Origin of the sequence: Nonomuraea sp. NPDC050404, assembly GCF_040655495.1 — a bacterium.
Lineage (GTDB): Bacteria > Actinomycetota > Actinomycetes > Streptosporangiales > Streptosporangiaceae > Nonomuraea.
In genome coordinates this window covers 217561-332903 of record NZ_JBFAKB010000011.1, presented here as the reverse complement: position 1 = coordinate 332903, position 115343 = coordinate 217561, and the positions used below count along the sequence as shown (strand labels likewise).

Annotated in this window: 101 protein-coding genes and 1 pseudogene (2 of these 102 only partly in view); 73 read left to right on the top strand and 29 right to left on the bottom strand. The window is 70.6% G+C overall.

Annotation, left to right across the window (positions count from 1 at the left end; translation table 11 throughout):
• The 3 genes in view from AB0I81_RS30740 to AB0I81_RS30730 are tightly spaced (at most 25 nt apart) and all read left to right on the top strand, a layout consistent with a single transcriptional unit that may run on beyond the window.
• Positions 1-8882 carry the 3' portion of a hypothetical protein gene (locus tag AB0I81_RS30740; RefSeq protein ID WP_360663474.1) on the top strand. It extends 1588 nt beyond the left edge of the window, so only the last 8882 of its 10470 coding nucleotides appear in the window; its start codon lies off the left edge, out of view; it ends in the stop codon at positions 8880-8882.
• A gap of 25 nt (positions 8883-8907) precedes the next feature.
• On the top strand, positions 8908-9432 hold the full coding sequence (locus AB0I81_RS30735) for a hypothetical protein (protein WP_360663472.1): 525 nt from the start codon (positions 8908-8910) through the stop codon (positions 9430-9432).
• Positions 9425-9973: a hypothetical protein gene (locus AB0I81_RS30730; protein WP_360663470.1), complete on the top strand. Its 549-nt coding sequence runs from the start codon at positions 9425-9427 to the stop codon at positions 9971-9973. The genes AB0I81_RS30735 and AB0I81_RS30730 overlap by 8 nt, the downstream gene beginning before the upstream one ends.
• Positions 9974-10019: 46 nt before the next feature.
• Here AB0I81_RS30730 and AB0I81_RS30725 read toward each other — a convergent pair whose 3' ends face one another.
• Together AB0I81_RS30725 and AB0I81_RS30720 are read right to left on the bottom strand one after the other, a co-directional pair.
• Entirely contained in the window at positions 10020-10592 is a 573-nt protein-coding gene (locus AB0I81_RS30725) for a hypothetical protein (RefSeq protein WP_360663468.1), read from the bottom strand.
• A gap of 149 nt (positions 10593-10741) precedes the next feature.
• Positions 10742-12067 (bottom strand): glycosyl hydrolase family 65 protein, encoded by a 1326-nt coding sequence (locus AB0I81_RS30720; RefSeq protein WP_360663466.1) that lies wholly within the window; start codon positions 12065-12067, stop codon positions 10742-10744.
• 153 nt (positions 12068-12220) lie between these two features.
• Here AB0I81_RS30720 and AB0I81_RS30715 point away from each other — a divergent pair, with 153 nt between their 5' ends.
• Positions 12221-13549 carry a lanthionine synthetase LanC family protein gene (locus tag AB0I81_RS30715; RefSeq protein WP_360663464.1) on the top strand — a complete coding sequence of 443 codons (1329 nt, stop codon included), beginning with the start codon at positions 12221-12223 and terminating at the stop codon, positions 13547-13549.
• A 10-nt stretch (positions 13550-13559) separates the two neighbouring features.
• Here the strand turns inward: AB0I81_RS30715 and AB0I81_RS30710 are convergent, their stop codons facing one another.
• Complete coding sequence (locus AB0I81_RS30710) at positions 13560-14453, bottom strand: NAD(P)-binding domain-containing protein (protein WP_360663462.1); 894 nt, start codon at positions 14451-14453, stop codon at positions 13560-13562.
• A 31-nt stretch (positions 14454-14484) separates the two neighbouring features.
• Between AB0I81_RS30710 and AB0I81_RS30705 the strand changes: the two genes are divergently transcribed.
• Both AB0I81_RS30705 and AB0I81_RS30700 read left to right on the top strand, forming a co-directional pair.
• Positions 14485-14820 carry a helix-turn-helix domain-containing protein gene (locus AB0I81_RS30705; protein ID WP_360663460.1) on the top strand — a complete coding sequence of 112 codons (336 nt, stop codon included), beginning with the start codon at positions 14485-14487 and terminating at the stop codon, positions 14818-14820.
• Positions 14821-14987: 167 nt separating this feature from the next.
• On the top strand, positions 14988-16121 hold the full coding sequence (locus tag AB0I81_RS30700) for a cytochrome P450 (RefSeq protein ID WP_360663458.1): 1134 nt from the start codon (positions 14988-14990) through the stop codon (positions 16119-16121).
• A 58-nt stretch (positions 16122-16179) separates the two neighbouring features.
• Here AB0I81_RS30700 and AB0I81_RS30695 read toward each other — a convergent pair whose 3' ends face one another.
• The gene (locus AB0I81_RS30695; RefSeq protein WP_360663456.1) at positions 16180-18084 is read right to left on the bottom strand and encodes an Ig domain-containing protein; all 1905 of its coding nucleotides are present in this window, start codon (positions 18082-18084) and stop codon (positions 16180-16182) included.
• A 318-nt stretch (positions 18085-18402) separates the two neighbouring features.
• Between AB0I81_RS30695 and AB0I81_RS30690 the strand changes: the two genes are divergently transcribed.
• The 4 genes from AB0I81_RS30690 to AB0I81_RS30675 are packed head-to-tail and all read left to right on the top strand — an operon-like array spanning position 18403 to position 23449.
• Positions 18403-20262: a beta-L-arabinofuranosidase domain-containing protein gene (locus AB0I81_RS30690; RefSeq protein WP_360663455.1), complete on the top strand. Its 1860-nt coding sequence runs from the start codon at positions 18403-18405 to the stop codon at positions 20260-20262.
• 16 nt (positions 20263-20278) lie between these two features.
• Complete coding sequence (locus tag AB0I81_RS30685; RefSeq protein WP_360663453.1) at positions 20279-21652, top strand: extracellular solute-binding protein; 1374 nt, start codon at positions 20279-20281, stop codon at positions 21650-21652.
• Positions 21653-21662: 10 nt separating this feature from the next.
• Positions 21663-22553, top strand: a complete 891-nt coding sequence (locus AB0I81_RS30680) for a sugar ABC transporter permease (RefSeq protein ID WP_360663451.1) — start codon at positions 21663-21665, stop codon at positions 22551-22553.
• The gene (locus AB0I81_RS30675) at positions 22550-23449 is read left to right on the top strand and encodes a carbohydrate ABC transporter permease (RefSeq protein WP_360663449.1); all 900 of its coding nucleotides are present in this window, start codon (positions 22550-22552) and stop codon (positions 23447-23449) included. Before AB0I81_RS30680 ends, AB0I81_RS30675 begins: the two co-directional genes overlap by 4 nt.
• 265 nt (positions 23450-23714) lie before the next feature.
• On the opposite strand, the gene AB0I81_RS30670 is transcribed toward AB0I81_RS30675, so the two are convergent.
• Both AB0I81_RS30670 and AB0I81_RS30665 read right to left on the bottom strand, forming a co-directional pair.
• The gene (locus AB0I81_RS30670; RefSeq protein ID WP_360663447.1) at positions 23715-24224 is read right to left on the bottom strand and encodes a hypothetical protein; all 510 of its coding nucleotides are present in this window, start codon (positions 24222-24224) and stop codon (positions 23715-23717) included.
• Positions 24225-24519: 295 nt separating this feature from the next.
• Positions 24520-25122, bottom strand: a complete 603-nt coding sequence (locus tag AB0I81_RS30665; protein ID WP_360663445.1) for a TetR/AcrR family transcriptional regulator — start codon at positions 25120-25122, stop codon at positions 24520-24522.
• A 64-nt stretch (positions 25123-25186) separates the two neighbouring features.
• Between AB0I81_RS30665 and AB0I81_RS30660 the strand changes: the two genes are divergently transcribed.
• Positions 25187-26137, top strand: coding sequence for an NAD-dependent epimerase/dehydratase family protein (locus tag AB0I81_RS30660; protein ID WP_360663443.1), 951 nt, complete (start codon positions 25187-25189; stop codon positions 26135-26137).
• Positions 26138-26633: 496 nt separating this feature from the next.
• On the opposite strand, the gene AB0I81_RS30655 is transcribed toward AB0I81_RS30660, so the two are convergent.
• Positions 26634-27725, bottom strand: a complete 1092-nt coding sequence (locus tag AB0I81_RS30655; protein ID WP_360663441.1) for a Gfo/Idh/MocA family oxidoreductase — start codon at positions 27723-27725, stop codon at positions 26634-26636.
• Between the two features lie 115 nt (positions 27726-27840).
• Entirely contained in the window at positions 27841-28911 is a 1071-nt protein-coding gene (locus AB0I81_RS30650; protein ID WP_360663439.1) for an aldo/keto reductase, read from the bottom strand.
• Between the two features lie 88 nt (positions 28912-28999).
• Here AB0I81_RS30650 and AB0I81_RS30645 point away from each other — a divergent pair, with 88 nt between their 5' ends.
• From AB0I81_RS30645 to AB0I81_RS30590, 12 genes are all read left to right on the top strand, one after another.
• The gene (locus tag AB0I81_RS30645) at positions 29000-29632 is read left to right on the top strand and encodes a MarR family transcriptional regulator (protein WP_360663437.1); all 633 of its coding nucleotides are present in this window, start codon (positions 29000-29002) and stop codon (positions 29630-29632) included.
• Positions 29633-29638: 6 nt separating this feature from the next.
• Positions 29639-29764 (top strand): hypothetical protein, encoded by a 126-nt coding sequence (locus AB0I81_RS30640; protein ID WP_360663435.1) that lies wholly within the window; start codon positions 29639-29641, stop codon positions 29762-29764.
• A gap of 83 nt (positions 29765-29847) precedes the next feature.
• Positions 29848-31101, top strand: a complete 1254-nt coding sequence (locus AB0I81_RS30635) for a carotenoid oxygenase family protein (RefSeq protein WP_360663433.1) — start codon at positions 29848-29850, stop codon at positions 31099-31101.
• A gap of 11 nt (positions 31102-31112) precedes the next feature.
• A complete protein-coding gene (locus tag AB0I81_RS30630; RefSeq protein ID WP_360663431.1) occupies positions 31113-32003 on the top strand; it encodes a GntR family transcriptional regulator in 891 nt (296 codons plus the stop codon).
• A 48-nt stretch (positions 32004-32051) separates the two neighbouring features.
• On the top strand, positions 32052-32204 hold the full coding sequence (locus tag AB0I81_RS30625; RefSeq protein WP_360663429.1) for a nitroreductase/quinone reductase family protein: 153 nt from the start codon (positions 32052-32054) through the stop codon (positions 32202-32204).
• Between the two features lie 149 nt (positions 32205-32353).
• Positions 32354-32887, top strand: a complete 534-nt coding sequence (locus AB0I81_RS30620; RefSeq protein WP_360663427.1) for an MFS transporter — start codon at positions 32354-32356, stop codon at positions 32885-32887.
• Between the two features lie 129 nt (positions 32888-33016).
• Complete coding sequence (locus AB0I81_RS30615; protein WP_360663425.1) at positions 33017-33586, top strand: sigma-70 family RNA polymerase sigma factor; 570 nt, start codon at positions 33017-33019, stop codon at positions 33584-33586.
• Positions 33587-33615: 29 nt separating this feature from the next.
• On the top strand, positions 33616-35883 hold the full coding sequence (locus AB0I81_RS30610) for a heavy metal translocating P-type ATPase (RefSeq protein ID WP_360663423.1): 2268 nt from the start codon (positions 33616-33618) through the stop codon (positions 35881-35883).
• 63 nt (positions 35884-35946) lie between these two features.
• Positions 35947-37527 (top strand): ABC transporter substrate-binding protein, encoded by a 1581-nt coding sequence (locus AB0I81_RS30605; protein ID WP_360663421.1) that lies wholly within the window; start codon positions 35947-35949, stop codon positions 37525-37527.
• 4 nt (positions 37528-37531) lie between these two features.
• Complete coding sequence (locus AB0I81_RS30600; RefSeq protein ID WP_360663419.1) at positions 37532-38488, top strand: ABC transporter permease; 957 nt, start codon at positions 37532-37534, stop codon at positions 38486-38488.
• Positions 38485-39372, top strand: a complete 888-nt coding sequence (locus AB0I81_RS30595) for an ABC transporter permease (protein WP_360663417.1) — start codon at positions 38485-38487, stop codon at positions 39370-39372. Before AB0I81_RS30600 ends, AB0I81_RS30595 begins: the two co-directional genes overlap by 4 nt.
• 32 nt (positions 39373-39404) lie before the next feature.
• The gene (locus AB0I81_RS30590) at positions 39405-40865 is read left to right on the top strand and encodes an ATP-binding cassette domain-containing protein (RefSeq protein WP_360663415.1); all 1461 of its coding nucleotides are present in this window, start codon (positions 39405-39407) and stop codon (positions 40863-40865) included.
• 22 nt (positions 40866-40887) lie between these two features.
• On the opposite strand, the gene AB0I81_RS30585 is transcribed toward AB0I81_RS30590, so the two are convergent.
• Positions 40888-41772, bottom strand: coding sequence for an RIO1 family regulatory kinase/ATPase (locus tag AB0I81_RS30585; protein ID WP_360663412.1), 885 nt, complete (start codon positions 41770-41772; stop codon positions 40888-40890).
• A gap of 253 nt (positions 41773-42025) precedes the next feature.
• On the opposite strand from AB0I81_RS30585, the gene pafA reads away from it, so the two are divergent.
• On the top strand, positions 42026-43384 hold the full coding sequence (gene pafA, locus AB0I81_RS30580; protein ID WP_360663411.1) for a Pup--protein ligase: 1359 nt from the start codon (positions 42026-42028) through the stop codon (positions 43382-43384).
• 121 nt (positions 43385-43505) lie between these two features.
• On the opposite strand, the gene AB0I81_RS30575 is transcribed toward pafA, so the two are convergent.
• On the bottom strand, positions 43506-45749 hold the full coding sequence (locus AB0I81_RS30575; protein ID WP_360663409.1) for an excinuclease ABC subunit UvrA: 2244 nt from the start codon (positions 45747-45749) through the stop codon (positions 43506-43508).
• Positions 45750-45811: 62 nt separating this feature from the next.
• Between AB0I81_RS30575 and AB0I81_RS30570 the strand changes: the two genes are divergently transcribed.
• From AB0I81_RS30570 to AB0I81_RS30555, 4 genes are all read left to right on the top strand, one after another.
• The gene (locus AB0I81_RS30570; RefSeq protein WP_360663407.1) at positions 45812-46777 is read left to right on the top strand and encodes a YafY family protein; all 966 of its coding nucleotides are present in this window, start codon (positions 45812-45814) and stop codon (positions 46775-46777) included.
• 141 nt (positions 46778-46918) lie between these two features.
• Positions 46919-47269 (top strand): hypothetical protein, encoded by a 351-nt coding sequence (locus AB0I81_RS30565; protein ID WP_360663405.1) that lies wholly within the window; start codon positions 46919-46921, stop codon positions 47267-47269.
• Between the two features lie 264 nt (positions 47270-47533).
• Entirely contained in the window at positions 47534-48253 is a 720-nt protein-coding gene (locus AB0I81_RS30560; protein ID WP_360663403.1) for a ThuA domain-containing protein, read from the top strand.
• Positions 48238-49338 (top strand): Gfo/Idh/MocA family oxidoreductase, encoded by a 1101-nt coding sequence (locus AB0I81_RS30555; RefSeq protein WP_360663401.1) that lies wholly within the window; start codon positions 48238-48240, stop codon positions 49336-49338. Before AB0I81_RS30560 ends, AB0I81_RS30555 begins: the two co-directional genes overlap by 16 nt.
• A gap of 54 nt (positions 49339-49392) precedes the next feature.
• Here the strand turns inward: AB0I81_RS30555 and AB0I81_RS30550 are convergent, their stop codons facing one another.
• Complete coding sequence (locus tag AB0I81_RS30550; RefSeq protein WP_360663400.1) at positions 49393-49992, bottom strand: TetR/AcrR family transcriptional regulator; 600 nt, start codon at positions 49990-49992, stop codon at positions 49393-49395.
• A gap of 84 nt (positions 49993-50076) precedes the next feature.
• Between AB0I81_RS30550 and AB0I81_RS30545 the strand changes: the two genes are divergently transcribed.
• Positions 50077-50832 carry an SDR family oxidoreductase gene (locus tag AB0I81_RS30545; RefSeq protein ID WP_360663399.1) on the top strand — a complete coding sequence of 252 codons (756 nt, stop codon included), beginning with the start codon at positions 50077-50079 and terminating at the stop codon, positions 50830-50832.
• Positions 50833-50846: 14 nt separating this feature from the next.
• Here AB0I81_RS30545 and AB0I81_RS30540 read toward each other — a convergent pair whose 3' ends face one another.
• Positions 50847-52169: an MFS transporter gene (locus AB0I81_RS30540; protein ID WP_360663397.1), complete on the bottom strand. Its 1323-nt coding sequence runs from the start codon at positions 52167-52169 to the stop codon at positions 50847-50849.
• A 161-nt stretch (positions 52170-52330) separates the two neighbouring features.
• Between AB0I81_RS30540 and AB0I81_RS30535 the strand changes: the two genes are divergently transcribed.
• Positions 52331-53008 (top strand): GntR family transcriptional regulator, encoded by a 678-nt coding sequence (locus AB0I81_RS30535; RefSeq protein ID WP_360663395.1) that lies wholly within the window; start codon positions 52331-52333, stop codon positions 53006-53008.
• Positions 53009-53098: 90 nt separating this feature from the next.
• A complete protein-coding gene (locus AB0I81_RS30530; RefSeq protein ID WP_360663393.1) occupies positions 53099-54289 on the top strand; it encodes a cytochrome P450 in 1191 nt (396 codons plus the stop codon).
• Positions 54290-54303: 14 nt separating this feature from the next.
• On the opposite strand, the gene AB0I81_RS30525 is transcribed toward AB0I81_RS30530, so the two are convergent.
• From AB0I81_RS30525 to AB0I81_RS30515, 3 genes are read right to left on the bottom strand one after another with little or no spacing between them, the layout of a single operon-like run.
• A complete protein-coding gene (locus AB0I81_RS30525; protein ID WP_360663391.1) occupies positions 54304-55143 on the bottom strand; it encodes a carbohydrate ABC transporter permease in 840 nt (279 codons plus the stop codon).
• On the bottom strand, positions 55143-56105 hold the full coding sequence (locus AB0I81_RS30520; protein ID WP_360663389.1) for a sugar ABC transporter permease: 963 nt from the start codon (positions 56103-56105) through the stop codon (positions 55143-55145). Before AB0I81_RS30520 ends, AB0I81_RS30525 begins: the two co-directional genes overlap by 1 nt.
• A gap of 4 nt (positions 56106-56109) precedes the next feature.
• Positions 56110-57408, bottom strand: coding sequence for an ABC transporter substrate-binding protein (locus tag AB0I81_RS30515; protein ID WP_360663387.1), 1299 nt, complete (start codon positions 57406-57408; stop codon positions 56110-56112).
• 117 nt (positions 57409-57525) lie between these two features.
• Here AB0I81_RS30515 and AB0I81_RS30510 point away from each other — a divergent pair, with 117 nt between their 5' ends.
• Together AB0I81_RS30510 and AB0I81_RS30505 are read left to right on the top strand one after the other, a co-directional pair.
• Entirely contained in the window at positions 57526-58461 is a 936-nt protein-coding gene (locus AB0I81_RS30510) for a carbohydrate kinase family protein (protein WP_360663386.1), read from the top strand.
• Positions 58458-59735, top strand: coding sequence for an alpha-glucosidase/alpha-galactosidase (locus AB0I81_RS30505; protein WP_360663385.1), 1278 nt, complete (start codon positions 58458-58460; stop codon positions 59733-59735). The genes AB0I81_RS30510 and AB0I81_RS30505 overlap by 4 nt, the downstream gene beginning before the upstream one ends.
• Before the next feature lie 38 nt (positions 59736-59773).
• On the opposite strand, the gene AB0I81_RS30500 is transcribed toward AB0I81_RS30505, so the two are convergent.
• A complete protein-coding gene (locus tag AB0I81_RS30500; RefSeq protein WP_360663383.1) occupies positions 59774-60475 on the bottom strand; it encodes a DUF1345 domain-containing protein in 702 nt (233 codons plus the stop codon).
• Between the two features lie 194 nt (positions 60476-60669).
• Between AB0I81_RS30500 and AB0I81_RS30495 the strand changes: the two genes are divergently transcribed.
• Positions 60670-61719, top strand: a complete 1050-nt coding sequence (locus AB0I81_RS30495) for a branched-chain amino acid aminotransferase (RefSeq protein WP_360663381.1) — start codon at positions 60670-60672, stop codon at positions 61717-61719.
• Here AB0I81_RS30495 and AB0I81_RS30490 read toward each other — a convergent pair.
• Genes AB0I81_RS30490 through AB0I81_RS30465 form a run of 6 tightly spaced genes read right to left on the bottom strand, consistent with a single transcriptional unit; the run spans position 61716 to position 77478 of the window.
• Entirely contained in the window at positions 61716-63539 is a 1824-nt protein-coding gene (locus AB0I81_RS30490) for a non-ribosomal peptide synthetase (protein WP_360663379.1), read from the bottom strand. The two genes, AB0I81_RS30495 and AB0I81_RS30490, sit on opposite strands and share 4 nt — an antisense overlap.
• Positions 63536-74179: an amino acid adenylation domain-containing protein gene (locus AB0I81_RS30485; RefSeq protein WP_360663377.1), complete on the bottom strand. Its 10644-nt coding sequence runs from the start codon at positions 74177-74179 to the stop codon at positions 63536-63538. The genes AB0I81_RS30490 and AB0I81_RS30485 overlap by 4 nt, the downstream gene beginning before the upstream one ends.
• Positions 74180-74204: 25 nt before the next feature.
• A complete protein-coding gene (locus tag AB0I81_RS30480) occupies positions 74205-75302 on the bottom strand; it encodes a glycine amidinotransferase (RefSeq protein ID WP_360663376.1) in 1098 nt (365 codons plus the stop codon).
• Between the two features lie 32 nt (positions 75303-75334).
• Positions 75335-76297, bottom strand: coding sequence for a TauD/TfdA family dioxygenase (locus AB0I81_RS30475; protein WP_360663374.1), 963 nt, complete (start codon positions 76295-76297; stop codon positions 75335-75337).
• Between the two features lie 18 nt (positions 76298-76315).
• Positions 76316-76762 carry a nuclear transport factor 2 family protein gene (locus AB0I81_RS30470; protein WP_360663372.1) on the bottom strand — a complete coding sequence of 149 codons (447 nt, stop codon included), beginning with the start codon at positions 76760-76762 and terminating at the stop codon, positions 76316-76318.
• Entirely contained in the window at positions 76753-77478 is a 726-nt protein-coding gene (locus AB0I81_RS30465; RefSeq protein ID WP_360663370.1) for a hypothetical protein, read from the bottom strand. The genes AB0I81_RS30470 and AB0I81_RS30465 overlap by 10 nt, the downstream gene beginning before the upstream one ends.
• A gap of 401 nt (positions 77479-77879) precedes the next feature.
• On the opposite strand from AB0I81_RS30465, the gene AB0I81_RS30460 reads away from it, so the two are divergent.
• The 8 genes from AB0I81_RS30460 (at position 77880) to AB0I81_RS30425 (ending at position 87037) form a co-directional block, all read left to right on the top strand.
• Entirely contained in the window at positions 77880-79550 is a 1671-nt protein-coding gene (locus tag AB0I81_RS30460; protein WP_360663368.1) for a carbamoyltransferase N-terminal domain-containing protein, read from the top strand.
• Between the two features lie 31 nt (positions 79551-79581).
• Entirely contained in the window at positions 79582-81423 is a 1842-nt protein-coding gene (locus tag AB0I81_RS30455) for an ABC transporter ATP-binding protein (RefSeq protein ID WP_360663366.1), read from the top strand.
• A gap of 98 nt (positions 81424-81521) precedes the next feature.
• Positions 81522-83252 (top strand): ABC transporter ATP-binding protein, encoded by a 1731-nt coding sequence (locus AB0I81_RS30450; RefSeq protein ID WP_360663364.1) that lies wholly within the window; start codon positions 81522-81524, stop codon positions 83250-83252.
• Positions 83176-83781, top strand: coding sequence for a hypothetical protein (locus tag AB0I81_RS30445; RefSeq protein WP_360663363.1), 606 nt, complete (start codon positions 83176-83178; stop codon positions 83779-83781). Before AB0I81_RS30450 ends, AB0I81_RS30445 begins: the two co-directional genes overlap by 77 nt.
• Before the next feature lie 10 nt (positions 83782-83791).
• A complete protein-coding gene (locus AB0I81_RS30440) occupies positions 83792-84118 on the top strand; it encodes a hypothetical protein (RefSeq protein WP_360663361.1) in 327 nt (108 codons plus the stop codon).
• A gap of 32 nt (positions 84119-84150) precedes the next feature.
• The gene (locus AB0I81_RS30435; protein WP_360663359.1) at positions 84151-84879 is read left to right on the top strand and encodes an SDR family oxidoreductase; all 729 of its coding nucleotides are present in this window, start codon (positions 84151-84153) and stop codon (positions 84877-84879) included.
• The gene (locus AB0I81_RS30430) at positions 84876-86219 is read left to right on the top strand and encodes a condensation domain-containing protein (protein WP_360663357.1); all 1344 of its coding nucleotides are present in this window, start codon (positions 84876-84878) and stop codon (positions 86217-86219) included. The genes AB0I81_RS30435 and AB0I81_RS30430 overlap by 4 nt, the downstream gene beginning before the upstream one ends.
• On the top strand, positions 86216-87037 hold the full coding sequence (locus tag AB0I81_RS30425) for a thioesterase domain-containing protein (RefSeq protein WP_360663355.1): 822 nt from the start codon (positions 86216-86218) through the stop codon (positions 87035-87037). Before AB0I81_RS30430 ends, AB0I81_RS30425 begins: the two co-directional genes overlap by 4 nt.
• A 54-nt stretch (positions 87038-87091) precedes the next feature.
• Here AB0I81_RS30425 and AB0I81_RS30420 read toward each other — a convergent pair whose 3' ends face one another.
• From AB0I81_RS30420 to AB0I81_RS30400, 5 genes are all read right to left on the bottom strand, one after another.
• Positions 87092-87871: a DeoR/GlpR family DNA-binding transcription regulator gene (locus tag AB0I81_RS30420; RefSeq protein WP_360663353.1), complete on the bottom strand. Its 780-nt coding sequence runs from the start codon at positions 87869-87871 to the stop codon at positions 87092-87094.
• A gap of 8 nt (positions 87872-87879) precedes the next feature.
• Positions 87880-89178, bottom strand: coding sequence for an alpha-glucosidase/alpha-galactosidase (locus tag AB0I81_RS30415; protein WP_360663351.1), 1299 nt, complete (start codon positions 89176-89178; stop codon positions 87880-87882).
• A 116-nt stretch (positions 89179-89294) separates the two neighbouring features.
• A complete protein-coding gene (locus tag AB0I81_RS30410; RefSeq protein ID WP_360663350.1) occupies positions 89295-90107 on the bottom strand; it encodes an N-acetylmuramoyl-L-alanine amidase in 813 nt (270 codons plus the stop codon).
• A 145-nt stretch (positions 90108-90252) separates the two neighbouring features.
• A complete protein-coding gene (locus AB0I81_RS30405) occupies positions 90253-91230 on the bottom strand; it encodes an NlpC/P60 family protein (RefSeq protein WP_360663348.1) in 978 nt (325 codons plus the stop codon).
• 79 nt (positions 91231-91309) lie between these two features.
• Positions 91310-92047: an FCD domain-containing protein gene (locus AB0I81_RS30400; RefSeq protein ID WP_360663346.1), complete on the bottom strand. Its 738-nt coding sequence runs from the start codon at positions 92045-92047 to the stop codon at positions 91310-91312.
• A gap of 119 nt (positions 92048-92166) precedes the next feature.
• Here AB0I81_RS30400 and AB0I81_RS30395 point away from each other — a divergent pair, with 119 nt between their 5' ends.
• Positions 92167-92346, top strand: coding sequence for an SDR family oxidoreductase (locus AB0I81_RS30395; RefSeq protein WP_360663344.1), 180 nt, complete (start codon positions 92167-92169; stop codon positions 92344-92346).
• A 45-nt stretch (positions 92347-92391) separates the two neighbouring features.
• On the top strand, positions 92392-93537 hold the full coding sequence (dgoD, locus tag AB0I81_RS30390; RefSeq protein ID WP_360663342.1) for a galactonate dehydratase: 1146 nt from the start codon (positions 92392-92394) through the stop codon (positions 93535-93537).
• A 4-nt stretch (positions 93538-93541) separates the two neighbouring features.
• On the opposite strand, the gene AB0I81_RS30385 is transcribed toward dgoD, so the two are convergent.
• Positions 93542-94582: a LacI family DNA-binding transcriptional regulator gene (locus tag AB0I81_RS30385; RefSeq protein ID WP_360663340.1), complete on the bottom strand. Its 1041-nt coding sequence runs from the start codon at positions 94580-94582 to the stop codon at positions 93542-93544.
• 365 nt (positions 94583-94947) lie between these two features.
• On the opposite strand from AB0I81_RS30385, the pseudogene AB0I81_RS30380 reads away from it, so the two are divergent.
• From AB0I81_RS30380 to AB0I81_RS30280, 21 genes and pseudogenes are all read left to right on the top strand, one after another.
• A pseudogene (locus AB0I81_RS30380) lies at positions 94948-95256 on the top strand (ABC transporter permease); the annotation flags it as partial.
• A gap of 28 nt (positions 95257-95284) precedes the next feature.
• Complete coding sequence (locus AB0I81_RS30375) at positions 95285-96862, top strand: recombinase family protein (protein ID WP_360663338.1); 1578 nt, start codon at positions 95285-95287, stop codon at positions 96860-96862.
• Positions 96863-97147: 285 nt separating this feature from the next.
• Positions 97148-98263 (top strand): hypothetical protein, encoded by a 1116-nt coding sequence (locus AB0I81_RS30370; RefSeq protein WP_360663336.1) that lies wholly within the window; start codon positions 97148-97150, stop codon positions 98261-98263.
• Positions 98260-98871, top strand: a complete 612-nt coding sequence (locus AB0I81_RS30365) for a hypothetical protein (protein ID WP_360663334.1) — start codon at positions 98260-98262, stop codon at positions 98869-98871. The genes AB0I81_RS30370 and AB0I81_RS30365 overlap by 4 nt, the downstream gene beginning before the upstream one ends.
• 77 nt (positions 98872-98948) lie before the next feature.
• Entirely contained in the window at positions 98949-99437 is a 489-nt protein-coding gene (locus tag AB0I81_RS30360; RefSeq protein ID WP_360663332.1) for a hypothetical protein, read from the top strand.
• Positions 99438-99558: 121 nt separating this feature from the next.
• Entirely contained in the window at positions 99559-100992 is a 1434-nt protein-coding gene (locus AB0I81_RS30355; protein WP_360663330.1) for a UvrD-helicase domain-containing protein, read from the top strand.
• Positions 100993-101096: 104 nt separating this feature from the next.
• Positions 101097-101702 (top strand): vWA domain-containing protein, encoded by a 606-nt coding sequence (locus AB0I81_RS30350; RefSeq protein WP_360663328.1) that lies wholly within the window; start codon positions 101097-101099, stop codon positions 101700-101702.
• A gap of 53 nt (positions 101703-101755) precedes the next feature.
• Entirely contained in the window at positions 101756-102256 is a 501-nt protein-coding gene (locus tag AB0I81_RS30345; protein ID WP_360663326.1) for a hypothetical protein, read from the top strand.
• 75 nt (positions 102257-102331) lie between these two features.
• Positions 102332-103018 (top strand): hypothetical protein, encoded by a 687-nt coding sequence (locus tag AB0I81_RS30340; RefSeq protein WP_360663324.1) that lies wholly within the window; start codon positions 102332-102334, stop codon positions 103016-103018.
• Positions 103015-103254 carry a hypothetical protein gene (locus tag AB0I81_RS30335; protein ID WP_360663322.1) on the top strand — a complete coding sequence of 80 codons (240 nt, stop codon included), beginning with the start codon at positions 103015-103017 and terminating at the stop codon, positions 103252-103254. Before AB0I81_RS30340 ends, AB0I81_RS30335 begins: the two co-directional genes overlap by 4 nt.
• On the top strand, positions 103251-103928 hold the full coding sequence (locus AB0I81_RS30330) for a hypothetical protein (RefSeq protein WP_360663320.1): 678 nt from the start codon (positions 103251-103253) through the stop codon (positions 103926-103928). The genes AB0I81_RS30335 and AB0I81_RS30330 overlap by 4 nt, the downstream gene beginning before the upstream one ends.
• Entirely contained in the window at positions 103925-104197 is a 273-nt protein-coding gene (locus AB0I81_RS30325) for a hypothetical protein (protein WP_360663318.1), read from the top strand. The genes AB0I81_RS30330 and AB0I81_RS30325 overlap by 4 nt, the downstream gene beginning before the upstream one ends.
• A gap of 69 nt (positions 104198-104266) precedes the next feature.
• Positions 104267-105904 (top strand): DUF3560 domain-containing protein, encoded by a 1638-nt coding sequence (locus tag AB0I81_RS30320; protein WP_360663316.1) that lies wholly within the window; start codon positions 104267-104269, stop codon positions 105902-105904.
• A gap of 71 nt (positions 105905-105975) precedes the next feature.
• Positions 105976-106404 (top strand): hypothetical protein, encoded by a 429-nt coding sequence (locus AB0I81_RS30315; protein ID WP_360663314.1) that lies wholly within the window; start codon positions 105976-105978, stop codon positions 106402-106404.
• 36 nt (positions 106405-106440) lie between these two features.
• Positions 106441-106905, top strand: coding sequence for a DNA-directed RNA polymerase subunit alpha C-terminal domain-containing protein (locus AB0I81_RS30310; protein ID WP_360663312.1), 465 nt, complete (start codon positions 106441-106443; stop codon positions 106903-106905).
• Positions 106905-107681 carry a hypothetical protein gene (locus tag AB0I81_RS30305; protein ID WP_360663310.1) on the top strand — a complete coding sequence of 259 codons (777 nt, stop codon included), beginning with the start codon at positions 106905-106907 and terminating at the stop codon, positions 107679-107681. Before AB0I81_RS30310 ends, AB0I81_RS30305 begins: the two co-directional genes overlap by 1 nt.
• Positions 107682-107692: 11 nt before the next feature.
• Entirely contained in the window at positions 107693-108178 is a 486-nt protein-coding gene (locus AB0I81_RS30300; RefSeq protein ID WP_360663308.1) for a hypothetical protein, read from the top strand.
• Between the two features lie 71 nt (positions 108179-108249).
• Positions 108250-108639, top strand: coding sequence for a hypothetical protein (locus AB0I81_RS30295; protein ID WP_360663306.1), 390 nt, complete (start codon positions 108250-108252; stop codon positions 108637-108639).
• Positions 108629-109174, top strand: a complete 546-nt coding sequence (locus AB0I81_RS30290; RefSeq protein WP_360663592.1) for a DUF6349 family protein — start codon at positions 108629-108631, stop codon at positions 109172-109174. Before AB0I81_RS30295 ends, AB0I81_RS30290 begins: the two co-directional genes overlap by 11 nt.
• Entirely contained in the window at positions 109174-109857 is a 684-nt protein-coding gene (locus tag AB0I81_RS30285) for a hypothetical protein (protein WP_360663304.1), read from the top strand. The genes AB0I81_RS30290 and AB0I81_RS30285 overlap by 1 nt, the downstream gene beginning before the upstream one ends.
• A 223-nt stretch (positions 109858-110080) precedes the next feature.
• On the top strand, positions 110081-110311 hold the full coding sequence (locus AB0I81_RS30280) for a DUF6289 family protein (RefSeq protein WP_360663302.1): 231 nt from the start codon (positions 110081-110083) through the stop codon (positions 110309-110311).
• 297 nt (positions 110312-110608) lie between these two features.
• Here AB0I81_RS30280 and AB0I81_RS30275 read toward each other — a convergent pair whose 3' ends face one another.
• Entirely contained in the window at positions 110609-111100 is a 492-nt protein-coding gene (locus tag AB0I81_RS30275) for a hypothetical protein (RefSeq protein WP_360663301.1), read from the bottom strand.
• Positions 111101-111485: 385 nt separating this feature from the next.
• On the opposite strand from AB0I81_RS30275, the gene AB0I81_RS30270 reads away from it, so the two are divergent.
• The 8 genes from AB0I81_RS30270 to AB0I81_RS30235 form a co-directional block, all read left to right on the top strand.
• On the top strand, positions 111486-112217 hold the full coding sequence (locus tag AB0I81_RS30270; protein WP_360663299.1) for a DUF2786 domain-containing protein: 732 nt from the start codon (positions 111486-111488) through the stop codon (positions 112215-112217).
• A gap of 61 nt (positions 112218-112278) precedes the next feature.
• Positions 112279-112905: a hypothetical protein gene (locus AB0I81_RS30265; protein WP_360663297.1), complete on the top strand. Its 627-nt coding sequence runs from the start codon at positions 112279-112281 to the stop codon at positions 112903-112905.
• The gene (locus AB0I81_RS30260; RefSeq protein ID WP_360663295.1) at positions 112902-113159 is read left to right on the top strand and encodes a hypothetical protein; all 258 of its coding nucleotides are present in this window, start codon (positions 112902-112904) and stop codon (positions 113157-113159) included. Before AB0I81_RS30265 ends, AB0I81_RS30260 begins: the two co-directional genes overlap by 4 nt.
• A gap of 62 nt (positions 113160-113221) precedes the next feature.
• Entirely contained in the window at positions 113222-113749 is a 528-nt protein-coding gene (locus AB0I81_RS30255) for a hypothetical protein (RefSeq protein ID WP_360663293.1), read from the top strand.
• The gene (locus AB0I81_RS30250; protein ID WP_360663291.1) at positions 113746-113988 is read left to right on the top strand and encodes a hypothetical protein; all 243 of its coding nucleotides are present in this window, start codon (positions 113746-113748) and stop codon (positions 113986-113988) included. Before AB0I81_RS30255 ends, AB0I81_RS30250 begins: the two co-directional genes overlap by 4 nt.
• A 15-nt stretch (positions 113989-114003) precedes the next feature.
• Positions 114004-114681, top strand: a complete 678-nt coding sequence (locus AB0I81_RS30245; RefSeq protein WP_360663289.1) for a hypothetical protein — start codon at positions 114004-114006, stop codon at positions 114679-114681.
• Positions 114678-115190 carry a hypothetical protein gene (locus AB0I81_RS30240; protein WP_360663287.1) on the top strand — a complete coding sequence of 171 codons (513 nt, stop codon included), beginning with the start codon at positions 114678-114680 and terminating at the stop codon, positions 115188-115190. The genes AB0I81_RS30245 and AB0I81_RS30240 overlap by 4 nt, the downstream gene beginning before the upstream one ends.
• A protein-coding gene (locus AB0I81_RS30235; protein WP_360663285.1) for a hypothetical protein crosses the window boundary here: on the top strand, positions 115187-115343 show its 5' portion. The gene runs 35 nt beyond the window's last position; only the first 157 of its 192 coding nucleotides appear in the window; it begins with the start codon at positions 115187-115189; the stop codon falls past the right edge of the window. Before AB0I81_RS30240 ends, AB0I81_RS30235 begins: the two co-directional genes overlap by 4 nt.

The window sequence follows — 115343 nt, the reverse complement described above, 5'->3', positions numbered from 1 at the left end:
CGGCCCCCACGTCCCAGAACGCCGACAGCGCCGCTCAGGCCACCACCGCCTCCCCGCAGAGCACCGACAGCACACCGCAGAGCACCAACGGCGCACCGCAGGACACCAGCGGCGCACCGCAGAGCGCCAACGCAGCGCCGCAGGACACCAACGCAGCGCCGCAGGGCCCGGACGCCGCCACTGCGCCCTCCGAGGGCGACGCCACAGGCCGGCCGTCGCAGGTCGCGGGCGACCCGGCGCAGACGAGCGCAGCCTCGCCACTGACAGCCGAAAGCACCACCCGCACGAGCGACGCTCCAGCGCGCACGGCAGACGGCACGACCCCTACGGGAGTCGGTCCGGCGCGCACAGCCGACGGCAGCACGCAGGCCGGCGCCACGCAGACCGGCAGCGCCCCGGCGCAGGCGGCCGACGGTCCGACGGCCGCGACCGGCGTCTCCGCGCAGGCGGGCCAAGGTCCGGCGCGCAAGGGCGACACCAGTTCGCCCGCCTCCGCCTCCGCCTCGCCCGCCTCGTCTTCACCCGCTGCCGCCTCGCCCGCTTCCGCCGCGCCGGACTCCCCACCCCCGGCGGCGCGGGCCACGCCACCGGTCAGGGCGCGGTTGGCGCTGATGGACGCCCTCGGTGTGAACTTCCCCGGCGCGGTGGTCGGCCCCAACGGCGACCTGATCGTCCCGACCGCCGACGGCGACCGCGTCATCACCGCCGCCACCATGACCCGCATCCGCGCGATCCTCGACATGCGCGCCACAGAGCTCCACAACCAGGCGGACCTGGAGGTGGAAGCGGCCTCCCTGCTCCTGGTGGCGGTGGCCGACGACTCCCTCTCGTCCGCGATCCAGACCGGCCCGGCCCAGGACACCGCCGCCCAGAACAGCCCGGCCCAGGACACGACCCCCGCCCCGGCACACACCAGCAGACCCGGCACGGTCACCTCGCGTCAGATCCCCGGCACCAGGTACGTCAACGACACCCGCCAGGGCCCCGACCTCACCACCGACGAGGCCAAGGCCGCCACAGCCGACCTGCGCCCGGACCACTTCCGCAACGCCAACGAGGACGTACAGGACCTGACCTGGTCCCAGGACGGCAGGACCCTGGTGGTGCGCACCCGGACCGGCGGCACCCAGCACTTCCGCCCCGTCATAGGCGGCCTCGACCGGAACCTGATGGCCAGGACCCACCTCAGGGCGGGCACGGCCGACGACCCGCACGTGGTCCACCTCGCCCCCCGGATGGCGAACGACCAGCTCCCGAGGGTCTGGCTGCACGAGATCACCGACACCCTGCAACGCCTGGCGGCCGGCGACGGAACGCGCAGGCGGGGCATCCTCAGGAGGATGTTGCCGGGTGGCGGCCGTCCGGCGCGCGACGACTGCGTACCGGCCAGGCGCAACGAACTGGCCTACCTCACCGAGCAGTGGCGGCGCGCCGCCACGCTGCCCGAGCAGCGCCGGCTCGCCGTGGACATCGACGGCGTCAGACGTGAACTGATCCGGCACGGCGACACTCCACCGCCACCCCCCTGGGCGCCGGCGCCGGACGAACGCCGGACAAACGCGCCCGCCGTGCCGGGCGCGCAAGCGTCCGCGGACGACGTACGGTCCGTCATCGCGTCTCTGGAAAGGGCCGAGCAGGCGCTCAAGCAGCGGGTGAAGGCCAAGGAGGCGAGCGCGAAAAAGGCGGGCGAGCAGGAGGCCGAGTCGCGCCGCACGGCACGCAGCACCGTGAGCCGCCGCGACAGCGGCGCGGCCGAACGAGCCCGCAAGGCCGAGAAGGAGGCCGACGGCCACCGGGACACCCGGGAAAGGCACACCGAGGTCGCCAAGGCGTACGCGGCCGCGCTGGCGGAGGCCACCGAGGCCAGGCGGGCCTACGAACGGCTGCTGTCCGCGATCGAGCAGTCCGCCACGCCCGCGCGGCCGGGTCAGGTGAGCATGGCCGACATCGCCAGGTCGCTGACGCCCGCGGCCACGGCCGCGCACGAGCGTTTCCTGGACGCGCTGCGCCGGGCGCTGCCCCAGGACATCGCGCTGTCCGCCGCCATGCCCGCCGGCCGGCTGGCCCACATCGGCGCGCTCACGAGCGCGGTCAACGACCTGCTGGCACGCAACGGGGCCAACGCCCGCTTCACCACCGACGGCCTGGAGCGGGCGCTGCGCGCGGACTTCCCCAAGGCCGTGTCCGATGACGGCGTGGTGCTCTCGGTCGGGGAGGGCAGGTCGGCCGCCGAGGTACGGATCAAGCTGACCCTCTCCGACCTGGTCGAGATCCTCGACCCGGCCATCGGGGCGTCGGAGATGATGACCGGCTTCTTCACCCAGGCGGACCGGACGACCACCGCCACGGAGGCGCACACCGCCGGCGCGCCGGTGGGCTTCGACACCAGGGTGCTGACGCGGATGGCGCCGGACACCGCGTGGCTGCACGTCATGGGGGAGCTGGTCGGCGTAGGCGTCGGGGTCTCCGCCGGGCGCAACTGGTCGGACTCGGGCGGCGGCGGCACCTACGCCCAGGTCGGCGCGGTCTCCGACAACCGCGGCGAGTCGGTACGCTTCGACGCCGCCGCCACCTGGACGGCCGAGATCCGCACCGGCCGGGACCAGCAGTGGCGCGGCGCCACCACGGTGAACTCGGGCGCGCCGGGGGACGTCTCCTCTCAGGGGTTGTGGGTCGGGCACTCCCACCTCGCGCAGCCGCCGCGCTGGCACACCGTCATCGACGAGGGCAAGCGCGACCCCGAGATGCCCACCCACGTCCTCACCGGCATGACCGGACTGGAGGAGGCCCTCGACGCCCTGGCGGCCCGGCTCGGCGGCGAGTTCACTCAGATCGGCTCGAACGGCCACCGCCACCTGCGCAGATTCGTCACCCAGGAGCTGCCGATCGACCTGCGGGCCGCGGCCAACGGCGGGCTGGAGCGGGTGCTGGCCGCGCGCGGCGAGCCGGACGTCACGATCAGGGTCAAGAGCGAGGTCGTGCGGGTCATGGCCGAGCCGGTCGGCGCGCCGAGCGACGCCAAGTGGCGCGAGGAGGTGCTGGTCGACTTCGCCGCCTCGCCCGGCGGGACGTCGTCCGGGGGCTCGGTGGAGGTGAACGCCTCCGCCGGGGTGAACCATCCGGCGCTGCAGGACGTGGACGTCTTCGGCGACCTGGGCGACTACGCGCCGAACCTGGCGCCCAGGGTCAAGGGCAGCAGGTCGGCGTCGCAGTCGTACTCGTCGACGGCCAACGGGCAGGCCATCGACGTGAGCGTGCACCGGGCCACCGATCCCGAGCAGAGCTACCGGCTGGTGGTGCGGCACACGTTCACGGTGAGCAGGCCCGGCGAGCGGCCCGTCACGCTGCCGACCTTCGAGTCCACGGCGCTGGTGTCCATGGCGGAACGGGCCGCCTACCGTTTCGGCCTGCCGGTCGACGAGAACGCGCTGCTCGGGTTCGACGGCGACGGCAATCCCGTGATGCGCGGCGACGTACGGCCGGAGGAGATCAAGGGACGCAAGCCCGAACTGCCGGAGTGGCTCGGCGACGGGCCCGGCCAGATGCGCGGCGCGGGCCCGGCCCTGGTGAAGCAGATCACCGGGCTGGACGGGGTCACCGACGAGGTGCTGGGCCGGCTCGCCAAGCTCGGCGTCGTGCCGGAGATCGTGGACGGCGTCCCCCAGTACGACGACAACAAGCTCGTACGCGCCAGCCAGCTGCTGAACGAGCAGGAGATCGTCACCCAGCTGTCCGAACGCCGCCAGCGCGCCGGCTACGACCAGCTCGCGCTGGACGAGGGCATCCACGTCAACCTGGTGCTGCACGGCCGCAACAGCGCCTCGGAGAACTACACCGTCCGCATCGCGATCCAGCAGCACTTCGGCAACCGCGGCACCTACATCGGGCGGACCGACTGGGAGGCCTTGGCCAAGCTCGACATCGGCACCGACACCTCCGCCCGCGCCATCACCAGGACCAGGACGTACGCGGGCAACCCGTCGGGAAGCGAGAGCGAAGGCCCCGGCGCGGGCCAGGACGGGCTGTCGCACGAGACGGGACTCAACGCCGGCGCCAACCAGGCCCGCACGGCCGGCTCCAACACCGGCAGCACCGTCAACATCGTGACCCTCTCGGAGAGCACCGGGCCGCTCGCCCTCTTTCGCGTGGACCACACCCTGACCGTGGACCTGCTGCGGGACGGTAAGACGACGAGCCTGCTGGACCAGCCCCGGTCGGGCAGCGCCATCCTCGCCATGGCCGCCGAGTTCCTGCCCTCCACCGGCCCCAGCCACCAGGGCTCGGTGGGCAGGCCGGGTAAGAGCCTGCTCAGCCGGGCCACGCTCCTGCATCTGGACGTGCCCGGGGTGATGGACGCCGCGCGGCGGGTGCTGCCCGGGGCCATGCGGCCGGACTCGCCCGCGTTCCACCACTTCGCGGCCTTCCTCAACCCGCGCAACCTCCTGTCCCACCCCGAGCTGCTCTCGGCGCCGATCACCACCGACGTCGCCGTCCGCCCGCAGGGGGTCGCGGCCACGCGGGCCGGGCTGTCGGTGACGGGGGAGATGAGCCAGGCGAGCGTCGTCAGCGTCATCGACCATGTGACCGGGCGCATCATCTTCGGCCTGGGGAGCGCCGGCGTGTCCTGGGGCGGCTCGTCAGGACACTCGATCGGCGCCTCGTTCGGCGCCGGCAACGTCGATGACGGCGGCGACGCCAGCGACACCGGCGACTCCAGCGACAGCGGCAAGCTGTCACTGCCGTCGCGCTCGGGCGGCAGCTCGACCACGACCTCCCACCTGGACATCTGGGGCACGGAAGAGCTGACGATCGAGACCGGCCGCCAGTACCTCCTGCGCGGCGACCTCGACCTCACGCTCACGGGCACGCAACAACTGGCGGGCGCGCTCCCGCTGCCCTCGGGCGGCCCGGAGTCCGTCCGGGGCGCCGCGCTGTTCTCGATCCCCGAGTACGACGCGCTGCGCCTGTACGCCGACGGCGAGCTCTCCCTGCCGCTGCCCCTGGTCGCCGACGCGGTCGAACGTTTCCGCAACGGCGACCTGACCCTCGACAGGAGCCTGGCAGTCCCCCTGACCCAGACCTACGTCAAGGCCCTGACCAAGGCGAAGAAACAGGGCGAGGAAACCGGGGTCGGCGCGCAGCACAACCCCAAGGCGCTGCTCAAGGCGCTGAACAAGGTGGCGGACCTCGGCGTCGCCACCGACCAGGCCCGGGGCAAGAACCCCCTGCGGCGGCTGAACGCGGTGCTGAGCTCCGCCGCGAAGCTGATCGAGCGCGCCAGGAACGTCGTGGTGTCCCCGCAGCACGAGAACACCATGGGCCTGAGCGTGGTGGAGTCGTTCGGCCTGACCGACGCCAAGGGTGAGAACGTCGCCCTGCTGGACGCCGTGATGAAGGCCGTCAACGACAAGGTGCCGGGGGCGGAGAAGAACACGCCGACCCTGCGCAGGGAGATGAGCGTGGACTTCGCCGACGACCGCGGCAACATCCACCTCACCGACATGTGGTCGCCCCGCGGGTTCGAGAAGAGCTACCACGTGCACGACGGCGCGCGCAGCGAGCAGGCCGGGGTGCTCACCGTACGGGCGCGCCTGGTGCCCCACGAGGGAGCCGACCCGCGTGCGGGCGAGTTCCTCGGCCACATCAAGCACGCCGGCATCATCATCCAGTTCTACCGCTACGGCGAGGACGGGCACGTGGTGGCGTACGTCGGCAGCTACTCGGCCGGCGCCGACCACAGCGGCACGGAGGGCCAGGACGGCGAGGGCGCCGGCGTCTCGACCGACCGCAGCCGCAACTACTCGGCCGGCACCAACGAGCAGGGCACCCGGCTGCAGCGCATCGCCATGTTCAACGGCCTCGACCGGGTCGCGCAGCAGATGAGACTGGTCATCGAGGTCGAGCACCGGCCCGCCAGGACAAGGGACCTGCCCGGTCCCGTCGCCCGTCCGGTGACCGCGGTCCGCAACGTGGCCGCGCGGCCGGCCTCGGCGATCCGCGCGGCGGCCGCCCGCGTGCGGGGCGGCTCCCGCACCATCCCCGGCTCCCACGGCTACGACGTCAGGCTCGTGCGCCGCATGCCCCCCGGCATGATCCGCCCGGCGGGCGAGGACCCCGGGTACGTCGCCAGCGTGCCCGACCCCCGCACCGCCGAACTCCACCCCGGCTTCTTCCCCGCGTCCCTGCGGCAGGAGCCGGGCAGGCCCTCGCTGCTCGACGTCGTCACCGGCCAGTTGTCGAAGATGCTGGGCTCGAACACGATCAGGGAACGCCAGGCGGAGCTGGTCGCACGGCTGTCCCGATCCGCGCTGCTGGCCGGCTTCGAGCGGATGTCCCAGCCGGACGGCGACGTCGTACGGGTGAGCAGGCAGAAGTTCAAGGACCAGGGCGCCGACGTCACGATCAAGGCGCGCCTGTCGGATGTCACGGTCGTGGCCGGGCCGTTCGACGCCGAGAAGGGGCAGGTGGACAGGAAGGCCGACGCCCAGAACGTGTCCGTCTCCCGCGGGCGTGTGCTGCCGCTGGGCGTCAGCGTCAATCAGAAGGACGCCACGACGGGCGTGGACATCGGTGTGAAGGCCGGGGAGCAGACGTCGGAGAGCGTCAACGACCACCACAGCGTGCGCCGTGAGCGGAGCGTGTTCGAGAGCGGGAAGGCGTACATCGTACGGCTCCGGGTGGACTACGACCTGAGCTTCCAGTACATGGCGCGGCGGCGGGACGGCGACGAGAAGCCCGTCGGAGCCCCTGTCAACATGCCGGGCGCCTCGGCAGGCTCGGTGGACGTCGTCATGTTCGGCGAGGAGATCGAGGAGCTGCGGTCCCGGATGGACTCGGGGGTGCGGCTCGCGCCCTCCCCGGAGAACCTGCCCACGTTCCGGCACGTGCCCCCCACGGGCCACGAAGGGCTGATCGAGACCCTGCGCGAGGCCCGCATGGCCGCCCGCGAACGCGGGGAGATCGCCCTGGTCACCATCCGGGAGGCCGACGGCGTGCACCGCTACCGCGCCCACCCCGACGGCACCCTGCGCAGCGAGAGCCCCGACGGCGGCTTCGCCGAGGCGTTCGCCACGCTCCCGCCCGCCCTCCTCGACGCCGCCGAGCAGCAGAACCTGCCCCTGCGGGACATCCACCTGAACTCCCTGACCCCCGGCACCTTCGCCGACCAGGTCACGGCCGAACTGGTGGCCAGGAACGCGCTCCCGGCCGCCCCGCCCGCCCCGGTCTGGGGCGCCACCGCCGAGACGCCCCAGCAGTCGTCGCCGGCGGGCGGCAACTTCTCCACCGGGGTGACGCCGCCGTCGGCGACCTCCCCGGAGATCTCCGGCACGCCGTTCGACGCCGCCGCCCGCGCCGACGGGACGCCCGGCCTGACGATCGAGGAGGTACGCGGCCAGGACGTGTCGCCGGCCGACTTCGGCGGCGCGGTGGCCGACGTGCGCTGGACCGCCGGCGACCGGCTCCTCATCCAGCTCCCCGCCGCCCCCGACCAGCACGTCCGGGTCATGGTGGCGGACCCCGGCGACGGGCTCACCGGCCGCAGCGAACTGCGTTCCGGCACCCCCGAGGACCCGCACGTGGTGCGGATCGGGCCGCGCGTGGATCCGCTCGTCGTCTCCTCCGTGCTGGTGCACGAGATCTCGCACCTCACCCAGGAGGGCGCGGCGGCGCGGGCCGGAGCGCCCGGTCAGGGGGTGGTCAGGGCGTCGTTGTCGCCGGACCAGGCGGAGGGCACCGACCATTGCCTGCTGCCGCGGATGGACGAGCACGCGCACCTGACGCGCAAGTGGCATGCGGCGACGGATCCGCAGGCGCGGGAGCGGCTCGCCGAGGCGATCGACGCGATCGCCGCCGACCTCGAACGCCGCGGCCACACCCCGCCCCGCGCACCGTGGGAAGCCACCGACCTCCGGCGGAGCCACCCGAACTCCGAGGCGGGTCGGGGGCTCGACCGGCTCCACGCGCTGCTCGGCGCGTTGTCCGAGGCGTCGGCCCCCCGGCAGCGCAACTCTCTCGCCTCGGTACTGAACGGGGAGCCCGCCACTGCCGGGCCGCTCGCCTCCGCGCTCGGCGGCGGCCGGAATTCGGTCCGGTCGCTCACCGCCGAACTACGCGCCGAAGCCGGGAAGGCGGGCCTCGCCCCCGGACAGCCGGGAGCCGCGGCCAGGACGGCGGAGCTGGTACGGGCGGGCGAGCTGACCCCCGGGCAGGTCGAGGCGCTGCGCGGCCCGGCGCCGCTGCCGGAGACCGCCGCCGCCAGGGCCGTGGAGCGCGCCGCCGCCCTCATGGGAGGCCGGGGCCGCCCGATCGGTCCCGGCCTGGTCGGCATCGAGATCCCCGGCCACCCGCCCATCACCGTCGAGATCCGCCCGCCCGGCTCCGGCCCGGCTGCACAGGAGAGCGGTGTGGTGACGTACCAGATGGACGGCCACGGCACGGTCGGCGCGAATGAGCGGGCCGCGGCCGCCACCGCCGCGGGAGCCGTCGCGCGGGCGCTGGGCCTGCCGGTCGGCGATCACCGGACGCTGGCCGAGCTGCATGAGGCCGTGCGCCAGGTCAGGGCCGCCACCCCCGCGCAGCGCCCGGCCCGGCTGGGCGTCCTGCACGACCTGGCCATCGCCGCCCCCGGCCGTCTCATCCCCGCGCCGCTGGCCGCCGACCTGGCCACCCTGCTGGCAGGGCCGCGCCCGGGTGCCCGCCACGCGTACTGGAAGCGCATGCGCACCCTCAGCGACGGCACCGGCTGGCTCCCGCCCGAGGAGGAGTGCCCGTGCCCCGCGGACCTGCCGTGCGTGTGCGGTGGCCGGGCCGACCCCGTCCCCGGCCCTCGCCAGGCACCCGACACGGTAGCGGGCACGAGGCAGGGCGAGGTGCGGGCATGATAGGAAACCCGAGGAGAGGACGGTCATGACCTTCGCGGTAGCACGGACGAGGGATGAGGCGCATCTCTACCTCGACCTGCACCCATGCGTGTGCGGCTCGGTGGACACCACCTGGGACAGCGGCCTGGTCAGCGTGGAGGGCGGGCTCGCCAGCCGCTACTCCGGCGCTTGCGGGGCGTGCGGCAGCCCGCGTGAATACCTGTTCGGCCTGCCGGAGCGGCCCGTGGTGCCCGCGGGCTATCCGACGTTCGGGGGCGAGGAGCCGTCGCAACTGCTGGACGCGGGGGAGTGGTTGTGGGTGGCCGACCTGACGGCGGGAAACGTGCCGGCGGACGACGCGGCCGAGGCCCGTCGCACGCTGTCGGTGGCCACCGCCGCCGTCGAGGAGGCCGTGAAGTTCATCCCGCCCGGTGCGGACGAGGTGCCGGGCGACGGGTTCTGGTCGCAGCGCGGGCAGGAGATGCGGGCCGCCGAGCCGGGCCGGTTCCAGCTCGACCGGCTGCTGATCGTCCGCGACACCTACCGGGACCTGGCGGCACAACATGCCTGAGCGCGGCGTGGCGCGCTGCCTCGTGGAGGCGTACGTCTACCTCGACCTGGTGGCCTCCGGCGGGTCCGAGCACGCGCTGGTCATCGACGAGCCGGACGGCTGGGTGGTGCGGGCGGACGACACCGAGGTGTTCGTCCCGCACGACGCCGAGGAGGCCGCCGAACACCAGGGCGCGACGTTCGGCACGGGCCTGTCCGAACTGCTCGACCCCGGCCAGTGGATGCTGATCGGCACCACGTACGCGACCAGGGCCCTTGAGGGCGGCCTGTTCTACGCCGCCGACCCGTCGGGACCCGAGCAGTACGAGGCCGTCGCCGCCGACTGGAGCTTCGCCGCGGAGGCCATGGCCGAGGCGCTGAAGTTCCTGCCGGGCGACGCCGCCGAGATCCCGCCCGAGGAGTTCTGGACGGAGATGGGCAGGGCGGCGCGCGAGGCGGAGCCGGGCCGCTTCACCAGGCGGAAACTGGAGAGCGACCTGGCCTTCTACCGGCAGAGCCTGGCCGACTTCCAGCGGCTGCACGCCGAGGACGAGGCCCGCTGACCCACCGCGCCGCGAGGCGGGTCAGCGAGGAAGTAACTCCCTGGCGTCAGAAGCGGCGGCACTGGCCTTCCTTGTCGCCCTTCACGGAGTTCTTGCCGCCGGTCACCTTCGAGCGGTTGTCCTCGCACTCGAGGTTGCCCTTGACGGAGTTGCGGTGCACCTGCAGGCCCTTGCGGTTGTCGGAGAGCTGGATGTTGCCGTCCACCCTGTTGCCGTTGACGCGCAGGTAGCTCCGGTTGTCCTCAAGCTGGATGTCGCCGTCCACGCGGGTCGAGGTGACCGTGACGCCGCCGCTGTCCTTCACCTGGATGTTGCCGTCCACCTTCGAGCCCTTGGTGACCGAGACCGAGCGGGCGCCCTCCGCCTGGATGTCGCCGTCAACCCGGACGTCGCGCGCCACGAGGGTCGCCCCCGAGCCGACCTTGACGTTGCCCTCCACGCGGGTGCCAAGCAGGGTGCAGGTGGCGCCCTTGGGCACGCGCACGTCGTCAACACCGGCGCCGCGGATCGTGCCCGCGCAGGTGCGCGTGTCGGCCGCGGCGGCGGGGGCGGTCATGGCCAGGGTGCCCATCACGGTGCCGAGGACGGCGCCGGCGAGGGTCATCCGGATCACGTTCATGTCGTGCCTTTCTTCAGGTGCCGGTGCGGGTCGTCCGCCCCGGTCATGAAGAAAGCTTCTCGACCGGCCGTGGCTGCCACGTGAGAAGGACATTAGGGACTTCTCATCTGAATTGTCGCTCTAGTGACGATTCAGGCGAGCGTGATGAGTCAGGCGAGCGTGATGAGGACGTCGTGGTGCCCGGTCAGCGTGGCGGGCACGAAGCCGGCCGCGCGCCCGTCCAGGCGGACCTCGCGCACCGCCGCGCCGCCGCCCGCCACGGTGACGCGCAGGGTCATGTCGCGGTAGCGCAGGCCGTTCAGCGACGTCTCACCCCAGGTCGCCGGTACGGAAGGGGAGAAGCGCAGGCCGTCGGGCCCGAACCTGATCCCGAACAGCCCGTGGTGCACCAGGCCCAGCAGGGTCGTGGCCGACCAGGTCTGGTCCGGCTCCGACGGCCACCGCCTGCCCTGCTGCCAGCCGCCGTCGGGCAGGCCGGTGGTCGCGTTGTAGACCTCGTACAGGCCGGCGTCGCCGAACAGCGCGACCAGATCGTCCAGCGTCTCGTGGAAGCGCTCGTGGTGGCCGAGAGCCGCCATCGCGTCGCCCCACACGCCCATCACCATCGGCCAGCAGATCGCGTTGTGCCGGCCGGGCCGCTCGGGGCCGTAGCGCTCGAAGTGCGGCCACACGCTGACCATGCCGCGCGGCTCGCGGTGCGCGCGGGCGGCGACGAGCGCGGCCCGCCGCTCGTCCGCCACCCCGAACAGGATCGCCATGGCCAGCCCCAGCGTCTCCTCATGGGGGTCCAGGCGGCCGTCGCCGTCCAGGAAGTACCCGTACAGCCCGGCCTCCTCGCGCCACAACCACCGGTTCACCGCGTCCGCCGTGAGGCGCTCCCGCTCCAGGTGCGGCCGGGCGTCCTCGCCCAGCGCGGCCGCCATCCGCGCCAGCGCCCGGTGCGCGCCGGTGTAGACGGCATTGGTGGACAGGCACATGATCGAGTGCGCCCCCGGATAGTCCAGCACGAAGCTGGAGGCGATGCCGGGGTCGTTGGGCGGCTGCGGGTAGCCGGAGATGCCGTCCTGCATGACCGCGCCGCCTCGATAGAGCCCGTACCTCTCGTCGAACCGCTCGCCGTCCAGCACCTCCATCGTGGCCGCGGCGATCGGGTACGCGCGCGCCAGGAACTCCCGATCGCCGGTCACCAGCACGTGGTGCCAGGCGGCGACGGCCCAGATGATCTGGTCCCACCACTGGTCGTCCTGCTGGACGAGCTTGTCCTCGGTGACGGCCATCAGGGTGTCGCGGGCGGCGCCGGGGGACAGCAGGCTGGCCGCGTACCAGGCGTTGATCGAGGCATCCCTGGTCCACGGCGTCGGATAGCCGCCGCCGGCCCTGATGAGGCCGCCGACGGTGTTGGTGTGCAGCAGGTTGCGCAGCGCGGCCTCGTAGACCGTGACCAGGGCGGGGGAGGAGCAGGTCAGCTCGGGCATATGAGTCACCTCCCGGTATTACCCGATCACGGCGGATCCGAGCGCCCGGGCGTGGAACCGGCGCACGATGTCGGGATGCCGTCATAATTGAACGGCGGAACACGGCCCCCTGAAAACCGAGTATTCCTACTCAACATATGGGAAAATGGGAGCATGAGCCTGGACGAGATGCGCGCGTCGAGCGCCCGTGCCGACACCCCGCTGACCGCCGCCATCCTGGCCGGCCGGTGGGTCAGGTCGGCCGCCGTCGACGACGAGCACGGACGGCGGTGGCTGGCCAATCCCGACGCACGTGGAGAGTCGGCCGTCACCCCGCAACCCTGGTCCCTGTACTCGGGCGCGGCCGGGATCGTGCTGTTCTTCCTCGAACTGGCCGCCGCCACCGGGCACGAGGCGTACCTGGAAGAGGCTCGGGCCGGCGCCCGCAGGCTCGCCGCCACCTGGCGCGAGCAGGACGACCTCACCCTCTACAACGGGCTGACCGGCGTCATGATCGCGCTCATGGAGGCCGGCTGGGCGCTCGGTGAGGGGGAGTTCGAGTCCGAGGCCGCCGCGATCGCCGACCTGATCGTGCGCCGCGGGGAGCGGGGCGGCGAGGGGGTGACGTGGTCGCGGGACCCGGCGCAGCGCGGCGAGGGCGGCATCATCCTCGGCCTGCTGCGCGCCGCCACCCACCTCGGCGTGCCGGCCTACGAGGAAGCGGCGGTCGAGGCGGGCCTGCGCGTCGCCCGCCTGCCCGTGCCGGGCCACCGCTTCGGCGACTGCGCCGACCTGCCGGTGGACGCCGTCACCCCGGGCTTCCTGGCCGGTACGTCCGGCACGGCGTACCTGCTGGCCCGCCTGTACGGGCTGACCGGCGAGAAGCGTTTCCTGCACGGCGCGCGCAGCGGCGCCGCCTTCGTCCGCGAGGTCAGCGTCGTGACCGGGAACTGCGCGGTCGTCCCGCACCACGTGCCGCACGCCCGCAGCCTGCACTACCTCGGGTTCTGCTCCGGCTCGGCGGGCGTGGCCAGGATGTTCTACGAGTTGTACCGGGTGGCGGGCGACCCCGGTGACCTGCAGTGGGCGGAGCGTCTGGCGTTCGGGATCGTGCGCAGCGGCGTGCCGGCGCGCCGTACCGAGGGCTACTGGAACGTCGCCTGCCAGTGTTGCGGCACGGCCGGCATGATCGAGCTGTTCGTCGGCCTGTGGGCCGCGACCGGCGAGCAGTCCCACCTGCACTACGCCCGCACGCTCGCCGCCGACCTGATCGGCCGCGCCACCGACCCCGACGGCCGGGGCTACCGCTGGTACCAGGCCTACCGGCGGCTGCGTCCCGGTGAGGTGACGGCCGACACCGGCTACATGGTGGGCGCGGCCGGCATCGGCGCGGCCCTGCTGCACCTGGACGCCGCCGCCCGCGCCGACGACCCGCGCCGCGTCATCCTCCTGCCCGACAACCCCTTCCCCGCCATCCCGCTGCCCGCCTCCGCCCTGCGCTGACCGCCGGCCGCTACGCGCGGGCGGGGTCCATCACGTCGATGACACGCAGGAACGACGCCTCGCCGTGCCCCAGCCCCATCGCGCGGCGTCCCAGCCCCTCGGCCGCCCGCATCACACCGGAGTCGATGCCGTGCGCCTCGGCGGCCGCGACGATGTGCGTCATGGACGACACCGCCGAGCTGAGCGGGTTGCCCTCCCCGGAGAACTCCTTCTCGTCCACGTCCTGGACGGCCCCGTCGATGAGGAGCGGCAGCAGCGCCGCGATGCCCTTGGCGAACGGCGCCAGCTCCCGCGCCGAGATGCCCTCCGCCCGCGCCACGGCCAGCGCGTGCGCGTAGCCCGCCATCGAGGTCCAGAACAGGTCGAGCAGCGCGATGTCGAAGGAGGCCGCGCGCCCGATGTCCGCGCCGAGGTGGGTGTGGCTGCCGCCGAGCGCGTCCAGCACGGGCCGGTGCTCGGCGTAGAGCTCCTCGGGGCCGCTGTGCAGGAACACCGCGTGCGGCGTGCCGATGGTCGTGGTCGGCGTCATGATGGCGCCGTCCAGGTAGGCGATGCCGTGCCCGGCCGCCCACTGTGCGGTGTCCCTGGCCCGTCCCGGGGTGTCGGCGGTCAGGTTGACCAGTGTGCGGCCCTTGAGCGCGGCGGCCACCTCCTCGCGGCGCACGATGGTGTCCGCCGCGTCGTAGTTCACCACGCAGAGCACGCTCAGCGGGCTCGCGGCGACCGCCGCCTCCGCCGTCGGGGCGCCGCTCGCGCCCTTCGCGACGAGGTCGCGGTCCCTGCCCGGGGTCCGGTTCCAGACCGTGACCCGCAGCCCGGCCTCCAGGAAGGCCCCGGCCAGTGCCCGGCCCATCGGGCCCAGCCCGAGCACGGTGACGGCAGACTGTTCGTTGTACGAGGGCATGCCTCAACTCCTCAGCAAGGGTGAATGAACAATGACGCGCAGCCGGGCACAGGACCCGAACGTGTGCGGTGTGACCGCCGCGATCGCCGTGATCGACGGCAAGTGGAAGACCGTCCTGCTCTGGCTCCTGGAGTCGGGCCCGCACCGTCCCGGCGAGCTGCTGCGGCGGTTGCCGGGGCTCAGCGAGAAGGTGCTGACTCAGACGCTGCGGGAGATGGAGGGCGACGGCCTGGTCCACCGGCAGGTGTACGACGTGCTTCCGCTGAAGACGGAGTACTCCCTGACGGAGTTCGGCCGCGAGCTGACGGTGGCGCTGGCGCCCCTGTCGGACTGGGGCCACCGCCGCCTGCGAATGCTGGCCTCCTGACACCTCCCCGGTGGTCGTGGCGGCCCTCCGACCGCCACGACCAAGCTTTGTCCCGGCTGGGGCGCACCGGCAAGTACCCACAAATAAGTGCGTACGAATTTCGCTGCGTTGCGCAGTTACTGTGTGATAGTTTTACTGTGTCATGCAGTCATCTGCCGGGAGATGTCTTGAACGAAGTACCCGACCCTTTCGCCGTCACCACTCGCCGAATCGGCGAGCCGCACCCCGCCAGGGCCGCCCTGCGCGCCGTGGGCCCGATCGTCATGGTCGAGGCCCCGGCCGGCGGGCCGGCCTGGATCATCACCGACGACGTGGTGGCCAGGCAGGCCCTGGTCCATCCCGAGATCGTCAAGGACCCGGCGTACGCGCCCGCCGCGTGGGATCCTCGTACCTCCGGGCTCGAACCCACCGCCGCCGCCCAGCCGTCGCTCACCACCCTCGACGGCGCCGCGCACGAGCGGCTGCGGCGCGCGCACGCCCCGCTGTTCACCGCCCGCCGGATGAACGACTTCGCCGGGCGGATCGAGACGCTCGCCCGCGACCTGCTCCTCAAGGAGGCCGAGCAGGGGGAGAGCGACCTGATGGCCGACTTCGCCACCCGCTTCCCGCTCACCGTGGTGTGCGACGTGCTCGGCGTCCCGCTCGACCGCATCGACCAGGCCATCGCCGCCTGCCGGGGCATGCACTCCGGCGACCCGGAGGAGGTGGGCGCGGCGATGGCCGCCTTCGGGGAGCTGGCCGCCGCCGCGCTGGAGGCGGGCGGGGACGGGCTGGCCGCCGAGTTGCGCGGGCGGGTCCCGGAGGAGCTCACCGAGGAGCAGGTGCACTACCTGATCTTCACGCTCATCTACGCCGGCCAGCTCACCACCGACCCCTCGCTCGGCTTCCTGCTCGCCCGCCTCCTCGGGGGAGCCGCGCCCGATCAGGAAGCCGAGGAGTTCGTACGCGAGACGCTGCGCCTGCACTCACCCGCGCCCTTCACCCTGTGGCGGTTCACCAGCGCCGCCATCGAGCTGGCCGGGACCCGGCTGCCCACCCGGTCCCCGATCCTCATCGACATCCAGGGCATCAACACCGACCCCGGCCGCCCGATCGGCCCGGACCTGGCCTTCGGCGCCGGCCCGCACTACTGCACCGGCGCGCGCCTGGCGCAGCTCGAACTGCGCGCGCTCGTGGAGGTCGTGCGGGCCGACTACCCCGCCGCCCGCCTGGCGGTCCCCTATGAGGAGCTGCGGCAGACGGACTTCGGCGGCATCCAGGGCAGCCGCCTGACGGCACTGCCCGTACGGCTGAAGGGCTGATTCAGGCGCACCGCAGGCATTCAGGCACAGCGCAGGCATTCAGGCGCGGCGCACGTATTCAGGCGTAGGCCTTCACCTCCAGCAGGCCGACGGAACCGGCCCCGCTCTGCAGCGCGACCCTGAGCCTGCTCGTGCTCACCGCGCCGAACGTCACGCGGTTGTAGCCGTTCGGGGCCGTGGCGTAGGTGCCGGGCAGGTCCACGTAGGCGCTGCCGTTCCAGTACTGCAGCTTCCACGACGCCGGCACCCGCACACCGCCGCCGTCGTCGAAGAAGTACACCTCGGCCGAGCTCAGTGTCTGCGCGGACGGCCAGGTCAGCTCCGCCCACTGCGCCCCCGTCTGCGGCCAGGTGCCCCAGCGGCGGTTGGCGGTGTCGTTCGAGGACGGCGGGTCGATGCCGTCGTTGATCGCCGCGACGCTCTCCCATGGCGAGGTGTAGGAGGCCGTCGGGGTGGCGTTCCTGGCCAGGTTCGTCGCGGGGGCGCCGCCGACGGCGAGGGTGAAGGTCCTGGTCACCGGGGTGCTCAGCCGGTCGTAGTCCCTGAGCTGGACCGTGAACGTGGAACTGCCGGCGGTGGTCGGCGTGCCGCTGATGGTGCCGGTGAAGCGGTCGAGGGACAGGCCGGCTGGCAGCGAGCCACCGGTGACCTGCCAGTCGTAGAAGGGCACGCCGCCCCTGGCCTCCAGCTTGTGCGTGTAGGCGGCGCCGGGGGCGGCCTGGGGGAGTGAGGTGGTGGTGATGGCGGGGTCGAGGAACGGCGTCAGGTTGCGGTTGAGCTTCCAGCCGGCGTTCTCGGCCACCAGCAGGGCCAGCTTCGTCAGCATCCACCTGCGGGTGGGGAACAGGTGGGTCCAGCCGCCGCTCTGGCCGCTGAGCCGGTCCCAGTTGGGCTGGTCGCCCGGGATGTGGTAGCTGCTGTCCAGCGGGACCGCGCGGCCCTGGTAACGCACCACGTCGGGGTCGTTGCCGCCGCCGGAGACGTAGGAGCGCATGCCGGCCCAGTCGCTGTGGAAGGCGACGGCGTGGCCGTACTCGTGCATGATCAGGCCGTGCACGTCGAGCACCGAGCCCTGGATCTCCGTCTTGTACCAGTCCTCGTCGGCCAGTGAGGTGAACAGCTGCTTGTTCGCCTCGTCGTACTCCAGGATCGTCGCGGTCGAGCGGTGCAGCGGCCCGGCCAGCTGCTGCCCGCCGCGGGTGCTGTAGCGGCCGTTGGCGGCGGGGTAGCCGGTCGAGTACGGGGTCTGGATGCCGCGGAAGAAGACGTACATGCCGTTGTAGGCGGCGTTGTTCGTCACGTTGATGGTGTTCTGCCAGTCGTTGCCCGGCAGGTGGTTGGGCTCCGCGCCGGCCGCCACGGTGTCGAAGGGCTGCATGTCGAAGAAGCGGAACCAGTCCTTGACCGCCTCCTCGGCCGCCGTGCGCACGCCCGTGTTGGAGAAGTAGCCGGTGATGTTGTCGTAGCGGTAGTCGAAGGCGATCGGCAGCGAGGGCTGCAGCGCGCTCTTCTCGTCCTGCTGCACGAAGATGGGCATCGACTGCTGGTACGCCGCCCCGCCCGCGTCCCTGATCGTCAGCCGCAGCGTGTACTGCTCGTCGGCGCCGGGGCCGCGCTTGGAGTGGATGGCCAGCCGGAAGATCTTCTGCTCCGAGGCGCTGGCGAACGTCAGGGACTTGGTCGCGCCGGTGGCCGTGAGCTGGCTGGGCAGGTCCATCATCAGCCGGGAGGTGCCCTCGGCCTTGAGGTCGATGGTGACGGGGAAGCGCACGTCGGCCGGGGGCCTGACGGTGAGCTCGACGTAGGGGTTGGCCAGGTAGCCCTGCCAGTCCACCAGCTTGACGCCGTAACCGCCGATGTTCCTGCCGAACAGGTCGATGACCTGCGCGGTCGGCGCGGCGTGCGCGGGGGCTGGGAGGAGGAAGGTCGCGAGTAAGACGGCCAGGGCGGCCAGTCGTCTCATGGCGGAAACCTTTCTGCGGGGGGTCGCGTAAGGCCTCTCGTGAGCCGGAGAGGCGAAACAACTGAAAGGTTTTCGGAGCAAAGCTCAGCCCGTACAGGTCTGTCAAGAGGGTGCCGACTGTCTTGCAGCAATGCAACGTTCCGATAACGAAGAAAAGGTTTTCGGGTCCTGCGGGTTGCGATCAAGGGCGGCTTGGAGGAGCAAGGTGGGGCAACCGTTTTCCTGGAGTTCCCGCACCTGCCGGTCTATTGACTAGTGCTGTATCACATCTTACATTGCGGCGAAGGAAACCCTATTCCCCAGCGACAAGGGAGCACGATGTCTGACCTCACGGACCGCGTCCGCGGCCCGCTGGCCCCGTCCACCGCGAGCCAGTGGCCGCTGAACGTCGACGACGTGGAGATCCAGGGAGGGCCCTTCGGACGCTGGCAGCAGATCAACCGCGAGGCGAGCATCCCGCTCGGCCTCGAACAGATGGAGAAATCGGGCGCCGCGCCCAACCTGAGGCTGGCGGCGGGGGAGTCCGGCGGAGCCTTCAAGGGCTACCGCTTCCAGGACTCCGACCTGTACAAACAGCTCGAAGCGGTCGCCTGGGAGCACTGCAGGCTGCCCGGCGACGGCTACCGCGCCTTCATCGAGGAGTCCGCCGCGCTGCTGGCCCGCGCGCAGCGCCCCGACGGCTACCTCAACTCGCACTACCAGGTGGTCAAGCAGGACAAGATCTTCGCCGAGCTGGAGTACAGCCACGAGATGTACTGCGCCGGCCACCTCATCCAGGCCGCGGTCGCCGCGGCCCGCGCCGGCTGCGGCGAGGACCTGCTGGCCGTCGCCCGCCGCTTCGCCGACCTGCTCGTCCAGCGCTTCCTGACCGACGGCGACGACGGCATCGACGGGCACGCGGAGGTGGAGACGGCGCTGGTCGAGCTGTACCGGCTCACCGGCGAGCGCTCCTACCTGGAGCTGGCGGGCAAGCTCGTCGACAACCGGGGCAGGGGCCTGATCGCCTCGACCGGCATGGGCCCGCTCTACGCCCAGGACCACCTGCCCGTACGCGAGGCCGGCACCGCCGTCGGGCACGCCGTGCGCCAGCTCTACCTGGAGGCCGGTGTCGTGGACGTCGCCGTCGAGACCGGCGACACCACGCTGCTGGACAGCTCCATCCGCCGCTGGGAGGACCTGGTCGCCACCAAGACCTCCATCACCGGCGGCCACGGCTCCCGCCACGACGGCGAGGCGTTCGGCGAGCGGTACGAACTGCCGCCCGACCGCGCCTACAACGAGAGCTGCGCCGCCATCGCGAGCATCCACTGGAACTGGCGCCTGCTGCTGGCCACCGGCCACGGCCGCTACGCCGACCTGATCGAGCGCACCCTCTACAACGCCTTCGCCGCCTCCACCTCGGCCGACGGCATCCGCTTCTTCTACGTCAACCCGCTGCAGCGCCGCGCCGACCTGTTCGAGGACGCCTACCTGGGCCGGCGCAGGGAGTGGTTCGCCTGCGCCTGCTGCCCGCCCAACATCATGCGCCTGGTCTCCTCACTCGGCCACTACGTCGCCACCACCGACGACGAGGGCGTGTCGGTGCACCAGTACGTGCCGGGCGTGATCAGGGCCGGCGACGTCACCCTGGAGGTGGAGACCGACTACCCCTGGGACGGCCGGGTGCGCTTCACCGTGCGCTCCGCGCCGGGCGGCGAGTGGACGCTCAAGCTGCGCGTCCCGGCGTGGAGCGCGAGCGGGCAGGAGGCCCCCGACGGGTACGCCAGGATCCGCCGCGACTGGCAGGCCGGCGACACCCACACGCTCGACCTGGACCTGACCCCCAGGATCGTCCGGCCGCACCGCAGGATCGACGCGCTGCGCGGATGCGCGGCGATCGAGCGCGGCCCGCTGGTCTACTGCTTCGAGCAGATCGACCAGGACGGCGACCTGGAGGACCTGGCCCTGGTGCCCGGCGCCGCGCCGCGCGTGGTCGAGCGCGACCTGCCCGGCCTGGGCCGGACCGTGCTGATCGAGGCGGACGCGGTCCGGCTGCCGCCCTCCACCCCTCAGGACCTGCCGTACACGGCCGGAGAACAGGACCCCGCCGGCACCCCGGCCACCGCGACGGCCGTCCCCTACTACCAGTGGGACAACCGTGACGGCGGCGTCATGCGGGTATGGATGCCCCTCGCCTAAGTAAGGAACACCCCCCATGAAGAGAAGAGACCTGTTCAGGATGGGCGGCCTGGCCGCCCTGGGCGCGACGGCGGCGGCCTGCGGTTCGGGCGGCGGCGGGCCGGGCGCGGCCCGGGCCGCCGAGCTGGAGTTCATGTACTGGGGCTCCACGTTCGAGAAGGCCGCCGTCGAGAAGATGCTCAAGGCGTTCGAGCAGAAGAACTCCGACATCAAGGTGAAACCGGTCTTCACGCCGGACGAGTACGACGTCAAGCTCAACAGCCTGGTCGCCGGCGGGCAGATGCCCGACCTCGGGTACGTCCCGATGTCGATGTCGTTCCGCCTGGCCGAGCAGGGCAACCTGGTCAACCTCTTCCCGTACCTGAAGAAGTACCCGCAGCTGGCCGGCTACCTGCCGGACGCCTACCTCTGGTACGGCCCCGACAAGCTGCACGGCGTCTCCACCGCCAACGAGATCGAGCTGCTGTGGTACAGCAAGTCGGCCGTCGCCGCGGCCGGCGTCGCGGCCCCGCCCGCGGTCGCCGCCTCGGCGTGGTCGTGGGACCAGCTGGTCGAGAACGCCTACAAGCTGACCGTGGACCAGAACGGCAAGCACCCGGACGAGTCCGGCTTCGACCCCAAGCAGGTCCGCCAGTTCGGCATCTCGATCAGCATCACCTACGCCGCCGCCTGGTACGGGTTCCTGCGCGGCAACGGCGCCGACTTCGCCGACGAGGCGGGCAGGAAATGCCTGCTGGACACCCCCGAGGCGATCCAGGTGTTCCAGAACCTGCAGGACCTCATCTACAAGCACCGCGTCGCCCCCGGCCCCGGCCAGCTCGCCGCGACGGGCGACGACGTGCCCGGCACCAACATCCTGCTGAAGACCAAGCGGGTGGCGATGGTGGTGGACGGCCACTGGGCGTTGCTCGACATGAACGCAAGCAAGGTCGACTACGGCATCGGCGTGCTGCCCAAGTACGCCGAGCCGTTCACCACCTCCCAGGTCGCGGGCGCCTCCTCGGTGTTCAGCGGCACCAAGCACGTGGAGGAGGCGGTGGAGCTGTTCGCCTTCCACATCGACCCGCGGTACGTGGACCTGTACAAGCAGGGCCTGTGGATGCCGCAGGAGAAGAAGTACTACGAGGACCAGGCGGCCATCGACTCCTGGACCAAGAACGCCGACCATCCGCCCGAGTTCCGCACCGCGGTCGTGGACTACGGCCGCGACCACGGCGTGCCCGACCTGCGCAACCGGGTCAAGAACCTGTCCGCGATCTCCAGCGACGTGCTGACCCCGGCCATGCAGGAGATCGAGTCCGGCAAGCGGCCGGCGGCCGAGATCCTCAAGGCGGCCGCCCCGAAGATCTCCGGCATGCTGCAGGGCTGGCACCACACGCAGGAGCCGTGAGGTGGCCGGGATGTCGGGCCAGCGGCGCATGGAGCGCCGCTGGGGCCTGCTCATGGCGTTGCCCGCGATACTCGGATTCCTGATCTTCACGGCGGGGCCGATGGCGGCCTCGTTCGTGTTCAGCCTGACGGACTGGCAGGTGGGCGGCACGCCGTCGTTCGTCGGGCCGGGCAACTACTCCGCACTCGCGGAGGACGAGCTGTTCTGGAAGTCGCTGAGCGCCACCACGTACTACACGCTCGGGGCGGTCCCGCTCGTGCTCATCGTGTCCTTCGCGGTCGCCATGCTGCTCAACCAGAGGGTACGCGGCCTGGCCGTCTGGCGCACGATCTTCTACCTGCCGACGCTGGTGCCGGCCATCGCCAACGTCGTCCTGTGGATCTGGATCTTCAACCCCGACTTCGGGCTGCTCAACTCGCTGCTGCGCCAGGGCGGGCTGCCGACCGGGCAGTGGATCTACGACGAGGCGATGGCCATCCCCTCGCTGATCGTCATGAGCACCTGGGGGTTCGGCAACACCATGGTGATCTTCCTGGCGGGGCTGCAGGGGGTGCCGCGGCACCTGTACGAGGCGGTCTCGATCGACGGCGGCGGCGCGTGGCACCGCTTCTGGCACGTGACGCTGCCGATGATGACCCCGACCATCTTCTACAACCTGGTGGTGGGCGTGGTCGGCACGTTCCAGGTGTTCAACCAGGCGTACGTGATGACCGAGGGCGGGCCCAACAACGCCACCCTCTTCTACGTCTACTACCTGTTCCGGATCGCGTTCAAGGAGAGCGAGATGGGCTATGCCAGCGCGCTGGCCTGGGTGCTCTTCATGATCATCGTGGTGATCACGTTCCTGCTGTTCAGGAACGCCCGCCGGTGGGTCTACTACGAGATGGCGGGCGCCCGATGACGGCGGTGCAGGCGCCGCCGCGGCGCACCGGGCGGGTCGCCCCGACCGAGGGGCTGCGCGGGCCCCGCAGGTACGGCAAGGTCATCATCTATCTGGCGCTCGTCGCCGGGGCGATCCCGACCCTGCTGCCGTTCGTGTGGCTGGTGCGCAGCGCCCTCATGCAGGACGCGCAGATGTTCATCGCGCCGCCGGAGTGGATCCCCGCACCGTTCCAGTGGTCGAACTTCACCGAGGCGCTGACCGCCCAGCCCTTCTGGCTCTACTTCGTCAACACCGTCGTCATCGCCGTGATCAGCGTGCTGGGCACCGTACTGACCTGCTCGGTGGCCGCCTTCAGCTTCTCCCGGCTGCGCTGGCGCGGCCGTAACGTGGCCTTCGCCGTCCTGCTGAGCGGCGTCATGCTGCCGTACGCGGTGACGCTCATCCCCACCTTCGTCATGTGGCAGGAACTGGGCGCGCTGGACACCATCCTCCCGCTCACCGTGCCGAGCTGGTTCGGCGGCGCGGGCGGCGGGGTGTTCAACATCTTCCTGCTGCGGCAGTTCTTCCTGACGATCCCGTTCGAGCTGGACGAGGCCGCCTACATCGACGGCGCCTCCCCGTGGCGGGTCTTCTGGACGGTCGTCATGCCGCTGTCGAAGCCCGCGATCGTGGTCGTGACGATCTTCACGTTCATCGGCACCTGGAACGACTTCCTCGGCCCGCTGCTCTACCTCAGCAGCGAGGAGAAGTACACCCTCTCCCTCGGCCTGGCCTCCTTCCAGAGCGTCTACCTCACCCAGTGGGGCTACCTGATGGCCGCCTCCGCCGCCGTCATCGCCCCGATCATCGCCCTGTTCTTCTTCCTGCAGCGCTACTTCATCGAGGGCGTCACCCTCACCGGCATCAGGAACTGACAGGAGCCCCATACGACGGACCTTCCTCGCCCTCGCGCGCTCCATACGAACGCACGCCTGGAAGACCTGGTGAAGGACGTCCCCGGATACCTGGGGATGGACCACGGGCAGAGACCACCTCAGCGATCGTCCCCGGAGCGGAGCGGCTCGTCCTCGACCTGGAGGAAACGCAGGACGCCGGCGATCACGTTCCCGGCGGGTGATGAGCGGAGATCGCCGGAGCCGCGGGACTCGGTGGGTGGGTGCCGTTGCTCAGGTGCGTGGATCACCTGTCATGGTGGGGAACCAGCTTCCAGTATTGGGAAATGGAGGGCGGGCCCTCCCACATCGAGGTGGGAACCACGTAGACGTTGTTGGAGACGATATTGCTCTGCGTGCTGAGGGCGTGTCCCGGATACGCCTTCGGCACGATCGCGTAGCAGTCCGCGTCCATCGGAGACGCATCACTGCCATGGACCCGGCGGATGAACCATCTCTGGTGGACGCTCGCGCTGTCGGGGTTCTTCAGGCGGGGGAAGTCCTTTTCGTTGACGCCGGCGGCGAGGCAGCGGTTGTTCTCAAAGCTCTTGATCAGGTACGTGTCGCCGTCGGCCGGTTCGACGTACCACAGGTGGCCGAGCAGGCCCTTGGTCGTGAGAACCGGGTCCAGGTTCCACGTCTGGACTGCCTGGTCGACGTTGTCGTTGTAGTTGTCGGTAAGCAGATAGGTGCCGGTTACCTCGTGGATGAACATGAACGGGCCCTGGGTGCCTCCCGTACTGGAAATGCTGGTCATGTGTCGTTCCCCCTTGGGGACGTCGGATGGGCCAACGGGTCAAGGTTCATCCGAAATCTTGTTTCCGTCACGAGTCGGGAGGCGTCCACATCCGGCCATTTCAATTTCTGGGAAGGTTGTTGGCCGCGGTATGAGGGGCGTTCTCCAGGCAGCATGAAGTGCTCCCCGTACATAATCCTGAATTCCGAAGGACTGGAAATATCACACCGACGTGATCTCCAGCCTGAACAGGCCGTCCCGTCAAAGATCCGCGCCTCAGCACCGCGCTCGTGGAGCGCCTAAAACCGCAAGGTCGTCAGGGAGGTGGGGCTCGATGGCCGCGGAAGGTCGCCTCCAGGGCGACGCGCCAGTGGTGGTCGGCCTGGGGGCGGGGGCCGAGCGAGCCGAGGAGTTCGAGACTGGCCAGGCCGTGCACCAGGGCGTTGAGGTGGACGGCGATGTCCTGAGGGTCGGCGGGGGCGAACCGGCCGGCGTCCACGCATCGAGCGACGGCTTGGGTCAGCGTGTCGAACGTGCCCTGAATCTGAGCCAGGGCCGCCTCGTCCGGCTGGAAGTCGGCGATGGGGCGGCCGAACATCAGCTCGTACAGATGCGGGTTGTCCAGGGCCGAGGCCCGGTAGGCGTGTCCGAGCGCCATCAGGTCGGCCTCCGGGTCGCCGTCGGCGGGCACCCGGGCGAACCTGTCGGCGAGCCGGGCGAACCCCTCCAGGAACATCGCGCGTAGCAGGCCGGGCTTGTCGCCGAAGAGGTTGTAGACGGCCTTGGTGGAGGTGCCGACCTCGCCGGCCAGGCGTCGGGTGCTCAGCGCCTGCGGGCCTTCCTCGGCGAGCAGCCGTCCGGCGGCGTCCAGAAGGTCTCGGCGCAACTCGTCGTAGTCGCGGGTACGTGGGCGGGCCATTTGACAATCATATCGCAACGATGTTTCATAACAGTGTTTCCAAACTCGTTCGCAGGAGGCCACCGTGTCCACTCCATCCGATCTGCATGTCGTCCTCGGCGCCGGCGGGGGCGTCGGTGCTTCCGTGGTTCGCGAGCTCGCCTCCCGGGGCCACCGCGTCCGCGCCGTCAATCGCAGCGGCCGGGTGCCCGCGCTGCCCGGGGTCGAGGCCCACCGGGGCGACATCACCACGGCCGAGGGGGCCAGGGCCGCCTGCGCCGGAGCCGAGGTCGTCTACCACTGCGCCGCTCCCGCCTACGACCGATGGGTGCAGGAGTTCCCCCGCATGACCGACGCGGTACGGCAGGGCGCGGCCGCTTCCGGCGCCAAGCTGGTCTTCGCCGACAACCTGTACATGTACGGCCCCGTCGACGGCCCCATGTCCGAAGACCTGCCCCACGCCGCCCGCAACCCCAACGGCCGGGTACGCGCCGCGATGGCCGAGACTCTGCTGCAGGCCCACCACTCAGGCGAACTGCGCGTCGCCCTGGGCCGGGCCTCCGACTACTACGGCCCCGGCGGCGTCAACACCGCCGTCGGCGCGACAGTGTTCGCGGCGGCTCTCGCCGGCAAGCCCATCCGCTGGGTCGGGTCGTTAGACCAGCCCCACACGCTCAACTTCCTGCCCGACATGGCCAGGGGCCTGGTGACGCTCGGCTGCGACGAACGAGCCGACGGCCAGGCCTGGCACCTGCCGGCGGCACCGGCCGTGACAGGCCAGGAATTCCTCGACCTGGTGACCGCCGAACTGGGGCGGCCCGGCAGAACGGGGGCGCTCGGCCGTCCGATGCAACGCCTGATCGGCCTGTTCAACCCGACCGTGCGCGCCCTCGGCGAGACGTGGTACCAGCGCGACCGGCCATTCGTGAGCGACACCTCGAAATTCACCACCACGTTCGGGCCGTTCACCGCGACCCCGCACGCCACAGCCATCGCCACCACCCTCGACTGGTACCGCACCCACCCGACCCCGTGACCAGTGCCGGCGGACACCGTGGCCAAGGACTGTTATCTGGGCTTCCCCGGCTATCAACTGCTGTGCCTGCTCGCTGTCGCCCGGGGGGTCTGGAGCGGGCCGAGTTGATCCCGGACCGGGCACCGGCCGATCGGGCGCTGAGCAGCATCCACAGCAGCGACGCCCGGCCGGTCCTGGTCGCCGGCGCGCTGGCGCAGCGGGCACGGCTCGCCCACGGCACCGACCCGGACCTCACGGAGCGTGTCGCGGCCCGGCGGGCCGAGCTCGCCAAGGCCGATGCGGCGCTCGGCCCGATGCCTCAAGGGCTGAGCTCGCGGTGCCCATGCGTGCGCACCCCGTGCTCGCGGGCCGGTCGCCCTGTCGGTCGCTGCCTGTGCTCTCGAAGAGCTGAGATCGGACCTGGTGTCCCGCGGCCTTGATCGCGGGCGACAGGCGGGACCGGGTAGGGCCGTCCGTACGCCACGCTCGGTGGTGCGAGCCGACGAGCAAGGCTCGTTTACTGCCGGAGGCCGGTGCGTGAGGCCTGTTCGACTCGGGCGATCAGGCGGCTGTTGTGGAGGGCGTGGTCGAATCCCGGGGTGTGGTGGGTGCCGTTGGTGATGTCGCGCGCCAGGCTGGCGTACACCTCGCCCACATTGATGGACGCACCCGTCCAGATCTCGGCGGCGGTCGGGCCGGTGCCGGTGGCGACGGGGCTGTCCGGTGCGGTGAAGGCCACGTTCGATGACAGTGTGAGGTCGCCGACCTGGACACCCGCGGGGTGGTTGCCGGTCAGCTTCAGCCAGCCGTGCGATCCGCGAACGTCCAGGCTGAAGTGGGCGTCGCGCGCGGGCACGCCCGCCATGATCTGCACCCCTACCGGGGCGCCCGAGGAGGTCTTGGCGATGGCGTCGAGGTGGTCGGGGACCTCCCGGTGGGAGATCGCGCCCGTGTCCACCAGTTTCACCTGCGGCCAGAGGAGTTCGGTGCGCGCGTCGATTTCGGTGATGTCGCCGAGGACGGCTTCGATCACGTCCAGGACGTGGCCCGCCGCGATGGTCAGGAAGGTGGCTCCGGAGGCCGCCTTGTCGAAGTATTCGTACGCGCTCACCGACTCCGGGCCGTTGCCGAATGTCGTCGCGGTGACGCGCGCGGAGAGCAGCCGCCCGAGCCGGCCCTCCGCGATGATGTCGGCGGCGCGGCGCACGGAGGGGTTGTGCCGGCCCTGCAGGCCGATCGCCGTGTGCAGCGAGCCGGCCGCGTCGGCCATCTCTTCCGTCTGCGCGATGGTCGCGCCCAGCGGAGACTCGGCGTACACGGCCTTGTTCGCCGCCAGGGCCGCCAGTACGAGCTCGCGGTGCGCCGGGACCTTGACGGCCACGGTGATGAGATCGATCGAGGGATCGCCGATGAGCTCGTACGGATCGGCGAACCAACGCTGTGCGCCGAACGTTTCGGCGGCGCGCCGCGCGCTTTCCGGGCGCCGGGTCGCCACGGCCGCCAGCTGGAACGCTGGCTGTGCCGCCAGCGCGGGGATGTGCGATGCCCCGGCCCAGCTCGCCTCGGTGTCCGCACCGATGATGCCGACACGAATCACGCTGCTTGTCATGATGGACGACTCCATTTGTTGATCTTTAATGGGGGTGGTTGTGCAGAAAAATGGGTTGGCTGCGCCAAGTCCGCCGGTCGCTGCCTGGGCCGGCGAACCGCGTGGGGTCTTGCTGTCACTGGTCGATGGCGGCCATGTCCGGCCCGGCATGGCGTTCGCCGGACGCCGGCGGCAGGTCGTTCAGGCGGGCGAGCTGGCCTGCGGTGAGCCGGATGCGGTCGGCGGCGCCGTTCTCCTCGAGCCGGGCGATACGCGTGGTCCCCGGAATGGGCGCGATGCCGTCGCCCTGGGCGAGCAGCCAGGCCAGGGCGACCTGCGCGGGCGTGGCCTCGATTTCGTCGGCGATTTCGCGTACCGCATCGACGATGCGCAGGTTGCGCTTGAGGTTGCCGCCGGTGAAGCGGGGATTGGTACGACGCCAGTCGGCGGCGTCCAGGCCGTCCAGGGTGCGGATGGCGCCGGTGAGGAAGCCGTGCCCCAACGGCGAGTAGGGAACCAGTCCGATGCCGAGCGCCCGCAGTGTGGGCAGCACTTCGGCCTCGGGATCGCGGGTCCAGAGCGAGTATTCGCTCTGGACGGCGGCCACGGGATGAACCGCGTGAGCCCGCCGGATCGTCGCCGACGCCGCCTCCGACAATCCGATGTGGCGCACCTTGCCCGCGGCCACCAGCTCACTCAACGTTCCCACTACCTCCTCGATGGGCGTGCCGGGGTCGACCCGGTGCTGGTAGTACAGGTCGATGTGGTCGGTTCCGAGCCGCCGCAGCGACCCGTCAACGGCCGCGCGAATGCCGGCGGGGGTGCTGTCCGGGCCCGGCCGGCCGGTGTGGGAGAGGAGGCCGAACTTGGTGGCGAGAACGACCCGGTCTCGGCGGCCCTTGACGGCGCGGCCGACCAGTTCCTCGTTGACGTAGGGCCCGTACACCTCGGCGGTGTCCAGATGCGTGACCCCGAGGTCGACAGCGCGCTGGATGGTGCGGATCGATGCGGTGTCGTCTCGGCCGGCGCCGGTGTAGAACGCCGACATCCCCATGGCGCCGAGGCCGATGCGCGAGACCTTGAGCCCTCCGAGTGACGTGACCTGCATGCGTTTGTGGCCTTTCTGGATCGGTACGTCCGCCCCGCGCGTCGATGCGATGACCGATGGCGGCGCCGCGGAAGATACGTGACGACGTCGATGGCGCACCGCGCCGTCCGGCGCCGAGGGGAACTTGACGCATCAATAACTACCGCCTCGAACTTGACGCGTCAACATGGGTGACTAACATGGCCTCATGGCAAGTACCGAACCCGGCACGAACGGACAACGCCGGCGGCATCCGCGGAACGGGTCCACCTCCGAAGCCACGGTGCCTGCTGAAGAAGACGCCGTGGCTTCGGAGCAGTCAGCTGGTCCGGTTGCCGGAACGCGCTGGCTGAACCGCGACGAGCGGGCGGCATGGCTGGCCAACTCCGCGATCATGATCAGCTTGCCGGCCGCCCTGGACGCGCGGATGCAGCGCGAGGCCCAGCTGACCTTCTTCGAGTACATGGTGCTCTCGGTCCTGTCCGAACAGCCGGCGCACACGCTGCAGATGAGCGATCTGGCCGCCCGGACGGCGGCGTCGCTGTCGCGGTTGTCGCATGTCGTCGGACGGCTGGAAAAACGCGATCTGGTGGTACGGGCCCGGATCCCGGGCTCCGGCAGACGCACCAACGCGACCCTGACCGAGGCCGGGTACGCGGCGGTCGTGGCGGCGGCGCCGGGACATGTCGCGGCGGTCCGCGAATACCTCATGGACGAGCTCGAACCCCACGAACTGGCGACGCTGCGCCGCATCGGTGCCGCGGTCGACGCCGCCATCAAGCGCGAACGACCCGACGTGGGCTCCACGGCGTCGACTCCGCCCGAAACATCGACGTCGTAGCCCGGGTTGTCGCTGGACAGGTACACCGGCGAGATCACCGGCACTCCCGCCACGGCCGGCACCGTGCAACTGAGCGGCTACGACAAGCGCGGCGCCCCGTTGACCAGGGACTACACCATCACGGTCGGTTGAGCGACCGTGGCTGCGCTAGTGCACAGAGTGGTGTTTGCGGTCGTCAGCGTGGCCGCGGGCCCTCGGCTGCGTACGTTGCTCCCATGAGATATCTGCAAGGGCCCTTCGCGCCCGTCACCGAAGAGGTCACCGCGTTCGATCTGCCGGTCACCGGGCGGATCCCGGCCGAGCTGAACGGCCGCTACCTGCGTAACGGCCCCAACCCGCTGGGTGTGGAGGACCCGGCCGTGCACATCTGGGGGATGGGCCAGGGCATGGTGCACGGGGTACGGCTGCGCGACGGCCGGGCCGAGTGGTACCGCAACCGGTTCGTGCGGGCGCCGGGCTTCGCGCCCATGGTGAACGTGATCGAGCACGCCCGCCGTACCTTCGCCCTCGCGGAGGGCGGCCTGCCGCCCGCCGAGCTCGACGAGGAGCTGAACACCGTGGGCGTGTGCGACCTGGGCGGCACGGCGGAGGGCCTCACGGCGGGCGCGCACTCCAAGCACGATCCGCTCACCGGGGAGCTGCACTCGCTGTCGTACATGGTGGGCTGCGACTTCGTTCAGCACATCGTGACCGATGCCGGGGGCGGCGTCGTCCGGAGCACCACCATTCCGATGACGCGCACGCCGTTCATGCACGACTTCGCGCTCACCGAGAGCCATGTGGTGTTGTGGGACACGCCGCTGGGCTTCGACGGGTTCGAGTGCCGGTGGTTGCCGGAGCATCCGACGCGCGTGGGGGTCATGCCGCGGGCCGGTGGTGAGGTGCGCTGGGTGGACATCGAGCCGGTGCATGTCAGTCACACGCTGAACGCCTATGACGACGGCGACTCGGTGGTGGTCGATCTGGTCACGGCCGAGGGGCCGTTCGATCCCGCCGATCCGGGGGCGATCCGGCCCGTGCTGGACCGCTGGACGATCGCGCCGGACAAGATCCACCAGGAGCGGATGGACGACCGGCCGCAGGACTTCCCCCGGGTGAACGAGGCGCGCGCCACCCGCCCGCACCGCTACGGATACTCGGCCGCGACCGCCCTGTACGGGATCCCGTTCGCGCCCGAGGGCACGCCGCCGGACGACGCCTTCACCAACGCCCTGGTCAAGCACGACCTGAGCCGGGGAACGGCCGAGGTGCACGGGTTCGGCAGGGACGAGGCGGTCGGGGAGGCCGTGTTCGCCGCGGCGGGGGACGGCGAGGACGAGGGGTACCTGATCACCTACGTGAGCGACGGCCCCACCACCGACCTGGTGGTCCTCTCGGCCCAGGACTTCACCGGCGAGCCCGTCGCGCGGGTGCACCTCCCGGCCAGGGTGCCGCTCGGCCTGCACGGCAACTGGCTGCCCGATCACTGAGGCGTGACAGCATGGCCGTCGTGAACGATCCGCAACCGCCGTACCTCCGCATCGTCGCCGGCATCGAGCGACGCATCGCCGACGGAGAGTTGCGGCCCGGCGACCCCATCCCCACCACCAGGGCGATCATGCGCGAGTGGGGGGTCGCGATGGCGACGGCCACCAAGGCGCTGGCCGCGCTCAAGCAGGCGGGCGCCATCGAGTCGGTTTCCCGGGTCGGCTCGGTGGTCGCGCCCCGCCGGCTGCCCTCGCGTTCGGCGAGGGGGCTCGAACGCGACCGCGTCATCCGCACGGCCATGGAGATCGCCGACGCCGACGGCCTGGCGGCGCTGTCCATGCGTGCGGTGGCGGCCAAGCTGGAGGTCGCCACCATGACCCTCTACCGGCACCTGGAGGCCAGGGCCGAGCTCACCCAGCTCATCGCCGACGCCGCCTTCGCCGAGATCGACTACCCGGAGCCGCCGCCGGGATGGCGTTCCCACCTGCGGGTGGCCGCCCAACTGCAGTGGGCGGCCTACCATCGCCACCCCTGGCTGCCGCGGCTGGTGTCCATCACCAGGCCGGTCACGCTGCCGGGACAACTGGCGTACGGGACGTGGACCCTGCGTGCGCTCGACGGGCTCGGCCTGGACCCGGGCACCCGCCTGCACGTCTACGCCACGCTGGTCAACTACGTGCGGGGGACGGCGGTGAACATCGAGAGCGAGGCCGTAGCCGAACTGGACACCGGGATGACCAGCATCCAGTGGACCACGGCCCGGCTCCCCGTCGAAGGGCCGCTGATCGCCCAGGTCACCGAGCCGGGCACGGAGCTCGACCTGGAGTCGCTGTTCGCCTTCGGCCTCGAACGCCTGCTCGACGGCCTCACCCTCCTGATCGCCCCCCGCGAGAACCGCCGGTAACCCGCGGGGGTTGTCGTTGGCACGCGGGTGCACCTCAAGGGCCGCCGCGTGCTCGCCGTACGTGCCCGGGAGGTGACCGGCGAGGAACGCGCCGCGCTGTGGCCCCGGCTGGTCGAGTTGTACGCCGACTTCGCCAAGTACGACGCGTGGACCGAACGCGAGATCCCCGTCGTCGTCCTCACACCACGCCACAACGGCTAGGGGACAGGCGGAGGGGCGGTATTCTCAGCGGGTCGCCGGGCTGGAAGGATGAGTGCCGTGTCCGTCCTGGAACGGGTTCGCGCCTGGCACGCACCGCTGTCTTCGCCGCGGTGCGCGGTGGCATTCATGACCTGGAGTGACAGCCGGTAATGCCCGCCGGAGTGCTGTTCCGCCTGGCCCGCGCCACGGCCTTCGCCGTGGTGTGCTCCGGGCTGGCCGCTCTGGCCCACCTCCTCGGAGGCGGCAGCGTGACCGCGCCCACGGCGGCGACCGCTCTGGTGGTCTCCTCCGCGGCGGCCTTCCCGGTGACGGGCCGGGAACGGGGGACATCGGCCGTCTTCTTCCTCCTCGCGGCTGTGCAGGTGGTGCTCCACCTGATGTTCTCCCTCGCGCCGTCGCTGCCGGGCATGACCGGCGGGCACCTGCACTCCGGCCTCGTCCCGGCCACGGGGATGCTGGCCGCGCACGGTCTGGCGACCGTGATGACGGCGTTGTGGTTGTCGCGGGGTGAGGCGGTGCTCTGGGCGCTGCTCCGCCTCCTCGGCGTGCGGGTGCTGCTGTTGTTGCGGGCCCCGCACCGCACGGCGTACCGGCGGATGGCCGTACGCCATGCCGAGCCCGCGCCCGCCCTGTCCGCCCTGCTGCGGCACTCGCTGAGCGGGCGCGCCCCACCGGCGGCCTGACCTGTGCTGACTCACGCCAGACCGGACGGATGCGCTCCGTCCGGCTTTCGACGTACGCCATCGCGGCGTCACGTCCCCACCTCCTTCGCAGACCGCTCTTCGTTCTGTCGCCAGACACATGGAGTGATCTTGATTGATCATGTCGTCACCGAAGAACCCGCCGACGACCGCCGCCTGACCATGCTCGCCCTGGCCGCCCGCGACGGCGCGGACGCCGACGTGGAAACCTTCGCCCGGGCGGTGTACGCCGACCTGCGCCGATTCCTGGCCTACCTGACCGATGCGCAGTCCGCCGACGACCTCACCCAGGAGACGTTCGTCCGGGTCCTGCGCAGCCTGCCCGGGTTCGCCGGGAAGTCGTCCGCCAGAACCTGGGTGTTGTCCATCGCCCGCCGGGTCGTCGTGGACCGCTTCCGGGCCGCGCGGGCGCGTCCCGTGCTGGCGGACCTGGCCGACTGGCAGGTCGCCGCCGAACGGTGCCAGCCGCGTGACCTGCCAGGTTCGCAGGACGCGGTGGAACTGGCCGAACTGCTGGCGCAGGTCCCGCCGGAACGCCGCCGCGCCTTCGTGCTCACCCAGGTCCTCGGCCTGCCGTACGCCGAGGCCGCCGAACTGCTCGGCTGCCCGGTGGGCACCGTACGGTCCAGGGTCGCCCGCGCCCGGCACCAGCTGTCCGAATCCTGGCTCGCCGCCGCCTGATCATGCACGGCACAACCCCGAGGAACCCCATGACATCCACGATCCAGCTCGTCATCGGCGGCATGACCTGCGCGTCCTGCGCCGCACGGGTGGAACGCAAGCTCAACCGGATGGACGGCGTGAGCGCCAGCGTCAACTACGCGACCGAGAAGGCGACCATCCAGGCCGGCGGCGCCACCGTCGAGGAACTGATCCGGACGGTCGAGCGCACGGGCTACACCGCCGAGCCCCACACGCCGCACACACACGCATCGGCCGAGCCGCAGGACGCCGACGACCGGCGGGTGCGGATGCTCGGACGGCGCATGGTGACCGCCATCGCGCTGGCCGTGATCCTGATGGACCTGTCCATGGGGATGGCGTTCGTGCCGGAATGGCGCTTCGCCGGATGGCAGTGGGTGCTGATCGGCCTGACCCTGCCGATGGTGACGTGGTGCGCGTGGCCGTTCCACCGCAACGCGTTCCGGGCCGCCAGGCACGGCACCACCTCCATGGACACCCTGATCTCGACCGGCGTCATCACCTCCACCTGCTGGTCGGTGTACGTCATCCTGTTCCCGATCGACGCCGGGCCCGCCGGCTCCGGCCTGTGGGCGCTGCTCAGCTCGCCCAACAGCGCGCTCTACCTCGACGTCGCCGGCGGCGTGACCATGTTCGCGCTGACCGGGCGGTACCTGGAGGCCCGCGCCCGGCGCTCCTCCGGCGCCGTGCTGCGCCGCCTGGCCGAACTCGGCGCCAAGCACGTCAGCGTGCTGCGCGCCGACGGCAACGAGTACCGCATCGACGTGGCCGACCTCCGTACGGGCGACCTCTTCGTGGTACGGCCGGGGGAGAGCATCGCCGCCGACGGGCGGATCGAGTCCGGGAACAGCACCATCGACACCAGCGCCATGACCGGCGAGCCGGTGCCCGCCGAGGTCGGCGAGGGCGACCCGGTGACCGGCGCGACCGTCAACCTCGGCGGCCGGCTCGTCGTGCGCGCCACCCGGGTGGGTGCCGACACCCAGCTCGCCGCGCTGATCCGGCTCGTCGAGCACGCCCAGGCCGACAAGGCCGCCATCCAGCGGCTGGCGGACCGCATCTGCGGCTGGTTCGTGCCGGCCGTGTTCGCCCTGTCGGCGCTGACCCTGGCGGCGTGGCTGCTGATCGGCGGCCAGGCGCACGAGGCGGTCACGGCCGCGCTGGCCGTCCTCATCATCGCCTGCCCGTGCGCGCTGGGCCTGGCCATTCCCACCGCGCTGCAGGTCGCCTCCGGCACCGGCGCCAAGCTCGGCGTGTTCATCAAGAGCCACCAGGCCATGGAGTCCGCCCGGGTCATCGACACCGTGGTCCTGGACAAGACCGGCACCCTCACGCAGGGCCGGATGAGCGTGGTGGACCTGGCCGGTGAGCAGGACGCGCTGCGTTACGCCGGAGCGGTGGAGTACGCCTCCGAGCACGCCATCGCGGCGGCCATCGCCGCCCACGCCCGCGCCGAACTCGGTGACCTGCCCGCCGTGAGCGGGTTCGCCGCGCTGACCGGGCTGGGCGCGCGAGGGACGGTCGAAGCGCGGCAGATCCTCGTCGGCTCGGCCCGGCTGCTGGCCGGGGAGAACATCGCCGTCCCTCCGGAGCTGGCGCGGACCCGGGCGAACTGGGAGGGCCAGGGCCGCACGGTCGTCCTCGTCGCGGCCGACGGCACGACCATCGGCGCGATCGCCCTGGCCGACGTCATCAAGCCCTCGGCCGCCGCGGCCATCGGCGAACTGCACGCGATGGGACTGAAGACCCTGCTGCTCACCGGCGACAACGCCACCACCGCCCGCGCCGTGGCCGACCAGGCCGGCATCGCCGAGGTCATCGCCGAGGTGCTGCCCGCCGGCAAGGAGGCCACCATCGCCCGCCTCCAGGGCGAGGGCCACCGGGTGGCCATGGTCGGCGACGGCATCAACGACGCGCCGGCGCTGGCCCGCGCCGACCTCGGCCTGGCGGTGGTCGAGGGCACCGACGTCGCGCTGGCCGCCGCCGACCTCATCCTGGTCCGCGACGACCTGAACGTCGTGCCCACCGCGCTCACCCTGGCCCGCGCCACCCTGAGCACCATCCGCGGCAACCTCGTCTGGGCGTTCGGCTACAACGTCGCCGCCCTGCCGCTGGCCGCCGCCGGCCTGCTGAACCCGCTCGTCGCCGGTGGCGCCATGGCCCTGTCGTCGGTGTTCGTGGTCACCAACAGCCTGCGGCTGCGGCGCTTCGCCCCACAGCAGTTGGCGGGGGATTCCATCGGCGGGAACCGGAACGGCCCGGCAGCCGACTACTGACATGTCCGCTATACCGGAAACGGGCACGGTCCGTTTTCCGGGTGAGGAGGAAGCTTCCCCACCATGTCGTTCAAGACCGTGATGCGGATGAGGCGCGGCAGGCTGCTCGCCCCGCTCGTGATGGCGTCGGCGCTGCTGATGAGCGCATGCTCCTGGCAGGCCCAGAGCCCGGCCGGCGCGGCCCCCGGCAGGGAGCTGACCATCGCGACGACCTACGCGATCGATGACCTCGACCCCGCCACGAGCGGCTACTGGGGCGTCGAGTTCGGGTACGTCGAGCTGTTGATGCGGGCGTCGGCGGACGGCGTTCCGACACCGTGGGTGCTCTCCGGGCTGGAGGCGGTGGACGACCGTACGTGGCGGCTCACCCTGAACGAGGCCGTGACGTTCGTCAACGGCAGGCCCTTCGACGCCAAGGCGCTCGCGGCGACACTGGAATGGAGCGCCGAGCACCAGTCAGGGTTCGCCAGGTCGGCGAACTTCGCGTCGGCGAAGGTCACCGGCCCGCTGGAGGTGACGCTGAGGACGACCGCGCCGACGCCGACCATGCCGAACCTGCTCGCGGACGAGTCGAACGTGCTCGTCATGGACGTCGAGGCGTACCAGGAGTACAAGTCCTCGGGGAAGGGCGCCGAGGCGCTGCTGGAGGCGGGCCTGTACACGGGGCCGTACAAGGTGACGAGCCTCGGCGTCCAGGGGGCGGAGCTGGCGCCGGTCGAGAACTACTGGCAGGGAGAGCCCGCGCTCGACAGGCTCGGCATCAGGTTCGTCACCGAGGCGACGTCGCGGGTGCAGGCGGTCCAGTCGGGTGAGGTCGATCTGGCGCTGTACATGCCGGTGAGCACCGCGCGCACGCTGCAGGGCCGTAAGGACGCGTATTTCCTGAAGGGGGAGCCGACCGGGCTCGTGTTCGGGCTGATCTCACGCGTGACGTCCCCTCTCATGCGGGACGAGGCCGTGCGACGGGCGATCTACCGGGCCACGGACTACCGTGCGATCGCCGGTGACGTGCTCCAGGGGCACGCCGGATACGCCAAGGGGGTGTTCCCGCCCCGTTATCCGTACACGCTCGAAACCCAGCAGACCGACCTGAAACGGGCGGCGAGCGAGCTGGAGGCCGCCGGCTGGGCCGCCGGCGGCGACGGCATCCGCGAGAAGGACGGCGAACGCCTGGTCATCCGGGTCCTCTGCACTCCGGCGCTGGCCGACGGGATCACCATCGCCGAGGCGATGCAGAGCCAGCTCCGGGAGGCCGGCATCGAGGTCAAGGTCGTGCAGGTGGACGACCACGGCGCGGCGAGGGACGGCGCGGACTGGGACGTCTCCCTCTCCTCGTCGTTGTTGTCGTTCGGCGGCAGCCCGGATCAGGCCCTGTCGGAACTGCTGGCGTCCGGCGGCGCGAACAACTACGCGAAGATCGCCGACTCCGAACTGGACTCGCTCATCAGCGAGCTGGGAAAGACGTCGCAGGTCAAGCGGCGCACGGAACTTCTGCGGCAGGTCCAGCGGCTGATCTGGGACCGCGGCTACTACGCCGTCGCGGCGCAACGCCTGCTGACCGTCGTGGTCGGCCCTCAATGGCGGGGATACCGGGTGCCGGTGCCCAACCTGTGGGTCGACCACAAGACCGCGCCGACGACCTGACGCCGTGCTGGTGATCGCGCTGCGGCGGGCCGGTCAGGCGGCGATGAGCGCGCTGGGCGGCGGCGTCATCGTCTTCGTGCTGCTCATCGCCGCCCCCGGTGATCCGGCACGACGCATACTCAACATCAGGGGGATCGAGGAGCCCGACCCTTCTGAGATCGCGGCGGTCCGCGCCGAACTCGGCCTGGACCTGCCGATCCCCGTCCGGTTCCTCGACTGGTTCCTCGGGCTGTTCCGCGGGGACCTCGGGCTCTCCTGGCGTACGGGGAAGCCGGTGGCGAGCGAGTTCGCCTCCCGGCTGCCCGCGACGGTCACCCTGACGGTGGCGGCCCTGCTGATCGCCGTGGGCCTCGCGCTGCTGCTCGGCGTCCTGGCCGGGTGGCGGCCGCGCGGCCCTGCCGATCACCTCTCGCGGGCCCTGAGCACTGTCGCACTGGCGTTTCCCGCCTACCTCATCGGGGTCCTGCTGCTCGACCTGGTCGCGGTGCGCCTCGGGTGGGGGCGGGTGATCGCCGACGGCACCTGGGGGACGGTGTTCCTGCCCGCCTTCACCCTCGCGCTCGCCTCCGCGGCGGTGTGGTCCAGGGTGCTGCGCTCCGCCCTGCTCGACCTCGATGCCGCGGGATTCCTGCGCGTCTCCACCGCGCGTGGCGCGAGCGCGGCGCGGAACATGTTCGTGCACCGGCTGCCCAACGCGCTCCCGCCGTTCCTCACGGTCGTCGGCCTCGGGGCCGCCACGCTCCTCGGTGGCGCGCCCATCGCGGAGACGGTGTTCAGCTGGCCCGGTGTCGGCAGGCACACCATCGAGGCGATCACCGCGCGGGACATGCCGGTGGTGACGGCGTTCACGATGATCGCCGTCCTCGCCTACGTCGGGGTCAGCCTGGTCGTGGACCTGCTGATCATGGTCATCGACCCCAGGCAGCGGCAGAGCCGCGTACGCGAGGCGGCGCGTCCATGACCCTCTTCTCAGCGATCTTCCGGCCGGGACAGGATCAGGAACTGGCGGCGATCGATACGGCGGGGGTCCTCACGCGGCTGCTGCGGCGCCGGGACGCCCGGATCGCCATCCTGATCCTCACCCTCGTCGGCGCCGCGGCGATCCTCGGGCCGCTGTTCACGGTGGATCCGGATCTCCCGGACTACGGCAACTCCCTCGCGCCGCCCGGCCCCGCGCATCTCCTCGGCACGGACGAAGCCGGACGCGACCTGCTCGCCAGGACGTTGTGGGGAGCCCGGATCTCGCTGGGCTCCGCGCTGCTCGTGACCACCGTCACCGCCGCCGCCGGCCTGCTGCTGGGAGTGATCAGCGGCTGCGCAGGGGGAGTGCTGGACACCGTCGTGTCCCGCCTGATCGACATCCTGCTCGGCCTGCCCGGGCTGATCGTCACACTCGCCATCGTCGGGCTGCTCGGCCCGGGGTTCCTCAACCTGACCCTCGCCATGTCGGCCACCGGCTGGGCCGCCCTGGCGCGACTGGCACGGGCGTCGAGCAGGCAGACCATGCACCTGGGCCACGTGAGGGCCGCACGCATGGCGGGGGCGTCCCTGTGGCGGGTCGCGGCCGGGCACGTGCTCCCGGCCGCCGCGAGCGGCGTCGCGGTCGTCGCCACCCTCGGCATCGCCGAAGTGGTCATCGCCCTGGCGGGCCTGTCCTTCCTCGGGCTCGGCGCGCAGCCGCCCACGGCCGAGTGGGGCACGATGCTCGCCGACGCCAGGCAGACCCTCGCCTACGCCCCGTGGCAGATCCTCGGCCCCGGCACGGGACTGGTCGCCACCGTGCTGGCCGCGACCATGCTGAGCGAGGCGCTGCGCGATGTGACGAGCCCGGGAGCAGGACAGTGAACGACGCCGCCCTCCGCATCACCCGTCTCAGCGTGAGATATCCGAACGGATTCCAGGCGATCGAGGACGTCTCCTTCTCCGTGCCGGTGGACGCCGCCGTCGGCATCGTCGGAGCCTCGGGCTGCGGCAAGTCGACGCTCATCAGGGCCATCCTCGGGCTGCTCCCGGCGGGAAGCCACGTCAGCGGGGAGATCACCGTCGGAGGCCACGACGTGCTCCGCGCCGATCCCGCGACCATGCGCGCCTGGCGGGGCCGCCTCATCGGATATGTCGGACAGGATCCGTACAGTGCCTGCGACCCGCTGCGCAGCGTGCGCCATCACATCGAGCAGGCCTGGTACGTGCACCGGCTCCGCCCCCCGGCGGACGCCGTCTCGGAAGGGCTCTCCTCGCTGGGCGTCACAGATCCGGCGAGACGCGCGGGCCAGCGCCCCCATCAATGGTCGGGCGGGATGTTGCAGCGGGCGACGACGGTCGCCGCGACGGCCCATCACCCGCTCATCACCCTCGCGGACGAACCGACGAACGCGCTCGACGCCGACCTCGCCGACGGCTCGCTCACCCTGCTCAGAAAGAGCTGCCGCTCACTCCTGCTCGTCAGCCACGATCTCGCCTCCGTCGCCCGGCACGCCGACCACCTCGTCGTGCTCGGCCGCGGACGGGTCGCAGAAGCCGGCGAAGCGCGGGCGCTGCTCACCTCGCCGCGCAGCACGGTGACGAAGTCGCTGCTCGCAGCGTCGGACCCGCAACCGCTCCGGCGCCCACCGGTCGGCGCCCCCGCGGCCATCGAGCTCCGCTCGGTCTCCAAGGAGTACACGATCGCGGGACGGCGGACGCCGGTCATCGCGGAGACGGACCTCACCGTCCGCCGCGGCGAGGTCGTCGGCGTCGTCGGCCCTTCGGGGTCGGGAAAGTCGACCCTGCTCAGGCTGCTGTCCGGGCAGGAGCGGCCCGACAGCGGCGACGTCCTCGCGGAGGGGGAGCCGCTGTGGAGGGGAGCACGGCAACGATCGCCGCGAGTCCCCCGGCGGGGCTGGGTCATGCCGGTGTTCCAGGACCCCGTCACCAGCCTGGACCCCCGCCGGCCGCTGTGGCGGACGATCACCGAACCGCTCGTGCTCCGAGGCGAACGCCTCGGCCGCGCCCAGCGGCGGCGGCGGGCCGCCGCCGCGCTGGAGCAGGTCGGGCTCGGACACATCGACGTCACCCGCAAACCGGGATCGCTCTCCGTCGGAGAGTGCCAGCGGGTGGCGATCGTCCGCGCCGTGATCGCCAACCCGGGTCTCATCGTCGCGGACGAACCCACGGCGAGCCTCGACGTCGAGTCCGCGGCCACCATCGCGTCCCTCCTTCGCGCGCTCGCGGACGAGGGCGCCGCCGTGCTCGTGGTGAGTCACGATGAGCGGCGGCTCCGCTCCTACGCCGACCGGGTGCTGCGCATGCCCGCGCCGGCCGGCGTCCGGACAGGCGACGCGGAGGCCGGCCGCCCATGACCCGCGCGGGCGCGAGCAGAGCTCAGAACACCATCGTGAGCACGTCGGCGAACAACTCCTGCTCGTCCACCTCCAGCCCGCGGTTGGTGAACCACGTGGCCATGTTGTGGCAGTCGCGCATCAGGAAGTCCATGCCCTTGGGGTTGCCGACGATGTCGACGACCTGGGGCAGGTCGATCATCACGATCCGCTCGGCCTGCGCGAGAACGTTGTACGGCGAAAGGTCGCCGTGCGCGAGCCCCGCGCGGGCCAGTTCGCGCATGCCCTCGCGGAGCTGCTCGAAGTAGGCGCCGAGCAGTTCCCTCGACGGCCGGACCTGGGCGAGCCGGGGCGCGGCGCCGCCCTCGCCGTCGTCGATGAACTCCATCAGCAACTCGGTGCCGTCCACCTGCACGGGATACGGCACGGGGACCCCGGCCTGCCACAACCGGTTGAGCGCCTGCCATTCGGCGTGGGCCCACTGACCGGCCGCGACACCGCGGCCGTGCGCGGTCTTCTTCGCCACCGCCCGGTTGTCGCGGCTGTTGCGGGTACGGCGGCCCTCGGCGTACGACGCGCTGCGGTGGAAGTTCCGGTGCTCCTCGGTGCGGTACCGCTTCGCGGCCAGCAGCGAGGACTTCGCCGGGTTGTCGCCGATGGCTTCGACGGCGCGTTCGAGCAGGAAGACGTCGGCTTCCTTGCCGGTTTTGAGCACGCCGAGCTCGGTGTCGATCGCCGCCTGTTCCGTCACCACCCACGAGGGGCGAGGCTCCGGGCCGCGGCAACCGCGCTCGACCTCCAGCCAGGTGGACCATCGCTGATCCGGGCCCAGCTCCTCGTTGACCGAATGGAACGCGAAGACGAAGGCCGCGGCGGGATCCTGCCGGTGGCCGGAATGGGTCTCAGGGTTTTCGTACTGGAAAGACAACGGAAGTGCTCCTGAACAAAGAGGTGGGACTGATGCGGGGCATGCCGCAGTGCGGTGTTGGCCATCTGTCAGCCCTCCTTAAGCCAGGCAGCGCTCTCCGCCGCTCGATCGACTCAGCTTGCCCGCCCGTTCGCGGACCTCGCAACGTATTTACGGAGCCGGGACCGTGCTCAGCCGGGATGGAATGAATTTCCGCCCGGGCGCGCGAAGACGGTCTTCTCCATCGCGCGGGCGGGGGGAGTAACGTGAGGTGATGGATCGACGCATCTTCGGCCTCGAGAACGAGTATGGCGTCACATGCACCTTCCGGGGTCAGCGCAGGCTGTCTCCGGACGAGGTGGCGCGCTACCTGTTCCGGCGAGTCGTGTCCTGGGGCCGGTCGAGCAACGTGTTCCTGCCCAACGGCGCCCGCCTGTACCTGGACGTGGGCAGCCATCCCGAGTACGCCACCCCCGAGTGCGACAACGTCGTGGAACTGGTCACCCACGACAAGGCCGGCGAGCGGATCGTGGAGGGGCTGCTCGTCGACGCCGAGAAGCGGCTCCGCGAGGAGGGCATCGCGGGCGACATCTACCTGTTCAAGAACAACACCGACTCGGCCGGAAACTCCTACGGCTGCCACGAGAACTACTGTGTGGGCCGGCACGGGGAGTTCGGGCGGCTGGTCGACGTGCTGATCCCGTTCCTGGTCACCCGGCAGATCATCTGCGGCGCGGGAAAGGTGCTGCAGACCCCGCGCGGGGCGGTGTACTGCGTGTCGCAGCGCGCCGAGCACATCTGGGAAGGCGTGTCGTCGGCGACGACCCGGTCCCGGCCGATCATCAACACCAGGGACGAGCCGCACGGCGACGCCGAGCGCTTCCGGCGCCTGCACGTCATCGTCGGCGACTCGAACATGAGCGAGACCACGATGTTGCTCAAGGTCGGCGCGACCGACCTGGTGCTGCGCATGGTGGAGGCCGGAGTCGTGATGCGCGATCTGTCGCTGGAGAACCCGATCCGGGCGATCCGCGAGGTCTCGCACGACATGACCGGGCGGCGGCGGGTCCGGCTGGCCAACGGGCGTGAGGCGTCGTCGCTGGAGATCCAGCAGGAGTACCTGGGCAAGGCCAAGGACTTCGTGGACCGGCGGGGCGGCGACGCGGTCGCGCGGCGGGTGCTCGACCTGTGGGAACGCACCCTGCGGGCGGTGGAGACCGGCGACCTGGACGCGGTGTCCCGGGAGATCGACTGGGTCACCAAGTACCAGCTCATCGAGCGGTACAGGAAGAAGTACGACCTGCCGCTGTCCTCGCCCCGGGTGGCCCAGCTCGACCTGGCCTACCACGACGTGCACCGCAAGCGCGGGCTGTTCTACCTGCTGCAGCGGCGCGGCGCGGTGGAGCGGGTGGCGTCCGACATCCGGATCTTCGAGGCCAAGTCGGTGCCGCCGCAGACCACCAGGGCTCGGCTGCGCGGCGAGTTCATCCGCAAGGCCCAGGAGAAGCGGCGCGACTTCACCGTGGACTGGGTGCACCTGAAGCTCAACGACCAGGCGCAGCGCACCGTGTTGTGCAAGGACCCGTTCCGCAGCGTCGATGAGAGGGTGGACAAGCTCATCGCCAGCATGTGACCGGCGAGTGGACGCCGGTCAGGACCTGCGGCCGCCCGCCCTGTCCCGGGTGAGGCGGTCGCCGGCGGTGGTGGGCGTGCCCGTCAGTACTCGCGCAGGGCGGCGGTGGTGGGTGTGCCCGTCAATACTCGCGCAGGGCGGCGGCGGTGGGTGTGCCCGTCAGTCCGGCGACCGGGCCCTGGTACAGGATCCGGCCGCCGTGCTTGCCGGGCCCGGGGCCGAGGTCGAGGATCCAGTCGGCGTGCCGGATGACGTCCAGGTTGTGCTCGATGACGACCACCGTGTGGCCCTGATCGACGAGCTGGTCGAGCAGGCCGAGCAGGACGGCGATGTCGCGCAGGTGCAGGCCCGTGGTGGGCTCGTCGAGGACGTACAGGGCAGGGGCGGTGGCGTCACGCAGTTCCCTGGCTATCTTGACGCGCTGGCACTCGCCGCCCGACAACGTCGTGAGCGGCTGGCCGAGCCGGAGGTAGCCGAGCCCGACGCGTTCGAGCGAGCGCAGGGCGCGGCGGATCTCCTCGGCCGGCAGCCGCCGGATGGCGTCGGTGACGGTCAGGTCGTCGAGGTCGGCGATGGACAGGCCGTTGACGTGGTGGCCGAGCACCTCGGCGGTGAAGCGCCGCCCCTGGCAGGTCTCGCACACCGTCTCCTGGCCGTCCATGAAGGCCAGGTCGGTGTAGATGACGCCGAGCCCCTTGCAGTCGGGGCAGCCGCCCCCGGAGTTGGCGCTGAACATGCCCGCGGGCAGGCCGCTGTGCCGGGCGAAGAGCCTGCGGACGGGCGTGGCGAGGCCGGTGTAGGTGATGGGGGTGGAGCGGCGGTTCGTGCTGACCGGCCGCTGGTCGATCACGACCGCGGCGTGCCGGTCGAGGAGTTCCGCCGCGAGGCTGGACTTGCCCGAGCCGGCCACCCCCGACAGGACCGTCAGGACACCGGTGGGGATGTCGACGGTGAGGTTCCTGAGGTTGTTGCGGGTGGCGTCCTTCACCGTGACCGTGCCGGCCGCCGCACGGGGCCGTCTGGTACGTGGTCCGCGATCGCCGAGTGCCCGCGCGGTGGCCGTACCGGCCTGCCGCAACTCCTCGAAGGCGCCCTGGAACACCAGCTGCCCGCCGCCCGCGCCCGCGTCGGGGCCGATCTCGATGACCTGGTCGGCGATCGCCATCACGGCCGGGTCGTGCTCGACGACCAGGACCGTGTTGCCCTTGTCGCGCAGCCGCCGCAGCAGGGTGGTCATGGCGGCGATGTCCTGCGGGTGGAGGCCGACGGTGGGCTCGTCGAAGATGTAGAGCATCTCGATGAGGCTGCTGCCCAGATGCTTGACGGTCTTGACGCGCTGCGACTCGCCGCCGGACAGCGTGGTGGTGGCGCGGCCCAGATGGAGATACCCGAGCCCGATGGTGACCATGGCCCGCAGCCGGCCGGTGAGCGCCGCCACGACCGGCGCGACGGCCGGTTCGTCCACCGTCTCCACCAGGTCGGCGAGTTCGGTGACCTCCATGCGGGCCATCTCGCCGATGGTGCGGCCCGCGACGGTGACGGCGCGGGCGGCCTCGTTGAGGCGCTCGCCGTGGCAGTCGGGGCAGGTCCCGGCGCGGGTGAACCGCTCGATGGTCTCCCGCTTGCGGTCGGACAGATCGTCGGAGGTGTGCAGGTAGACGCGCTCGAACCGCTCGACGACGCCCTCGAAGTCCTTGGGCGGCCTGGCGCTCAGTGCCGCGGCGTGCTCACCGCCGTACAGCAGGGCCGCGCGTTCGCTCTCCGTCCAGTCGCGCAGCGGGGTGTCCGCCGAGAAGCTGCCGATGCCGGCGTACTGGGAGTACCAGTAGCCGCCGTCGCCGAAACCGGGCAGCAGGATCGCGCCCTGGGCGAGCGACCTGTCCAGGTCGAGAAACCGCTCGACGGCGCTGACGACCACTTCGCCGAGCCCGGAGCAGGCCGGGCACATCCCGGCCGGATCGTTGAAGGAGAAGCGGTTGGACTCGCCGACGTACGGCGAGCCGACGCGGGAGAACAACAACCGCAGGTACGTCCAGGCGTCGGTGATCGTGCCCACCGTGGACCTGGCGTTCCCGCCGAGCCGCCGCTGGTCGATCAGCACGACCGGCGAGAGCCCCCCGATCTCGTCGGTCAGCGGACGCGTCCACTTCGGCAGCCGGTTGCGCGCGAACGGCGGGAAGGTCTCGTTGAGCTGGTGTCCCGCCTCCGCCGCGATCGTGTCGAACACCAGTGACGACTTGCCCGACCCCGACACGCCGACGAACACGACGAGCCGGCCGCGCGGGATGTCCACGTCCAGGCGCTTGAGATTGTTGGTACGGGCACCGCGGATCCGGATGGTGTGCTGGGGCAGGTGTGCTGGCATGCATGCGAACCTACGAGCAGATGTGGTCAGATTCTGGCCGTGACTCCGGGCAGACTGGTGCCATGCCGGACGTCACCCAGCGCATCCTCGCCCTGCTGGCCACCCTCCAGACCGGCCGGCCGTTCACCGCCGACGAACTCGTGGCGCGGCTCGGCGTCAGCGCCAGGACCCTGCGCCGCGACATCGACCGGCTGCGCGAGTACGGCTACCCCGTCCACACCAGGCCGGGACCCGGGGGCCACTACCGGCTCACCGCCGGCACGGCGATGCCGCCGCTCGCCCTCGACGACGAGGAGGCGATCGCGACCCTGCTCGGCCTGGCCACCCTCGGCGCCGTCGGCAGCGCCGCCGAAGGCAGCCTGGACGAGGCCGCCACCCGCGCGTACGGCAAGGTCGACCAGTACCTGCCCAAGCGGTTGCGGCATCGCGCCGCCCGGCTGCGTGCCAGCCTGGAGACCGGCACCGCCGCCGCCCCGAGCGTCAGCGCCGACCTCCTGGACACGCTGGCGGGCGCCATCCAGCGCCGTCATCCCGTCACCTTCGGCTACGCGGGCAAGGACGGCCCCGCCACGTCCCGGCGCGTCGAGCCGTACCGCCACGTGCAGCACAACCTGCGCTGGTACCTGCTGGCCTGGGACACCGGCAAGGGCGACTGGCGGGTCTTCCGCCTCGACCGCATCACCGGCCTGGACGTCTCGACCGGCACGTTCCCGCCGCGCCCGCTGCCCGCCGACACGGCGCTCGACTACCTGCGGCAGGGGCTCGGCAAGAACCGTGAACGGGTGGTTCTCACCGTTCAGGCACCCCTGCCGGCCGTCGCCGACGCCTTCAAGTACCAGGACGCCGAGCTCACGGTCATGAGCGCGGAGCGGACGCGAGTGGTCCTGTGGCTCGACACCTGGCAGTGGCTGCTGTTCAACCTCGCCATCCTCGACACCGCCTTCACCATCCACGAACCGGCCGCCTTCCGGGCCGCCTCGGCGGCCTTCGGCGCGCGTCTCATGGAGGGCGCGGCGTCCGGCGGCTGACGTGGCCGCCGGACGGACAGTTGAACCATTCACTATCTCCATACGTGATGAAGGCGAACCACGCACGTGTCGTTGTCTTCATCGGCAGATGGGAATCAGCCAATGTTCCGCCGCACGCTCGCCCTGGTTTCAGGCGCCTTATTGGGCGCATCCCTGCTCACGGGCCCCGCCCCGGCCGCCACGGACACCACCCCGCCCAGTGTCCCGACCCTGCTGACCGTCTTCGAGCAGCCGTTCCTCGAGTTGATGTTCAGCTACTCGCTCTCGACTGACGATGTCACGCCGAAGGCCGCCATCACGTACGAGCTCTATCTCGACGGGGTTTTCGAGAGCGACATCGTCCCGATCATCCGCCCCGAGTTCCCGAACAGCTCCAGGGCGTTCGCCTACGCCGACGAGCCGGGCCCCGTCACGCTCACGTTGCTGGCGGTGGACGCGGCCGGCAACAAGAGCGCGCCGAGCAACGCGATCACCGTCACAGCGGTCGAGTGAGAACCGGGGCTTGCCCCCGCTGAACTGAACCACGCACAGATCCCGCCTCGCCCGGCGACGCCGGGCTCATGAGCGTCGCCGGGAGGAGGTGGTGGAGGAGCGCGGTACTTCACCGCGTTCGCCGGCAGCCTGCCGGCCGGGTCCGGTCGCCGGACATCACGGATTTGGCCGTCATATCGACGGGCGTTTTCCGCCATGCTCAGACACAATTAGCGAAGTGTGCCCCTATAGCGGGACACGGCCGTTTTATGGTTCATCGAGTGATTGGCGAAACGCATGGCGGGCGAGCACAAACGTACGGCACTCGTGGTACGGGGAGGATGGGAGGGTCACGTCCCGGTGGCGGCCACCGACCTGTTCGTGCCCTTCCTTGACAAGAACGGGTACGAGGTGCGGCTGTCGGACAGTCCCGGGCCCTACGCCGATCCCGCGTACATGTCCGGAGTCGACCTCATCGTGCAGTGCTACACGATGGGCACCATCGAGCGGGAAGAGCTGCAGGGCCTGCGGGCCGCGATCGAGGCGGGCACCGGGATGGCGGGCTGGCACGGCGGCATCGCCGACTCCTACCGCAACTCCTCCGACTACCTGCACCTCATCGGCGGGCAGTTCGCCTGCCACCCCGGCAAGCACCCGGACGACGAGGACGCCGGCACCGAGCGGCACAACTTCGTCGCCCACACCGTGAACATGCTGCCCGAGGCGGCCGATCACCCGATCACCGCGGGGATCGGCGACTTCGACCTGGTCACCGAGCAGTACTGGGTGCTGGCCGACAACTACAACGAGGTGCTGGCGACCACGACCCAGAAGAAGCGCCCGTGGGACCCCTGGCACCGGGAGGTGACCTCGCCGGCGATCTGGACCCGGCGCTGGGGCAAGGGGCGGATCTTCGTCGCGACCCCGGGACACAGCCTGGACGTCCTTGAGCACGACAGCGTGCGCACCATCATCGAGAGGGGCATGTTGTGGGCCAGCCGCTGAACGTCGGCATCGTGGGGTGCGGGGCCATCTCGGCCCAGTACCTGACCACCATCGACCGGCTGCCGCAGCTGCGCCTGGTCGCGGTGGCCGACCTGGACCTCGACCGGGCGCGCGAGGCGGTGCGGCCGTACGCGGGCGTCGAGGTGATGGGCGTGGCGGAGCTGATGGCGGACCCGCGGGTGGAGGTCGTGCTGAACCTCACCGTCCCGGCCGCGCACGCCGACGTCGCGCTGCTGGCCATCGCGGCGGGCAAGGACGTCTACTGCGAGAAGCCCCTGGCCGCGACCGGCGCGGACGCGCGGGGGGTGCTGGCCGCGGCGCAGGCGGCGGGGGTACGGGTGGGCTGCGCGCCCGACACGGTGCTCGGCACCGGCACCCAGACCGCCCGCCAGGCCATCGACGACGGGCTGGTCGGCAGGCCGGTCGCCGCCACGGCGATGATGGTGACGCCCGGCCACGAGCGCTGGCATCCCAACCCCGACTTCTACTACGTGCCGGGCGGCGGGCCGCTCCTGGACATGGGCCCGTACTACGTCAGCAGCCTGGTGACGCTGCTCGGGCCGGTGGCCTCGGTGATCGGCGCGGCGAGCCGCACCCGGTCCAAGCGCACCATCGGCTCGGGCCCCCGCCAGGGCGAGGAGATCCCCGTCACCGTGGACACGCACGTCACCGGCGTGCTCGTGCACGAGTCGGGGGCGCTGTCCACGCTGGTGATGAGCTTCGACGCGGTGGCCACCAAGGCGCCCAACATCGAGATCCACGGCGAGCGGGGCTCCCTCGTGGTGCCCGACCCGAACCGTTTCGACGGGGACGTCCTGCTGACCAGGCTCGGCGAGAAGGAGGCGCGGGCGCTGCCGGTGTCGGCCGGGTACGCCGAGGCGGGCCGCGGCGTCGGCCTGATCGACTTCGCCGGCGGGGACGGCGCGGGCGGGGAGCCGCGGGCGGGCGGTTCGCTGGCCCTGCACGTGCTCGACGTCATGGAGTCGCTGCTGTCGGCGGCGCACTCGGGACGGGCACTGGACGTCGAGACCACCTGCGAACGCCCCGCCGCCGTGGCCCTGGGCAACCCCGCCACCCAGGACTGACACGAACGCGATGGCCCCGGGGGAGTCAGCGAGCGTGCCGGGCCTGGGGGAGTCTCACCTCCCGGGGCCGGCGCGCAGGCTCTGCAGGCCGCTGTCCAGCGCCGCCTCCAGATAGCCGATCTGCCCGGTGGCCAGCAGGATCGCCACCCCGCCCTGGACACCGGCCAGCAGCGCCGCCGCCGCGCGGCCGGCGTCCAGGGCGGGGTCGATCTCCCCGGTGCCCTGCATGTGCCGCACCCCGGCGGCCAGTTCGGCCTCCCACCGCTCGATCAGCTGGGCCACCACCGCCTGAGCGCCCGGCGTGGTCCGGCTGAGCTGCGACATCACCACGTTGAGCGGGCAGTGGCTGCCCTGGTCGCGGTAGCGTCCGACCACCTTGTCACGCCATTCCCGCCAGGACCGCCACGAGGTTAGCTCGCCGAGCTGCGGCTGCTGGTCGGCCAGCACACGGTCGGCCTCCAGGCGGGCCACGGCCAGCAGCAACTCGTCCTTGCCGCCGGGAAAGTAGTGAAAGAGCTGGCTTCTGCTGGTGCGGGTGCGGGCGCTCACGTCGTCGAGGGTGAGGTCCAGCACGCCGCTCTCCCGGATCTCGGCCGCCGTCCCCTCGATGATGCGCTGCCGGGTGGCTGCTCCTTTGGCGGTCAGCGTACGCACGGGTCCTCCTTTTTCTGGACTTGCTGGTCCATTCTGCCGCAGGCACCATGAACGCGCGTACACCACTGAGACAAAGGAAGCACCATGTCCGCACGCCTGCACCACCGCACCGCCCTGGTCACCGGCTCCACCGACGGCATCGGCGCCGCCATCGCCCGCGCCCTGGCCGCCGAGGGCGCCACCGTCGTGGTCAGCGGCCGTGACACCGCCCGCGGCGAGAAGGTCGTGGCCGCCATCGCCGAGGCCGGCGGGCGCGCCGCGTTCGCCCGCGCCGACCTGTCCCGTGGCGCGGCGGCCGCGCGCGAGCTGGCCGAGGCCGCCGTGGAGCTGGCCGGCGGCCCGCTCGACATCCTGGTCAACAACGCGGCCATGCTGATCGAGCCGGCCCCCACCGCCGAGGTCCCCGAGGAGCTCATCGACGGCGCGCTGGCCGTCAACGTCAAGGCCGCCTTCCTGCTGACCGGCCTGATCGCCCCCACCATGGCGGCCAGGGGCGGCGGCGCCATCGTCAACCTGGGCTCGATCTCCGGCCTGTACGGCCAGGCCGGCTCGGCCCTCTACAGCACGACCAAGGCGGCCATCCACTCGCTGACCAAGTCGTGGGCCGACGAGTACGGTCCCCACGGCGTGAGGGTCAACACCGTGGCCCCCGGTCCCACGTTCACGCACAAGGTGGCGGCGATGGAGGAGCACCTGGCCCCCATGATCGCCCGCCTGCCCTCGCGGCGTCCCAGCACGCCCGAGGAGGTCGCCAGGTCCGTGGTGTTCCTGGTCGGCGACGAGGCCGCCAACATCCACGGCGCGACCCTCTCGGTGGACGGCGGGCGCAGTGCGATCTGACCCGTGCGGCCCGGCTACCGGACGGTCTCGCCGGTGGTGGTGAGGTCGCGGCGGTAGGACTCCGGAGCCTTGTAGACCGCGAACATCGTGACCGCCGCCCCCACCATCACGTACGCCGCCACCAGCGGCCACCGAGCCCCGTCCTCGCCGGCCAGCGCGGTGGCGATGAACGGGGTCAGCCCGCCGGCGAAGATCGAGGCGATCTCCCGCCCGGCCGCCGCCCCGGTGTAGCGCCGCTCGGCGGGGAAGAGTTCGGCGTAGAAGGCGGGCTGGATGGCGTTGATCGCGTTGTGCCCGACGTTCAGCACCAGCACGTACCCCAGCACGATCAGCACCATCGACCCGCTGTGCAACATCGCGAAGAACGGGAAGGCCATCACGAACACCACCACGGCCCCGAACAGGTAGACCGGCCGCCGCCCGATCCGGTCCGAGAGCGCGGCGAAGGCGCCGTGGCTGACGAAGGAGAGCACGGCGGCGATCAGGATCGCGGTGTTGAGCTGGCCCTTGTCCAACCCGAGCGTGCCGGTCCCGTACGACAGGGCGAACACCGTCAGCAGGAAGTACGGCAGCGCCTCCGCGAAGCGCAACCCGATGATCAGCAGCAGGTTGCGCCAGTCGTCGACGAAGATCCGCCGGATCGGCCCGCGCCCCGGTGGCTGCGAATCCCCGCTCACGGCTTTGGTGAAGACCGGCGTCTCGTGCAGGCTGCGCCGCATCCAGAACGTCACCACCAGCACCACGGCCGACAGCAGGAACGGGATCCGCCACCCCCAGCTCAGCAACTGCTCGTCCGAGAGCGTGTAGACGTAGGCGAAGACCAGCGTGATGAGGATCTGCGCGGAGAACCCGCCGGTGTTGGGCCAGGCGCTGAAGAAGCCGCGGCGGTGCGGGGGTGCCGACTCCAGTACGATGATCATGGAGCCGCCCCACTCGCCCCCGACCGCGAACCCCTGCAGCAGCCGCAGCACCACCAGCAGGATCGGGGCCCAGATTCCGATCGTGTCGTAGCCGGGAAGGAGCCCGATGAGGATCGTGCTGACACCCATCACGACGAGCGTGATCATGAGGGTGGACTTGCGGCCGTGCCGGTCGCCCCGGCTGCCGAAGTACAGGCCGCCCAGGGGCCTGGCCAGGAAGCCGACCGCGAACGTGCCGAAGGCCGACAACGTGGCCACGAAGCCGCCGGCGTCGGGGAAGAAGACCTTGGGGAAGACGACGGCGGCGGCCGTCCCGTAGACGAGGAAGTCGTAGTACTCGAGGGTGTTGCCGAGGAAGCTGGAGGCCGTGACCTTCCAGGTGTAGCGCAGGTCCGTCTGTCCGGAGGTCGCGACCATGGCGACTCCCTTTCTGCCTGGCGGCGACTTGCATGGGGGGGTTTGCGCGGTTGACGCACACTATGACTCGGCAAACGGTTAACCGTCAACGGTTAACGTTGACCATGAACGGCGGGGCGATTAGGCTCCGTGGCAGGTGGAGTACACGAGAAGGAGAGCTGGTGTCGATCACCAATCCGTTGCGTCACCCACCACTTGGCGACCAGTTGCTCACCCAGCTCCGCTCGCTCATCGTGCGCGGCGAGCTGAGCGTGGACACCCACCTGGTCGAGGGCAGGATCGCCGAGCGTTTCGGGGTCAGCCGCGGCCCGGTCCGCGACGCCCTGCGCCAGCTGGAGCTCGAAGGGCTGGTCGAGACGCGCAAGCGCGGGGTGTTCGTGCGCGGCCTGTCGGACAAGGATCTCGTCGAGCTCTACTCCCTGCGCGGCGCGCTGGAGGGCCTGGCCATCAGGGAGGCCGTCGATCGGCTCGACGCCGCCGACTGGACCCCGCTGGAGGAGGCGATCGAGCAGATGCGCGCGGCCGCCGCCGCCTCCGATCCCGCCAAGTTCGCCGCCGCCGACCTCGACTTTCACAGCGGCTTCTACACGCTGGGCGCCAACCGCTGGCTCACCGCCACCTGGGCGCTGCACCGGCCGCTGTTCGCGACCGTGCTGGAGATCACCAACACCGACCGGGACCTGGTCCCCGTCGCCGAGGACCACGCCGACCTGAGCCGGATCGTGCGCTCCGGCGACGTGGACGCGGCGCTGACCGCCCTGACGGCGCATCTCGACGGCTCCCGCGACCGGATCCGCGCCACGCTGAACGAAAGGCCGCGCCCCCGGCCCGCCTTCTGACCTGTCCGCAACGGTCGTCCTCTCCCGCCGGCGCGTCGCGGGGTTTACGGTTTCAGGTGGCGATCCGCGCAGATCTCGTCAGGAGATGACATGAGCGATTCCGCGACCTTGCCCCTGTTCATGCGCCGCTCCCTGTTCGACCCGGATCCCGAGCTCGCGCGGGTGCGCGAGCAGGAGGGGGTACGGCGGGTGACCGGCATGTTCGGCCTGGACATCTGGCTGGTCACCAGGTACGCCGACGTCAGGGAGGTGCTCGGCGACCCCGTCCGGTTCAGCAACGCCAGGCAGGCCCGCCCGCCCGGCGCGCCGGACATGCCCGAGGAGGAGGTCGCGCGGCTGCGGGCGGGCCATCTGCTGCTGTTCGACCCGCCCGAGCACACCCGCCTGCGCCGCATGCTGACCCCGGAGTTCACCATGCGCCGGATGCGCCGCCTGGAGCCGCGCATCAAGGAGATCGTCGCCCAGCACCTCGACGCGATGCAGGCCGCGGGCCCGCCGGTGGACCTGGTCGCCTCCTTCGCCCTGCCGATCCCGTCCCTGGTGATCTGCGAACTGCTGGGGGTGCCGTACGAGGATCGTGCCGGTTTCCAGGAGCGCAGCTCGAAACTGCTGGACCTGAGCCTGCCCCTGGAGGAGCGGCTGGAGGCCAGGACCGGCGCGCGGGCGTACATGAGCGCGCTGGTCGAACGTTCCCGCGCCGAGCCGGGCGACGACCTCATCGGCATGCTCATCCGCGAGCACGGCGACGACCTGACCAGCGACGAGCTGGTCGGCATCGGCAGCCTGCTGCTCGTGGCCGGCCACGAGACCACCGCCAACATGCTCTCCACCGGCACCCTGGCCCTGCTCCGCCACACCGACCAGCTCGAACTGCTCACCAAGGAGCCAGGGCGGATCAACGCGGCGGTGGAGGAGCTGCTGCGCTGGCTCAGCATCGTGCACTCGGGCACCCTCAAGGTCACCACCGCCGAGGTGGAGGTCGCGGGCGTGCGCATCCCCGAGAACGCGATCGTGGCCTGCGCGCTGCCCGCGGCCAACCGCGACCCCGCGCTCGTCCCCGACGCCGACCGGCTCGACATCGGCCGCGGCGAACTGGGCCATGTGGCGTTCGGCCACGGCGTGCACCACTGCCTGGGCGCGCCGCTGGCCAGGATGGAGATGCAGATCGCCTTCCCGGCGCTGTTCGAGCGCTTCCCCGGGCTGCGCGAGGCCGGCCCGCCCGCCGGGTTCCGCTCCTTCAACCTGGTGTACGGGCTGACCTCCCTGCAGGTGGCATGGTGATCCACACGTGAGGATCACCCCTTCAGGCCGCTGAAGGTCATGGTGGCCACGAACTGCCGCTGCGCCAGCACGAAGGCGATGATGAGCGGCATCGTGGCCACCACGTTGCCCGCCATCAGCAGCGACCACTGAGTGAGCCGGGTGCCCTGGAAGTTGGCCAGCCCGAGCTGCATCGTGTACAGGCTCTCGTCGCTGATCGCGATCAGCGGCCAGATCAGGTCGTTCCACGAGCCCAGCAGCGTGAACACGGTGAGCGTGGCCAGCGCGGGCCTGGCCAGCGGCAGCACCACCCGCCAGAACACCCCGAACGTGGAGCACCCGTCGATGCGGGCCGCGTCCTCCAGTTCGGCCGGCAGCGACAGGAAGAACTGCCGCATCAGGAACACCCCGAACGCCGAGGCCAGCCACGGCACGAACGCCGCCGCCAGGGTGTCGATCAGGCCGAGCCGGCTGAACATGACGTACGTGGGGATCATCAGGAGCTGGGCCGGGATCATGATGGTCGCCAGGATCATCAGGAACCCGGCGTTCTTGCCGAAGAACTTCAGCCGGGCGAAGCCGTAGCCGGCCATCGAGCAGAGCACCAGGTGCGCGGTCACCGACACGGCGGAGACGATGACCGTGTTCAGCAGCCAGCGCAGCGCCGAGGACTGGGTGAACAGGCCGATGAAGCCGTCCAGCCGCAGGCTGCTCGGGATGAACCGGGGCGGGAAACGGTTGATGTCGCCGTCCGGCATGAACGCGGTCAGCACCATCTGCACCAGCGGCAGCGCGAACAGCAGGGCCGCCGGCATCAGCAGCAGATGCCAGGGGCTGAACGGCAGCCGCGCGATCAGGGACGGCGGGCGTCTCATCAGAAAGCCTCGATCTTGCTGCGCCGGGAGTAGAGGATCATCCCGACGGTGATGAGCATGGTCACGGCGAACAACCCGTAGGCCACGGCCGAGCCGTAGCCGAACTTCGTGAGCTTGAACGCCTGGGTGTAGACGTAGTAGACGATCGTCTGGGTCGCGCCCAGCGGGCCGCCCCTGGTCGTGGTGAAGACCAGGTCGAACAGTTGCAGCGCGGTGATCGTCTGCCAGATGGAGGTGAACACCGTGACCGGCCCGAGCGCGGGCAGCGTGACGTTCCTGAACACCTGCCAGCGGTTGGCGCCGTCCATCCTGGCCGCCTCCACCACGTCCTTCGGGATGTCCTGCAACGCGGCCAGGTACACGACCACGGTGAAGCCGACCTGCCCCCACAGCGCGATCAGGCAGATCACCGCCAGCGCCTGCGACTGGCTCTCCAAAAACTGCTGCTGCGGCAGGCCGATGGCGCGCAGCACGCTGTTGGCCGCGCCGTACTGGGGGTTGAAGACGAAGCTGGCCAGGATGCCGGTGGCCGCCGCCGAGGCCACGAACGGGATGAAGATGCACGTACGGTAGAAGCCGACGAGCCGGATCGGCCGGTTGAGCGCGACGGCGATGAGCATTCCGAGGAAGATCGACGAGGGCACGAACAGCGCCGTGAACACCAGCGTGTGCCGCACCGCCGCGAACAGGTCCGGATCCTGGGCCATGAGCTCGTAGTTCAGCCAGCCGATGGGCTTGGCGGGGGCGATGCCGTTCCACTTCTGCAGGGAGATGAGGAACGCCCACACCGCCGGGAAGATCGACAGGCCCACGATGAGCGCGGTGGCGGGACCGGCGAAGCCCCAGCCGGTCAGCGTACGGTGCAGCCACGGGGGCAGCCACCGCGCCCGGCCCGCCGGCGGGGACGCGCGGTGGGCCGGGGCCGGGGCCGGCGTCCGGCGGCCGGCGAACAGCAGCGACATCGCCTCAGCCTCCGGCCAGCGCCTGGCGCGACTTGGCCGCGGCCTCGTCCAGCGCCGCCTTGGGGGCGGCCGCGCCCTGCAACGCCTTGGAGATGGCCTCGCCGATGTACCGGGACATCTCGACGTACCCGCTGACCGTGGGCCTGGCCTGCTTGGCGTTGGCCAGATTGGCGACCAGCTTCTCCGCGCCGGGGAACTCCTTGACGTACGTCTTGTACTCGGGCAGCGCCGTCTCCGAGGCGCGCAGCGGCAGGTTGCCCTGGGCCAGGTTCGAGCGGGCGTCGCCCTCGGCCGAGGTGATCCACTTGATCAGCTCGTAGGACCAGTACGCCCGGTTGGCGTCGCCGTTGTCGAACAGCGTCCACACGTCGGGGCCCGAGACCGTCTGGTGGTCGCCGTTGGTGCCGGGCAGGAAGGCCACGCCGTAGTCGGTCTTCTTCTCCTTCAGGTCGTGCAGCGTCCACGGCCCGTTGATGATCATCGCGATCCGGCCGTCCGCGAACAGCGGCGCGTAGCGCTCGTCGGTCTGGTCGAGGTAGACGCTCTTGTCGTCCACCGCCATCGCCCGCAGGAACTCCAGCGCGTCCACCCCGGCCTGGGAGTTGAACGCGGCCTGCTTGCCGTCCTGCGACAGGATGGCGCCGCCGCGCTGCCACAACAACGGCCAGAAGTGCCAGGTGGTGTCCTCCGACGCGCTCACCGAGTACGCGGTCCCGTAGATCTTGGCCGCCGGATCGGTGAGCTTCTTGGCCGCCGCCCTGAAGTCGTCCCATGACCACTCGTCGGTCGGGTACGGCACCTTCCTGGCGTCGAAGACCGACTTGTTGTACAGCAGCGCGAGGTTGTCCACGATCGCGGGGAACCCGATGACCTGCCCGTTCGGCGTTGCCGTGGTGCGGGCGGAGGCGGGGAACTCCGCCCAGTTGACCGCCGGGTCCTTGACCTTCTCCGTCAGGTCCAGCGTCTTGCCCGACTCCTGGAGCTGCGAAGCCCAGTTTCCGAAAGTATAGGAAATATCGGGATAAACGCCGCTGGCGAAGCCGGCGGACAGCTTCTGCAGCAGCTCGTCGGTGGTGGAGGCGCCGGAGGACAGCTCGATGGTGACGTTGGGGTGTTTCTTGCTGAACTCGGCCGCCAGCTCTTCCAGGTTCTTCTGCGCGGCGTCGGTCTGCCCCGTCCACCAGGTGAGCTTCACCTTCGCCTGCGGGTCCACTGTCTTGGCGCCCTCCTGGGGCGATCCCCCGCAGCCCGTGGCCGCCAGGATGATCGCCGCGACCAGGGCCGCCGCGGTTCTTCTTCGCACTGTGGATGCTCCTCCCGGAATGTTGGAGCCAATCATGGTTACTTTCGAAGTCTTGTCAATAGCTTCGGAGAATCGCAAGGGTTGACAAGCTTTCACAACTCCTGCGACTGTGCCGTGGTGTCCAGAACGACCTTCGACCTTCTTGTCGTCGGCGACGCCAACCCGGACGTGATCGTGTCGGGTTCGCCTCGCCATCCCGAGTTCGGCCAGCGCGAGCAACTCGTCCCCGCGGCCGGCCTGGTGCTCGGCGGGTCCGGCGCGATCACCGCGTACGGGGCCGCCCGCCTGGGCCTGCGCACCGCGTTCGTCGGGCGGGTGGGGGACGACCCCGCGGGCACCTTCGTCCTGGACGCCCTGCGCGGCGGCGGCGTGGACGTGTCGGCCTGCGTCGTGGACCCCGATGTGCCCACCGCCATGACCGTGGTGCTGGTGGACGGCGAGGACCGGGCCATCCTCACCGCGCCCGGCTGTCTCGACCTGCTCACCGCGGCCGACGTGCCGCCCGGCCTGATCGAGCGCGCCGCGCACGTGCACGTCTCGTCCTACTTCCTGCAGCCGCGCCTGGCGGCCGGGCTGGCCGGGCTGTTCGGCCTGGCGCGCGCGGCGGGCGCCTCCACCTCCCTGGACACCAACGACGACCCGGCGGGCACGTGGGCGGGCCTGGCGGAGGTCCTCCCGCTCACCGACGTGCTCCTGCCGAACGAATCCGAGGCCCTGGCCATCGCCCGCGCCCTCACGGGATCCCCTTCAGACGACCTGGACCGGGCCGTGCGCGACCTGGCCGCCCGCGGCACGCTGCCCGTCGTCAAACGCGGCGAGCGCGGCGCCCTCGCCTTCGCCGACGGCGAGCCGGTCGAGGTTCCGGCCAGGCCCGCCACCGTCGTGGACGCCGTCGGCGCCGGTGACAGCTTCAACGCCGGCCTGCTCGCCGCCCTGCTGCGCGGCCTGCCACTGCGTCAGAGCATGTCGGTGGCCGTGACCTGCGGCACCCTTTCCACCCGCGCCGCCGGGGGCACCGCGGCCCAGCCCACCTGGGAGGAAGCACAAACATGAAGAAGATCGTGTTCGTCGGGGCGGGAAGCGTCGTCTTCACCCAGGGACTGCTGGCCGACCTGGTGAAGTACCCCGAGCTGCACGGCATGCGCATCGCCCTGCACGACATCGACGCCGAGCGCCTGCGGGTGGCCGAGGCGGTGGCCCGCCGCATCACGGGGGGCGCCGCCACGATCACCGCGCACCTCGACCGCCGCGAGGCGCTCGACGGCGCCGACTTCGTGATCAACATGGTGCAGGTGGGCGGCCATGACGCCACCGTCACCGACTTCGAGATCCCCGCCAGGTACGGGCTGCGGCAGACGATCGCCGACACCATCGGCGTCGGCGGCGTGTTCCGCGCGCTGCGCACCTTCCCCCTGCTGGACGCGCTGGCCGCGGACATCACCGCCGTGTGCCCCGACGCGCTGCTGCTCAACTACACCAACCCGATGGCGATGAACGTCTGGTACCTGTCGGGCAAGGTCAAGAACGTGGTGGGCCTGTGCCACTCGGTCTACTGGACGATGCGAGGGCTGGCCGACCTGGTGGCGGTGCCGTACGAGGAGGTCTCCTACGTGGCGGCCGGCGTCAACCACCAGGCGTGGGTGCTGCGCTTCGAGCGCGACGGCGAGGACCTCTACCCGCGCCTGGACGCCGCCGCCGAGGCGGACCCGCAGCTGGGCCGGCGGGTGCGCGTGGACATGTACCGGCGGCTGGGCTACTACCCGACCGAGACCAGCGAGCACTCGGCCGAGTACGTGCCCTGGCTGATGCACCACGACGCCGAGCTGGACCGGCTGCGCATCCCGGTGGGGGAGTACCTGCGGGTGAGCGAGGAGAACCTGGCCGAGTACCGGCGCACCCGCGACCTGCTGCGCGACGGCGGCGAACTCGACATCGACGGCACCGGCGAGTACGCCCCCGAGATCATCCACAGCATCGTCACCGGCACCCCCCGCGTCGTCTACGGCAACGTCGTCAACGACGGGCTCATCTCGAACCTGCCGCACGGCTGCGTGGTGGAGGTGCCGTGCGCGGTGGACGCCACCGGCGTGCGGCCCACCGCGATCGGTGCGCTGCCCCCGCAGTGCGCGGCGCTGAACCGCACGTACGTGAGCGTCAACGAGCTGACGGTGCGGGCCGCGCTGGAGGGCGACCCCCGGCACATCAGGCACGCCCTGATGATCGACCCCAACACGGCCGCCACGCTGCCGCTCGACGACATCTGGCGGATGGCCGACGACCTGACCCGCGCCCACGGCGACCTCCTGCCGAAGGCCCTGCGCGCCTGACCCCCGTCCACGGCGGCCTCCTCGGGCGGGGTCGCCGCTCAGCTGCTGACGACGGAGAGCATCACGGTGACGAGGATCGCGATGATGACGGTGTTGAACAGGAAGGCCATGCCGCCGTGCAGCGCCGCGTACCGGCGCGCTCTCGTCGTGGTGATGGTCACGTCCGATCCGGCGAACGTGGTGGACAACTGCAGCGACAGGTAGATGAAGTCGGTGAAGACGGGCTCTTCGCCGGGGAATTCGAAGCCGCCCCGGGTCGCCTGCTCGCGCGCGTAGTGCAAGGCGAAGCTGACGGCGATGAGCGCCCAGCTCGCCGACAGGACCACGACGCCCGCCCAGATGAGCGGGACAGGGGTGCGCTCTCCCGTGGTCACCAGCAGGACCATCGCCAGGATCGAGATGGCGCCCCCGTTGAGCGCCCACCAGACCGCGCCGTACCCGCTGATGGCCCAGGAGATCCGCTGCGCGGGGGTGGTGGGCCGCGGGGTCGCGCGCAGCCACTGCCCGAGCGTGCCGGCATCGGCCCGCAGGTAGGCGACGAGGGTGAGCACGATGTAGACCAGGCAGATGACCGACCAGGTGACGAACACGGACGCGAAGGAGAACAGCACCGTGACGAGCTGGAGCTCGCGGAGCGCGAAGATGATCGCGAGGATGACCGGCAGGGAGATCGCGACGCAGATGCGCGCGCGGGCGACGTCGTTGGCCAGGAGAGGGTAAGGGCGCTTCTGTCCTGTCATCACTTTCTCGCTGGTCGGGGGTTGACCGAGGCTATCAGGATCTTGGGAGGGCCCTTGACTCCGGAAGCATACGGATAGTTGCGGGTCGCCTTGACTGACCAGTGGTGCCGGCGTTGCGCTTGTGAGCAAAGTCACGCCGGCAGCCTGGAGTGGTCATGGGTCCTCAATACCCCTTGTTCCGGACAAAAACCCCCGTGCCCGCGAAGGAACGCGCCGCGATCCTCGCCGCACCGGGGTTCGGCCGCTACTTCACCGACCACATGGCCTCGGCCCTGTGGACGCCGGACGACGGCTGGCACGGCCGCCGGATCGGCCCTCTCGAACCGTTCACCCTGCACCCGGGCACGGCCGTGCTGCACTACGCCCAGGAGATCTTCGAAGGGCTGAAGGCCTACCGCCACCCGGACGGCAGCGTCTGGTTGTTCCGTCCCGAGCTCAACGCGCGGCGCTTCGCCCGCTCCGCGCGGCGGCTGGCCCTTCCGTCACTGCCGGAGGAGGACTTCCTGGTCGGCCTGGCGGAGCTGATCCGTGCCGACGAGCCGTGGGTCCCGGCGAACAGCAGCGGGAAGAGCCTCTACCTGCGGCCCTTCATGTTCGCCTCGGACGTGTTCATCGGCGCCCGGTCCGCCGAGCGGGTGGTCTACACGGTGCTGGCCGGTCCGGCGGGCCCGCTGTTCGCCTCCGGCCAGGACGGCGTGACGCTCTGGGTGAGCAGCCGGTACACCCGCGCGGCGGAGGGCGGCACCGGCCACGTCAAGTACGGCGGGAACTACGCCGCGAGCCTGGCCGCCCAGATCGAGGCCCAGCAGCATGGCTGCGACCAGGTGATGTACCTCGACAGAACGGGCGGCGAGGGCGACCTGGAGGAGTCCGGCACGATGAACCTGTTCCTCATCACCTCCGGCGGCGAACTCCTCACCCCCGCGCTCGGCACGATCCTGGAGGGCGTCACCCGCGACACCGTGCTCACGCTGGCCCCCGGCTTCGGCCTGACTCCGGCGGAGCGGCCGATCTCCCTTCGGGAGCTGCGTTCCCGCGCGGCCGACGGGAGCATCACGGAGGCGTTCGCCGCCGGGACGGCGGCGGTGATCACCCCCATCGCCGGCTTCAAGGGCGACGGCTACGCGTTCACGGTCGGCTCCGGCACCCCCGGAAAGCTGACCTTGGCGCTGCGTGAGCAGGTGCTGGGCATCCAGTACGGGCACGCGGAAGATCGGCACGGCTGGCTGCGCCGCGTGCTCTAAGGGTTCAGGCCCTGACTCTCCAGCAGTTCGGCGATCGACGGGTGCATGAACAGCGAGGCGATGGTGACGTCGATGTTCAGGTCGTCCTTGAGCTGAGCGACCAGCTTGGTCACCAGGATGCTGTTGAGGCCCAGCCGGAACAGGTCGTCCTCCACGCCGATGTGCTCGGGCGTCACCCCGATGACGCCCGAGACGATCTCCTGGATCCTCTCCTCCAGCTCGGTGCGCGGGGCGACGTGCGCGTCCTGCCGAAGCTCGCGCAGCGCCTGGGTGTCCACCTTCCCGTTGACCGTCATCGGGAGCTCCGTCAGGTGCACCAGCGCGCTGGGCACCATGTACGCCGGCAGCCGGAGCTCCAGATAACGGAGCAGCTCACCGGTGTCCGGGGGAGTGTCGGCGACGCAGTAGCCGACGAGCGAGGATCCGCCGGGCAGGACCACGCTCCGCCTCACCCCGGGAAACTCGTTCAACACGGCCTCGATCTCGGCGGGCTCCACCCGGAACCCGCTGATCTTGAGCTGCGAGTCGTTGCGGCCGGCGTACTCCAGCGCCCCGTCGGAGCGCCGCCGGGCGAGATCGCCCGTCCGGTACAGCCGCGCGTTGCGCCCGTCCGCCTTCTCCGCGTCGCTCCTGAACGGGTTCGGGACGAACTTCTCCGCGGTCACGCCGGGCAGGTTCAGATAGCCGCGGGCCAGCCCCGGCCCGGTCAGGAAGATCTCCCCGACGGCTCCCACCGGCACGGGACGCAACTCGTCGTCGAGCACCAGCACGCAGGAGTTGCTCTGCGGCCGGCCGATCGCGAGATCGTACTCCCGCACGGCGTGCGAGGTCGTCGAGATCGTCGCCTCGGTCGGCCCGTACTCGTTGAAGACCGGCACCTTGTTGGCCCGCGTCATCTCCCTGAAGCACGCGGCGTCCAGCGCCTCACCGCCGACCACCATGCGCCGGAGAGTCGGCACGCTGCCCAGCCCGAGGTGCTGGTAGAAGGTCGGGGTGCCGTTGATGTGGGTGACGCCGTGCTCGCGCAGGTAACCGGTGAACGCCTCGCCGTCGAGCCACGGCCGGTCGGGGGCCAGCAGCAGCGTGTTGCCGGTCAGCAGGGCGAGCACCATCGGGACGACGCCCCCGTCGAAGGCGTAGTTGAGTGCCTGGAGCATCACCTCCTCGCCCGGCTTGCCGGCGAAGCCGTACAGGTGGCTGATCACGGACACGTGGTTGACCACCGAGCGGTTCTCGATCATCACCCCCTTGGGCCTGCCGGTCGTGCCCGAGGTGTAGATGACGTACGCCAGATCCGCGCCGGTCCCCTGTGGCGCCGCGGCGGGCAGGCCCTGGTCCCACGGGCCGTCGATCGTGCGGACGGCCGTGCCGGCGGCCGCGATCCGCTCCATCCGGGCCTGGTGCGCCGCGCCGCACAACACCACCCGCGCGGCCGTGTCGGCGAGCATGTGGCGTGCCCGCTCGTCCGGCGTCTCCGGATCGATCGGCACGTACGCGCCGCCCGCCTTCCACACCGCGACGATGGCGACGGGCATCTCGATGCCGCGGCCGACGCACAGCGCCACCACCTGGCCGGGCCCGACCCCGTACGTGGCGGTCAGGGCCCCGGCCAGCCGGTCGGACCGTTCGTCGAGCTCCCGGTAGGTCAGCGAGGCGGCACCGGACACCACCGCGCGAACGCCGGGCGAGGCGCCCGCCCGCTCACGGAACACCTCGGCGATCGTGGCGTCGGCAGGGAAGGGCAGATCGGGCCCCCTGCTCAGCGCGAGAAGTCGCCGCCGCTCGTCCTCCGGCAGCACGTTCAGATCGGCCAGCCTCATGTCGCCCTCACAAACTGCGTCAGAATGGATCGGTAGGTGGCGGCGAACCTCTCCACGGTGCCCTGGTCGAACAGGGCCGTGGCGAAGGTGATGGTGCCCGCCAGCGCCTCGCCCGCGTCGTTCACGACCAGGCCGAGGTCGAGCTTGGAGACGGCGGCCGGCTCGCCGCCTCCGCCGGGGGTGCACGCCCGCAGCACGGCCTCGGCGCCGGCGGCCGGCTCGGCGAAGGAGTGCACGTCGAACCAGATCTGGAACAGCGGATGCCGGCTGGGATCGACGGGCAGGTCCAGCTCCGCGACCAGCCGTTCGAACGGCAGCTCCTGGTGCTCCTGGGCCTCGGCCACCCGCGCGCCGACCTTCCCGATCAGCGCCCGCACGTCATCGTCGCGGTCGATGTCGAAATCGAGCGCGAGCGAGTTCATGAAGCAGCCGATGAGGTCGTGCGTCTGGCCGTGCGACCGGTTGGCCACGGGCACGCCGACGAGCAGGTCGCCGCGCCCGGTGTAGGCCCGCAGCAGCAGGAAATAGGCCGACAGCAGCACGCTGAACAGCCCGACACCGCTCTCCCGCGCCATCCGCCGCAGCGCCGCCGAGGTATCCGGTTCCACCTCGAACGCGACCTGACCGCCGCCGTGGTCCATCCTGCGGGGGCGGGGCCGGTCGGTGGGCAGCTCCAGCGGCTCGCGGCCGTGCAGCCGGCCCTTCCAGTACGCGAGCAGCCGCGCCAGCCGCTCTCCGCCGACGTGCTCGCGTTCCCAGGCGGCGAAGTCCCGGTACTGGATGGACGGCTCCGGCGCCGCCGCGCCGCGACCGAGCTCCTCCAGCATCAGGTCGGCCGACCAGCCGTCGAACGCGATGTGATGGACGAGGATGCCGACGAACGTGCGCGTTCCCTCGCGGTAGAAGGTGACCCGGAACGGCGCCTCCTCCGCGAGATCGAACACATGCCGGCCCTCCACGCCGAAACGCGCGGCCAGGTCGTCCTCATCCGCCACCGTGACGTGCCGGACCTCCAGCCCGGAGTCCAGCACCACCTGGTACAACTCGCCGCCGGGCCGCTGCCGGATGACCGTCCGCAGCACCTCGTGACGCCGGCTCACCGCCTGGAACCGGCGTTCGAGCTCGTCGGCCCCGACGCCCGGCACGACCTCGTAGCAGAGGTGGATGTTGTAGGCGTCGGTGCCGCCTTCGTACCGGTCGATGAACCAGAGCCGTTCCTGCGCGAACGACACCACCGAGGCCGCCGGCGCGCACGGGATGGGTGCCGCCGCCGGCGCTGCCCCCAGGCTGCCGACCAGGCCCGCGACGGACTTGTGCCGGAAGACCGCCGCGACGCTGACGTCCGCGCCGAGCTCGGTGCCGAGCCTGCTCGCCAGCTTGATCGACAGGATGCTGTTGCCGCCCAGGCCGAAGAAGTCGTCGTGCACGCCGATCGCCTCCGGATCGGCGCCGAGCACCTCCGCCAGCACCTTCCTGGCCCGCGCCTCCCGCTCGTCGCGCGGCTCGACGTGCCGGCTCGTCGGGTGCGGTCGCGGGGAGGGGAGGGCATCGACGTCGAGCTTGCCGGTGATCGTGCGCAGCAGCTCCTCCACCGGGACGAGGGCCGTGGGGATCATGTACGCCGGCAGCTTCGCCCGCAACCGTTCGTACACCGCCTCGGGCTCGACGCCGGAGCCGGTCACGTAGTAGCCGACCAGGTGGCGCTGCCCGGCCGCGCCGCGCACGACGACGGCGCACTGCGTCACGCCCGGCACACCGGACATGACGGTCTCGATCTCGCCCGGCTCGATCCGGTGGCCACGGATCTTGACCTGGAGGTCGTTGCGGCCGACGAAGCGCAGCGTGCCGTCCGGGGCCCAGCGTACGAGGTCGCCGCTCTTGTACAGGCGGCCGGTGGCGTCGAACGGGTCGGGGATGAACTTGCTCGCCGTCAGTTCGGGCAGGTTCAGGAAGCCGGGCGCGAGGCCCGCGCCGCCGATGTGCAGCTCCCCGACCGCGCCCATCGGCAGCAGGCGTTGCCGGGCGTCGAGCACGTAGCCCGCGACGTCGGGGATCAGCGTGCCGAGGTCGGTCGATCCCTCGTCCGTCTCGCCGTAGATCTTGTGGCAGGTGAACACCGTCGTCTCGGTGGTGCCGTACCCCATGGCCAGCAGCGGGCGGTCGTGGCCGTGGCGGGCGAACCACCTGGTCAGCAGCGACAGGTTCAGCGGTTCGCCGCCGAAGAAGACGTACCGCAGGTCCGCCAGCCGCTGCCGCTCCAGCGCGACGGCGGCGAACTGGTGGAACGCGGTCGGCGTCTGGCAGAGCATCGTGACGCGTTCCCGGAGGCACAACGTGTGGTACAGCTCAGGGTCACGCGTCTGCTCGAACGTCGGCACCACGAGGCGTCCGCCGTACAGGAACGCCCCCCACATCTCCCACACCGTGAAGTCGAAGACGTAGTTGTGGAACAACGTCCACACGTCGTCCTCGCGGATGCGGTAGACGTCCTCCAGGGCGGTGAACAGGCGGGCCACGTTGGCGTGGGTCTGCGGCACACCCTTCGGCCGGCCGGTGGTGCCCGAGGTGTACAGGACGTAGGCGAGATCGTGCGGGGCCACGTCCGTGACCGGATCCGTCTCCGGCCCGGCACGCAGCACCGTCCGCACGGCCGGGTCGTCAACGGCGACCACATCGGCGTCTGGCGCGGCGAACCGTCCGGCGTACCTGCGGTGGGTCAGGATCGTGCGCACCTTCGCGTCGGCGAGCATGAAGCCGATCCGGTCGTCGGGGTAGGTGGGATCGACCGGCAGGTAGCAGCCGCCCGCCTTGAGCACGGCCAGGATCGCGATGACGATGTCCTCACCGCGGTCCAGGCAGAGCATGACGATGGCGCCGGGGCCGACCTTGCCGCCGCCCAGCAGGTGGTGGGCCAGCCGGTTGGCCTCGGCGTTCAGCTCCCGGTAGGTGAGCCGGCGCTCCTCCCGCACCAGCGCGACCCGCGTGGGGGAGCGCCGCGCGTGCTCTTCCACGGACCGGTGCAGCAGGGTCTGCGACGCGCAGTCCCGCCGGGGCGCGCTCCAGCCCTCCACCAGCTCGCGGCGCTCGCCGTCCACGTACACGAGGTCGGCGATGGTGGTCCGCGCCTGCCCGGTCTCGCTGCCCGCCAGGTCCGCGAACTGGCGCAGGATCGTGAGGTACGTCTGCGCGAAGCTGTCGGCGGTGGCCCGCTCGAACAGGCTCGTGGCGTAGTTGACGTGCAGCTCCAGGGAGTCGGCCGAGTCGTCGATGAACGTGCTCAGGTCGAACCTCGCCGCCGTGTACAACTCCTTGGTCTCCGGTGAGACCCGCAGGATCGCGCCGTCCGAGTGCGTCCCGAAGCTCTGCACGCCGAAGGTGACCTGGAAGATCGGGTGCCGGCTGACGTCGCGTTCGACGTCCAGCGTCTCCAGCAGCCGCTCGAACGGGAGTTCCTGGTGGCGGAGCAGGTCGAGGACGTCGCGCGCGGTCTGGCGTACGTAGTCCGCGATCCGGGCCTGCCCGTCGATGCGCGACCGCAGCGGCAGGGTGTTGACGAAGAAGCCGATCAGGCGGGCGAGCTGCGGGTGGTCCCGGTTCGCGACCGGCGTGCCCACCACGATGTCGTCCTGGCCACCGAAGCAGCGCAGGGTCAGGAAGTGGGCGCCGGCGAGCAGGCTGAACAGGCTGACCCGCAGCTCCGCGGCCAGTTGCCGCAACCGCCCGGAGGTCTCGGCCCCGACCGTGTGCCGGATGTCCGCACCGCGGTAGTCCAGGGTGTCCGGCCGTGGCCTGTCCGGGATGAGGTCGAGGTTCTGGTGGCCGTCGAGCCTGTCCGCCCAGAACCGGCGCAGTCCCTCCAGGCGTTCGCCGGTCAGCTGGTCCCGCTGCCAAACGGCGAAGTCCCGGTAGCGCAACTCCGGGGCGGGCCAGGCATGCGCGTCGTAGGCCGTACGCAGGTCCTCCAGCAGCACATCGGTCGACCAGCCGTCGAACGCCACGTGGTGGACGATGAACACCAGGTGACGAGCCTGCGATACTTTGTAAAGGCGGGCGCGCAGTGGCACTTCGGCCGCAAGGTCGAAAACCCTGTGAAGATCGCGGCGGATGTGCGCCCGCATCGCCGCATGGTCCGGCATCCGCAGCACCTCGATCCCGACCGCGTCCGGGTCGAGGACCTCCTGGTAGCCGGTGCCGTCCGGCGTCTGTTTCAGCAGGGTGCGCAGCACCTCGTGCCGGGCGATCACCGCGCGGACGGCTTGGAGCAGGTTGCCGGTGTCCACGTGGTCGGCGACGTCGAGGACGAGGGGCAGGTTGTAGGCGCTGGTGCCGCCCTCGAAGCGTTCGATGAACCAGAGGCGTTCCTGGGCGAAGGACAACCTCTGGTCCTCAGGTCCGGCGAACGTCGCGGCGGGGATGATCACCCGTTCGTTCCCGGAGCCGGCCAGGGCCCGGATCGTCGGGTGCGTGAGCAGGTGGGAGACGGTGGCCGAGATGCCCAGCTCGCGTTCGGCCGCCGAGACGAGCTTGACGCTGAGCAGGCTGGTGCCGCCGAGCTGGAAGAAGTCGTCATCGATGCCGACGTCCACCGGGTCGAGACCGAGCAGCCGCGCCACCAGCGCGCACAGGTCCGCCTCGGTGCGGGTGCGGGGCGGCACGTGTTCCCGGGTGGCGGTGTCCGGGCGGGGGAGTGCCGCGCGATCCACCTTGCCGTTGATGGTCAGGGGCATGCGTTCGAGGTGGACGCAGGTGGCGGGCACCATGTATCCGGGCAACGATCGCCGCAGGTGGTCGGCCAGTTCCTCCCCGGGGATCTCCTGGTCGGCCACGTAGTAGCCGACCAGGGACGGGGTGGCGAGCACCACGGACTGCCGTACTTGTGGGTGGCCGGCGAGTGCGCCGTTGACCTCCTCCAGCTCGATGCGGTGGCCGTCGATCTTGACCTGGGTGTCGTTGCGGCCGATGAACTCCAGGACGCCGGACGGCAGCAGGCGTACCAGGTCGCCGGTGCGGTAGAGCCGGCCGGAAGGCGTGCCGGCGAACCGTTCGGCGGTCAGGTCGTCCTTGTTGAGGTAACCGCGCGCCAGCCCGTCGCCGCCGATGCACAGTTCACCGGCCGCGCCCATCGGCAGCGGCCGGAGCGCGTCGTCGAGGATGTGCACCGACTCGCCGGCCAGCGGCGTACCGATGCTCACCGGCTGCCGGTCGGGCCCGTCGGCGTACCGGTACAGCTGTGAGGTGGACCAGATCGTCGTCTCCGTCGGCCCGTAGACGTTGACGAGATCGACCGGTTTCGCCAGCACGCGTTCGAGCAGTTCCTTCGGCAGCCTCTCGCCGCCGACCAGCAGCAGCAGGTCGTCCGGCACGTTCACCAGCCGGTCGAGCATCACGTCGCAGACGCTCGGGGTCAGCTGGACGAAGCCGAGGCCGCCGCAGTCGAGGCGCGCGGGGAGGCCGGCGGCGAGTTCGACGCTGCCGCCGGTCCACAGGGGCAGGCCGTACTCCAGGCCGAAGATGTCGAAGACGTGGTTGGTGAGGCTGCACGTGCTCACGGTTTCGAGGCCGGCGAAATAGCGCGCTCTTAGTGCGGCGATGGTCTGGGCGTAGGCCCGGTGCTCGATCATCACGCCCTTGGGGGCGCCGGTGGTGCCCGAGGTGTAGAGCACGTACATCAGCGCGTCCACGGGCGCGTACGTGCCGGGGGCGGCCGGGCTCGCCGCCGCGAGAGCGTCACGGACGTGCGGCGCGTCGAGGGCGAGCACGTGTTCCGGGCCGCCGAGCCGGTCGAGGTGGCGGCCGGTCGTGATGACCAGCCGGGCGGCGGTGTCGCGCAGGATGTAGGAGATCCGGCTGTCGGGATAGGCCGGGTCCGTCAGGACATAGGCGGCTCGCGCCTTGAGCACCGCCAGGATGCTCACGATGAGGTCGAGCCCCTTGCCGAGGCAGAGCACGACGAGTTCCTCAGGTTGTACGCCCTTGTCGGCGAGCAGGCCGGCCAGCCGGTTGGCCCGCTCGTCCAGCACGGCGTAGGTGAGGGTGACGCCTCCGGAGGTGACGGCGCTGCGGTCCGGGTGGCGGCGTACCTGCTCCTCGAACGCCTCCACGAGCGTGCGGGCCGGGGGGAGCGGCTCTGTGGCGGGGTTCAGCGCGGCGGTGAGCTCGCGATGCCGGGCCCGGGGGAGCAGGGCGAGCTCCCGCCAGCGGCGTTCGCCGCCGGCGAGCACCTCCTCCAGCAGGTGCCGCTGCATGTCCAGCAGGTCCGTCATGGGGCGGGCGTCGAACAACTCGGCCGCGTACGCCAGGCGGAACCGGATGTTGCCGGGAACCTCGGACACGATCACGGACAGCGGGTAGTCCAGCTTCTCGTACTCGCCGCCCATCCGCACCGCGAGCCGCGACTGCCAGCCGCCGGGACTGATCTTCGGCCAGTTCTCGTAGATGAACAGCGTGTCGAACAGGCGGCCGGCGCCCTGGTGCAGGTCGGCCAAGTTCACGGTGCTGTGCTCGTTCAGCTCGTTGATCCGCCGCTGCACCTCCCGGATCCCGTCCAGGACGGTCTCCTCCCCGTGGGGCACGATGAGCGGCAGGGTGTTGATGAACAGGCCGACGGCGGTGTCGATGTCGTCGACCGGAATGCCCCGGCCGGACAGCACGACGCCCGTGATCGTCTGCTTCGTCCCGGCGTAGCAGGCGAGGGACTTGTGCCACACGTACAGCAGTACGGCGTTGAGGGTGACGGCCGAGTCCCGCGCGAACCTGCGCAGCGCCGCGAACCGCTCGCCCGAGACGGTGAAGCTCACCTCGCGCATGTCCCGCACACGCCGGGTCTCGCCGACGCGCAGGCCGGCGGCGCGCGCGTCCGGCCGGAGCAGCCCCTGCAGATCCATGTGCCCGTCGTACGGCCGCCGGAGCTCCCGGCGGTGCTCCCGCAGGTACCGCTGGCCGGTGAAGTAGCCGCGATCGGGCGCGATGCCGGCCGGCAGGCCCGCGACGAGAGCCTCGTACGACTCGTGCACCCGGCTCAGCAGGATCGTGTTGCTCCAGCCGTCCAGGATCGAGTGATGGTGGCTGAACAGGCAGTGGAAGCGGTCCGGACCCAGCTTGACCAGGTACACCCGGAACAGCGGCCCGGAGCGCAGGTCGTAGGGCTCGCGCCGGTCCGCCTCGCGCAGGCGCGCCACGGCGTCCTCCGGTTCGCCGGACAGATCGCTGTGGCGCCAGTCCACCGTGGCGTCGGCGTCGATGATCTGGACCGGCTCCTCCCGCCAGCCGAAGCGCAGCCGCAGCGCGGGGAACGCGCGTTGCGCCCCGGTCCAGGCTTCGCGCAGGGCGTCGGCGTCGATCCGGGTGGCGTACTCCCACGTCATCTGCACGGTGTAGGCATCGTCATAGGCACCGTCATAGGCACCGTCGTCCCGGCCGTGCGCGACCGCCTGGTAGATGAACCCCTGCTGCAGGCTGTTGGCCGGGAGGACGCCCTCGATCTCCCGCTCGGCCTGCAACTCGTCGAGGCACTCCGCCGAGACGACGTGGCCGACGTCGGAGGGCGTGAGCCGGCCGCGCGGCGCGGCGGACAACTCGCCGGCCAGCTCCACCAGGTGCCGCTCGTACCGCCGGGCCAGGCGGTCGCCTGCCTCCTGGCCGAGCTTGTTCGCGATGGTGAAGCAGAGCCGCCCGCCGGCGATCCAGCCGTTGATCGTCAGGATGTTGTGGTCGCGGTTGGCCGGGTGCACGGCCTGTCCGGACGGCTCCCTGGTCAGCCGCCAGGCGTCCGCCGTGGCTTGCTCGGCGTCGAGCCGGCCGAGGTAGTTGAAGTTGATCCGGGGCAGCCGGTCGTCGTGGTAGCCGTGCAGGGCGCCGTAGCCGAGGCCCTTGGCCGGGATCGCGCGCAACATCTCCTTGGTCCCGCGCAGCGTCGCGAGCCGGTCGGCGCCCGTGCGCAGCGCGACCGGGAACATCGTGGTGAACCAGCCGACCGTCCGCCCCACGTCCAGGCCGGGCTCGATCTCCTCACGGCCGTGGCCTTCCAGGACGATCCGGTTGACCGGCTCGCCGGTCAGGTCGGTCAGGGCGTGCGCGAACGCGGCCAGCAGGACGTCGTTGATCTGCGTGCGGTAGGCGCGGTGGCAGTTCAGCAGGCGTTCGGTGTCGTCGCGGCCCAGGGTCAGCCGGGAGAGCGTCCTGGTGTCGTCGCTCTCCACGAGGCGTCGCAGCGCGTCGTTATCGGCCTGCTCGACCTGCCAGTGGTCGCGTTCGGCCGGATGCGTGCCGGCGTAGCGCCGCACGGCCGCCGCCCACTGCCGGTAGGTGCTTCCGGCGGGCGGCAGGCTCCGGCCGTGATACAGCGCCTCAAGGTCTTCGGCCAGGACCCGCCAGCTCACGGCGTCGATCATCAGATGGTGGCAGGCCACGAACACGCGGCCGCCGCCGTCGGCCGGGCCGTCCAGGTAGCCGATCCGGTAGACCGGGCCGTCGTCCAGGGCGAAGTCCGCCTGCCAGGCGGTGAGCAGGTCCTGTACGTCCTCGACGCCGGTGGCCGAGCCCACCACCAGCTCCGTCGGCCGGTAGTCGTCCGCGTAGTACTGGACGACCTCCGGATCGCGCCGGTAGCGGAGCCGGAAGGCGCCGTGCCGGTTCCCCAGCTCCCGCACGCACGCGCGGAGCCGGTCAACGTCCAGCTTGGGGGTGGCGATCAGGAACGCCTGGTTCCAGTGGTCCTGACGGGCGAACGCGCTTCGGAAGAACCACTCCTGGATCGGCAGCAGCGGCACCTCGCCGACGGCCGGGTCCGCCTCGCCGGCCGGGCCTGGCCGCTCGGTGAGCCGGCCCCGGAGGAACTCGCAGAACCGTTCGACGGTCGTGCGGCTCAGCAGTTCGTGGACCGGGACGTGCACGCCGAGGCGCTGGCGCAGGCGGCCGAGCAGCTGGATGGCGACGATGCTGTCGCCGCCCAGGTGGAAGAAGTCGTCGGTGACGCCGATCGGGCGGCCGTCGCGTCCCAGCAGCTCGGTCCAGAGCTCCGTGACCGTGCGTTCGAGATCCGTGCGCGGGGCCACGTGCTCGCCGGCCCGCGTCCGCTCCGGCTCGGGCAGGGCGGCCCGGTCCACCTTGCCGTTGGGTGTCAAGGGCAGGTCGTCCAGGAAGACGTACGCGCAGGGCAGCAGGTAGTCGGGAAGGCGCTCGCGGAGGTGGTCCGCCAGCGCCTCCTGTGAGCAGCCGAACTCCCCGGCCACCACGTAGGCCACCAGCCCGGCGGCGCGGGCCGTGACGACGGCCCGCTCGACGTCGCCGTAACCCTCCACGGCGTGTTCGACCTCGCCGGGCTCCACCCGGAATCCGCGGATCTTGACCTGGTCGTCGTTGCGTCCCAGGTATTCGAGCTCGCCGCCGGGCAACCAGCGCACCAGATCCCCCGTGCGATACACGCGGGCGTCGCGATCGGGGAAACGTTCGGCGGTCAGCTCCGGCCGGTCGAGGTAGCCCCTGGCCAGGCCGATGCCGCCGATGTACAACTCGCCGGCCTCGCCGACTTTGACCGGCCGCAGGTGGTCGTCCAGGACATGGCCCTGGTAGTTGCCGTACAGGCGGCCGATGTTCGGTGTGCCGCCCGCGGGCAGGGGGTGGACGACGGCGGCGCAGGCCCCGACCGTCGCCTCGGTCGGCCCGTACTCGTCGTAGACGGTCAGCTCCTGGCCGGGGCGGGTCCTGATCCGGTCCAGGACCGCGCGGCCGAGCTTCTCGCCGCCGAGGATCACCGTGCGCACGCCCGTCTCGTGCAGCGCGCCGGCGACCAGGGCGAAGTAGCCCGGTGTCAGCTTGACGGCGGTGACGCCGTGCTCGACCAGGAAGCGCAGGTAGGAGTCCACGTCGCGGGCGTCGTCCGGGTGCACGGCGACGCGCCCGCCGAGCGCCAGGCAGGCCAGTGTCGTCGTGACCGTCAGATCGAAGCCCACGTTCGTCGAGAAGCCGCAGACGTCCCCGGCGGACAGGCCCAGGCGGTCGGCGACGTTGCAGATGTAGTTGACGACGGAGCGGTGTTCGATCATCACGCCCTTGGGCCGTCCGCTGGTGCCCGAGGTGTAGATGACGTAGGCGAGGGCGTCGGAGCCGGGCCGCACCGGGGGGACCGGCTCCGCGGCGTTCTCCGTGGAAGCATCGACGGCGAGCAGGGGCGTGCCGCCGATGCCTTCCAGGCGCGCGTGATGCCGCTCGTCGGTCAGCACCACCCGCGCCCCGGTCTCCCGCAGCATGAGCTCGATCCGCCGGTCCGGGACGCCCGGATCGATCGGCACGTACGCCGCGCCCGCCTTGAGCACCGCCAGCATGGCGACCAGCACATGCTCACTGCGATCGAGCACGAGGCAGACCAGCGCGCCGGGACCGACCTCGTACGTGCGCCGCAGCCGCCCGGCCAGCGCGTTCGCGCGGTCCTCCAGCTCCCGGTACGTCAGACGGGCCGCTCCGCAGGTGACCGCGACCGCCTCCGGCCGCTCCCGGACACGCTCCTCGAACAGCTCGTGGACCAGCAGGTGGGTCGGGTAGTCCCGCTCGGTGCGGTTCCAGCCGGGATCTGGTTCGCCGGGGCCCGGTTCGTCCTGACCCGGTTTGTCGTGGCCCGGTTCGTCGTGGCACTGGGGGAGCATCGGCGTGCCTTCCTGGTGAGCCGGGTCAGCCCTGGAGGGCGGGGAAGTAGGAGCGCGGGCCGCCGCTGCGCCGGATGTCCACCGTGCAGCAGTGGAAGCTGCCGCCGAACGGGTAGACGTTCGCGAACGGGATGGCGATCACCCGGAAGCCGAAGGACTTGAGGAACTCGATCATCGGCTGCTCCCGTTCCTCGCAGATGATCGTGTCCTCGTTCACGTTGAGCACGTTCATGGAGATCCAGTTGCTGACCTCGGTGGTGCGCAGGAAGTTGCCCCGGGCCGAGGGCGGCGCCATGACCACCTTCCAGCCGTTGTCCTCGAACAGCGCGACGGTGTCGCCGACGGGCGGCCGGTCGGGGTTCATCATCACCAGCCCGGCACGCAGCGGCACCATCGTGGCGTCGATGTGCTGCGGGTGCGCGTCGGCGAACCGGACGCGGTGCAGGCGGTGGCCGGGGCCGAGGTGGCGGGCCAGCCAGCGGGCGCCGAAGTCGTTCGTCACGAGGTCGGGCTGGTAGAAGATGTCCCGGCCGAACCGGGCGAAGCTGGCCGCGTCGAAGCAGGGCTCGGCGTCGCTCAGGGCCGGATTGAGGTCGGCGTCGAAGCCGCCGCTTTCGGCGGAGAAGTCGCCGACGTACATCTCGTCGGACATGCCGGGCTTGGGAGCGGCCGTCCACCGGGCACCCGCGTTGAAGTACTCCGTCACCAGCGAGCGGTAGGGCAGGTACTCGAAGAACCGGCTCCGCATGGCCATCGAAGCCTCGATGATCTCGTCGCCGACCACCAGCAGCACGTCGCGCGGGCAGGTGCTGGAGTTCTGGCTGCGCACCCGGAACGTGGGGGTGCGCACCTCGGTGAAGAAGTCCATCGGCGTGGGCCTGCGTACCACGGCGCCTTCCTGCCTGAGCACCTCCGCCAGGGTCTCCAGCTGCTCCCGGGCCGCTTCGAGCTCGTCTTCACCGCGGCGGGCGGCCTTGAAGGCGCGGTCGGCGGGGTCGGGGAAGTAGGGGCGCAACGCGGGCTCGAAGCCCGGCCGCGCGCCGCCGGCCACGCTGCCGACGATGACCTCTTCCAGGGGGTCCCAGCCGTTGTGGGAGTTGACGACGGGGGTTGCGCTGGGCACGAGGGTGTCTCCGATCTGTTGCGGGCGGGCGGTCAGGACATCGCCACGACGATCTTGCGTGTGCCCGTGAAGGGGCTGCGGCCGTGCGCGAACAGCAGGTTGTCCAGCATCATGAGGTCGCCGCGCTGCCAGGTGAACAGCGTCTTCTCCTGCTCGTAGGCGTCGCGTACGTGCCGCAGCACCTCGGGCTCGATGGGAGAGCCGTCGCCGTAGAAGGCGTCGCGCGGCACGTTGTCCCGCCCGAGGCCCTCGATGAGGGACGCCTGCTCGCCCGGTTCGAGCGCGGACAGGTGGAACAGGTGCGCCTGGTTGAACCAGACGGGCTCCCCGGTCGCCGGGTGCCGCACCGACGCCTGGCAACGTTGCCTGGTGGTCAGCGCCGGGCTGCGGTCCCGCCAGCGGAACTCGATGCCGTGCGCCGCGCAGTACCGCTCCACCTGCGCGCGGTCCCCGGTCTGGAAGACCTCCTGCCAGCTCAGGTCGACGCCCTCGGTGTAGTTGCGCACGTACAGGACGCCTTCGCGCTCGAACCGCTCCCGCACGGCCGGGTCGATCCGCCGGTACACCGCGCGTGAGTCGGCGGTGGGCGTCTGGCCGCCGTGCTCGGCGGCCACGAGGCAGAAGAAGGAGATGCGGGCGGGCCAGGCGTCGGTGAAGGAGTTCTCGTTGTGCAGCGGGATGGTCCGGTCGGCCGGGTACTCGGTGGCCGAGAAGATCCTGCCGCCCACCTTGGTGCGCGGGGTGGAGCGGTGGACGTAGTCCAGCAGGTCGGGGCTGAACAGCTGGACCGCCCGGTTGAACTCCGACACCGAGGTGAACCCGAGGTCACGCAGCAGCACGCCGCCGTGGGTGGTGACGAGATCGTCGATGCGTGCGCGGTTGTCCGTCAGCCAGTCCTGGGCCGGCGGGCCGGCGGCGGGCCGCCGCACGACCACGGGGCCGCGGCCGTCCGGGGCCGCGAATTCGGTCTTCTCGCCGGTCGCCGGCATGTTCATGTGCGCTCCATGGGGTGATCAGACGGCTGCCGCGTCGAAGTAGGTGTCGCGCTCGATCACCAGGAGGCCCGAGAAGCGCCAGAAGTCGGCGAAGCGCACCGCGAGGGCGTGCCCGCCGTGCGACACGCCGCGGAAGCTGCCTCGTACGGCCACCGTGTCCGCGTCCTCGATGATCGACTCCAGGTCGTGCCGGCCGTCGGAGATCACCCGGCGGTCGCGGTAGAAGGCGCTGATGGCCTGGACGCCGACGAAGGCGTCGTATCCGGGGCGGCGGTAGACCGCGTCCGGCGCGAAGCGGGACAGCGCCGCCGTGACGTCCCGCCGGTCGATGTCGCGGTAGTAGCCGCCGACCACGGCGGACAGCGGGCGGGACCCGCCACCGGCCGGCCGGGATCCACCGGTCGCCGGGCGGGATCCGCTGGTTGGCGGGCGGGACCCGCTGGCGGCCTTACCGGTCACGTCCACGCGATCACCGTCTTGTCGTCGGCGAACCCGAGGATGCCCGAGAGCGTCACCCGGCGGGCGTCCCCGTCGCGCACCGCCTCGACGGCGTGCACGTGAGCGGCGTTGAACAGGTAGATGTCGCCCGCCCGCACGTCGAGCCGCAGCCGTTCGATGCCGGTCAGCGCGTCGGCCGGGTAGGGCGAGCCGGTGTGGGTGACCCCGAGCCGCGCCCTGGTCGGGTCGTCGGGACGCACGTTCCACACCGTCAGCCGGCCGTCGCGCCCGTTGGCCAGGCAGACGTTGAGCCCGACGATGTGGTGGCCCGTCACCCGCTGGATCTCGAACCCGGCCTGCCGGGGATCCTCGCACTGGCCGCGGTCCTCGTGCGGGTCCAGCGCGAAGTCCCGCCGCCCGAGCCAGGAACGGAAGATGCCCGCGCACGCCTCGCGGCCCGCGTGCCGCGCGGGCCTGAAGTCGATGCCGCGCAGCGCGAGCGCCCGGCCGAGTTGCCGGTAGAGCGCACGCAGGGGCTCGTCGGGGACGTCCAGGGCCGCCTCCAGATCGGCGCCGACGGCGTCCGTCAGGTCCAGGTAGTCCTCGATCGTCCTGTTGTAGTGGTAGGCGCCGAGATATTCGCCCGGCGCGTCCGCGCCCCGTGCCCGGCGTCCTGGGCTCGCCAGGAAATTCGAGATCAGTTTCTCGCGAGTGGCGACCGGCACCACATCGCGGAAAACCACACCGAGATGCCGCCCGCGCAGAACATCGATGATCAGGGACGGCCGTACGTCCGCGCATTCGATGAATTGGAAATACGTCGCCGGGCCTTCCCAGCCGGTTACATCTGTATGGCGAATGTCCTTACCCAACTGCACAACTCCCTCTGTGGTCCTAAAGCGGACAATTGAGTAAATTCGCGCGCCATGAGGCCGCTCATCTCCAATCGCTGAAGATACAGCAGCAGGTCAGAAGGGCAACCGATTATTCGCCGGGATTTACCCGCGCCCGGCTCCGGAGATCATCCGGGGACGACGTTAAATAATGTGTCCCGAGTCCGGGGCGGCTGTTAGCCTTGGGAATTGTTCAGCGGAAGGATCGTCGGACATCCGATCGTTGTCGTGTCGGAAAGGATGGCTGATTCATGCTCATCTGCGGCATTAAGGCATCCCATGACGGTGCGGTGGCCGTCATCGAAAATGGTCGCCTGCGATTCAGTATCGAAACCGAAAAACTGGACAATGGGGAACGCTACAGTTCCCTGGACGACCTCCGGCGGGTGACCGGCATCCTGGCCGCGGAAGGGCTGTCGCCCGGCGACGTCGACCAGTTCGTGGTGGACGGCTGGTACACGACCGCCGAGAACGGTACCCACTCCATCGCCCTGCGCGACGGGGACCGTCCGGCCGCGCTCGCGGTCGCCCCCTACGTGGAGAGCCCCGGCGACGAGGGCCCGCTGCAGCGGCACACCTTCGGCGGCCACTTCGGCGGCCCTTTCCATGACTACGCCGGCTACACCCACGTGACCGGCCACGTCCTCGGCGCCTACTGCTCCAGCCCGTTCGCCGCCCGCGCGCAGGACGCGCTCGTCCTGGTGTGGGACGGCGGCATCGTGCCGAGGCTGTACCAGGTGCGGGCCGCCACCCGCGAGATGACACTCGTCTCTGCCCTGCTGCCGATCACCGGCAACAGCTTCGCGGACTTCAGCGCCCAGTTCGCCCCGTTCTCGGCCGACCTCGGCGGCCTCTCGCCGGAGGAGGTGATCCGCCACCACCTGTCCATCGCGGGCAAGGCGATGGCGTACGCGGCGCTGGGAAAGGCCGAGCCGGCCGCCTTCCCCGTGCTCGACGGCATCATCGCCGGCTTCCCCGACGTGGACGCCGACAACGCCCGCACGCTGGGCGAGAAGGTCGCCTCCAACCGGGACGAGATCATGCCGGGGATGTCCGACGCGGACATCATCGCCACATTCCAGGACTACATCGGCCACAAACTGCTCCACCGCCTCACCACCGTGATGGAGCACCGGTTCCCGGGGCAACGCGCCAACCTGGTGCTCGGCGGCGGCTGCGCGCTCAACATCAAGTGGAACACCCTGATCCGCGCCGCCGGCCTCTTCCAGGAGGTGTTCGTGCCGCCGTTCCCGAACGACGCCGGCGCGGCCATCGGCACGGCGGCCTGCGAGATGTTCCGGCGCGGACCACTCGCCCTGACCTGGGACGTCTACAGCGGCCCGGCACTCGGCCCCGCCACGACCCCCGCCGGCTGGCAGGCCCGCCCCTGCGACGAACGCCACCTGGCGCTCCTGCTCCACACCGAGGGCGAGCCGGTCGTCGTGCTGTCCGGCCGCGCCGAACTGGGCCCGCGGGCCCTGGGCAACCGGAGCATCCTCGCACCCGCCACCCACCCCGGCATGAAGGCCCGGCTCAACGCCGTCAAACGCCGGGCCGCCTACCGGCCGGTGGCGCCGATCTGCCTGGAGTCCCGCGCCCCTGAGGTGTTCGCGCCCGGCACCCCTGACCCCTACATGTTGTTCGAGCACGTCATGCGGCCCGGCTGGGCCGAACGGGTCCCGGCCGTCGTCCACCTGGACGGCACCGCCAGACTCCAGACCATCGACGAGCGCGGCGACTTCGCCACCGCCCGCATCCTGAGCGCGTACGCGCGGCTCAGCGGCGTGCCCGTGCTCTGCAACACCAGCGCGAACTTCGAGGGACGCGGCTTCTTCCCCGACGTCGCCTCCGCCGCCCGATGGGGCGGAACACGCCACATCTGGTCGGACGGCGTGCTGTACACCCGTCCGGGGGCCCGGTGACAACGAGCAATCCGCCAACGCGAGGCGCCCGGTGACTGCGACCGAACCGCCCGATGCGGAGCGCCCGGTGGCAGGGGGCGAACCGTCCGATGCGAGGTGCCCGGCGACAGCGAGCGAGCCGCCGATACGAGACTCCCCGCCCTCGGCACGCGGGCTGCTCACGCGGGTGCTGCGCCGCAACGCCCGCGCGGTGGCGGCGTCCTTCGCCCTGCTCGCCGTGTGGCAGCTGTCCGAGGCCATGGTTCCCGTCGTGGCCGGCCGGCTCATCGATCACGCCGTCGTGACGGGCAGCGCCGGCGCCCTGCTCGCGTGGGGATCGCTGCTGGCCGTGGTGTTCGCCTCGCTGATGTTCTTCTTCCGGTACGGCGCGCTCATCGCGTACCGGATCGACCAGATGGAGAGCCACCGGATCCGTACCGAGATCGCCCGGCACGTGCTGCGCCCGCTCGGCGCGCGCACCGGCCGGCTACCCGGCGCGACCCTCTCCCTGGCCACGGCGGACGCCGACGGCGTCGGCACGCTGGCGCAGTCGGCCGGCTACACCTTCGCCTCGGCGGCGGCCGTGGCGGCGAGCGGCGTCGTGCTGCTGCGGATCGACGTCGTGGTCGGGCTGACCGTGCTGCTCGGCGTGCCCCTCGTCCTGCTCCTCACCCAGTCGGTCACGCCCGCGATCTCCCGCCGCAGCCGCGACCAGCGCGGCCGGATCGCCGACACCAGCGCGGCCGCCGCGGACCTCGTGCGCGGCCTGCGGGTCATCAAGGGCCTCGGCGCCGAGGACGAGGCCGCCGCCCGCTACCGGCGGCGAAGCCAGGTCGCCAAGACCGCGGGCATCCGGGTGGCCGGCTCCCAGGCGCTGCTGAAGGCGGTCTCCACCGCGCTCAGCGGGCTGTTCCTGGCCGGCGTCGCCCTGCTGGCCGGAACGCGGGCGCTGGAGCACGCCATCTCCATCGGCGACCTGATCGCGATCGTCGGCCTCACCCAGTTCTACGCCGGCCCCATCCAGACCCTCGGCCAGGTCGGCGCCCTGGTGGCGGACGGCCACGCCTCGGCGTCCCGGATCGCCGCCTTCCTGCGCACCCCACCACTGCTGACCGCCGGAACCGCGCACCCGACTCTCACGACCCCGACTCTCACGACCCCGCCGCGCACGACCCCGCCGCGCACGACTCCGACGCTCACGCTGGAGAAGGTGAGCGCCGGCGCGTTGCACGACTTCTCCCTCATCTCCCGGCCCGGCGAACTGCTCTGCCTCGCCGTCGACGACCCCGCCGCCACCACCGACCTGCTGCGCCTCCTGTCCGGTGAGATCCCCGCGCAGGATGTCGCCGGCGACGTCCGCCTCGAAGGGACGGCGATCAACGAGCTGAGCGTTGCGGCACGTGGTGAGCGCCTGCTGGTCAACCCCCACCACAGCGACCTGCTGGCCGGAACGCTGCGCGGCAACCTCGACCCGGACACCCGGCACGACGACGCCCACCTCACCCGGATCCTCGGCGTCGTGGCGGCGCACGACATCATGCGCCTGCACGACAGCGGCCTCGACCAGCCGGTCACGGCGAGGGGCGGCACCTACTCCGGCGGGCAACGGCAACGCATCGCGCTGGCCAGGGCACTTACGGCCGACCCGCCGATCCTCGTGCTGGACCATCCGACCAGCGCGGTGGACGCCATGACCGAGCAGCGGATCGCCCTCGGCCTCAGAGCCGCACGCCACCGGTCGGGCTCGCGCACCACCTGGATCGTCACCACCAGCCCCGCCCTGCTCGCCCAGGCCGACCGGGTGGCGTACGTGACAGCCGGCCGCGTGACCGGCACCGGAACCCATCGGGAACTGCTCAGCCGTCCGGATTACGCGGACCTGGTGCTGCGATGAGCCAGAAGCCCGAAGCGCGCGGGAATGTGACGGGCCGGGAGCCCGAAGCGCGCGGGAATGCGATGGGCCGGGAACCCGGAGCGGGCGGGAATCGAGCCGTGGTAAGCCAGGGGCCGGAGCTCCTGCCGATCGCCACCACCCGGCAGACCTGCTCGTTCATCTGGCGCATGCCGGCAGCCCGCCGCCGCCACGCGAACGCGATCATGGTCCTGGCGTTCTTCCTGGCGGGCGGCGCGGGCCTTGTCGCCCCCTGGGCCCTGGGCGGGATCGCCGATGACGTCGCCGCGGGCCGGGACACCCTCCTGCCCGCCGCACTGATCATCGCCGGCGCCGCCCTGGCCGGCGCGCTGGCCGGCGGCGCGGCCGTGGTGATGCTGGCGCGGGTGGGCGAGCCCGCCCTGGCCGAACTGCGCGAGCAGGCGCTCACCCGGGTCCTGCGCCTGCCCGCCGACCGGCTGGAACGTTCCACCACCGGCGACCTGCTCTCCCGGCTCTCCGACGACGTGCGCACGGTGTCGGAGGCGATGAAGGGCGTCGTGCCGGTGATCGCGAACTCGGCCGTCGCGGTCGTGTTCACGGTGGCCGGCGTGCTGGCCCTCGACTGGCGCCTCGGACTGGCCATGCTCTGCGCCGCGCCTGTGTACGTCCTGGGCCTGCGCTGGTACCTGCCCCGCTCGCGACCGCTCTACCGCGAGCAGCGGATCGCCCAGGGAGAACGCGCGGAAGCGCTCCTGTCCGGCGTCGGCAGCGCCCCCACGGCGCGGGCGTTCGGGATCGGGCCCCTGCTGCTGCGCCGGATCGACGAGACCTCGAAGCGGTCCGCGCAGGTGTCCGTCTCGGTCTACCGGCGCAGCCTGCAGTTCCTGAACCGCAACAACCTGGCCGAACTCATCGGGCTGAGCATGGTCCTGCTCGCCGGGTTCCTGGCCGTGCGCGACCACGCCACGACGGTCGGCGCCGTCACCGCCGCCGCCCTGTACTTCCTGCGCCTGTTCGGCCCCATCGGCGGGCTGCTGTTCACCTTCGACCGCTTCCAGGCGATGGGCGCCGCCCTGGCCAGGCTCGTCGGCATCGCCTCACTGCCGCCCCCGGCCGAACCGGACGCCGACAGCACTGTCAGGGAGGGCGAGATCGCCCTCATCGGCGTCGGCCACGAGTACGTACCGGGCAGACCGGTCCTGCGCGGCATCGACCTGCGGATCACCCCCGGAGAGCGGATCGCCCTCGTCGGCGCGACCGGGGCGGGGAAGTCCACGCTCGGCGCGATCGCCGCCGGGATGGTGCGACCGGCCACGGGCAGCGTGCTGGCCGGGTCGCGGTCCCGGAGGATCCTGGTCGCCCAGGATCCCCACGCCTTCGCCGGCACCGTACGGGACTTCCTGACGCTGGCCGAGCCCGTGGCCGCCGACGAGGACGTGTGGCAGGCGCTGGCCGCCACCTTCGCCGACCGGTGGGTCGCCGCGCTGCCCGAAGGGCTGGACACGGTCATCGGGGACGCGGGCCACCACCTGACTCCCCACCAGGTGCAGCACCTGGCCCTGGCGCGGATCGTGCTCGGCGATCCGCGCTTCGTCGTGCTGGACGAGGCCACCGCGGAGGCCGGCTCGGCGAGCGCCCGCGACCTCGATCGGGCCGCGGAGGCGGCGATGCGGGGCCGTACCGCCCTCGTGGTGGCCCACCGGCTGACCCAGGCGCGGCCGGCCGACCGGATCCTCGTCATGCACGACGGACAGATCGTCGAGGAGGGAACCCATGACCGACTGCTGGCGCTCGATGGGCGCTATGCCGGACTCTGGCGGGCGTGGAGCGGGAGCCGTACTGTCCGGTGACCGGCTCGACGGCGTCATCTCGACCCTCGGGCCCCACGGGACCGACTCGGCGCACGAGGCCAGGAAGCACTGCTCGGCGGTCGCGCTGTTCCCCTCCTTCGCCGCCGCCGCCGAACACGCCCAGCAGAGCGGTGGATACGCGCTCATCCCCACGGGATACCTCGACATCCAGGAGGGCAGGCTGGCCGACACCTGGGTGGACCTGCACTTCCGGCTGCTCGGCCGGATGCGGATCGTGGATGTCTGGGAGAGCCCGACCAAGGCGATGTGCCTGGCGATCAACCGCGATCGGGTCGCCGACCGCGAGTCCGTGCGGTCCATCGCCGCGCATCCGGCCACCGCCGTGTTCGCGCGGCAGGCCTGCGCCGGCGCCGAGATCACCTTCGTCGGCTCCAAGCCGCTGGCCGTCGAGGCGGCGGCCAGCGGCCGGGTCGACGCCTGCATCGGTTCGGCCGACGTGGTCGCCGAATCCGCGCTCGAACCGCTCGATCACTTCCATCCGACCATGGTGTGGACCCTCTACCGATGAGGAGCAGCGCATGTACCCCGAATGGGTCAGGAAACTGCCGCAGATCAACACGCCGTTCCCGGGCGCCGTCGGCTGGCTGATGTCCAGCCCGCACGGACAACTCGTGCTCTGGGAGTTCCCCGAGGGCGCCGAGGTCCGGCCGCACCGGCACGGGCCGCAGCTCGGCTTCGTCCTCGGCGGACGCACCGTCATGACGATCGGCGGCCGGACCAGGGCCTGGCTGGCGGGTGAGACGTTCGCCATCGCCGACCAGGAAGAACACTCGGCGGTCGTGGACCCCGGCACCTACATCGTCGAGGTCTTCGAGGAACCCGACCGCCATCGGGCGGAGCAGTGAGCGGCGAACAACTCTTCGGAAGGTGATCGATCTTGGACTTGGGGTTGACCGATCGGGTCTACGTCGTCAGCGGCGGCACTCGTGGCCTGGGATTCGCCGTCGCGCGGGCGCTGACGGCCGAGGGGGCGCGGGTGGTGATCTCGGGGCGGAACGCCGGCTCCCTCGCCGCCGCGGTCAGGGAACTCGGCGAGCCGCGGGCGGCGGGCGTCGCGGCCGACAACGCGGACCCGGAGAGCCCGGAGCGGCTCGTCGGCGCGGCCATGGACCGCTGGGACCGCCTGGACGGGGCGCTGGTCAACGGGGGAGGGCCGCCTGTCGGCAGCGTGGCGGAGGTCTCCGACGACATCTGGCGGCGCTCGTTCGAATCGGTGTTCCTCGGAGCCGTACGGGCGGCGCGGGTGATCGCCGACAACCTCGCCGGGAACGGCTCGATGGCCTTCGTCCTGTCCACCTCGGCACACGCTCCGATACCGGGGCTCGACATCTCCAACGGGCTGCGGCCCGGCCTCGCCATGCTGATGAGGACCATGGCAACCGGGCTCGGCAGCCGCGGCATCAGGGTCAACGCGCTGCTCCCCGGCCGCATCCTCACCGAGCGCACCGGCTACGTGGACGCGGGAGTTCCGAAGACCGGCGTGATCCCGCTGGGGCGCTCGGGTGAGCCGGGCGAGTTCGCGCGGGTCGCGGCCTTCGTCCTGTCGCCTGCCGCGTCCTACCTGAGTGGCGCGATGATTCCCGTGGACGGAGGCGCGACCGCGTGACGACCACACCGTACGTCCTCGACATCCCCTTCAAGGGGGCACGCTCGGGAGCCTTTCCGCTCACCTGGGGGCAGCACTGGGTGTGGGAGTCCATCGTGGCGCGGGCCCCGTACTATTCCGACCTGAGCGGCAGCCACGTCGTCGCGGTGCCCGACGGGTGCGACCTCTCGGCGGTGGCCGACGCCCTCGCGGCGCTCCTCGACCGGTACGAGACCTTCAGGACGAAGTTCTCCCTGACTCCCGATGACGTGCCCCAGCAGGTGATCCTCGCCGAAGGGCACCTGCGGGCCGAGGTGCGGGACGCCGACGACGCGGAAGAGGCCGCCGCCACCGCCGTGCGGGACTTCAACGACCAGCCGTTCACCCTTCCGGAGCTGTCCCTGCGGGCAGCCGTGATCACCTCGGACGGCAACCCGGCGTTCGTCGTCCTGTGCACCTTCCACATGGCCATCGACTGCCACGGCATGGTGCCCGTCCTGGAGCACTTCGAGTCCCTGCTGCACGGTCGGCCGGACTGCCCCGGCGAGCTGACCCACCCGGCGGACCGCGCGCTGGAGGAACAGAGCGCCAAAGGGGTGGAACGTTCGGCGCGCGGCGTCCGGTACTGGAAGGAGGAACTCGCCAGGTTCCCCGACGACCCCCTTCCCTACGCCGGTCACCGGCCGGAGAGCCCGCGCTACCGGACGTACAGGATGCACTCCGAGGTCGTGCGCGCCGTGTCGCAGGGGCTCGCCGCGGAGTTGGGCGTGAGCACCGCGGCGGTCATCCTCGCGATGGCCGCCGTGCGGCTGGCGGGCAGGAGCGGAAGCAGGACCTGCGGCATCGTGCTGGCGGCGAACCACAGGTACGACCTCGAAGCCATGTGCTATCCGGGCACCCTGGTGCAGGGGGTTCCCGCCGCGCTTCCCGTCGCCGACGTGCCGCCGCACAAGCTCATCTCCCGGTGCTACCGGGCGGGCATGCTCGCGGCCCTGGTCGGGCACTGCCATCCCGGCGACCTGGCCGAGACGCTGCGCGAGTCCTACGACGCGCGGGCGGCCGGGGCCAAGCTTGCGTGCGTGGTGAACCTCGACGTGCCCGAGGGCCCGGACGCACAGGAGCCCGCGGGCCTCACCCGGGCCGAGGCGGAACGGCTTCTCACACGATCCCGGTACGAACGCGCCGGCGGCACACCCGTGCAGAACGAGCGGTTCTACCTCGCCGCGCACGGCAACGCGACGGATTTCCATCTCAGCCTGCGGGCCGACACCGCGGTGCTCACCTCCGCCGAGATCGTCGAATTCCTGCGGGATCTCGAACGCGCCCTCATCGACTGCCTGCCGGACGAAGGAGCATCGTGACGCGCCTTCGCGAGGCCGAACTGCTGATCGCCGGCGTCTGGGCCGACGTTCTCGGGCGGGATCGCATCGAGGTGCACGAGGACTTCTTCGCACTCGGCGGCCGCTCGCTCCAGGTGGCGAAGGTGATCGACCGGATCCGGCGGCTCACCGGGGTGGCGCTGGACGTGCGGGCGTTCTTCGAGACGCCGACGGTGGCCGGCCTCGCGCAACAGGTCGCGGCCGGACCCCACGAGGTTCCCGCCGGCCAGTTCGCCGGCGTCATCGAGTTGCGGCGCGGGCGGGCGTCCGGGCGGCCGATCTTCTGCATCCATCCGATCGGCGGCCTGGCCTGGTGCTACTCGGCGATCCTGCCGTACGTCGATCCCGGGCATCCCGTCCACGGCATCCAGGCCACCGAACGGAACGGCGGCCTCCGGCCGGTGCGGGAGCTCGCCGACCGTTATGCCGGGCTCGTCAGGTCCACGCATCCCGGGGGGCCGTACGTGATCGCGGGCTGGTCGCTGGGCGGCGTGCTCGCCTACGAGGTGGCCGGCCGGATCGAGGCCGCCGGGCAGCGGGTCGACCTGGTCGCGATCTTCGATGCCAGGCCGCACGACGCGCCGCCTTCCCCGGACGGGTACACCGGGCCCGCCGTGTGCATCTCCGCGTCCCGGACGATCGAGCGTCTCGGCTGCCCGGAGCTCGCGTGGAAGGCGTACCTGCCGGACGCCGGCCATCACACCGTCGAGGCGGAACACGACACGATGATGACCGAGGAGGTGATGCGGCAGGCGGGACCGATCCTGCGGGCGGCCCTGGCACGGCTCCCCGGCCCCTGACGAAGGGTGGGAAGGCTCAGCGGGAGAAACCTCGCCTCTGAGGCGTGGGCAGGCTCAGCGGGCGATCTCGACCTCCAGGCCCTTGTCCCGCAGCGCCGCGACGCATTCGGCGTCGGCCGACTCCCCGGTGATCAGCAGGTCGATCTCGCCGACCGCGCAGATCGGCGCCATCTCCACCACACCCAGCTTGGACGCGTCCGCGACCAGGATCTTCCTGGTCGCGGCCCGCAACATGCGCTGCTTCATCTCCGCGTCGGGCAGGCTCACGTTGGTCACCCCGCCGGCCGCGTCCACCCCGCCGCAGCCCAGGATGACGGTGTGGGCGCGGATGCCCTCCAGCAGCTTGCCGCCCAGCGGATCGACCAGCGAGTGCTGCTGGCGGCGCAGGCTGCCGCCGGTCACCACGACCGAGATCCGGGGGAGGGCCGGCTCCAGGTCCAGTGCCGTACGCAGCCCGTTGGTGAAGACCGTCACCTCGGTCAGGTCCGAGCGCGCCACCAGCTCCCTGGCCACGTAGCTGGTCGTCGTGCCCGCCCCCATCAGCACGCTCTCGCCCGAGCCGACCAGCCGCGCCGCGACCTTGGCGATCAGCGACTTCTCCACCGCCGCCGTGCCCAGCGACAGCTCGAACGACGGCTCGACGTGCGGGGCGGGCCCGGCGGACACGGCGCCGCCGCGTACCCGGCGTACCTTGCCCTGCTCCTCCAGCGCGTCCAGGTCCGCGCGGACCGTCACGCTGGACACCCCGAACGCCTCGGCCAGCTCCGCGACCCGCGCGAACTCCTGCTCGGTCAGCAGCGCCAGCATGCGCTCGCGCCGCACCTCGGTCGGCATCGACTCCATCATCGGCGGACCGCCGCGGGCAGCAGGTCGCCGTGCGCCTCGATCAGCTCGTCGCAGAGCGCCTCGATGGCGGGCAGCGGCAGCGTGGCCGCGGTGTTCGGGTCGAGCATCGCGGCCTGGTAGACGTGCGCGCGCTCGCCGTCGAGCACGGCGCGCACGGTCAGCTCGACCACGTTCAGGAACGTGCGGTTGAGCGCGGCGACCTGGACGGGCAGGTCGCCCACCGCCTTCGGGCGCACCCCCGCGGCGCCGACCCGGGCCGGCACCTCCACGCAGCTGCCTTCCGGCAGGTTGCCGATCAGGCCGTGGTTGGCCACGTTGACGTAGAGCTCCTTCTCCTCGCCGGTCAGCAGCGCCAGGATCATCGCGGCCGCGGGCTCCTGGTGCTGCCAGCGGATGAGCAGCGGGTGGCCGGCGGACAGCGCGCGGCGGGTCTCCTCATACAGGTGCAGGCTCTTGCCGACGCGGCGCAGGTACTCCTCGACGGGCACGCCGAGCCTGGCCGTCTCCTCCGGGTGCCGCATGATCCAGGGCACGTACTCGGCGGCGTGCTCGCTGGACTGGGTGGGGAAGTAGCCGAAGGTGCGGTAGAGCTCGGCGCGTACGTGCCGGCGCAGTTGCGGGTCGGCGGCGAGCACGGCGTCGAGCTCGGGGTAGAGGGAGCGCCCGCCGGCCTCGAAGCGCAGCACGAACGACTGGTGGTTGAGGCCGGCGCTGAGGAAGCTCACCTCGTCCTCGTCGCGCCCGACCAGGTCGGCGAGGTAGGCGTGGGTGTCGCACACCGAGTGGCACAGGCCCGCGAAGCGTTCGAAGCCGGTGGCCTCGTGCACCGCCCAGCCGGTCATCGCCATGGGGTCGCTGCAGCTCAGCAGCCACGCCTGCGGGCACACCTCGGCCATCTGGGCGGCCAGTTCCACCAGCACCGGGATCGTGCGCAGGCCGCGGAAGACGCCGCCGATGCCGATGGTGTCGCCGATGGTCTGGCGCAGGCCGTAGCGGTGGGGGATCTCGAAGTCGCGCAGCGTGGCCTCGAACCCGCCGACGTCGAGGTGGCTGACCACGTAGTCGGCGCCCTTGAGCGCCTGCCGCCGGTCGAAGACGCTGCCGATCTTCGCCTCCGCGCCCGCCTCGGCGTCCAGCGCGCGCACCAGCGTCTCGGCCGTGGCCAGCCTGCCGGGGTCGTCGTCGTGCAGCACGATCTCCAGCTCGCCGCGGAGTGCGGGGGCGAGCACGAGGGCGGAGACGGCGCGGCGCGTGAGCTCCACGTCACCGACCCCGATGAAGACGATCCGCGCCATCCCCGAAGTATCGCACGCCCCCGGCCGGCACCGGCACGCCCCGGAGCCGCGGCCGCGTGCATGCGGGAGCCGCGGTCCGGCACGCCCCGGGCCGGCGGACTTACCCGTTTGGAGACTTATACGCGCAGGAGTGGCGGCCAGGTGCGCGGGCCGACGAGCCCGTCCTCGTCCAGGCCCTCGGCGCGCTGGAACCCGCGTACCAGCTCGACCAGTCCGTCGTCACAGGCGGTGGATCTGAGCCAGCCCTCCAGCCCGTCCTGCACGCCGGAGTAGGCGGCGGCGGGTACGTGCCCCCGGGCGAACAGGCAGCCCCGCACGGTCTTGACGTCGTAGTTGTCGTCGCCCGGCCGGATCACCGGCAGTTCCTTCACGATCTCCTCCGTCCAGTTCGGGTCCGGCGCGGGCGTGCCGGCGATGAGGGCGGCGACGGCCGCCCTGAAGGCGTTCATGTCGATGGAGTGCGGGTCGGGCTTGCCCCGGTTGACCTCGCGGTGGGCCTTGACCCGCGAGGCGGGCAGCCCGAACTCGCGGCACAGCTGCGCGCACAACTTGCGGTAGGCGTCGAGTTGCGCCTCGGGCCAGGGCTGGAAGCCGTTGTTCTCGGCCTCGATGCCGAGCGAGCTGGAGTTGTCGTGCCATGGGCTCGTCGATGGCGCGTTGTGCCAGCAGCGCCCGGCCGCGATGACGTAGATGTGCCCCGACCTGCCGAGCCCGAACTGCGACAGCGGCCCGGACAGGCCGGGCCGGCCGTCGCGCACGACGGCCAGGGAGGGGTAGTCGCCGCCGGCGGCGGGGCCCGCGGTGTGATGGCAGACCAGGCCCTGCACCTCCGGCTGCGGCCCGTGCCCCCGGCTCTTCCATCCGGGCACCTCGGTCACCGGGTGGCCGGTACGGCGGGCGACGTCGGCGAGCTGGGTCAGATAGGGCATCGGGGACCTCCATCAGGCTTTTCGATGAGTCTCATACCCTTCCATTGACGATAAGTAGCGAAATATTTGCATAAAGTGATCACCGCATATCGGCTCTATAGATCATTAGCATGAGGTGGCCGCACATCGCCGGAAGATCCGGAGATCAGGGGCGGATCGCGCCCACGAGACGGCCGCGCCAGTAGCCGTCGAGCTCGACGATCTTGATGACGTCCCCGGTCTGCGGGGCGTGCACCATCCTGCCGTCGCCCGCGTACATGCCCATGTGCCCGAGACCTCTGCTGAACAGCAGGTCACCGGGCTGCGCCTGGTCCAGCGGAACGCGCCGGCCCGCTCCCCAGCTCCACTGCGTGTACGTGGTCCGCGGCAGTTGCACCCCGGCCGCCCGCCAGGCGGCCTGCGTCAGGCCCGAGCAGTCGAAGGAGCCCGGACCCGTGCCGCCGTACCGGTACGGCTTGCCCACCTGCGCGAACGCGAACTGCAGCGCCTCGCGGGCGTTGCCCGAGGCCGGCCCGCTGTACCTGACGCCGGTGCTGCGCGGATTCCCGCTGCGGTAGGCGCCCAGCCGGCGCAGCAGCTTCTCCTGCTGGGCGACGAGCCTGTCCACCTTCTCCTGCCGCCGGCGCGCGTCGTCACGCGCCTGCCCGGCCTCGGCCAGCGCGTCCTTGGCCTCCTCGCGCCGCTCGCGCAGCTCCTTGGTCGTGGCCTCGAAGAGCTTCAGCTTGGCCGCGCGGTCCCTGGCGATCTGGTCCAAGGCGGCCATGCCGTTGAGCATCGCCTCTGGGCTGCCCTGGACGACGATCCGCTGCCAGCCCAGCGAGGGCCCGAACTGGTAGTCGTGGACCGCCACCGCGACCAGTTCGCCGCGCAGCGCCTCGGCCTGCCCGCTCTTGCGCCTCAGCTCGGCGTCCAGCCCGTCGAACTTCTTCCTGGCCCTCTTGTGCTTCTCCGTGGCCTGGTTGTACCGCTCGACGAGCTGGTCGGCCTGCTCGTTCAGCTTCACCAGCTTGGCCCTGACCCGGGCGGGCGACGGGTCGGCCGAAGCGGTCCCGGGTGTGGCGGCCAGGGCGGTCACGGCCAGCGTGACAGCCGCCGCCGCCCGTCCGAGCTGCCCTGTGTCCACGCTCCGCCTCCTTCTGACCGCCTGCATGGACAGGTACGCAGACGGCCCCGGAGGTGTTCAGAGTCCTGCCCGCAGGGTCTCAGTGGGCCGGCGGCTCTGCGTGGATCTTCTTGGCCAGTTCGACGTCCGCGATCGAGCTCTCGACCAGCGCCCGCATCGCGGCCTCGGCCGCCCTGGGCCGCTGCCTGCGCACCGCCAGCAGCACCTCGGCGTGCTTGCCCGCCGAGTCGCTCTCCAGCCTGGTGTGCACGAACTGGTCACGCAGCCGCAGCCCGGCCTCGATCGCCGTGGCCATCCGCGCCATCAGCTCGTTGTGCGCCGCCCGCAGCAGGGCGTGGTGGAAGGACAGGTCGGCCTCCACATGGTCGCCCGCCGATCCGCCGCCGGCCGCCCGCATCGCGGCGAGCGCGTCCTCCAGCGCGGCCAGGTCCCGGTCGGTGCGCCGCAGCGCCGCCATCCGCGCCACCGCCGGCTCCACCGTCAGCCGCACCTCGCCCAGCTCGTCCAGGAACGTCTCGTCCACCCGCGCGGCGAAGCGCCAGCGCAGCACGTCGGCGTCGAGCAGCGCCCACTGCTCGCGCGGCGCGACGAACGTGCCGCGCCGCGGCCTGGCGCCGACCAGGCCCTTGGCGGCCAGCACGCGCAGCGCCTCGCGCACGGCGGTCCTGCTCACCCCGAACCGCTCCTGCAGCGCCGCCACGTCCAGGTCCGCGTCGGGGGCGAGGACGCCGTTGACGATGTCGGAGCCCAGGTTGCCGACCACCCGGCCGTGTGCGCCGCCGCCGTCCGCCATGCCGGAGTCATGAAATGTCCGCACCCTGCCACCGCTTCCCTAGATCACAAGGTCCCCCGAACAAAGCATACTGAAGCGGAAAGTAATAGTATTAATTTCACGCGGCAGGTCTCGCGCCCGCGCAGAACACTGAGGAGCCTCGCTTGAACCACCAGCTGATGAGCGGCGCGGCGACGATCAGGGAGACGCCCGCCGGCCGGTTCGGCACCCCGGAAGAGGTGGCCGCCGCCGTGACGTTCCTGGCCGCGCCCGAGGCGTCGTTCATCACCGGGGCCTGCCTCAACGTGGACGGCGGGTGGAGCGTCTCCACCACGTCATCCTGACCGCATCACCTTCAAGGCACTCCTCCTCACGGAAAGCGAACCCGCATGAAGATCGTGTCCATGGACACCTTTCTCGTCCCGCCGCGCTGGTTGTTCCTGCGCATCCGCACCGACGAGGGCATCGTCGGCTGGGGCGAGCCCGTGGTGGAGGGCAGGGCGGACACCGTCAGGACGGCCGTGGCCGAGCTGAGCGACTACCTGATCGGCGAGGACCCGCTGCGCATCGAGGATCACTGGCAGGTCCTGACCAAGGGCGGCTTCTACCGGGGCGGCCCGGTGCTCTCCAGCGCGGTCGCCGGGATCGACCAGGCGTTGTGGGACATCGCGGGCAAGGCCGCCGGGCTGCCGGTGCACGCCATGCTGGGCGGGCCGGTGCGCGAGAAGGTCCGCATGTACGCGTGGATCGGCGGCGACCGCCCCGCCGAGGTGGCCGAGGCGGCGGCGGCGCAGATCGAGGCCGGGTTCACCGCGGTCAAGATGAACGGCTCGGCCGAGCTGACCGCCATCGACACCCCCGCCCGCACCCGCGAGGTGGTGGACCGGGTGGCCGCCGTGCGGGAGGCGATCGGCGAGCACCACGACTTCTCCGTCGACTTCCACGGCCGCGTGTCCACCGCCATGGCGCGGCGGCTGCTGCCGCTGCTGGAGCCGTACATGCCGCTGTTCGTGGAGGAGGCGGTGCTGCCCGAGCACACGCCGAACCTGGCCGCCCTGGCCGCCGCCACCTCGATCCCGCTGGCGACGGGGGAGCGGCTGTTCTCGCGCTGGGACTTCCGCGACGTCATCGGCCAGGGCATCGCGGTGGCGCAGCCGGACGTGAGCCACGCCGGCGGCATCTCGGAGGTCCGCCGGATCGCCGCGCTGGCCGAGACCTACGACGTGTCCATGGCGCCGCACTGCCCGCTCGGCCCCATCTCGCTGGCCGCCAGCCTGCAGCTCGCCTTCGCCATCCCCAACTTCCTCATCCAGGAGCAGAGCGTCGGCATCCACTACAACCAGGGCAACGACGTGCTGGACTACCTCGCCGACCCCGGGCCGCTGACGTTCACCGGCGGCTACGCGCGGCGGACGACCCGGCCGGGGCTGGGCATCGAGATCGACGAGCGGGCCGTCGAGCGCGCCGCCGAGAAGGGCCACCGCTGGCGCGGCCCCATCTGGCGGCACGAGGACGGCTCCTTCGCCGAGTGGTGAGCTCTCAGGAGGGGGCGGGCCCCGTGCTGCCGCGCACCAGCAGCCGGGGCTGGTAACGCACGTTGTAGCCGCCGTCCTCGCCGTTCATCAGCGACCACAGCCGCTCCCACGCCCGCCGCCCCAGCTCGCCCTGCGGGATGGACACCGTGGTCAGCGGCGGTGTGGTGTAGCGGGCGAACGGGATGTCGTCGAAGCCGGTGACCGAGACCCGGCCCGGCACCGGCACGCCCAGCTCGCGCAGCCCGGTCAGCACGCCGGAGGCCACCATGTCGTTGAAGCCCACCACGGCGCCGGCGCCGCACTCCACCACCGCCCCCGCGGCGGCGTGCCCGTGCTCGAACATCGACCCGCCGGGCAGCACGGTCAGGTCCAGATCGGGGATGGCGCGCAGCGCGGCCAGCCGTTCGGCGTTGCCCGCGCTGCCCGGCGGCCCCGCGAGGTAGGCCAGATGGCGGTGGCCGAGCCCGGTCAGATGGGTGACGACCTGCGCGATGCCGGCGGCGTTGTCGATCGACAACGACGGCGCGTCCAGCCCGGGGACCTCCCGGTAGACCAGCACGAGCGGCGCGAGCCTGTCGCCGAGCGCGCGCAGCCGCTCGTCAGTAGCGCGGGGCGAGGCCAGCACGAGCCCGTCGGCGTTGCGGCGCGCCTCCAGAGCCAGGATCACCTCCTCCTCGGGGTCCTCGTCGGACTCGGCCACCAGGAGCTGGCGGCCCGCCTGTCCGGCGGCCCGGCTCAGCCCCCGCAGCACGCTCTGGAACAGCGGGTTGGACAGGTCGGGGACGACCAGCGCGACGGTGCCGGTGAGGCCGAGCGCGAGCCTGCGGGCGGCGGCGCTCGGCTCGTAGTCCAGCTCCAGCGCGGCGGCGCGTACACGGGCGGCCAGTTCGGGGTTGACGCTGGTGGAGCCGTTCATGACCCGTGAGACGGTCGCCCGCGACACCCCGGCGGCCTCGGCGACCCGGCTGATCGTGGCCTGACCGGCCGGCCTGGGCCCCCGCCGCCCCGTTAACGGCGCCTGCTCGCCCCGCTCCGCGGCGCTCATGGGCCACTCCTCCCGCTTGGAGATACCGGTTTCTCACCTGCGGTCACAACCGTTTGCCGCCAGCTGGCGCTCCGATGTTTACCCAGGTCATTCGTTTGCTAACCCACCGTTGACACTCGATGTGCGCGATGTTAGAAACTGGTTACTCACCGGCCGTTCGCGGCTTGTGCCCCTGATCGTCCCGGTCGTGTGCGGCTCAGCGCGACCGCGAAGGGTGATGGATGAGCAAACGTTTGGATCCCCCCGACACCATCGTCCCCCCGCCTCCAGCATCTCCCGCCGCCGAGCAGCGCCGCCCCGCCAGGACCGGCGGCCCGCCCCAGGACCGGATCGGCTACCTGTTCCTGACGCCGTGGTTCATCGGCATGGCCGTCTTCACCGTCGGGCCGATCCTGGCCTCGCTCTACCTGTCCTTCACCGAGTACACCCTGCTCAAGCCGCCGCAGTGGCTGGGCCTGGACAACTACCGCGAGATGCTCGCCGACCCGCGGCTGCACAAGTCGCTGCTGGTCACCTTCGTCTACGTGTTCGTGTCGGTGCCCGTCCAGCTCGTCCTGGCCCTGGCGCTGGCCCTGCTGCTCAACCGCGGCGTACGCGGGCTCAGCTTCTACCGCTCCGTCTACTACCTGCCCTCGCTGCTGGCCGGCAGCGTCTCCATCGCCATCCTGTGGCGCACTGCGCACAAATGAGTAACGTGTCCTCGTGCGTATCCTCCCAAGTCAGGACTTGATCCCTGCCGTCGGCTACATCCGCGTCAGCATGATGCAGGAAGAGAAGATCTCCCCCGACATCCAGCAGACCGCGATCAAAGAGTTAGCCCGCCGCCGTGGCTACCGGATCATCGAGTGGGTCGAGGATCTGGACGTCTCCGGCAGAACCTTCCAGCGGAAGATCATGAAGGTGATCGCTGATGTCGAAGAAGCTAAGGCTAAGGCGATCCTCGTCTGGAAGTACAGCCGCTTCGGACGCAACCGGACTGGCAACCAGCTGAACCTCGCCCGTGTCGAGAAGGCCGGCGGTGAACTGGTCAGTGCAACCGAAGAGGTCGACGCCCGTACAGCGGTTGGCAGGCTCACTCGCGGCATGCTGTTCGAGCTGGCAGCGTTCGAATCCGACCGGGCCGGTGAGCAGTGGGCCGAGGCATTCCAGAACCGCCTTGCCCGGGGACTTCCTCCGATGGGCCGCAACCACTTCGGGTACATCAGGCGCGGCCGGGTTCCTCATCCGCTCCAGCACGACAGGACCATCGCTGCGCCCGAGGATGGTCCCGAGCGCTACGAGCCCGATCACGCGAGCGGTATGGCTGGCATCATCGCGGACTGCTACCACAAGTGGAACACCCACCGGAACTTCACTCGTGTCGCCGAGTGGGCGAACGCGCGCGGCGCGCGGACGACGACGGGCCTCCCGTTCAAGCCGAACGAGATGAGGCGAGTCATGGACAAGGGTTTTGCAGCCGGTCTGATCTGTATCCACAACCGTGAGTGTCGGTGCGGCAAGCCGCAGAACTGCGCAAACAAAACGTATTTTCCTGGCGCTCACGAGGCCGTGATCAGCATGGAGACGTGGGAGACCTACAGGAAGAACCGGAAGATAGCCGCGGCGCTGCCACCGCGTGCCAGAAATGCTGTCTACCCGCTTTCGAAACTGCTGAGGTGCGGCCACTGCACCGGCCCCATGTACCCGTCGCACTACGGCAAGAACGCGCGCCGAGCATGGGAGTGCGGATCGATGCGACGCAAGAAGCTCTACAACGTCACACCGTGCGGTACCCGACATGTGCAGATGCGTTTCGTCGACGAGGCGGTGCAACAGGTGCTCGTCGAGTGGCTGCCAGACATTGAGGCTGCTGCCGCGATAGCCGATCTTGAGGTCCCGGCGATCGAGGAATCCCAGTCGGAGGTGCTGCGCCTTGAGCTGGAGCGGATCGACAAGGCACTTCAACGGCAGACCGAACTGCTCATCAACGACGTGATCCCGCAATCGTCCTACGAACCGGTGCGTGACAAGCTGCTCAGCAAACGCCAAGAGATCTTGGACCGGCTCGCTGAGTTCGAGGACCCGTCAAAGCCGAGCGACCCGGTGGACTACGTGCCCGTCATCGAAGGACTCATCCAAGAGTGGGACAGTCTGCCGGCGGCTCAGCTGCGAAACATCCTGGCGGAAGTGATCGACCACGTGGACGTGTACCGGCAGGACCGTACGAAGGCATGGATCGTCGTTCACTCGGCGTGGGGGGAGACGAGGCAGCTGGAACTACCCAGCCGATACCGGACGTAGCCGAAACCGAGGAATGTGGGATGATCTGGCGATCTTCGCCTGAAGGAGAGCTATCGGCTCAATAAGAAAACGGCCCGCAGTGCGGGCCGCTCTTGAAGTAACCACTTCGCGCGATTGCATCCCTGCTCTGTGCTTTGGCCGGCTGTGAGTGGGATGCCTCGCGGTGCCCCCGTGGGGGCCTCTTGCTTGGAGTAGACGATAACACGCCTGTCGTCGGTTTGCGAAAAAACCGAAGTTGGGGCGCGTCGGCGCACGTCGGCGCATACCCCCATCACACCCATCCCCATGGATGGGCAGAAACTTGCACCCACCCGCGCCGTGTGGCTCGACGCGGTGGATTACCTCGCCCGCGCCCACTGCAACAGCCAACGGCACCGCAACCTCATGCGCCTGGCGTGGCAGCTCGCCACCCGCACGGACGCCACCATGATGACCGCGCCCAAGCGCGGCGCGACCTGGGACGTGCTCGCCGAAGAAGTCGGCGTGTCCCGCCGCACCATCGCCTACCTCCTCGCGTGGCTGCGCGACCAGCAGCTGCTCATCACCATCGCCACCGGCTCCACCCCGAGCACCAGGCCCGGCAGCCTGTGGGGCCGTAAAGATGACGGCTTAGGCAACCTCGCCGCCGAGTACGCCCTCACCATCCCGGCCGAGCTGCTGGCCGACGACATCGACGAGCTCGAGGTGGCCGAACTCGAAGAAGCGGAAGAGATCCCCTGGCCATGCGAAACCCTCGCTGAGCGTCCTACGTTTTCCCACGTCAGCGGGCATGTGGATCATGTTTGCACCCCCGCTGTTCAGGGTTTCTCTTTGGGAGGATCTCTCCCATACGCGGGCGCACGCGTCCACTCTGAAACCACGGGCCCGACCGCCTCGTGGCCACGCCACGCAACGCCTGGCAGCAAGAGAGAGCAGATCGCGGCGTGCGAACGGCTGCGCCAGGACAACCGGCTGACGCTCGGCGTCCTGTCGGCGAAGGACCTGCGGTCGCTGCTGCGTCCCCTGTTCGTTGCTGGGTTCACCGTCGCCGACGTGGAGCACGCGCTGAACCGGATGCCGGACGGGCAGCACTGGGGCAACCTCGACCCCGGCCGCCTGGCGGGCACGGTTGAGCGGAAGCGGGGCCTGCGAGCCCGTATCCGTCACCGGGTGAGCCTGTGGGTCGACGCTGACGGCACGCTGCTGGTCCGGTCCGCGTCGCAGCAGGCCCAGGACGCCGAGGATGCGATGTGGCGGGCCCAAGCTCGTCGCCTCGTCGCCGCTTGGGGTGTCCACGACCCCGGCCCCGAGGCGGTCGGCGAGGCTGCGCCCGTGGTTGAGTTGACCGAGCGGCGCACCCCGCCTGCGGAGTACCTGGCCGCCCGGGTGGCGCTGCACGCGCGACTCAAGGAGGGCGCGTGACGGGCATCCCACCGCCGCAGGTGCCCGCGCATCTGCTGGACCTGGCCGGCCGCTTCTTCGCTGCCGGGTGGACCCATGCGGACGTGCTGCACGCGCTCAACAACTCGCCGGACGGTGCCCAGATGGTGTGGGGCGACCCGATGCGGTGGGAGGTGGCCAAGGCACGGCTGCAGCTCTGGATGGACGAGTCGATGCGGCCGATCCTGTCGCGGTCGCAGCAACTCGCCCGCGCCAACTCGGCGAGGATGCGGGCTCAGACGCTGGCGCGCGCGGCGCGGGCCGAGGCCCTGCAACGGACGGCGCCGGATCCTATGGCCGCTGCCGCGCGCGCGAGGAAGATCGTAGCGGAGGTCCTTCCTGCCGCTGCGGAGCCTCTGGCCAAGCGCGCACCGAAGCGGGGGACGCGTGAGGATAGGGAGCGGTGGCGCCGGTTGGATGAGGCTGCGGCTGTCGCGTTGGCGGCGGGCGTGGTGGGGGAGGAGTGGGAGCCCGATCCTGAGCCGGTGGTGGATGCGAGCGAGGAAGCTCGGCTCCGGGCGGTGCGTCGCGCAAGGTGGGAGCGTGCAGCGCGGCGATCAGGGTCGGATTCGCCCGATGTTGGCTTGTAAGCGTGCTGGCGCGAGCGCTTCAGCTTGCGTCTAAGTGGGGCCAGAATCGCGCGTGAGCGCTTCTGATTGTGTGTCGCATGTTGGTGGGGCTCGTGGCGCTTCCTGGGGGCTTAGGGGCCCTCTCGGACGTGCGTTCGCCCATGTCAAGAGGTCGTTTTGCAAACGAAACGAACTTGTGCCAAGATGATCTCAGCAAAACACAACTTGACCTGCAGAAACGCGGCGAAACGCCGGATGGCGGCACCCCGCCACCACCACACCGCAACAACCCGCACCTGCACCGGAACCAACACGCAAGCAGAAAGGAACGCATGGCCATCACCACACCCCCCGCAACGGCGATAGAGCCTCCTACCAACGTCACGCTCGCTGAAAGCATCCTTGCCGCACTGCGCCTGGCCACCACACTTCAAGCCGACACCGTCGCCGAAGCGCTCACCGAAGCGTTCCTCGTTCTGCTGCACGAGTGCGGATGGCCGCGCGGCATGGCCCGCGACGCCATCAACCACGCCATGGTCAACAACACCACGATCAAGGCCGCGCTGTACGCCAACCAGACCGGCTAACCCCACAACGCCCTCCGGCCCGGCGGCCACCCACCGCCGAGCCCGCTCCAACCAACCCAACCCGGCCATTCCTGCTAGCACTACAGCTAACAGCATGGCATCCCCCGAGGAGACACCGATCATGGCACCGAAGCCCACCCTTGAGCAGTCCGACGTCGTTGAGACCTTCACCCCCGGCGACAAGAACCTCGTCATCGAGGCCGGGGCCGGCTGCGGCAAGACGTCCGTGCTCAAGATGGCGGCGCGCGCGGTCCCCAGGAGGCGCGGCCTGTACATCGCCTACAACAAAGCCATCGCGGTGGAGGCGCAGAAGTCGTTTCCCAACTCCGTCACCTGCAAGACCTCGCACGCCCTGGCGTTCGGAGCAGTCGGCCGCCGGTACGCCCACCGGCTCAACGCGGCCCGCATGAAGTCGGAAGACGTCGCCAAGCTGACGAAAATCAACAACCCCATCTACACGCCGACCACCATCATCCCCCCGGCCCACGTCGCCCGCATCGTCATGGCCACGGTCGGCGCGTTCACCCGCTCTGCCCGCACCAACATCCTCTCCCAGCCGGTGCCGCGCATCCCCGGCCTCGACGACCCTGAGACAAGGCAGACCCTCGCCGCCGAGATCCCGTTCCTCGCGCAGAAGGCATGGCAGGACATCCTCGACCCGCGCGGACAACTGCCGTTCAGCCACGACTGCTACCTGAAGATTTGGTGCCTGTCCGACCCGCAGCTCACCAAATACGACTACATCCTGTTGGACGAGGCGCAGGACTCCAACCCACCCGTCGCGAAGATGGTGAATCAGCAGCGGCATGCCCAACTCGTCCTTGTCGGCGACTCCTCCCAGGAGCTGTACGGGTGGCGCGGCGCGGACAACGCCATGGCCGAGTTCGACGGTGTCCGCAAGACGTTGTCGCAGTCCTTCCGCTTCGGCGCGGCGGTCGCGGAGGAAGCGAACGTGTGGCTGGAGTACCTAAACGCCCCCCTGCGGCTGCGTGGCTTCGACCAGATCAACTCCCGCATCACCGAACTGGACGAGCCCGACGCGATCCTGTGCCGCACCAACGGCACCGCCATGGCGCAGGTCATGGCACAGCTGAAGGCTGGCCGCCGCGTCTCCCTCGTCGGCGGCGGCGACCAGATCCGCAAGCTGGCCCAGGCGGCGATCCAACTCAAGGACGGGAGAAGCTGCAGCCACCCCGAACTGTTCGCGTTCAAGAACTGGGGAGAACTGCAGGACTACGTCGAAGAGGACGAGGGCTCCGACCTGCGCCCCTTCGTCAACCTCATCGACGAGCACGGCCCCGACATCGTGCTGGCCACAGTGTCGAAGCTCGTCGAGACCCGCTTCGACGTCGAAATCTCCACCGGCCACAAGGCCAAAGGCAGGGAGTGGCGCCGCGTTCGGGTAGCCAACGACTTCCCCGAGCCGAAGCCCACCTCTGACGGCAAGCCCGGCAAGATCTCCCGCCCGGACGCGATGCTCGCCTACGTCACCGTGACCCGCGCACAGTACGAGCTCGACAACTCCGGTCTCTCCTGGATCCACGAGTACATGTAACCCAGTCCGCAAATCACGCTAGCAACACTGCTTGCATGATGCGGACCCTCACAGAGCCCGGCCGCCTGGCCGGGCTTGGTCCCACCAACCCGAAAGGGAACGGTATGTCCAATCCGAACCTCCACCTCATCACCGTCATCCTGGACCGCTCCGGCAGTATGTACAGAGTCAAGGCCGACACCGAAGGGGGTCTGCGGGCGTTCCTCGCTGAGCAGGCCACCGACCCGCGCGAAACCCTGGTGTCGCTGTACCAGTTTGACGACCGCTACGAGCCGGTGTACGAGTACCGCGCCCTGGCCGACGTTCCCGACTACCTTCTCCAGCCGCGCGGCGACACGGCTCTGCTCGACGCCATCGGCAAGACCCTCACCAGTATGCGCACCCAGTTCGACGCCATGCCCGAGGGCGACGTGCCCGGCAACGTCAGCGTCGTCATCCTCACCGACGGCGGGGAGAACGCCTCCAAGGAGTGGCGCTCCCGCCGCCAGATCCGCCGCCTGATCGAAACCCTGCAGGGCCAGGGCTGGACGTTCGTCTTCCTCGGCGCGGACCAGGACGCCTTCGCCGCGGCCGGCGACATCGGCATCGGCGCTGACACGACGCTGTCGTATTCGTCCCGCCGCACCACCGAGACCATGACCCGCGCCGGGCGGCTGGTGTCGCGCGGCGGCGGGTTCACCCAGGACGACCGCGACGCCACCCAGTACTAACCTCTCGCGGCCCCGCCCGGTGGGCGGGGCCACCCTCACCGGAAGGACCTGTAATGACCATCGTCACTGAGCCCGTCGCGCTGCGCGGTGGGGCCCTGTTCTGGTACGTCATGGACACGTTCATCGTGCGGTGGGCGCACACCAACCCCTCCATGGAGGTGGTGCCCGGCGAGGTCAGGTGGGAGCAAGAGACCTGGCGTGACTTCGTCGGCAAGGACCGCTGCGGCACCGTCCTGTGCCTCGCCGGATACATCAGCAACGTGTGCGGCGGCCGATGGCTGGTAACCCGCGACGAGCACGGCGGGCTCCTCGTCAATGGCGAGCCGCCCAGAAGGCCCATCCTTGGCGAGATGGACCTTCTGATCGCTGAACCGGACGACATGGAGGTCTACGACCGGTACGGCGTCACCGTCACCTCCGCGCGGGCCAGGGCCATCCGACTGCTTGGCCTCGACCACGACGACTTCGACCTGTTCACCGGGGCGAACAGCTACAGCGACCTCGTGGCCAAGGGCACCGAGCTGTTCGGCCCGAGGCCCGCCCTCACAACCTGACCCACCCCGGCGCTGGCCCACCCAGGCCAGCGCCATGACGCAAGCAATGTTGCTAGCAGAAAGGCCAACCAACCCATGGGATCCACGACCCGCAGAGCCCGGAAGCGGCCCCGAGCCGACTTCACCCCCGAACAGCGCGCCGCGTACGCGGAACGCAAGCGCGCGGACAAGGCGACCGCCATCGCCTACCGCGAGAGCGCGGCCGAGCTCCTGGCTACGAACGGCTTCGCCCTGATCGACGCGTTCCGAACGTACGCGAGCCGCGTCATGGGGCACCGTACCCTCGGCAACGCCCTCGGCATGATGGCTCAGCGACCCGACGCGCTCCGCGTCAACGCGGCGCTCTTCTGGGCGAAGGAGGGCCGGGCGGTCCGGCCCGACGCGGACCCGATTTGCGTCCTAGCCCGCCGCAAGGGCAACAAGATCGTCGAAGAGGAAAACCCGGACACCGGCGAGACGGAAGAGACCGTCAAGGGCAAGTGGTCCGGCTGGACCGCCGAGCGGGTGTTCGACGTCCGCGACACCGTCCCGGCCAAGGAGCCGTGCCAGCACTGCGGCACCGCCCCGGGCGGCACCTGCCCCGACTCGTGCGCCGTGTACGAGCCCGTGTTCGGGCCCGTCCCGACGCGTGAGGAAGTCGCCGAGCTGCTCGACAAGATGCTCCGCGACGAGGGCGGATTCGACCTCGATGTCCTCGAGGCGGCGGCTGACGAAGCGCAGGACCTCCTCGATGAGGAGGACGGCGAGGAGGACGCCGAGTGACCCCCCGCCCGCCGAATCCGGCCACGAAGACCGGCCGCGCCCGAATCGCCCGCCAGGCCCGCCGCCACGGCTACTTCCACGACCGGGAGAACTTCACGATCTCCGTGAACTGTCCCCTGTGCCGCGAACGAGTCAGCGGCGGCCAGCCCGGCTACGGCGAAAGCGTCGTCAAGGCGCTCGACGCCCTCATGGACACCCACCTCATGCACGACTGCCCGAAGGGACCTCAGCAATGACCGCCACCGACATCACGCTGGAGAAGCGGTACGTCCTCGCCGGTACGCCTGGCTGGGGCGAGCATGACCACACCATCCGGACGCAGGGCCTGGCCGTCGCCAACGCGCCCCGTCCCCTCATCGGCAACCCCACCTGGTACGGCGAGTGGATGCACGGCCGTCACTACGCGGCCGGGAAGCTCGACGAGCTGGCCGAGCGGTGGCGCGCGGATGACGCGGTGCTGGTCGTAGAGATCACGCCGCAGGTCGTGGTGCGGAAGGTCGCGGACTACATCAGCAGCCACGGCTACACGCTGCACGAGATCAACGAGTCGTACGAGGGCGCGATCGGCGACACCGCGCACGAGATGGGCCTGCCATGGGACGACGCCTGGCTGCAGCTGCCGTTCCTCTCGGCCCCGAAGGGCACCCACGCCATCACCGGCATCCCGGTGTGCGAGCACGGCGTCCAGGCCCAGGCGTGGATTCTGCAGGTCGTCCGCCCTGGCAGCCCGCTGCCCGAAGACGTGGAGCTCGGCTCCATGAGCGACGGCACCGGCAACCCGACGTCGTTCATGAACGTGAAGGCGCGGGCCGCCGCCATCGAGGGCCTGCCCGACCAGTTCCAGCTCAGCTACGTGCACAAGGACCTGTGCCGCACCGCCGACGACCCGGGTGCCGGGACCCCCCGGTGAGCGGGCCCACCCTCGGACTTACCTGCGACAGCGCGCCGACCGTGTTCCTCCGCATGTCGCTGGCCTGCCCCTACAGCGGCTGCGGCGGCGACTCGATCGCGGAGATCACCACGGACGGCGACGAGCACCCGGTCTACATCGCTGAGGAACGCGTTATCAGCGCGTCCGTCACCGAGGACGACCGCACTTCCGGACACGCGGGCTTCGAGTGCCAGCACTGCGGCCAGCCGGTGGCCCTGCCGCCCGGCTGGACCTTCAAGCGGTCCTAGCTGTTCACCATCGCCGGGGCGGCGGCCACCCACCGCCGCCCCGCCCAACCAACCCAGAAACAGGAGCACATGATCACCATCAGGCACACCCACGAGGACGGCACCCTCGTGTACGGCACCCGCAAGGGCGACGGCGTGTTCGAGATCATCAAGAAGTGGGAGAACGGCGGCTTCCGGTTCTTCCCGTCGATGGCCAGGCAGGGCCTGCCGTGCATCGGGTTGCGCAACAGCCGTGACCAGGTCGCCGACCGGTACGCCATCGAGGCCGCAGCGAAGGCCCTGCGCGCGGCCGGGTTCGAGGTCGAGGTCGAGATCGACGACACCTTCCGCGACCGCGCCCAGGTCCTCGCGGACAAGGCCGACCGGCTCGACGACCGGCGCGACGCGCTGGAGAGGAAAGCTGACCGGCACGCCGGCGCGGCGGCGGCCGCCCACGACCGGGCGGAGCAGCTCGGCGAGCGGTTCGCGGGCGGTCAGCCGATCATCCCCGGCCACCACTCTGAGCGCGGCGCCCGCGCTGACCAGAAACGCATGCACGCGGCGATGCGGAAGAGCATCAGCGAGAACGACGCGGCGCAGAGCGCAGCTGAGCGCGCGAACGCTGTCGGCTCCCAGATGCGGCGCTCCGCGACTCCGGCCGTGACCAGGCGCCGGATCGAGACGGCTGAGGCCGAGCTGCGCCAGATTCAGAAGAACCTGGACGGCTACGAGCGCAGGCACCTCGACTATGGGGGCAACCTCTACTACATCGAGAAGCACGAGCCCGCCGCCGATGGCCCCTATCGGGAGCGGCTGATCGCTCGCAAGGCGCAGCTGGAGAATCAGCTCGAATACGACCGGGCGCAACTCGCCGCCGCGATCGAGGCGGGCGAGTACGTGATGTGGCACAAGGGCAACGTGCACGTCGGCGACGTCGTGCACTACTGGGGCATCCGGGCGCGCACCGTGGTGAAGGTCAACAAGAAGACCGTCGCCGTCGAGTCCGACTACACCTGGCCCGACAAGGTCAAGTTCACCGACATCCGCCGAGTCGAGTGCCCGCACGGCGACAACGGCCCGGCAATGACCACGACGAACCGGTCCAAGAAGAAGCCCCCGGCGGCGGGCAAGCCGAAGTTCGAGGTGCCCGCAATCGACGCCGACAAGCTGAAGGCCGCGGCGAACATGGCCAGCAACATGGAGGTCGGCCGGGACCGGGAAGCGTTTGTGACGCCGCCCGCTGTGGTGGCCCGGCTGATGGAGCTGGCCAATCTGCAGCCTGGCGAAACCGTCCTCGAACCCTCGGCCGGAACCGGGAACATCGCCACGGCCGCCGTCGAGGCTGGCGCGGTCGTCGACTGCGTCGAGCTGGACCTTGGCTTGTCGAATATCCTCATCGGCCGCGTCAAGGAGGTGCGGGACGTCCGCATCCGGGACTTCCTCAGCGTCGAGCCGGACGGGCAGCTCTACGACGCCGTGGTGATGAACCCGCCGTTCTCGCGCGGGCGGGACATCGCGCACGTCACCCACGCCCTGCGGTTCGTGAAGCCGGGCGGTCGGCTCATCGCCGTCATGGGCGGCGGCGTCGCTTTCAACAAGGTGAAGGCGACGGCCGAGTTCCGGCAGCTCGTCGAGGACCGGGGCGGGTCGATCACATCGCTTCCGGCTGACGCGTTCAAGTCGGCCGGGATCGCGGTGACTACGGCCATCGTCGTCATCCCCTGTTAGCCGTCTCTCCCCGGCGCTTGCCGTTCACGCAAGCAAAACGGCCAGCGCCTTGTCTCGGAAGGAGCTTCATCGTGACCTGGAACAGCGGGCCCTGCATCGACCCCGTCCCTGAGACGGTCGTCGCGGTCCTCGACGCGATCAACGCCCGGGTGGGCTGGCCCGGGGGCCGCCGCGCCCCGTGCGTCGGCCACATGGTGTCCGATCACCGGCCCATCGTTGGCATCGACGTCGACCTCGGCGACGAGTTCGTGGAAGTGCGCGTGGCCGGGGTGCTGGTCGGCCGTGGGAAGCGCTGGACCGCGATCGGCAACGCCTACATCGGCTGCCTCCTGCCGCACACGTGGCCCGACAGCAGCTCGGTGTCCGCCCTGCACCAGGGCGGCGCCATCAACGCCTACCAACTGCACCTCCTGGTCCTCCACGGCACTCACCGCTTCGGCTGCAGCTCCCTGTATCGCCGTGACCGGTGCCCCGTCTGTCAGGGCCGCACGACCAGGTGACCGCCTCCCCCTCGTCACGACCTCGAAGGACCCCTCATGCCTGACGACCCCACCCGGATGCTGACCGTCACCCTGACGAGCGACATCTGGGACCACATCACCGACCGGCTCGGCGACTTCGCCGACCAGGCCGAAGAACGCCCCTGGCTGGGCGACTGCTACGACTGCGACCAGGCCAACCCGGGCAAATGCCCCCAGCACCAGCAGGCCGCCGAGTACGGCGCGCAGGTCCGCGCCTGGCGCGACCAGATCGTGGACCAGATCGTCGTCCAGACCGCGACCACGGCGGACCTGGTGCGCTTCTCCTGGCGGCCGGTGAAAACCATGATCCGCGACCTGGAGGTGTCCACCGCGATCGTGAACGCGCTGGCGCGGGCGGGCATCTTCACTCTCAGCGACCTGGCCAGGCACAGCGACGACGAGCTGTCTGGAGTCAGAAATCTCGGCGCGGGCAGGTTCGCCGAGTTGCGGGCCGCGCTGCGTAAGTCGGCCAACACCTGATGCTGCCGCAGCCGCTGTACCTCGCGCCGCCGTCGACCCCGTCCATCCGAGAGCAGGTCGCTGCCGGCCGGATGGGGGCGATCCTCAACCCGGCCTCCGGCAACGGCGTGCCGGAGAAGGGTCTCTTCGGCGTCGACAACGCGGTGTGGAGCGGCAAGTACCCGGGCGACCGGAAGTACCTGCGTTGGCTGGAGCGGTTCGTGCCGCACTCCGACCGGTGCTTGTTCGTGACCGCGCCCGATGAGGTGGGCAATGCGTTCGCAACGGCGGCGCGGTCACGGCACATGCTGAAGGAGATCCGCGCCATGGGCCTCCCGGCCGCCCTGGTCGCGCAGGACTACATGGAGTTCTGCCCCCTGTGGGACTGGGAGGACTTCGACTGCTTCTTCGTCGGTGGCACCACGTCGTGGAAGCTGTCGCCAGCCGCCGAAAACCTCGGGCGCGTCGCCAACAGCATCGGCCTGTGGACGCACGTCGGACGGGTCAACTCCTTGCTGCGCTACCGGAGGACCCGCTGGGCCCGCTCAGTCGACGGCACCTTCCCGCAGCGCGCCGGGCCCGACCGGGCGATCCCGATCATCCTCGGCTGGCGTGACGCGCTGCTCCGCGACGACGACCCGCCGCCTGGCCTGTTCGACCTCGACGACGTCCCGGACGACGACCTTGACCTGTGGGACGGCGGCTACGACCTCGCGCAGTGGTTGCCGCCCGGCTGGCCCCGGTGGCAGAAGCCGTCGCGGCCTCGGCCTGAACATCAACAACTCGCCCTGCTGTGAAAGGAACCAACGTGGAAGACAACACCCTGTTCGACCCGCCGCCGACCGCCGACGCGGAGCCGGCCGGAACCGCGGGCTGGACGACGGTCAAGCGGACGAAGGTGACGTTGATCGTCGAGGACGAGTTCGCCGCCGCTGAGGCCGTCGTCCGACCGGGCCAGCGTGACTTCTTCCCCCGCAACGCCCACTACCGGTGGGTGTGGACAGGCGAGCGCGGCTGGCACTTGGAGCGGTACGAGCTGAGCGGCCCGAACCGGAAGACGGACGGGTCGCCCGGCCTGATGACCGTCACCGAACGCAGACTCGGAACCGCCCCGGAGTCGTGGGCCATGTTTCCCGACTGGCTGTATCTGGCCATGGTCGCCTCCCGGCCCGACTGGGAGCCGCCCGCAGCTCAGCTGCAGCCGGCCGATGGCGCAGTCGAAGCCGTCATGGCGGCGGCGGCCGACCGCGAAACCAACAGCGACGACGACCTGGAGCAGGGGCCGCCGCAGTGACTGACTCCTGGGCCGCCGGCAGGGCCACCCGTGTCCGTCAGCGAGCCGAACGGAAGGAACTGGCGGCGCAGATGCTGGCCATCGGAATCACCGATCCGGCGTTGATCGGGGCGCGCATTGGCGTCCATCCCCGGACCGTCTGGCGGTACCTGCATGAGCTGAAGGGCAGCGTCGACCAGCGCGGGAAGGGCCAGGGCGGCGGCTTCCTGCACCTGGAGATCAAGCCGCAGGTGTTGGAGCACTTCCGTAGGTACCCGCATCTGCGGATCCCGGCGTTTCAGCTCGCCAGAGCGCTTCGGCTGCAGCCGTACTCCTCGACGGTGCTGACCGCGTTGCGTGGTCTGGAACGGGACGGCCTCGTACGGTGCGAGCTCGCTACCCGTGGCAAGCCAGGCGACCTTCGGCGGAACGTGAAGGTGATTCTGTGGTCGCTCGCAGAGGGGCAGCGTGATGGGGAGTGAGCCGCGGGGCGCGTCCGCGCGCCAGGCCGTGTACGCGCAGACCCCTGCAGGGCAGCAACGCGGCATGTGGACCATCTTCTTCGGGCAGCCGGGGGCGAAGGACCAAGGCGGCTTCACTTCCACCGCGCCCGAGCACCGGCCGACCCTCCTCGCGCGGGTGGTCGACGAACCGAAGTGGCACCAGCTCTACCGGGGTGCTTGCCTCGGCTGCGACTGGGAGGGCGAGACGCGTTCCAGGAACGGCGATGCCGTCGAGGATGCGCACGATCATGCGTGGCCCGGCTGGCGTGACCTGCCCGCGGTGAAGGTGCCGAAGTCGAACTATGAACGGTGGCTGGCCGAGGTGAAGCGAGCGTACCCGCCCGGTTGGTTGGAGGTCGGCGGGCCGATCGTCACCATCCGCACCGACAGCCGATTCTCCCGGCATGTGCCGGGGAGGGCGCCGGGCGGCGGCTACGACCTGGCTGCCTCGTACTACCAACCCAGAAGATCGCGGGACAATCTTCCTCACCCGACCCTTGATCTGGAGTTCTGATGACTGATCTGACGAAGTGGCCGCGCCTCCTAGTCGCGGGCGAACCGGTGACGCGCGAGCAGGCCAACGAGATTCTGATCCGTACGGACCCGTGGTTCCTGAGCCCGAACGACCAGGCGTGGGTGTCGGCGGTGGAGGGCGTGGCCGCCGAGTATGGGATGCCGGTCGACCCGCCTTTCAGTGCCGACATCGAGACGAAGAAGGCGAGTTGGGCCGCGAAGAGGGCGTGGCAGAAGCGGACGGGCGTCTTACAGCTGGAGTACCTGGGCAACCAACGGATCGCATCGCCATGGATCGGCGGTCCGAAGGGCTGGTGCGACTGGGACGGCCGAATCGGCTGCTCGAACTACAACATCGGCAAGTACCCGAGCGTGGAGCAGCTGACCTCCGAGTGGCAGCGCATCGCCGTAGCGTTCCCATACCTGCGGCTGCACGCCCAGGTCCTCGACATCGACGAGGACGAAGGGACTGGTCCGGTGCTCGCGACATGGGCCGTCATGGATGGCCGGGCCGCGCTGGTCGAGCCGGTCGGCGAGGTGGCCCCCATTGTCCAGCTGGATGAGTGGGACGTCCTCGCCCGGTTACTTCCGGGAGGGGAACGTGGCGTCACCCTGGAGCGGTTGCGCGAGGCGCTGGCGCAGGGGGCGAAGAAGAGCGGTGAGCGATTGGAACGCTCGGCATGACACCCTGCTTGAAGGCATCTACGCGCAGGTCGTGGACGTGGGTTGCGAGGGTTCGTGTAGTTGAGGCAGGGGTTCCCTGGCTTGCCACTGGCGTACTCAGGCCGCGGCCATCGACGTTGCCCCACGAACTCGGCATGAATTCCGATATTGACCTTATTGATCTGTTCGCTTCGGCGATCGATCATCGAGAGCAGTAGCGGCCCTCGCCTGAGGAAGGATCTCCATGATTCGTCGCGCATCGCTGGCCGTCCTGCTCGCTCTCGGCACCCTCACTGTTATCAGCTCGCCCGCGCACGCCCGCGCCTGCAAGATCGACTACCACTGCGAAACGTACTACTACACCGACTCCAGCCGCACCACACTGGTGGGGGTTAAGTACGAGAACTGCGTCGGGGATGAGACGTGGGTGGGCAGGCGGGGGTCCTATCCGGAGTTCTACGAAACCCCCTGCTGAGTGTCCACTCAAAAGTATCAGTTCAGCAGAACAACGACAGTGGCCTCATGATCACGTTCGTGATCATGAGGCCACCGCTTTGACTCACTTCTCCAGGGCTACCAGCCGCCCATGTGCCGCATGCCGCCCATGTGGCGGACGCCGCCGCCCGCGCTCGCCGTCCAACCGCCCGTGTCGCTGCCCGGAGTCCAGCCGCCGCTGTCGCTGCAAATGATCATGGCCGCGAGCTTGCCAGCCCGGCCCGCTGACCGCAACCTCTGCTGGTTCGGCCTCCGCAATCTGCTCCGCTTGAGCTCGTCACGTGCCTGGTGTCCGCCGGTAGAGCGGGATGCCGCGCCTGAGTAGCCATGCCTTGAGGGCGGTCTCCAAGATGTCCACCGGACCGGTGGCGGTGTCCAGGCAGGCGATGGTGAGCCGGTTGTCCGTTTGGCGGGTGATGCGCGGAGCGATGGCCACGTCGTCGATGTCTTCTTTCGCCCGGCGCGTGCGGCTTTTCACGGTGCGTTCGCGCTTGGGGCGGCTGCCGTCTGGGTTGCGTGGCGGCTCAGCGTCGGCGGGTATGCCGAGGAAGTCGAAGTAGTCGACGAGGGCGGCTTCGACGATGCCGGAGATGCCGAGGCCGGTCTCCTCGTTGGCGTGGCTGAGGCGTTCGTTGGTGTGGTAGCTGATGCGGACGGCGAGGGTGGGTTTGTCCTGGCGGCTTTTCGTGCGTGTGCGAGGTGCCGCTTGCTGTTCCGCTTGCTTGACCAGTGCCTTGCGGGCGGCGGCGGCTTTGGTTGAGCGGGCCATGGGCGGCGGTGTCTCCTTGGCAGGCGGTATGCGTGGTGTCGTCCTCACCTTCCCGTGCTTCGGTTTATTCTGCAAGTGACGTTGCTTGCGTGTCGGTGGCCTAGGTCGGCGCATGCGCGAGGAGGATCCTCCTCCGAGGGTGGCGCTGGAGCGGGCGTGCGCGACGCTCAGGGCCAGCGTGAGCGTGGTTGGCCATGGTCCGTGGACGCTTGATCGCTTCGCGTCTCGCGTTCGCTTAGAGATCGTTCTAGGGCCCCTTATGGGTCGTTGCGAAAGCGGAACGAATATGCAAAGATGGCGCAAGATCAAAACGCAAGCGAGTGTGAGCCAACCCAACTCACGCAAGCCAAATTGCATGCGCCAACCAGCCCAGAAAGCAGGTCCGGTGACCACCGCTGCCACCGAAAAGACACTCGACCGCATCCGCAAGGCTCTCGCCATCGCAGAGCACCCCAATACCGGCCCCGAGGAAGCCGAAACCTACCGCGAGCGCGCCTACAGCCTCATGGCCAAGTACGGCATCGAACGCGCGCACCTCGCCGCCGCAGGGCAGATCACCGATGAACTGGCCAGCTTTCCTCTCAGCATCGATAAGACCCACCAGGCCGAACGCGTCCAGCTTCTCACCAACATCGCCGACGCCAAGAACTGCCGCATCCTGCAGTGGAAGCTCAACAACACGACGTACCTCATGGTCTCCGGCTACCAAAGCGACCTCGACGCCGTGCAGATGCTGTACGCCTCCCTGACACTGCAGATGGCCAAGGAAGTCGCCAACATCACCCGCACCGGCCGCCGGAGCCTCGCCACCGCCCGAAAGAGCTTCATGCTCGGGTTCGCCAGCCGCGTCGGCGAGAAGATTCGCCAGGCCAACAAGGCAGCCACCGTCGAGGCCGAGCACGTCGACGGCCGCTCCACCGCGCTGGTCCTACGCGACCGCAAGGCCGCCGTCAACGACTACTTCGACCGCATGACTCCCAACACCGGGCACGTCAAGTCGCGGAAGGTCGGAGACGCGGACGCCTTCTACGCCGGTCGGGAAGCGGGCGACCGTGCCGACCTCGGGGGCGGCAGCGCTCGCCTCGACTCGCGCGGCCAGCGCGCACTCAACGCCTAAACCACACCAGCGGCGGGCGCCACCCAGCGCCCGCCCTCCAACCAACCCCCGAAGGAGAACCGTGGAGAACACGGAAACGACCTGCACCGCGTGCAAGACCCCCCTCTGCAACCAGGCGGCGGACGGCCGCCCCGACGTGTGGGTGCACACCACCGTCACCGACCCGCACTGCTACACCCCGAACCCGCCGTGCGAGATCGAGCAGGCCCTGCCCCGTGAGACCCGTATGGTCCGCATCAGGGTCCAGGAGCTCGTCACCTACGAGGTGGAGAAGAAGATCAAGATTCATGTCGGCGTGACCGTGGCGGAGCTGCCCAACTACCTCGCCGCCAACGACGAGGGGTGGTCCGAGGACATTGAGGACCACTTCTACGACGCTTGCGACCGTGAGGTCCTCGACGAGGACTACACGTACTTCACCGACGACGCCGGCTACCTCGCCAAGCTGGCCCTCCAGATCGAGGTGTGGCCCAGGCACATCGTGAAGTGGCTGACCTTGGCCTGCCCGGTGTGCGGCGTCCAGCCCGGCGCGGACGACACCGAGCACCAGAACGTCGGCTGGTTCGTTGGGATCGCCTGCAATGGCCTGCGCGTCGTCAACCCCGCGTTCATCGCCATGGACGGCACCGGCTGGGAGGACTGGATGACCACAACAACCACACACGCTAGCAAAAAGGATTGCGAGTGATAGCGTCCCGCATCGTTGTGAAGATCGTGCCGGTAACGGTCAACGGCGAGGCCCGGCACCAGGCCATTTGCCACACCCCCGGCTGCACGCTCGGAGTCGACGGAGGCGTGTGGGCCTGCCACCCGGGCGTGGTCAAGGCCGCGGCGGAGGAGCTGGCCAGGATCCACCGGCGTGACCACCGGAACCCCGACCATCGGCCGGTCTCCACCGCTTCTGCGGCGCTACCCGTCCGCGACGCCGAGCTGCCCGGCTGATTCCGGCAGGGTGGCCCAGCGCTGGCCGGGCCACCCTGCCCACGACACCTAGGAGAACAGTCTTGCCCGGCCCCAGACAACCACCGTGGTCACCGCAGCACCGCACCGTCCCCATCGACTACCTCGACGGGGACACGAGCCAGGTCATGCGCGGCTACCGATACGAGCTGCTCGTCGAGTGTCGAGAGCGCCACATCCACCGCCAAGCCGTCACCCCGTACACCAGCGGGATCGGCGGCTACGGCTTCGTCATCCAAGGCGACCGCCGCTACGGCGACAAGAACACCGTCACCCTCTGGACCACCCGCCGCACCTGGCAGACATTCCACCTCAAGGCTGGCACCAGCCAGTACCGCACCCTGATGGACCTGCCCGAGTACAGCAAGCTGCTGGCGGCCATCGCGGCGGACTACCCGCCGGGCAGCCTCACCGCGGAGCTGACGGCGACGCTCACGCAGATCCTGCAACTGTGGGCCGCCGCCAAGGACAACGGCTCGAACCACCTGGACCTGCGGCCGGTCGACGAAATCGTGGCTGCCCGGCTCAACCCGTTCGTCAGGGCATGGCGCGGCAAGGAGAAAGACCGGTGAAGTGCGTCGAGTGCGGCCAGAAAAACCGGGCCTGGACCAGGGAGCACGTGTACGAGCACAGCCTGTGCCAGCACCCCATCTGCCTGTACTCCCAGCCTTGCAAGGACATCCACCGCCGGACCTGCGTGAGCCTCTGCCGCGACGTCGGCCAGACACCTGAACCCCACCCGCGCGACCTTGCCCGCCAGGCCGAGGAAGCCGCGCAGCCCCGACAGCTCGACCTGCTCGCCGAGCTGTAACCAGGAAGGACACCTGTGAAGTACGTGATTCTCGACACGGAGTCGACCCACCTTGACTGCGAGGTCGGCCATCTCTGGGAGGCCGCGCTGATTGTGCGAGACACCGACGCCCCTGACGGTGGCGATGCGGAGTTCTGGTGGCAGGTGAGGCCCGACCTCGCCACCGCCGACCCCAAGGCGCTGCAGATCAACAGGTACTACGAGCGGAGCCTTGTCTCCCACATGCCGGTAGGTCACGGCGTGGAGTTGATGTGCGGGACGGAGTTCCCCGATGCCGTCGAAGGCACCGTTACGAAGAACGTGACAGCGGCCGACATCGCGCTGCAGCTCGCCCAGCACCTCGACGGCGTGACGATCGTGGCGAACAACCCGCGCCACGACCGCGATCACTTGCGCGCGTTCATGAGCGCCAACGGGCAGGCGTACACAGCGTCACACCGCATGGAGGATATCCGGTGCCTGCTGAAGGGCTACGTGCTCGGTCGCCTGGCCGCAGCCGGCGGCAAGGTCGACGAGGCGTTCGAGGGCGAGGCCGCGCATCACGTACGGGATTGGCTCGAAAACGACACGGACGTGCTGGCCTGGGAGATCGTCGGCGTCACGCAGGAGTGGTCGACCAAGCACACCGCGCTCGGTGACGCCCGCTGTGTGCGGGACGTGTTCGACGGCATCATGGGCGGCATCCTCCGATGACCGACGAACGGCCGACTGACCTGTACGTGGCTGCAGGTGAGGTCCTGCGCGCCTACCAGCAGGGAACGGGTGTGCTCGCGGCATGGCGGCACCTGGACAACCTAGCCGGACGCCCGGCCGCCTTAGGGATGCTGCTGCTGCGCTGCGACAACGAGTCCGTCGCCGCCGGAGGCAAGCTAGCCAGCAAGATCCTGCAGGCTGCCCTCGCAGAGGCAGCGCGGCACGAGGAGACCACGAACATGCCGCCCTACTGGGGGCCCGGTGGCTACCTGGAGAGCGTCGTGGACCCAGCCGCCCGGGTCGTGGTCGACGGCGACCACTACGCGATCGGCGACGACACCGGCGGGTTTCGTGGGCACGGTGGCCGCCGCTTCGACATCGAGTGGTTCGACGGCCGGAAGACCACCACCCGGAACCTCTGGCACCAGGGCGAGATCCCGCCCGAGTGGCGTCACCGGTACCCGGACAACGCCCGATTCGTACAACCCGAGAAAGGACCGAAGGTATGAGCTACGGCTACGGAAACGACTGCTCGGCCGCCCAGAACGCGCAGCGGGCCGCCGACGACGTGCGGCACGAGGTGGGCACGCTGTCCAGCACCGTCGACTCCAACCGCTGGGAGGCGGAGAACCGCGCCGACGCGCTGGAGCGGCGCATCCGCG

What these genes read in the sequence shown, in the direction of transcription:
- AB0I81_RS30735 (WP_360663472.1), top strand. Translation starts at nt 8,908, where the DNA reads ATGACCTTCGCGGTAGCACGGACGAGGGATGAGGCGCATCTCTACCTC.
- AB0I81_RS30730 (WP_360663470.1), top strand. Translation starts at nt 9,425, where the DNA reads ATGCCTGAGCGCGGCGTGGCGCGCTGCCTCGTGGAGGCGTACGTCTAC.
- AB0I81_RS30725 (WP_360663468.1), bottom strand. Translation starts at nt 10,592, where the DNA reads ATGAACGTGATCCGGATGACCCTCGCCGGCGCCGTCCTCGGCACCGTG.
- AB0I81_RS30720 (WP_360663466.1), bottom strand. Translation starts at nt 12,067, where the DNA reads ATGCCCGAGCTGACCTGCTCCTCCCCCGCCCTGGTCACGGTCTACGAG.
- AB0I81_RS30715 (WP_360663464.1), top strand. Translation starts at nt 12,221, where the DNA reads ATGAGCCTGGACGAGATGCGCGCGTCGAGCGCCCGTGCCGACACCCCG.
- AB0I81_RS30710 (WP_360663462.1), bottom strand. Translation starts at nt 14,453, where the DNA reads ATGCCCTCGTACAACGAACAGTCTGCCGTCACCGTGCTCGGGCTGGGC.
- AB0I81_RS30705 (WP_360663460.1), top strand. Translation starts at nt 14,485, where the DNA reads ATGACGCGCAGCCGGGCACAGGACCCGAACGTGTGCGGTGTGACCGCC.
- AB0I81_RS30695 (WP_360663456.1), bottom strand. Translation starts at nt 18,084, where the DNA reads ATGAGACGACTGGCCGCCCTGGCCGTCTTACTCGCGACCTTCCTCCTC.
- AB0I81_RS30690 (WP_360663455.1), top strand. Translation starts at nt 18,403, where the DNA reads ATGTCTGACCTCACGGACCGCGTCCGCGGCCCGCTGGCCCCGTCCACC.
- AB0I81_RS30685 (WP_360663453.1), top strand. Translation starts at nt 20,279, where the DNA reads ATGAAGAGAAGAGACCTGTTCAGGATGGGCGGCCTGGCCGCCCTGGGC.
- AB0I81_RS30680 (WP_360663451.1), top strand. Translation starts at nt 21,663, where the DNA reads ATGTCGGGCCAGCGGCGCATGGAGCGCCGCTGGGGCCTGCTCATGGCG.
- AB0I81_RS30675 (WP_360663449.1), top strand. Translation starts at nt 22,550, where the DNA reads ATGACGGCGGTGCAGGCGCCGCCGCGGCGCACCGGGCGGGTCGCCCCG.
- AB0I81_RS30670 (WP_360663447.1), bottom strand. Translation starts at nt 24,224, where the DNA reads ATGACCAGCATTTCCAGTACGGGAGGCACCCAGGGCCCGTTCATGTTC.
- AB0I81_RS30665 (WP_360663445.1), bottom strand. Translation starts at nt 25,122, where the DNA reads ATGGCCCGCCCACGTACCCGCGACTACGACGAGTTGCGCCGAGACCTT.
- AB0I81_RS30655 (WP_360663441.1), bottom strand. Translation starts at nt 27,725, where the DNA reads ATGACAAGCAGCGTGATTCGTGTCGGCATCATCGGTGCGGACACCGAG.
- AB0I81_RS30645 (WP_360663437.1), top strand. Translation starts at nt 29,000, where the DNA reads ATGGCAAGTACCGAACCCGGCACGAACGGACAACGCCGGCGGCATCCG.
- AB0I81_RS30635 (WP_360663433.1), top strand. Translation starts at nt 29,848, where the DNA reads ATGAGATATCTGCAAGGGCCCTTCGCGCCCGTCACCGAAGAGGTCACC.
- AB0I81_RS30630 (WP_360663431.1), top strand. Translation starts at nt 31,113, where the DNA reads ATGGCCGTCGTGAACGATCCGCAACCGCCGTACCTCCGCATCGTCGCC.
- AB0I81_RS30620 (WP_360663427.1), top strand. Translation starts at nt 32,354, where the DNA reads ATGCCCGCCGGAGTGCTGTTCCGCCTGGCCCGCGCCACGGCCTTCGCC.
- AB0I81_RS30610 (WP_360663423.1), top strand. Translation starts at nt 33,616, where the DNA reads ATGACATCCACGATCCAGCTCGTCATCGGCGGCATGACCTGCGCGTCC.
- AB0I81_RS30605 (WP_360663421.1), top strand. Translation starts at nt 35,947, where the DNA reads ATGTCGTTCAAGACCGTGATGCGGATGAGGCGCGGCAGGCTGCTCGCC.
- AB0I81_RS30595 (WP_360663417.1), top strand. Translation starts at nt 38,485, where the DNA reads ATGACCCTCTTCTCAGCGATCTTCCGGCCGGGACAGGATCAGGAACTG.
- pafA (WP_360663411.1), top strand. Translation starts at nt 42,026, where the DNA reads ATGGATCGACGCATCTTCGGCCTCGAGAACGAGTATGGCGTCACATGC.
- AB0I81_RS30575 (WP_360663409.1), bottom strand. Translation starts at nt 45,749, where the DNA reads ATGCCAGCACACCTGCCCCAGCACACCATCCGGATCCGCGGTGCCCGT.
- AB0I81_RS30570 (WP_360663407.1), top strand. Translation starts at nt 45,812, where the DNA reads ATGCCGGACGTCACCCAGCGCATCCTCGCCCTGCTGGCCACCCTCCAG.
- AB0I81_RS30545 (WP_360663399.1), top strand. Translation starts at nt 50,077, where the DNA reads ATGTCCGCACGCCTGCACCACCGCACCGCCCTGGTCACCGGCTCCACC.
- AB0I81_RS30540 (WP_360663397.1), bottom strand. Translation starts at nt 52,169, where the DNA reads ATGGTCGCGACCTCCGGACAGACGGACCTGCGCTACACCTGGAAGGTC.
- AB0I81_RS30530 (WP_360663393.1), top strand. Translation starts at nt 53,099, where the DNA reads ATGAGCGATTCCGCGACCTTGCCCCTGTTCATGCGCCGCTCCCTGTTC.
- AB0I81_RS30525 (WP_360663391.1), bottom strand. Translation starts at nt 55,143, where the DNA reads ATGAGACGCCCGCCGTCCCTGATCGCGCGGCTGCCGTTCAGCCCCTGG.
- AB0I81_RS30520 (WP_360663389.1), bottom strand. Translation starts at nt 56,105, where the DNA reads ATGTCGCTGCTGTTCGCCGGCCGCCGGACGCCGGCCCCGGCCCCGGCC.
- AB0I81_RS30505 (WP_360663385.1), top strand. Translation starts at nt 58,458, where the DNA reads ATGAAGAAGATCGTGTTCGTCGGGGCGGGAAGCGTCGTCTTCACCCAG.
- AB0I81_RS30500 (WP_360663383.1), bottom strand. Translation starts at nt 60,475, where the DNA reads ATGACAGGACAGAAGCGCCCTTACCCTCTCCTGGCCAACGACGTCGCC.
- AB0I81_RS30490 (WP_360663379.1), bottom strand. Translation starts at nt 63,539, where the DNA reads ATGAGGCTGGCCGATCTGAACGTGCTGCCGGAGGACGAGCGGCGGCGA.
- AB0I81_RS30485 (WP_360663377.1), bottom strand. Translation starts at nt 74,179, where the DNA reads ATGCTCCCCCAGTGCCACGACGAACCGGGCCACGACAAACCGGGTCAG.
- AB0I81_RS30475 (WP_360663374.1), bottom strand. Translation starts at nt 76,297, where the DNA reads ATGAACATGCCGGCGACCGGCGAGAAGACCGAATTCGCGGCCCCGGAC.
- AB0I81_RS30460 (WP_360663368.1), top strand. Translation starts at nt 77,880, where the DNA reads ATGCTCATCTGCGGCATTAAGGCATCCCATGACGGTGCGGTGGCCGTC.
- AB0I81_RS30445 (WP_360663363.1), top strand. Translation starts at nt 83,176, where the DNA reads ATGACCGACTGCTGGCGCTCGATGGGCGCTATGCCGGACTCTGGCGGG.
- AB0I81_RS30440 (WP_360663361.1), top strand. Translation starts at nt 83,792, where the DNA reads ATGTACCCCGAATGGGTCAGGAAACTGCCGCAGATCAACACGCCGTTC.
- AB0I81_RS30420 (WP_360663353.1), bottom strand. Translation starts at nt 87,871, where the DNA reads ATGCCGACCGAGGTGCGGCGCGAGCGCATGCTGGCGCTGCTGACCGAG.
- AB0I81_RS30415 (WP_360663351.1), bottom strand. Translation starts at nt 89,178, where the DNA reads ATGGCGCGGATCGTCTTCATCGGGGTCGGTGACGTGGAGCTCACGCGC.
- AB0I81_RS30410 (WP_360663350.1), bottom strand. Translation starts at nt 90,107, where the DNA reads ATGCCCTATCTGACCCAGCTCGCCGACGTCGCCCGCCGTACCGGCCAC.
- dgoD (WP_360663342.1), top strand. Translation starts at nt 92,392, where the DNA reads ATGAAGATCGTGTCCATGGACACCTTTCTCGTCCCGCCGCGCTGGTTG.
- AB0I81_RS30385 (WP_360663340.1), bottom strand. Translation starts at nt 94,582, where the DNA reads ATGAGCGCCGCGGAGCGGGGCGAGCAGGCGCCGTTAACGGGGCGGCGG.
- AB0I81_RS30370 (WP_360663336.1), top strand. Translation starts at nt 97,148, where the DNA reads ATGGATGGGCAGAAACTTGCACCCACCCGCGCCGTGTGGCTCGACGCG.
- AB0I81_RS30360 (WP_360663332.1), top strand. Translation starts at nt 98,949, where the DNA reads ATGTTGGTGGGGCTCGTGGCGCTTCCTGGGGGCTTAGGGGCCCTCTCG.
- AB0I81_RS30355 (WP_360663330.1), top strand. Translation starts at nt 99,559, where the DNA reads ATGGCACCGAAGCCCACCCTTGAGCAGTCCGACGTCGTTGAGACCTTC.
- AB0I81_RS30350 (WP_360663328.1), top strand. Translation starts at nt 101,097, where the DNA reads ATGTCCAATCCGAACCTCCACCTCATCACCGTCATCCTGGACCGCTCC.
- AB0I81_RS30345 (WP_360663326.1), top strand. Translation starts at nt 101,756, where the DNA reads ATGACCATCGTCACTGAGCCCGTCGCGCTGCGCGGTGGGGCCCTGTTC.
- AB0I81_RS30340 (WP_360663324.1), top strand. Translation starts at nt 102,332, where the DNA reads ATGGGATCCACGACCCGCAGAGCCCGGAAGCGGCCCCGAGCCGACTTC.
- AB0I81_RS30330 (WP_360663320.1), top strand. Translation starts at nt 103,251, where the DNA reads ATGACCGCCACCGACATCACGCTGGAGAAGCGGTACGTCCTCGCCGGT.
- AB0I81_RS30320 (WP_360663316.1), top strand. Translation starts at nt 104,267, where the DNA reads ATGATCACCATCAGGCACACCCACGAGGACGGCACCCTCGTGTACGGC.
- AB0I81_RS30310 (WP_360663312.1), top strand. Translation starts at nt 106,441, where the DNA reads ATGCCTGACGACCCCACCCGGATGCTGACCGTCACCCTGACGAGCGAC.
- AB0I81_RS30305 (WP_360663310.1), top strand. Translation starts at nt 106,905, where the DNA reads ATGCTGCCGCAGCCGCTGTACCTCGCGCCGCCGTCGACCCCGTCCATC.
- AB0I81_RS30295 (WP_360663306.1), top strand. Translation starts at nt 108,250, where the DNA reads ATGCTGGCCATCGGAATCACCGATCCGGCGTTGATCGGGGCGCGCATT.
- AB0I81_RS30290 (WP_360663592.1), top strand. Translation starts at nt 108,629, where the DNA reads ATGGGGAGTGAGCCGCGGGGCGCGTCCGCGCGCCAGGCCGTGTACGCG.
- AB0I81_RS30285 (WP_360663304.1), top strand. Translation starts at nt 109,174, where the DNA reads ATGACTGATCTGACGAAGTGGCCGCGCCTCCTAGTCGCGGGCGAACCG.
- AB0I81_RS30280 (WP_360663302.1), top strand. Translation starts at nt 110,081, where the DNA reads ATGATTCGTCGCGCATCGCTGGCCGTCCTGCTCGCTCTCGGCACCCTC.
- AB0I81_RS30275 (WP_360663301.1), bottom strand. Translation starts at nt 111,100, where the DNA reads ATGGCCCGCTCAACCAAAGCCGCCGCCGCCCGCAAGGCACTGGTCAAG.
- AB0I81_RS30240 (WP_360663287.1), top strand. Translation starts at nt 114,678, where the DNA reads ATGACCGACGAACGGCCGACTGACCTGTACGTGGCTGCAGGTGAGGTC.